Below are 111369 nucleotides of genomic sequence, written 5' to 3'. Positions count from 1 at the left end.
GCCGGGATACGTGTAGCCCCACGAGCCCCACGATCGGCTCGGGGGATTCCGGGGTCCAGGAGCAATGGAGAAGCGTGTGATGACGTACGGCAAGCGCCGCAAGGGCCTGGTGGCCGCGGCCGCTGTGCTCGGCGGGGTACTGACTCTGGCCGCCTGTGGCGGCGACGGCGACGACGCCAAGGGTGGCGGTGACGCCAAGGGGAAGTCCCAGGGCCAGGTCGATGCCGCGGCCGCCAAGGACGCCTCCAAGGCGCAGATCAAGATCACGCCCAAGGGCGGTACCAACAACGCCGGCATCACGACCGACGCCGTGGCCGTCACCGTCAGTGACGGTGAGCTCACCAGCGTCAAGATGACGACGGACAAGGGCACCCCCGTCGAGGGTTCAATATCTTCGGACAAGAAGTCCTGGAAGCCGAACAAGCAGCTCGAGCGTTCGACCAAGTACAAGATCGTCGCCGAGGCGAAGGACTCCAAGGACCGCAAGGCCACTGAGAACTCCTCCTTCTCCACAGTCTCTCCCGACAACAGCTTCATCGGCTCCTTCACGCCGGAGGACGGCTCCACGGTCGGCGTCGGCATGCCCGTGTCGATCAACTTCGACAAGCCGATCAAGAACCGGAAGGACGTCCAGTCCCACCTGGAGGTCACCAGCACCAGCGGCCAGAAGGTCGTCGGTCACTGGTTCGGCGACCAGCGCATCGACTTCCGGCCGCAGGAGTACTGGAAGGCCAACTCCGAGGTCACGCTGAAGATGGACCTCGACGGCGTCGAGGGCGGCCCGAACATCAAGGGCGTCCAGAAGAAGACCATCAAGTTCAAGATCGGCCGTGCGCAGGTCGCCACCGTCGACGTCAAGACGCACCAGATGACGGTCGTCCGGGACGGTCAGACCATCAGGACCATCCCGATCTCGGCGGGCAGCCCCGAGAACAAGACGTACAACGGCAAGATGGTGATCTCGGAGAAGTTCGTCGAGACCCGCATGGACGGCTCGACGGTGGGCTTCGCCAAGTCCGACGGCAAGGGCGAGTACGACATCAAGGACGTGCCGCACGCCATGCGCCTGTCCACGTCGGGCACGTTCATCCACGGCAACTACTGGGGCAGCGGCATCTTCGGCGTCTCCAACACCAGCCACGGCTGTGTGGGCCTGGAGGACAAGCAGGGCGCCAACGACCCGAACACCCAGGGTGCCTGGTTCTACAGCAACTCCATCATCGGTGACGTCGTCGACGTCAAGAACTCCGGTGACCGCACCATCTCCCCGGACAACGGCCTCAACGGCTGGAACATGGACTGGGCGCAGTGGGTCGCGGGCAGCGCGACCGGCGCGTGAGCGTCCGGCTCCTCCGGCTCCTCTCCTGAGAGCTTGAAGGGGCCCTCCCGGCGGATTCGTCCGCCGGGAGGGCCCCTTTGTCGTTGGTCAGCCGTACCAGGTGACGTTGCGGACGTAGACGCGGCGGTGACGGGGTACGGCGAGGAAGCTGATGAAGCCGCGCCCACTGAGAACGTCGAATTCCCTCAACCCGCCTTCTCTGTCGACGGGTCTGCCCACCTTCGCCGAGTCGCCCCCGAGCGCGGCGAGCTCCGTGGCCGTCGCTCCACCTCCGCCACGACTCCCGGTGGCAGCCCCGCCGTGACGTGCCCCTCGTCCGGGTCGTACTCCCACGTCCACTCGGTCACAGCCCGGCCTCTGCCTCCGCCGCCTCCCGGATCCGCCGGATCTCGGCCATTGCTTCCGCCGGGTCCTGTGCTCCCTCGTCCACGATCCGCTCCAGTTCGCGCAGTCGGGCGGCGCGCACAGGGTGGCGTTCGATCGCGACGAAGACCGCCCAGGAGCGGACGAATGCACGCAGCGGGGCGAGGCTCTGGGTCTGCTGAGCGTTTGTCGTCGCCTCGAAGAGATGCTGGGTGAGCGCGGGGATCCGGCTCGGGGCGATCCGGGCCACGGCCGCTCGAAGGGCGTCCGGGGAGAGCTCGGGCATGGGAATCAACGGTCCGTACGGGCCGTCGGGCTGCGCACTCACAGTGGCCTCCGTCGAGAGCAGTCGTCCTTCGCAACCGTACTCCCGAGGCGAGGCGGGCATAGGCGTTCACGACGTACGGCTGTTCCGTGGCATCGCATGGAAATCCGAACGACAGCGTGGAGCTCGCGTCGTAGCGTGCGCGGAATGAGTGAACTGCTGTGTCTGAGCGATTGTCCGTCCGAGAGCGAGATCGACGGCTGGCATGCCGTCATGGCCGCCGCGCATGCCCGTGACCTGCCCGCCGTGCCGGGGCCCGGGCGGGTGGAGACGGCCGGGGTGCTGTGTGTGACGGAGGGCGACAGCCGGTACGTACGGCTGGCGGTGCCGGCGGAGGGCGGGGCGTACGCGGGGGTCGTCTCGTTGCGGCTGTTCGACGGCGAGGAGAACCGGAGGACGGCCTGGGTCGAGCACCTCGCCGTCCGGCCGGAGCTGCGGAACCGCGGCATCGGGACGCGCCTGTGGCAGGAGGTGCGGGCGATTCTGGAGCGGGAGCAGCGGACCGCGGTGGGCATCCAGGTCGAGATCGGCGGCGCGGGCGAGAAGTTCGCGCTCGCGCACGGTTTCGGCTGTGCCATCCCACTGGTGATGTATGTGCAGGATGTGGCGGGGGAGGAGGCCGAGGAGCCGGCTCTGCCGGAGGGGTATCGCTTCGTCGAGTGGGACGGCGCCGTGCCCGACGAGTTCGCCGTCCCCTTCGCGGCCGTCCGCGACGCCATGTCCGACAGCCCCTGGGGCGACTTCGAGGAGGAACGGCCGCGCTGGGACGCCGCGCGGTCCCGCGCCTTCCAGCAGCTCGTCGTCGACCGGGGCGGGGAGATGCTCACGGTCGTCGCGGTCGCGCCCGACGGCTCGTTCGCCGGTTACACCGAGCTCGTGCGGCGCTCCCCGGACGGCTCGCGGGCCATCCAGTACGGCACCGCCGTCGCCGCCGCCCACCGCGGGCTCGGCCTGGGCCGGGCGGTCAAGCTGCGGATGCTGCGGCTCGTGGGCGAGGGGCGGATGCCCGTCCGGGAGATCGTCACGGGCGTCTCCGACGACAACGGCCCCATGCGCGCCGTGAACAAGCTCCTCGGCTACCGCCCCGAGCGCTCCGTGGGGGTCTTCCAGGCCAGGCTCTGACCCAGGCTCCAAGCCGGGCTCCGACCCCGGGCGTGTGCCCTGCCTGCGGTGATGCGGGAAGATGGGATTCCACTCAGGCGCATCCCCGGCGCCCGGGCCCCCGAGGAAGCGAGCCCCCACCGTGCACAGCACCGAGTCGCCCCTGGAAACCGTCTCCGCGGCCGTACGCGGGCTGCGGGCGGCGCACGGGGACGATCTCGACGACGCCGTCTACGCCGCCGCCTCCACCCTGGCCGCCGCCCCGGCCGGCTGGGAGGCCATCAGCGGCGCGGTCGTCCGGCACGGCTCCGCGACCGTGCGGCGGGCCTGGGAGTACGGCTGGCAGCCCGCCGACGTCGTCCGGCTCGTACGGCGGGAACTGCCCGCCGCCGAGACCCGGTTCGCCGTCGCCCTCATCGCCGCCGAGGGCAGGCGCTACGCGCCGGAGACGCTCGACGCCCGCTGGGTCGCCCAGCTGGAGGAGCTCGACGCGCGCGCCTGGTGGGAGACGGACGACACCTTCCTCGACGGCTTCGCGGAGCGCGAGCGGCTGAGCCGCTTCGAGACCGCCGTCCGCGCCCTGGGCGCGCTGCGGCTGATCGACAGGCTGCCGAGGATAGGCGGCGTCGGCCCGCTGCCCGGCACCGGCGGGCACGTCCGCACGGCCGCCGAGGCCGTGGAACCCCGGATGCTCGGCCGCGTCCGGGCGCTGCTGGCCAAGGCGGAGTCGACGCAGTTCCCGGAGGAGGCGGAGGCCCTGTCGGCCAAGGCCCAGGAGCTCATGGCCCGGCACTCCATAGACGAGGCCCTGCTCGCCGCCGGCGCGGCCGCCGCCGGGGACGGGCCGGGCGCCTGCCGGATCGGCGTCGAGGGCCCGTACGAATCCGCCAAGGCCCTGCTCCTGGACGCGGTGGCCGCCGCCAACCACTGCCAGGCGGTGTGGTCCAGCGAGTACGGCTTCTCCACCGTCGTCGGCTTCGACGCCGACCTGGAGCTGGTCGAGCTCCTCTACACCTCCCTCCTCGTCCAGGCCACCGCCGCCATGGGCCGCGCCGCCGACGAGCACCACGCCCGTGGCCGCTCCCGCAGGACCCGCGACTTCCGGGAGTCCTTCCTGATCGCCTACGCGGGCCGCATCGGCGACCGGCTGTCCTCGGCCGTCCGCGACGTGGCCGCCGAGGAGACCCGGCCCGAGGTGCTGCCCGTGCTGGCCGCCCGGGACGTGGCGGTCGGCGAGACCGCCGGGCGGCTCTTCCCCGAGACCACCTCCCACCGGCTCAAGGGCCGCGACGCCGACGGCTGGGCCCGCGGCACCGAGGCCGCCGACGCGGCCCGCCTGGCGGGCGGCCGGTAAGGGGCGCCCCGTAAGGGGCGCGGGGAACTGCGCGATCAGCCCCCACCGGGCCGCAGGTGACCGGACCGCGCTGGCTATCGCCCGTCCGGCGGCGTGAAATACGCCCCCGGCGCCACCCCCACCCCCCGCCGGAACGCCGCGACGAACGCGCTCGGCGACCCGTACCCCACCCGCCGCGCCACCGCGGACACCGTGGCCCCCGCCGCGAGCAGCGGCATCGCCGCCTCCAGCCGCAACTGGGTGCGCCACCGCCCGTACGACATGCCCGTACCCTCCGCGAAGGCCCGCGCCAGCGTCCGGCCGCTCGCGCCCACCAGTGCGCCCCACTGCGCGAGCGTGCGCCCGTCCGACGGGTCCGCGCGCAGGGCCTCCGCCACCCGCCGGGCCCGGGGGTCGGCGGGCATCGGCGCCCTGACCGTCGTCACCGAGACGGGACGCAACTGGTCCAGCAGGACGTCCTCCGCGCGCTGCCGCGCCCCCGTGTCGAGGCCCTCCTGCGACAGATGCCCGATCAGCTCCCGTAACAGCCCGGAGACCGCGATGACTTGCGGCGCCTCCCAGCCGAACGGACAGCGGTCCGGCCAGAAGTACAGACTCCGCATCAGCGCGGCGCACGTGGCGCCCGTGGCGTGCGGGACGCCCGCCGGGATCCACAGCGCGACGGTCGACGGCAGCACCCACGTACGGCCCCCGGCGCGCACGGCCAGGACGCCGCGCGGCGCCCACGCCAGCTGATGGGCGCTGTGCCGGTGGACGTCGAACCACTCGTCCTCGCCGAGCGTGAAGCTCCCGACGGCTATGGCACTGCCGGCGGGGGCGACGACGTGGCCGGCGGTCTGTCCTTTCGGCGACATGACTTGGCCTCCTGGCCCGTATACGACACGGTCACCTGATTCCTAGCCTCGTCGCATGCCGATGAATCTCGTTCACCGCCGTCTGTGCAGTTCCGAGAAGTGGGCCCGGGCCGTCGAGGACCGTCTCCTGCCGTGGGCCCTGGAGGGGGTGCCGCTCGGGCCCGACGCCCTGGAGATCGGGCCGGGTTACGGGGCCACCACGCGCGTCCTGCTGCGCCGGGAGGGCGTGGCGCGACTGAGCGTCGTCGAGGTCGACGCGGCGTACGCGGCCGGGCTGCGCCGCGAGTTCGGCGACCGGGCCGAGGTCGTGCACGGCGACGGCACCGCCCTGCCCTGGCCCGACGGCCGCTTCGACTCGGTCGCCTGCTTCACCATGCTCCACCACGTCCCCTCGCCCGCCCGCCAGGACGCCCTCTTCGCCGAGGCGCACCGCGTGCTGCGCCCGGGCGGCGTCTTCGCCGGCTGCGACTCGCTGAGCAGTCGGCGCTTCCGGTTCATCCACTGGGGCGACACCTGTGTGCCGGTGCCGCCCGCGACACTGGAGACGCGGCTGCGGGCGGCGGGGTTCGCGGAGGCGACGGTGGAAGTGGGGACGGGTAGCTTCCGCTTCCGGGCGATACGGGCGGGGCAACGGGCGGGGTGACGGGCGAGGCAGGGGGGCTTGCGTCAGCCGATCGTCACCCGCACCACGCGGCCGGAGGCCTCGGTGACGAACAGCTCGCGGCGTCCGTCGTGGTCGCCGAACGCACGCGGCACCCGGACGCTCGTCGGCATCCGCAGCCCGTCCACCAGCACGCAGGACCGTCCGGTCGCCGGGTCCACCCGGATCAGCTCGCCGCTCCGGAAGGCCGCGACCACCAGGCCGTCGCCGAAGAAGGTGAGGTCGTCGAGGAACTTGCCGTCCAGGACGGTGTGGCTGAGCCGGGTGACGGTGGTGTGCCGCGCCGGGTCGGCCAGGGGGACGCGTACGACCGGGGACGAGCCGTTGACGAGGACGCTCGCGTAGAGCTGGTCGCCGACGATCTCCAGGCCGTTGGCGCCGAAGACGTCCGCCTTCCTCGTCCACTCCTCGTCCCGGGTGCCGTCCGGCCGGACCTTGAGGATGCCGGTGGCCAGCTCACGGCTGAGGTAGAGATTGCCGGCGGAGTCGATGGCGAGACCGTTGATCCCGGGGGTGCCGCCGAAGACCTTCTCGGGGCGGGGCTCGGTCGCGGCGGGGTCGAAGCGCATGACGCCGCCGTCCCGCATCAGTGGACTCACCCCGAAGTTGACGTACATCATCCCGTCCGGGCCCCGGCGGATCGCGCCGGGCCCGGGCACGGTGAAGGACGCCTTCAGCGTCCCGTCCGGGGCGTACCCCTCGACGCGGTTCCGGACTATGTGCGAGACCCAGAGGGTGCCGCGTCCGTCGAACTCCAGGTTCTCGCGCCAGTCCAGCAGCGGCACGCCGCCGTCCCGGAACACGGTCACGGCCGTCCGCGCCCCGCAGTGGTCCGGCCCGGCGGCGTTCGCCGCCTCCGGCCCGCCAACGGTCAGCGCGGCCACCAGACTTCCGACGATCGCGAGTGAACGCATGGGTCTGCGTATGGATCTACGTATGGATAAAGGCATAGGCATGCGCCCCGTTGTACCGGCAGCCGCAGGCAACCCACCAGCCATTCGTCCGCCAAAGGCCTCTGAGATCATCTCCCGGTGATACCCAGCACCACAGCCCGCTTCGCCGGTGACTTCGAGGCCCATCTCACCGTCCGTGCCGACGGGCCCGCGACCGTGACCGCGCTTGAGCGGTACGCGGCCGGCCACGGCATGAAGTGCGCGCACATCGTGCTGGACCGGGGCCGGACGCCCAGCCAGCCGATGCTCACACTGCGCGGCTCCGGGCGGCTGCCCGTGGTGCGCGAGGCGGTGGAGGGCGCGGCACGCGGGGTGCGGGAGGCCGGGTTCGCGGTCGTCCGGACGAAGATCGAGGCGACCCCGTGGGCGGAGGGCGTTCCCGGCACCGACGCCGAGGCGGCGGCCCTCGGGGCGCGGTACTACTTCGAGCACCACGTGAAACTCCTGCTTACCCCCGGCACGGACACCTCTCCCCTCACGGCGCTCGCCGAGGCCCACGGCGCGCACCTCTCGCGCAACGCCCGCCGGGTGCGGGCGGACGGTCGCGCCGAGCGGTTCGTCACCCAGCGGTGCCGCCTGGTGGGCCGCCCGGCGGCGGAGGAACGGCTGGACGCGCTGCTGGCGGCCCTGCGCGACGCCGGGTACGACGTGGCTTCCAGCGAACGGGAGTTCGTCGTGCACGACAGTGACGAGTCGGTCGACGACGGCTGGATCATCGAGGAAACGGGGAGAAACGCATGACGGCGACACCGTGGGAGAAGTTCTCGTACGGACCGTGGAAGGCGACGACGGTCGTCCCCCAGCTCCCGCCCGACGAGGCCACCCGGCAGGAGAAGGACCTGCCGGCGACGCTGCGCCCGGTGCCCGGCGAGGGCGTCGTACAGCATCCCGTGTACGACCCGGCGGCCAACCATCACGTCCTGGGCATGCGGCTGAGCGAGCCCCGGTTCACGGACCCGGACCGGGGCGAGGCCTGGTTCGCGGCCCGCCGCCACGCCCTGGACCACGTGCTCGCGGCGGTCGCGGACTCCCCGTGGGCCGAGCACCTGGTGCTGCGCGGCAGCGTGCTGCTCAAGGGGTGGTTCGGCGACGCGGCCCGCGAGCCCGGCGACCTGGACTTCGTCGTCGTCCCCGACACCTGGCAGCTGGAGGACGACCGCACGGACGCCATGCTCGACGGCATCGCCCGCGCCGCCGAGGCCGCCTCGCGCGCCACCGGCGGTCCCGTCCGCATCGACGCGGCGGGCGCGGTCGGCGACGAGATATGGACGTACGACCGGGCGCCGGGCCGCCGGCTCGTCCTGCCCTGGACGGCCGGGACGGAGGGACTTCCTCCAGGCACCGTCCAGCTCGACTTCGTCTTCAACGAGACGCTGCCCGCCCCGCCCGTACGCACCGCGATCCCGCCCCTCGGCGGCGGCGCGGGCGGACCCGTCTCCCTCATGGCGGCGAGCCCGGAACTCTCCCTCGTATGGAAGATCCTGTGGCTGGTGAGCGACATGCACCCCGAGGCCAAGGACCTCTACGACGCGGTCCTCCTCGCGGAGAGCGTGACCGTGCCGTACGAGCTGCTGGACCGCGTCCTCACGGAAGCGGGGGAGTGGTCCGACCTCCCCTACATCCTCGGCCATGCTGGCGAGGTCGACTGGCCCGAGTTCGAGAAGGACTACCCGGACAACCCGGAGACCGGCGGCGGCTACCTGCTGCGCCTCGTCGTCGCCCTGTCCCGTGGCTATGTGCCGGACGAGGCCGGCGCGTACGCCCGGCTGGCCATCGCCTTCGAGGACGTCACGGCCGTCCTGCGCGAGGAGCGCGCGGCGGGCGGCATGGAGGCCGTCGAGTCGTGGTTCGCCCGCCGCGTGGTGTCCAGCATCTGCGCCCTGATCGCCGTGCGCGAGCTGCTGGGCGGCCGCTCCGGGTGCACCCTGCGCGAGGCGGCGGACGTGGTGGTGTCCTTCCGTGACCGGAGCCGTGGCGAGGACCGCCCGGCCGTCAGGCCGTACCACGGCGACCCCCACCACCTCGCGGCACGGCTGGAGGAGATGGGGTAGCCGGGACAAGCCCTCAGGCGCGGGCGCGCAGGGCGAACATCAGCGGGATCCTGGGCTCGTCGTCCGGCAGCCGCCACCAGCCGCATTCGTCCCGCACCATGGAGGGGAACCGCTGCCAGGGCAGCAGATCGGTCTCCCGCAGGAGATCCACGGTCAGCCCCGCGCCGGTGACGGCGGTGACGACCTCGCCGATCCCGTGCCGCCACTCGAAGCTCGTCGTCGCCTCGCTCAGGGGCGGGCCGTCGGTGTACGTGTGGGGGTTGTCGCTGCGGATCGGGCCGCGCCCGCCCAGGTAGTCGTGCGCGAGCAGCAGGTCGTGCTCCCCGGGCCGGCCCACCGGGCCGAGCGAATCGAGCAGCGGATGGAACTCCACCACGTACAGCACACCGCCCGGGCGCAGCAGATCACGGACCGTTCCCGCCCAGGCGGCCAGGTCCGGCAGGTAGCACAGGGCGCCCTTGCCGGTGTAGACCACGTCGAACCGCCGCCCGCCGAGCGCCTCGACGGCCCGGTGGACATCGGCCCGGACGAACTCCACGTCGCGGCCCGACTCCTCCGCGAGGCGCCGCGCCTGCGCCACGGCCTCCCCGGAGAAGTCCAGCCCGACCGTGTGCGCCGCGCCCCGGGCGGGGAACGCCTGGGTCTCGGTGCCCAGATGGCACTGGAGGTGCAGCACCCGCCGCCCGGCCAGCCCGCCCAGGTCCTCCCACTCGAAGGGGGCGAACCAGTCCTCGGGGGAGCGGGAGCCGTCCAGCCCGTAGAAGGCGCTGGCCACGTGCACGGGGGTACGGGCGTCCCAGTTGCGCCGGTTGGCGCGCAGCATCTCTTCCTCGGTCGTCATGGGACCGTTCTACCGGCTTGCCGTTCAACCGGCCGGGAGACGTAGTTGGTTCCCTAGTGACAAAAACGTATCCGTGCCCTTCGATGTGCGTGACCGTCCCATCACACACAGGAAGTGATCGCATGCTGCGCGCGTTACGTGCCCTCGGCCTCGCTGTTCTCACGGCAGGTCTGACCCTCACCGCGGCCCCGGCCGCGACCGCCGCCCCGGCCGCCGCCACTGCGGCCGAACGGCAGCTCACCCCCATCGGCGGCGGCACCGGGATCATCTTCCGGATCACGCCGACCCCGGAGGAGCGCCAGAGCTTCTTCGTCTGCACCCTCACCGCCGTCGGCCGCGACGACGCCGGCAACCTGGTCGGCCTGACCAACGCCCACTGCTTCATCGACGAGAAGGGCAACAAGCTCGTCGGCGAGAAGGTCTACCGGGACACCTCCCCCGCCGGCACCGCGGCCGCCCCCGCCGACCTCAACGCCAGCCGCCCCGACCTGGAGACCGGCCCCATCGGCACGATCACCTACGTCAGCACGCCCAACAACCTGCTCAACGCCGGTCCCAAGGGCCTCGACTTCGCGGTCATCAAGCTGGACGAGTCGAGAGTCGCCCCCACCGCCACCGTCGGCGGAGTGACCATCTCCTCGATAGGCGCCCCGCCCCCCAACGGCACCCGTATGTGCAAGCAGGGCCACCGGACGGGCCTGACCTGCGGCATCAAGCTGGGCACCCACGACATCTGGTTCACCCACCTCATCTGGACCAACGGCGGGGACTCCGGCTCCCCCGTGGTCAGCGGCCAGACGCTGGTCGGCAACGCCTGGGGCGTACAGCACAGTTCGGCGATCCTGGACATCATCGCGGAGATGAACGCCAACGGCGGCGTGGGCGCGGGCTTCCACCTCGCGGTCTGAGCGGTTCGAGCCGCGGCCCTAGGACGGAAGTCCCAGCCGGAGATCCACACAGCGGCGGAGCCGGGGCCGGGGCGGTGGCTGAAAGGGTGGTGATCCTCCGATACCCACCGGAACCGCCTGGGAGATCAGATGGAGCCCGCGACCAGCCGTGACGTGACCACCCCCGCCACTGCCCCCGACGCATCGGCAGTACTGCGACTGATGGAGGAGGCGTTCGGATTCCTCCACTCCGCCGCCCTGCGGACCGCCGCGCGGCTCCGGCTCGCCGACCGCCTCGCCGACGGACCGCGCACCCCCGCCGAACTCGCCGAGGCCACCGGCACCGACGGCACGGCACTGCGCCGGCTGCTGCGGCTGCTGGCGTCGCGCGGCGTCTTCGAGGAGGACGGGACGGGCGCGTTCGGGCTGACCCCCGCCGCGTCCGTCCTGCGCACGGACATACCGGGCTCGCTCCACGCCACGGTGCTCCTGCTCACCGACGACATGTTCCTGCGCCCTGCGGCCGACCTCGCCGAGACGGTCCGCACCGGGGAATCCGCCTTCCCCAGGGTCTTCGGCACCCCGTTCTTCCAGCACCTCGAAACCGACAGCGCGGCCCGCGAGGTCTTCGACGCCGGGATGGCGGCCTTCTCCGGCCCGCTCGACGACGTGGTCGCCGCCGCGTACCCGTTCCCGGACCGGGGCACGGTCGTGGACGTCGGCGGCGGCCGGGGCGGACTGCTCCGCTCCGTCCTGCTGCGCCACCCCGGCCTGTCGGGCGTCCTCTTCGACCAGGCGCCGGCGCTGCGCGAACCCCTGCTCGACTTGGCGGAGCTGACGGGACGCTGGCGGGCCGAGCCCGGGGACTTCTTCGCCGCCGTCCCGAAGGGCGACATCCACGTCCTCAAGCACGTCCTGCCCGACTGGAGCGACGACGACTGCGTCCGCATCCTGCGCTCCTGCCGCCGGTCCCTCGCCCCGGGCGGCCGTGTCCTGATCGTCGACGCCGCCCCACCGGCGGGCAACGCCCCGCACCCGGGCAAGGACCTCGACATCCTGATGCTGACCGCCCTCGGCGGCAGCACCCGCACCCCCACGGAGCTAGCCACCCTCTTCACCCAAGCCGGCCTCCGCCACGTCCGCACCCTCCCCACCCCGGGCTTCGCCTCGATCGTGGAGGCGGAGGCGGAGGCGGCGACGGTCTGACGCACCGGTGGGCTAACCGGCCCAGGGCCGGTGGGCCGCCCGTCAGCCGTCGGCCTTGGCCATGCCCACCGGGCAGGAGACGCCCGTCCCTACGGGGGTGTAGCCATGTGACCCATGACGACTGCCAAGGCGACACGAGCCGCGTTCTACGTACGGATCAGCCAGGACCGGGGAGGCGCCGGGCTGGGCATCGCCCGACAGGAAGAAGACTGCCGGGCGTTGTGCGCCCGCAAGGGCTGGGACGTGGTCGACGTTTACCCGGACAACGACGTCAGCGCGTACTCGGGAGCTCCGCGGCCGAAGTGGCAGGAGCTCATGGAGGACATCGACCAAGGGGCTCGTGGACGCGGTGGTCTGCTGGCACGTGGACCGGCTCACGCGTACGCCGCGTGAGCTGGAAGACGTGATCGACTTAGCGGACAAGCGTGGGCTGGAGCTGGCGACCATCAGCGGTGAGATCGACATCGCGACCCCGACCGGCCGCCTGATCGCCCGCATATTGTCGTGGCCAAGCATCCGGCTGACCATGATCCGGGCCGGAGGCGCACATAACGGGGCCGCTCGCTGGTCCCGTCATCGGACTCGCCGGGCGTCTCTAGGGCAAGAGTTCGCCCACCAATCGGGGAACTATCAGCCCTTACAAGCCATTTCATTTGGCGAGTCGGCGGACTTTGTGAACTTTTTAACTTGATGGGCCGGTTCGTGCCGAACCCGTCCGCGTTATCCGTACGCGGTGATCTATCCGCCCCGCCGTCCTGGGTCGAGTCGCGCTCTCGGACCGATCCGACCTGCGAGAAAGACTCCCATGTCCCAGCCTCAGATGTCTCAGCCCCAGTGGACGAACCCCGCGTCCAAAAAGCGCATGTCGACGACGAAGATCGTGCTGCTCGTGCTGGCCGGTGTGATGGCCCTGGTCTTCGCGGGCTGTACGGCACTCGTCGTGGGCGTGGGCAAGGCCGTCGACGACGAGGTGAGCGGTCAGCCGAAGAAGGTGTCGGGCAAGGGAGCCGACGACGGTAAGCCGGCCGCGCTCGGTAGGGACACCGTGAAGCTCAACAACGGCCTGGAGGTCGCCCCGGGCATCCCGGAGAAGTACTTTCCGGACGAGACCGCTGCCTCCACCGGCGCGTTCAACTACAAGGTGCGGGTGACGTTCGCCAATAACGGCGACAAGGACATCGACCTCAGCATTGCCAACATCAAGGCTGCCACCGATGGCGGCGCCACCAAGGAGATCGTCGACAGCGCAAACAATGTCGGCATGCTGATGAACGGCGGCACGCTTGCCCCTGGGCAGACCACGAAGATGACGTTCGGCTTCTCGACGGAGAAGAAGCCGACGTACGCGAACGTGGATGTTACTCCAGGGCTATTCAAGACGGCCCACTTCACCTACAAGTTCTGATGGCCAGGACGACACGCAGAGGACACACGACGCTGCCCATTCAGGGCTTGGCCAGACTGGCGGTGCTCGTGGCGCATACCAAGCCGCCTCACCCGGTCTGCCGCAGCTCACCCGCGCTCCGGACCAGGTCCGCCACTGCGCGCACGGTCTCCGTCGGCCACAGCAGCCGTACGACCCCCGAGCCGTCCGCCCGTGTCTGCGCCGAACTCACCAGGTCCGCCGTGTCCGGACCGGCGGTGACAAGGACACCGTTCAGCTCTGCCGCAGCGTCCCTGGCGTCGCGCCAGCCGCCGACGTAGTCCACGCCGCGCACCCAGAGCACGGCATCCGGGTCGAACTCGCAGCCCGTCGCCTCGAATGCCTCTTCACCCGGCGCGGACATCTCCCACCCCTTCAAGCTTGGCTGAATACGGATCATGCAGAGGGGCACATCGTCTGAGGACATGACGAGAGCCCCGGCACCATCGGCACCGGGGTCCTCGCGGATCCCTGCCGGACCACCCCAAGCCCGCCAAGGATGCGGGGTGGTCCGGCTCTGCTGCTTTGTGGTGCGGCCAGGTTCCCCAGGGGAGTTGGGGAACCTGGCCGCTGTCTCCCTTCGACGCGATGAGCCGGTCCGCCCGTGAGTCGGCAGGGACGGATACCGCTCATGGGCGGTCGCGTCGGAGGAGTCAGGAAGCGGAGCCGTCGTTCAGCCGACGTTTTCCGCCCGGTCCGGCGGAGTCCTGTCCACCCGTTGGGCTCGCGTGTAGCGGATCGCCGCGATCCTGAAATCCTGGTGTCCAGTGGCACGTACGTGCCCGGCAGCCCACAGGTCCGCGTCATTCGCGTCGGACTCGTGCTCGGAGCACTGCTGACACGCCCAGCACTCAGCGAGGTGGAAGAGTAGGTCCGGCCCCTCGTTCAGCGGGCGCAGCACCTACTCGTCGACTGGTTCGCTCATCAGCGGTTCCCACGTCGTGGATTGCGCCAGCCGCGCTCAACCGTCACCTGGTCGTCGCGGCCGACGCGCATCGGGTCCCCGTCCTTGAACACGACGATGACATCGTGCCCGCGTTCGCGGACCGCTTTCACTTCCCGCCGGTCGCGGCCGTCGTCGACCACGTCGCCGCTCCGCAGCATGTACGCCAGCAGACGCATCACAGCCACCTCCCGCCCGGCACGGTGATCACGGCCCAGACGGACTTGCCCACGCCGCATCGTGCCCTCACGCCCCAGCGGTCTGTGAGCGCCTCGACCAGGACCAGGCCACGGCCTCCCACCCCACCCGGGGCTCGCAATCGGGGGAGGCGGCGCTCGTCGGCATCGTCCACGGCAAGCCGCACGCCCTCGGCGCCGTGGCAGAACGATGTCTCGATGTGCCGGTCCTCCACCTGCGGATGCCTGATCGCGTTCGTGACCAGCTCCGACAGGACCAGCACGGCCGGTTCCTCGATCTCGGTCAGTCCCCAGTCCGCCAGGGCCGAGCGCAGTTCATCGCGCGCCAAGCCGACGGATCTTCCCTCTGTCTCCCAGCGTTGTACACGGCGCGTTCCGCCGCACCTGACAGCCGTACTGGCCCCACTCATAGGTCTCGACCGTCCTTCGAGAGCACGGGTAAGTGACGTGAGCGCAGGTAGGACCGCAGGTGCAGCAACGGACCTGAGCCCGTGAGGGTCTCCTGTCGCTCATGCAGCGAGGATCGTGCCGGTGATCGGGACGGGGAAACCTCCCCCAAACCCCATTCCGGGACGTCCCGCAGGCGGTAGAACGTCCCTAGTGATGTCCCCGACGCCGGGAGAGACTGAGATGTCGAACGAGAGGCTTCGAGCCGCCATGACAGCCGGAGGATGGACGTGCGCCACCCTTGCGGCGAAGACGGAAGTTGATCCCAAGTCCGTTGAGCGTTGGGTGAATCAGGGGCGCGTACCTCGGCGTGCGACTGCTGTGCGGGTGGCGGAGGTGTTAGGAGAGAACGTGCACGCACTTTGGCCGGCGCTGCGGCAGGCACGTGCCGCACGCGCCGTCAGTCCTGAGCTGGTCGCGCTCTACGATCAGCGCGCGGACGTTCCGGTTTCCCGCTTCACCGACCTGTTCGCCCAGGCCCGCGAGCACATCGACGTACTCGTCTACGCTGCCGTCTTCCTGCACGAGGCGTACCCCCGCCTCAACGATCTCCTTCGTGAGCGGGCCGCTGAAGGATGCTCGATCCGGATCGCGTTGGGTGACGCCGACAGTGAGAACGTTCGGCAGCGCGGCGAGGAAGAGCGGTTCGGTCACGGTATTGAATCCCGGTGTCGACTGGCCCTGATGCATTACCGGCCGTTGGTCGGGGTGCCCGGAGTCGAGATCCGGACCCACGGGACGGCGCTGTACAACTCCCTCTACCGGGCGGATGATCAACTCTTGGTCAACGCCCACGTCTGGGGAGCGAACGCGTTCGCATCGCCTGTCTGGCACCTCCGCCGTAGCGGTGACGGAGGAGTCTTCGACACGTACGCGCAGAGCTTCGACGCGGTGTGGGCGACAGCGACGCCCGCCCAGGAGGAGTGACGTGTCCCGCACCGAGTACTACGACGACCCGGAGGCCCCCGAGCCCAACAGCATGGTCGTCGCCGCATCCGCCGTTGTCACCGACGAGCAAGGCCGCATCCTGCTGCAACGACGGCGCGACAACGACCTCTGGGCCCTGCCTGGCGGCGGCATGGAGATGACCGACTCCCTTCCCGGCACGGCCGTGCGCGAGGTCAAGGAGGAGACCGGTTTGGATGTGGAGATCACGGGCCTGGTCGGCACCTACACCGACCCGCGCCACGTGATCGCCTACTCCGACGGGGAGGTGCGGCGGCAGTTCAACGTCTGCTTCACCGCACACGTGACGGGCGGGGAGCTCACGATCTCCGACGAGTCCACCGAGCTACGGTTTGTCCACCCTGACGAGATCGCCGAACTCCCCATGCACCACACCCAACAGCTCCGTATCCAGCACTTCCTGGAGCACCGGGAGCACCCCTACCTGGGGTGATAGCACTTGAGACGGTTGGGCTTCCATCGTTGTCTACGGCTGTCCTGAAGGTGTGTACGCTCTGTCACGGTCTCGCGGTGGAAGATCTGGCCGCCATTTCCAGATAGGGCGACCGTACCTACGACATAGATCACGGTGAAGTCGGAGCCTGGTGATCCAACGCATTGCTTTCCGTGATGAGTACCGGACGTACAAGGGTGTAGCCATGATCAGGCGAGGAGTAAATTCCCCGCTGGGAAGGTTGAGGTCTACCCGGGCCAGTCCTTGAACTCGCCCTCGTTGGTGTGGGGGGGGGTGGTGGCGTGTGGCGACCTGGAAGACGTCCCTCGCTACTCTCTCAGGCCGATTGACACGTGGAACCGCAAGGGCTCTGCGCGTGAGATCTTCTGGGACGCCGGTGTAACCCAAACTGTCCGATTCATTGATCTTCAGAATGAGACGGTGCAGCCAACCTGAACCCGACCCCATGCGCCCGCCGGTCCAAGTTGTCTGGAGCAAGTGCTCGGTCGATCCGCAGAGCATGAGGTCCACCGTGGCTGCTGAACCGCTGCGATCGCCGGGGAGGGTGCCGCAGAACAGGACTACGTCGTCGAGGTCGGGAAGCTCGCTGTCTTCATGGGCGGTGCCCCATCCCATCTCGAGGTCGAAGTAGACCCACTCGCCCGTGGTCAGGTCGGGCGCGTAGAAGTGTGATACTTCGCGCTCGATGTGCCGTCGCACCTGCCGCAATCGCCTCAGTTCTGCCTCGGTCGGCGTATGAGGGGCCGCTGATGCCAATCCCACGGTTGCCACTTGAAGGTCTACTTCGACGTTCCACATGGGGATTCGCCTTGGGGCACGCTCAGGAAAGAACGCCTCCAAGCGCCGCCGCGAGAAGTAGATCATGTGGTTGAAGCGCACGTGACCCCCGAGGTCGCAGATTATGGCCATCATGCAAGACCTCGGGGTTGTGGCGCATCGCTTTAGAGGAAGCGCAGCAATCGGTGATCGCTTGGCTCAATCACCGGCGGGTGCGATCCCCGTCAGCCGTCGGCCTTGGCCACCCCCACCGGGCAGGAGACGCCCGTCCCGCCGATGCCGCAGTAGCCGTTCGGGTTCTTGGCGTCCGAGAGGTACTGCTGGTGGTAGGCCTCCGCGTAGTGGAAGGGGCCCGCCGGGAGGATTTCCGTGGTGATGGCGCCGTAGCCCGACGCGCGCAGCACCGACTGGTACGCCTCGCGCGAGGCCTCGGCGGCGGACTGCTGCTCGGGGGAGTGGGTGTAGACCGCCGAGCGGTACTGGGTGCCGCGGTCGTTGCCCTGGCGGTTGCCCTGGGTGGGGTCGTGGGACTCCCAGAAGAGCTTGAGCAGGGACTCGTACGAGACGAGGGACGGGTCGAAGACGACGCGGACGACCTCGGTGTGGCCCGTCAGGCCGCTGCACACCTCCTCGTACGTCGGGTGCGGCGTGGTGCCGCCCTGGTAGCCGGCCAGGGTCGTCCATACGCCCTCGGTCTGCCAGAACTTGCGCTCCGCGCCCCAGAAGCAGCCCATGGCGAAGTCGGCCACGACCAGGCCCTCGGGGTAGGGGGCGGCCAGCGGGGTGTCCAGGACGCTGTGGCGCTCCTGGAGGGGGAAGGCCGGGGCGGTGCGGCCGGGCAGGGTCTCCTCGGGGGTGGGGAGATGGTTCCGGTGGCGGCTGACGAACATCATCGGGCTCCTCGCTTCGGCGGTCCGTCCGGGACAACGTACGCGCCGCCGCCAGGATTCCGGTGGCCGTTCGCGGCCGCGCCCGCCAGGGCCTGGGTGCGGACGGCGCAGTAGAACTCGGCGGGGTCGGTGGAGTAGGTCCACGGCAGGGCGCCGACGTAGCCGTCGACCATGCGGAACTGCTCGACGGCGGCCTCGTGGCGCCCCTGGCGGGTGAGGAAGTACGCCAGCAGGTGGCGGGCGCCCGCCACGCGCGGGTGGCCGGGGCGGGCCGCGGCCACGTCGCGGAGGGCCGCGTCCACCAGGGCCGTGAGCTCCGGGGAGCGGTAGTCGGCCTTGGTGGCGTCGGTGTCCTTGTGCTCGTACCAGCTGATCAGCGGCAGCACCGTCAGCAGACTGCCGGCCGGGGCCGCGGCCACCGCCCGGGCCGTGAAGTCACGGGCCAGCTCCTCGGAACCACGCCACTTCGCGCACCAGTACTGGAGCGCGGCCTTGTGCGCCGGGTAGTGGTGCGGCGCCCGGGCGGTGATCTCCGCCCACAGCTCGCGCATCGCCTCGTGCGGGGCTCCCGAGCCCATGTAGAGGGGGATCTGCGTCGCGTACGGGGTGGGGTCCGCGGGGTCGGCCAGGGCGACGGCGCGCGCGAAGTCCTCGTGCGCCTCGCGCAGCACCCGGTGGAAGCCGGCGAACTGCTCGTCGGTGGTCCCGTCCGCCCTGGCGCTGCCGCGGATCTCCCACGCCAGGGAGATCTTGGCGTCGGCGTGGACGAGGGCCGCGCCGGGGTCGTCCGGGTGCTCGGCCCGCCAGGCCTTCAGCCAGGTGTCGTCGTCGGAGGCGGCGTCCGCCAGGGTGGCGACGACCTCGTAGCGCCGCTCCCAGTCCGTGCCGGCCGCGGCCAGGGCCTCGGCGGCCGCCCGCCACTCGCCGCGGGAGACGGCCTCCCGCAGGGCGTCGCCCTCCGGGTCCGGGCCCGTCCGGTCGGTGACCTGCTGGTCCTCGGGCAGCATGCGCGCGGCCTCGATGTAGCGGCCGATGCGTGCCCAGTGCAGTTGCCGCCGGATCCAGAAGGCGGCGGCCACGGCCAGGACGATCAAGATGATCAGGAGCATGAGGGGTGGAGGCGTCCGATCAGGTAGTGGGAGAAATCAGGGTGGGGAGGGCGATCAGTTCGCGCAGGCGCTTCGTGTCCGGCACGTCCTCGACGATGGGGCGCACCGCGTCGGTCACGGCTTCGGCCACGGTCCCGTCGGCAGGACCGCCGTCCGGCAGTCGCAGTTCCGCCGGGCCGGACCACGACAGCTCCCAGCGCGCCCCGGCCGATTCGACGAGCGCGAGCTCGGCCAGTTCACGCAGCCCCGCGTACAGCGCCGGGCGCGCGAACTCGCGGGCCGCGCGCCCCTGGGCCCGGGCGGCCTCCGGCGACTTGGGCAGGTGGTCGGCCACCTCCCACAGCCGTCCGGCGTCGGCCAGGTCGAGGACCGTGGACAGGTCGGCGAGCGCGCCCGCACCGGGGGCCGTCGCACCCAGCTCGCCCAGCGCGGTCCGCAGCGGCTCCGCCGCCGCCTCCGTCTGTGCGTGAACAGCCCGGTGCACCAGCTCGGGCCAGTCCACCCGGGTCATGGCCCGCGCCTTCGGCGTCAGGACGGCGTCCTCGAGGTCCGCCATGACCCGCTCCGGCTCGCGCAGCAACGCGAGCGCGGGACGGGCGTCCGCCACCGCACGGCCGTCGTCGGGCAGCGCCTCGATCAGCTCCACGCGCACGGCCACCGGCGGGTGGGTGTCGTACGGGGAGGGCTCCGCGGGCGGCAGCTCGTCGCGCAGGCCGGCCAGGTTCTCCTGCCGTCCGGGGGCGGTGAGCAGCCTGCGGAGGCCGCCGAAGACCTCGCCGCGCGGCGGCAGGAGGCCGACGCCCACGCCGGCGGTGGCGTAACGGCTCATGTAGAAGTCGTGCGCGGTGTCGAGGACGGCGGTCTCGCGCAGCGCCGACGCGGTCGCGTCCCGGCCCGCGACCCGGGCGGCCAGGCGGTCGGCGGCGAGTTCCTGCCGCCTGCCGTCGCCGTGCGTGACGCGCAGGTAGAGCCCCGCGTACGCCAGGAAGGGCTTGGCCATCAGGCCGTAGCCCTTCCCCGCACGGCCGGTGTCGCTCTTCTTCGGCTTGCGGCCCCTGCGGACGGCCTCCTCGGCCTCCTTCTCCTGACGGGCCCGCTCGTCGGCGATCCGCCGCTCCTCCTGCTCCCGGAAGGCCTCCGCCGTGCGCAGCACGCTGTCACGCCCGCGCAACGCGATGCCCGCGAGGCGGGTGTCGGTGTTGCCGTGGTGGGCGAGTTCGTGGGCGATGACGGCGTGCAGCTGGGCCTCGGTCAGCCCGGTCAGCAGAGGGACGCCGAGGTAGAGGCGGCGGGGGCCGGGGAGCAGGCCGAGCAGCCGGGCGTCCTCGGCGACGCCCGCGTTGACGTCGCCGGTGAGGACGATCGCGTCGGGCGCCCGGGTGCCCGTCCGCTCGGCCAGGGAGCGGACGGTACGCCAGAGCTCCGGCTGCTCGGCCTCGGTGACGGCCAGTCCGCCCGGTCCCTCGGCCTTGGCGGTGCGGAACAGGAAGACGCCCCGCAGCACCGGGACGGCGAGCACGACGGAGAGGAAGTACACCTTCAGCGTGGCCAGGCCGGCGGGGGCCCAGAGCGTCGCGGCGACGTCGACGCCCACGAGGACGCCGAGCACGAGGGCGACGAGCAGATAGAAGCCGGCCAGGAGGGCGAGCGCGCGCAGCGCACGCAGAGAGGTGCCCACTGGGCAATGACCCCCACAACGGGTTCGAAGGAAACGGAATGTGGGGATCATAAATGTGGGGAAAATGTGTGCGCCCGGCAGGCCCGATAAGGCCGACAAGGCCGACAAGGCCGACAAGCCGGGGCGGCGCGGTCAGCCGAGCTGTCGCGCCCCCGCCACCGCCATCGCCCGGTACGCGGTGTAGGCGGCCACCGGGTCCGGCTCGTACGTCCACGGGAGCGCCCCGATGTGGCCGTCGATCTTCCGGAACTGCTCCAGGGCCTCCGCGTGGCGCTCGGCGCGGACCAGGAACCAGGCCAGCAGATGGCGGACGTGCGGCAGTACCGGGTGGTTCTCCGGGGCGTGGTGCACCGCGTACAGGGCGGCCTCGATCGCGTCGCCGATCACCGCGCTCTGGAACAGGCCGCGCACCAGCTGGACATCGGGCAGGTGGTCGAAGACCGCGAACAGCGGAAGCGCGGGCAGCAGGCTGCCCTCCGGCGCGGTGGCGGCCGCGCGCCGGGCGAAGGCCTCGGCCTGCTCCCGGGAGCCGTGCCACTTCGCGCTCCAGTAGCGCAGCGCGTTCAAGTGCGCGCCCATGTGCCCCGGCGCGCGGGTGGTCACGGTCTCCCACACGGACTGGAACTCCGCCTCGCTCGCGCCCATCCCCCGGGCCACGCCCAGTTCGACGATGTACGGGACGGGGTCGCCCGGCGCCAGCAGGGCCGCCTCGGCGCAGACCGTGCGCGCCTCCTCCAGGATCATCCGGAAGTCCTGCGAGGACGGATCGCGCATCGCCTGCTGGACGAGGAACTCCGCCTGCACCGCCGCGCCGCCCGCGTCCTTGGGCGCCACCACGCGCCAGTGCCGCAGCCACATCCCGCCCGTGCCCGGCGCCTCGGCCAGCTCCTGGGCCGCCGCGCCGGCCAGCGTCTGCACCCGCTGCCAGCGCAGCTCGGCGTCGCCCGTGGCGGGCGTACGGGCCAGCAGCTCGGCCGCCGGCTTCCAGTCCTGGGTGCGGCGGGCCTCCGCCACGGCGGCCAGCAGCTCCTCGTCGGGGCCGGGCAGCCGTACGTCGAGCCGCTCGGGCGGGACGAAGGCGTGCGCGCCGACCGGGTCGACAGCCGCCCCGGCCCCCTGGACGACACCTCGCACGGCCCGGTACCGCCGGATCGCGGGGGCCACCACGACACCGCAGAGCACGGTGACGGCGAGCAGGATGAGAAGAATCTCCATGAACTTTCCTGAATGTCCTGAAGGGCGAAGAGGCGGGAAGCGATGGAACAGGGACGCCGGCCGAGGCCGACGACGGTACAACGTGACAAACCGGCGAATCGTTCATCCGCCGGTTACAAGTGAACAGGAGCGATCGGGCGAACGGGCACTACCCTCGGGTGAATGAGCGACCAGCACAGCTTCGAGACCCTCGCGATCCACGCCGGGCAGGAAGCGGACCCGCTGACCGGGGCCGTCGTACCGCCCATCTACCAAGTGTCCACGTACAAGCAGGACGGCGTCGGCGGTCTGCGTGGCGGTTACGAGTACAGCCGCAGCGCCAACCCCACGCGCACGGCCCTGGAAGAGAACCTGGCGGCCCTCGAGGGCGGCGTCCGGGGCCTCGCCTTCGCCTCGGGCCTGGCCGCCGAGGACACCCTCCTGCGCACGCTGCTCGCGCCGGGTGACCATGTGGTCATCCCGAACGACGCCTACGGCGGCACGTTCCGGCTCTTCGCCAAGGTCGTGAGCCGCTGGGGCGTGGAGTGGTCGGTCGCCGACACCTCCAGCCCGGACGCCGTGCGCGCCGCCATCCGGCCCGAGACCAAGGCCGTCTGGGTCGAGACCCCCTCCAACCCCCTGCTCGGCATCACCGACATCGCCGCCGTCGCGGGCGTCGCCCACGAGGCCGGTGCCAAGCTCGTCGTCGACAACACCTTCGCCAGCCCCTACCTCCAGCAGCCGCTGGCCCTGGGCGCGGACGTCGTCGTCCACTCCACCACCAAGTACATGGGCGGCCACTCCGACGTCGTCGGCGGCGCCCTGATCGCGGCCGACGCCGGCCTGGGCGAGGAGCTCGCCTACCACCAGAACGCGATGGGCTCCGTCGCCGGTCCCTTCGACTCCTGGCTGACGCTGCGCGGCATCAAGACCCTCGCCGTGCGCATGGACCGCCACACCGCCAACGCCGAGCGCGTGGTGGAGCTGCTCGTCTCGCACCCGAAGGTGACGCAGGTCTACTACCCGGGCCTGCCCGAGCACCCGCTGCACGAGGTCGCGGCCAAGCAGATGCGCGCCTTCGGCGGCATGGTGTCCTTCCGCGTCGCGGGCGGCGAGGAGGCGGCTGTCGAGGTCTGCAACCGCGCCAAGCTCTTCACCCTGGGCGAGTCCCTGGGCGGCGTCGAGTCCCTGATCGAGCACCCGGGCCGGATGACCCACGCCTCGGTCGCCGGTTCCCAGCTGGAGGTCCCGGCGGACCTGGTCCGCGCCTCGGTGGGCATCGAGTCGGTGGACGACCTGCTGGCCGACCTCACGCAGGCGCTGGGCTGACACCTGTCGGAGGGGCTGATTCGGAGGGGCTGAGAATCAGCCCCTCCGGCGTTTGAGGAGCGGGGGTCCGGGGGCGGAGCCCTCGGGAAACGGGGAGAGGGCGGGACCGGGGCATTCTCACTCCCCGTCCCACAACGGTGGCGCCGTACCGGACGGCCGTGGCCGCCACGGCTCCTCCACCGCCGCCCACACGGAGAACACCACCAAGGCCAGCACCAGAAGCGCCCACCCCACCCCTCGCGCCACCCGCCGCCGGCGCACCAGCCGCCGCCCCCGTTCGGCCGCCCGCGCCACCACCTCCGCAGGCACCGCCGGACGCGGCCCGTCCAGCAGTCGCCGGACCTCCGCCTCCCGGCGGTCCTGGCCGCTCACGCCGCCACCGTGAGGACCGCCCGCGCGCACAGCGCCCGTACGCGCTCCACGGAAACCCCGAGCGCCGCCGCCGTCTGCTCCTCGGCGACGCCCTCATGCAGTCGCAGGACCACCACCAGCCGCTCCTGCGGCGTGAGCCGGGCCAGCAACCCCGGGCCGAGATCCCCGCGCCGGAAGGGCCGGAGGAGCCGGAACCGCCCCCGCGCCGAGCGGGCATAGCGCGCCACGAGCTCCTGGCGGGTGCGTTCGTACGGGTCCTCGCCGCCGAGCCCGCCGAGGCCGTCCCAGGCGGCGTACGTACGGGCGAGGGCGCGGGTCAGCAGTCGTTCGGCGGCCTCCCGGTCACCGGTCAGCAGCAGCGCGGTGCGCAGCAGTCGGCCGCCCGCGCCACCGGCGAACGCTTCGAACTCCCGGGCGCGGCGGCGCTCCCGGGCGTCCTGCCGCTCTCGCACTCCTCCAGAACAGGACAGTCGCGCGCCCCGGTCAAGAGGCCGGCGGCACCTGCTGGGGCTGGGTGAAGTGGATGTCGGACAGGGCCGCGTTGAAGCGGGTGAGCAGGGTGCAGAAGACGTCCTGCTCGTCCTCGGACCACCCGTCCGTGCACAGCGCCATCAGCTCGCGCCGGGACGCGCGGACCTCCTCCAGGCGGGCCTTGCCGCGCGGGGAGAGCTGAAGGACGACGGCGCGGCCGTCTTCGGGGTGCGAGGTGCGCTTGACCAGGCCGGTGTCGACGAGCGGCGCCACCTGGCGGGTGACGGTCGAGGAGTCGATGCCCATGCCCGCGGCGAGCGCCTTGACGCCCATGGGGCCTTCCTGGTCGAGGCGGTTGAGCAGGAGGTAGGCGGCGCGGTCCATGGAGTTGTGGACCCGGCCTACGCCACCGAGCCGGGTCTGTTCGGCGCGGCGGGCGAAGACGGCCACCTGGTGCTGGAGGGCGTCGAGGACACCGGGGGCGAGGTCGGTCGTCATGTCCTGAGAGGTGGGCATGGCCTGGGGCTCACTTCGTACGGCGGGCAGGGATACGGAGCTGGAATCGCTGAGAATGGGGGACAGAGTACGCGTCCCCGCACGCTGTTGTACCAGTGCTCCGCAAACCGGTCGGTATGTATGTATGCGCCGCCCGTATCGCCCCTTACGTCCTTGCTGTATGCCCCATTTATCCGCTCCGGCCCTGCCCTCCTCGCGGCGCGATACTGAGGTCATGGCCGCACGTCCGGTGTCCCTCGGCGATGTGCGCCGGGCGCGGGAGACGCTGTCGGGGGTCGCCCGGATCACCGCCCTGGAGAGCAGCCGCCATCTGTCCGGGCTCGTCGGCGCGCCCGTCCACCTCAAGTGCGAGAACCTCCAGCGCACCGGCTCGTTCAAGATCCGTGGCGCCTATGCGCGGATCGCGGCCCTGACGCCCCCCGAGCGCGCCGCGGGCGTCGTCGCCGCCAGCGCCGGCAACCACGCGCAGGGCGTGGCGCTGGCCGCCTCGCTGCTGGGGGTGCGGGCCACGGTGTTCATGCCGGAGGGCGCCCCGCTGCCGAAGGTGGCCGCCACCCGCGAGTACGGCGCCGAGGTGCGTATCCACGGGCGGGGGCTGGACGAGGCGCTGGACGCGGCCCGCGCGTGGGCGGAGCGGACGGGCGCGGTGCTCGTCCACCCCTACGATCACCCGGACATCGTGGCCGGCCAGGGCACGGTGGGGCTGGAGATCCTGGAGCAGTGCCCCGAGGTGGGCACCGTCGTCGTGGCGGTCGGCGGGGGCGGGCTGATCGCCGGGATCGCGGTGGCGGTCAAGGCGCTGCGGCCGGACGTACGGATCGTGGGCGTCCAGGCGGCGGGCGCCGCCGCGTACCCGCCGTCGCTGGCCGCCGGGCACCCGGTGACGGTGGAGCGTCCGGCGACGATGGCGGACGGCATCAATGTGGGCCGCCCCGGCGAGGTGCCGTTCCGGATCGTGGAGCGGCTGGTCGACGAGGTGCGTACGGTCTCCGAGGACGGGATCGCCGCCGCCCTGCTGCTCTGTCTGGAGCGGGCCAAGCTCGTGGTCGAGCCGGCCGGCGCGAGCCCGGTGGCGGCGCTGCTGGCGGACCCCGGCTCGTTCCGGGGCCGGGGCCCGGTGGTGGCCGTGCTGTCGGGCGGCAACGTCGACCCGCTGCTCTTGCAGCGCGTCCTGCGGCACGGTATGGCCGCCGAGGGCCGCTTCCTGTCGCTGCGGCTGCCGCTGCCGGACCGCCCCGGGGCGCTCGCCGCGCTGCTGGAGGTGCTCTCCGCCGCGGACGCCAACGTCGTCGACGTCGTCCACGAACGCACCGATCCCCGCCTGGGCCTGACGGAGGCCGAGGTCGAGCTCCACCTGGAGACGGCGGGCCCGGAGCACCGCGCGGAGGTGCTCCGGGCCCTGCGCGCCGCGGGCTATCCGCTGTCCCCCTGATATCCGGCGGGCCCCCGATATCCGCGAGTAAGCGGAAGTAAGGACCACGCATATCCGGTGGCATTCATTCAGAGGGCGGATCGCCACCGATGAACGTAAAATCGACTATTACGTCACCCAAACGGGGAGAACATCCATGCCAGGCGCTATTTACGCCGAAGGCCTGGTCAAGACCTTCGGCGACGTCACGGCCCTGAACGGCGTCGACCTCGACGTTCCGGAAGGGACCGTTCTAGGACTGCTCGGCCCCAATGGCGCCGGCAAGACCACCGCCGTGCGCGTGCTCACCACCCTGATCAAACCCGACCGCGGTAAAGCCGTGGTGGCGGGCGTCGACGTGCTGAGGAAACCCAACGACGTCCGGCACTCCATCGGCCTGTCCGGCCAATTCGCGGCCGTCGACGAATATCTGACGGGCCGTGAGAACCTCCGGATGGTCGGCCGGCTCTACCAGCTCAGCGGGCGCGAGGCCAAGGCGCGCGCGGGCGAGCTGCTGGAGCGCTTCAACCTCGCCGAGGCCGCCGACCGGCCCGCCAAGACCTACTCCGGCGGCATGCGCCGCCGCCTCGACCTCGCCGCCGCCCTGGTCGTCAGCCCGCCCGTGATGTTCATGGACGAGCCCACCACCGGCCTGGACCCCCGCAACCGCCAGGCGCTGTGGGAGGTCATCCAGGAGCTCGTCGCCGGCGGGACGACCCTGCTGCTCACCACCCAGTACCTGGAGGAGGCCGACCATCTCGCCCACGACATCTGCGTGATCGACCACGGCAGGGTCATCGCCCGGGGCACCTCCGACCAGCTCAAGGCGCGCACAGGCGGGGAGCGCGTCGAGCTGGTCGTCCACGAACGCCACCACATCACCCCCGCCCTCGGCGTGATCCGCGCCTTCGGCAAGGGCGAGCCGACCGTCGAGGAGCACACCCGCAAGGTCATCGTCCCGGTCTCCGGCGGCGCCAAGCTGCTCGCCGAGGTCATCCGGGAACTGGACGGGCGCGGCATCGAGATCGACGACATCGCCCTGCGCCGCCCGACCCTGGACGACGTCTTCATCTCGCTCACCGGGCACGCGGCCGAGGAACCCGGTACGGGAAGTCCCCAGACGAAGGAGGTGGCGGGGGCATGACCGCGACCGGCACCACCCCGACCGGTACCACCCTCCCCAGGCGACCCGTCCCGGCGGCACGCGGCGGGGCGGCCGTCCAGTCCGTCCGTGACTCCCTGGTCGTCGCCCAGCGCAATCTCATCCGCATGATCCGGATCCCCGAGGTCGTCGTCTTCGGACTGGTCCAGCCGATCATGTTCGTGGTGCTGTTCAGCTATGTCTTCGGCGGCTCGATCGCGGTGGGCGGCAGCACCGACCCCAGCACCTACCGTGAGTTCCTGATGGCGGGCATCTTCGCGCAGACCGTCACCTTCGCCACGGCCGGCGCGGGCGCGGGCATCGCCGACGACATGCACAAGGGCCTCATCGACCGCTTCCGCTCCCTGCCCATGGCCCGGGGCGCGGTGCTCACCGGCCGGACCCTGGCCGACCTGGTGCAGACGGCCCTCACCCTGGTCGTGCTGGCGATCGTGGCGGTGATCGTCGGCTGGCGGATCCACGAGGGCGTCCTCAAGGCGCTCGGCGGCTTCGCCCTGCTGCTCCTGCTGGGCTACGCCTTCTCCTGGATCGGCGCGCTCATCGGGCTGTCCGTACGGACCCCGGAGGCGGCCACCTCGGGCGGGCTGATCTGGCTCTTCCCGCTCACCTTCATCTCCAACGCCTTCGTTCCCTCGGGCAATATGCCCACCGTGCTGCGCGCCATCGCGGAGTGGAACCCCTTCAGCGCCACCGTGCAGGCGGCCCGGGAGCTGTTCGGCAATGTGCCGCAGGGCTATCCGGTGCCGGGCGCGTGGCCGATGCAGCATCCGGTGTGGGCGTCGCTGCTGTGGTCCCTGCTGATCATCGTGGTCTTCCGGGCCCTGTCGGTGCGCAAGTACCGCTCGGCGACGGCGTGAACACAGCGGAGCCCCGGACCCCTCAGGGGTCCGGGGCTCCGCCGTGAGGTCGGCTCCGGGGCGTCAGCCGCTGTAGGGCTTGGCCTCAAGGATGCGGACCATGGCCTTCTTGCCGTTCGGCAGCTCGTACTCGGCGTCCTCGCCGATCTTCTTGCCGTTGACACCGCTGCCGAGCGGGGACTGCGGCGAGTACGTCTCGATGTCCGCGCTGGCGTACTCACGGGAGGCCAGCAGGAAGTCGAGGGTGTCGTCCGGGTCGCCGTCGAAGGCGATGGTGACGACCATGCCGGGGGCCACCACACCGTCGGTGGCGGGGGCCTCGCCGACCTTGGCGGACTCCAGGAGCTGCGTCAGCTGCCGGACGCGGAGCTCCTGCTTGCCCTGCTCCTCCTTGGCCGCGTGGTACCCGCCGTTCTCTCGCAGGTCACCTTCCTCGCGGGCCGCCGCGATCTTCGCGGCGATCTCGGTGCGAGCGGGACCAGACAGGTACTCCAGCTCGGCCTTGAGCTGGTTGTACGCCTCCTGAGTCAGCCAGGTGACGTTGTCGCTGGTCTGGGTCACAGGTGCTCCTCGTCGGTACTGGGGAATGCTGGGGATGCATCTCGATACAAATGAACGCCCTACTCAGAAGGGTGCACCTTCAAAGCGGGGCGAAACCACGAGCCTAACAATTACGTCCCGAAGGGGGGAAGGAGTAAGCGGGAGAAAATGCGCAAGAATCCCGTTAACGCAGGTCAGCGCGGTATCTTCGAGTAACACTCGGAGGTGTCAGCCCCGCGAGGCGGTCCGGCAGCCCTCCAGCTCCGTGGCGGCGGCGTGGGCCGTCGTCCGGATCTCCACCCGCTGGGCGAAGTGCCCCTCGCGCCGGTCGAAGGTCACGTCCTTGCGGGCCACCTCGCCGCCGTCCGAGCCCAGCGAGCGCAGGGTACAGACCGCGACGGCGTCCTTCTCCTTGCGGACCTCCACGACCGCCTGCACGGCCGAGTCGGAGACGGTCTGCGAACGGATCAGCTGGCCGGTCACCTCCGACGAGGTGATGTAGTGCACACCCGCCCAGCCGACGAAGCCGAGCAGGGCCGCGCCGAGCACCGCCCCGACGATCTTCAGCTTGCGGTCGGCACGCTCGTCCGCCGAGCGGCCGTAGCGGCCCTCGGGCAGGGCATCGCGCTCCGCAGCCATGATCGTTCCTCCTGGGCGCCGATTTGTGAACGCGGAATGAAACGCGTCCCGCTTCGGTCACTATAGGAGGCGCCCCGGATGTCCAATGGGAGGGGCCATGACCAGTGACTGAGGACCGAGCGTTGACTGAGCAGCTGCGAATGATGGCCGTTCACGCCCACCCCGACGACGAGTCGAGCAAGGGCGCGGCCACGATGGCCAAGTACGTGTCCGAGGGGGTGGACGTGCTGGTCGCCACCTGCACGGGTGGTGAGCGCGGCTCCATCCTCAACCCCAAGCTCCAGGGCGACCCGTACATCGAGAAGAACATCCACGAGGTCCGTGCCAAGGAGATGGCCGAGGCCCGCGACATCCTCGGCGTCAAGCAGGAGTGGCTGGGATTCGTCGACTCCGGCCTCCCCGAGGGCGACCCGCTCCCGCCGCTGCCCGAGGGCTGCTTCGCGCTGGAGGACGTCGAGGTGGCGGCCGGCCGGCTGGTGAAGCTGATCCGCGAGTTCCGTCCGCACGTGATCACCACGTACGACGAGAACGGCGGCTACCCCCACCCCGACCACATCATGACCCACAAGATCTCGATGGTGGCCTTCGACGCCGCGGGCGACCCCGAGCGCTACCCCGAGGCCGGCGAGCCCTGGCAGCCGCAGAAGCTCTACTACAACCAGGGCTTCAACCGTCAGCGCACCCAGGCCCTCCACGACGCGCTGATCGAGCGCGGCCTGGAGTCCCCGTACGGCGAGTGGCTCAAGCGCTGGGACGAGATGGGCCGCGAGCGCACCCTGACCACGTTCGTGCCGTGCGCCGACTTCTTCGAGATCCGCGACAAGGCCCTGATCGCCCACGCCACCCAGATCGACCCCGACGGCGGCTGGTTCCGGGTGCCGATGGACATCCAGCGCGAGGTCTGGCCGACGGAGGAGTACGAGCTGGCGAAGTCCCTCGTCGACACTTCCCTCCCCGAGGACGACCTCTTCGCGGGCATCCGCAACAATTGACCCCATGATGATGAGCGCCCTTACGCTTGCCGCCGCGGATCTCGACCAGAACAAGGTCACCCCCGGAGTCCTCGGCTTCATCGTCTTCGCCGTCATCGGCGGGGCCGTGTGGCTGTTGATGAAGAGCATGAACAAGCACATGAAGCGGGTGGACTTCGAGGAGGCGCCCGACCCGTCGGGCGAGGCGGGCAAGACCACGGCGTGACGCGGGCCTGACACCGTCTGTGTGACCGGGCGGGCCGCCCTCGGCCCGCCCGGCGCGGTGGCGTACCCGCCCGGAAGGGCTCACCGTGCGCGAGGATGGGCCCATGCCCAACCGCCTGGCGCACGAGACGTCCCCCTACCTCCTCCAGCACGCCGACAATCCCGTCGACTGGTGGCCCTGGTCGCCCGAGGCCTTCGCCGAGGCGCGGCGCCGGGGCGTGCCCGTGCTCCTGAGCGTGGGGTATTCGAGCTGTCACTGGTGCCATGTGATGGCGCACGAATCCTTCGAGGACGAGCCGACGGCCGCCTACCTCAACGAGCACTTCGTCTCCGTCAAGGTCGACCGCGAGGAGCGGCCGGACGTCGACGCCGTCTATATGGAGGCCGTCCAGGCCGCCACGGGCCAGGGCGGCTGGCCCATGACCGTCTTCCTCACCCCCGACGCCGAGCCCTTCTACTTCGGCACCTACTTCCCGCCCGCCCCCCGCCACGGCATGCCCGGCTTCCAGCAGGTCCTGGAGGGCGTCCGGGCCGCCTGGAGCGACCGCCGCGACGAGGTGGGGCAGGTCGCCCGGCGCATCGTCCGCGACCTCTCCGAACGCTCCCTCGCCGTGGACACCGCCCGGCCCCCCGGCCAGGAGGAGATCCACACGGCCCTGCTCGGGCTCACCCGCGACTTCGACGCCACGCGCGGCGGCTTCGGCGGCGCCCCCAAGTTCCCGCCGTCCATGACGCTGGAATTCCTGCTGCGCCACCACGTCCGCACGGGCTCCGAGGCCGCCCTGGAGATGGCCTCGGCCACCTGCGAGGCCATGGCCCGCGGCGGCATCTACGACCAGCTCGGCGGCGGCTTCGCCCGCTACGCGGTGGACGCCTCGTGGACGGTGCCCCACTTCGAGAAGATGCTCTACGACAACGCCCTGCTCTGCCGGGCCTACGCCCACCTCTGGCGGGCCACCGGCTCGGAGCTCGCCCGGCGCGTGGCCCTGGAGACGGCGGACTTCATGATCCGTGAACTCCGTACGGAACAGGGCGGCTTCGCCTCGGCCTTGGACGCCGACAGCGACGACGGCACCGGCCGGCACACCGAGGGCGCGTACTACGTCTGGACGCCCGGGCAACTGCGCGAGGTGCTGGGCAAGGAGGACGCGGCGCTCGCGACGGAGTACTTCGGCGTCACCGAGGAGGGCACCTTCGAGGAGGGCGCGTCCGTCCTCCAGCTCCCGGACACCGAGCGGCTGTGGGACGCGGCGAAGGTCGCGTCCATCCGGGAGCGGCTGCTGGCCGCCCGCGACCGGCGGCCCCGGCCCGGCCGCGACGACAAGATCGTCGCCGCCTGGAACGGGCTGGCGATCGCCGCGCTCGCCGAGACCGGCGCCTACTTCGACCGCCCCGACCTGATCCAGGCCGCCACGGACGCCGCCGACCTGATCGTCCGCGTCCACATGGACTGGCACGGGCGGCTCTTCCGCACCTCGCTGGACGGCGCCGCGGGCACCCACGCCGGTGTCCTGGAGGACTACGCGGACGTCGCCGAGGGCTTCCTCGCGCTCTCCGCCGTCACGGGCGAGGGCGTCTGGGTCGACTTCGCCGGGCTGCTCCTGGGCACCGTCCTGGACCGCTTCACCGGGCCCGACGGCGCGCTGTTCGACACCGCCGACGATGCCGAGACGCTGATCCGCCGCCCCCAGGACCCCACCGACAACGCCACGCCCTCCGGCTGGACGGCGGCGGCCGGGGCGCTCCTGTCGTACGCCGCGTACACGGGCAGTGCCCGGCACCGGGAGGCGGCGGAGAAGGCGCTCGGCGTCGTGACGGCGCTGGGGCCCAAGGCGCCGCGCTTCATCAGCTGGGGCCTGGCGGTCGCCGAGGCCCTGCTGGACGGGCCCCGCGAGGTCGCCGTCGTGGGCCCGGCGGACCACCCGGCGACGGTGCGGCTGCACCGCGCCGCGCTGCTGTCGCCCGCCCCGGGGCTGGTCGTCGCGGTCGGCGAGCCGGGCTCGGACGAGGTCCCGCTGCTCGCGGGCCGTACGCTCCTGGACGCGCGCCCGGCGGCGTACGTGTGCCGCAACTTCACCTGCGACGCCCCGACGGCGGACCCGGAGGCGCTGGCGGGGAGGCTGGGGGGCTGAGGGAACCCTCCCGGGGGTGCGAGGGGGCGGAGCCCCCTCGGAAACGGTGAAAGGGTGGGGCTGGGGCCCACTCCCGCCGCGACGGCGAGCGGCCACCGCGTACCCGACCGGCGGTGCCGAACCCGCGTTAGAGCGTCAGCCCCCGGACAAGCACCCGCAGGGCGCGGTCGATCAGCGCCGGCAGGTCGTCCGTCTGCCCCTGCTCGACCCAGTGCATCGTCGCCTCCTGCATCGCCCCGAGGACGGCGGCGACCACGACCCGCAGTTCCAGGTCGCCGGGCGGGCGGCCCGTGCGCTCGGCCAGGACACCGCAGAGCACGCGGGCCGACTCCGCCATGCCCTCCGCCGACCGGCCGCGCAGCGCGGGCACCTCGTGCACGAGTCGTGTGCGCTGCCGCAGTTCGGCGATGTCGCGTTCGACGAGTTGCCGTACGCCGCCGGTGACGCCGCGCCGGATGGACTCGACGGGGTGCTCGTCCGCCGGCCGCGAGCGGATCGCGGCCTGCATCACCGCGTCGTACTCGCCGGTGAGGACGATGTCCTCCTTGGTGGGGAAGTAGCGGAAGACCGTGCTGGTGGAGACGTCGGCGGCCTCGGCGATCTGGTCGACGGGCGTGGCGTCGTACCCCTGCCGTTCGAACAGCCGGTAGGCGGCACCCCGGATCGCCCGGCGGGTCTGGATCTTCTTCCGCTCGCGCAGCCCGAGGACGGGCGCGGGCGCGGTCGGCACCGCGGGGGAGGACTGTGCTGTGGCCATGGCCGCATTCTCCGGCATCGGTCTTTTCACGGACCACACCTCGGACCGCACCTCGGACCACCTCGGCCCCACCGAGCGCGGCAGTGGCCGGCTTTGACGGGACGCTGATTGTCAGTGGGGTGTGTGACGCTGTGTGCGGGGCATGGGACCGGTCAGTCAACCAAAAGGTGATGGAGGGGGTATGTCATGACCGTTGCCGCTTTGCTCGTCGCGGTGCTGAGCGTCGCCGGGTATGTGCTGGTGGGGGAGATCGCCGTACTGGCCGTGGTCGTGGCCGGCGTGGGCGGGCTCACCTGGCGGGTGGCCGCGGCGTCGAGGCCGCGGCCGCCGCGCGGGGGCCGTGGGACGGGCTGCGCACGCTCAGGCGTGCGAATAGGCCACCAGCGAGATGCCCACATAGTGCGTGATGAACGCGGCGAGGGTGAGTGAGTGGAACACCTCGTGGAATCCGAACCACCGGGGTGAGGGGTTGGGGCGCTTGATCCCGTAGATCACGCCGCCCACGGAGTAGAGCAGGCCGCCGACGATCACCAGCACGAGGACGGCGATGCCGCCCTTGCGGAGGAAGTCCGGCAGGAAGAAGACGGCGGCCCAGCCCATCGCGATATAGCAGGGGAGGTAGAGCCAGCGTGGCGCGCCGACCCAGAAGACCCGGAAGGCGATTCCGGCGGCGGCCGCGATCCATACGGCCCACAGCAGCAGCCGCCCCCGGCCGCCCGGGACCAGCAGCATGGTCAGGGGCGTGTAGGTGCCCGCGATGATCAGGAAGATATTGGCGTGATCGAGTCGGCGGAGCACGCCCGCGACGCGGGGGCTCCAGTTGCCGCGGTGGTAGAGCGCGCTGATGCCGAACAGCAGGCAGGCGCTCAGGACGTAGATCGCGCAGGCGATCCGGCCCCGGGTGCTGTCGGCCAGGGCGGTGAGGAAGACGCCGGAGATCAGCACCGCGGGAAACATCCCGGCGTGCAGCCAGCCGCGCAGTCGCGGCTTGGCATGCGTCGGCGCGGCGAGCGAGGCGTCGGACGAGCCGGACCCGGCGTTCGGCGAACTGGAATCGGGCGAACTGACGTCCGGTGTCGCGGCGGGCGGTGCTCCGGAGGAACCGGAGGGCATCGGGGGCGCTGTGTCGGGCGCGGGAGTCATGGTCGCCATGCTACCTACGGCACCGTAGGTTACGGGCTGGTATCGGGTGGTGATGGTCACGGAGGCGCCCCCTGGACAGATCGGATGATGAGTCGGATGATCAAATGAGTGCGGGCGGCACCGGATGAGCGGTCACGAAGCGTCTGGGTCGCGGCCCCCAAGGGGCAACCAAAGTGCAGAGACGGTCCGGCACCGGCGATGTCCGGTGCCCGTAGGCCGTTCCACCCTCAATATCTGACGCCGGACAGCGGGTTCCGGCGGGACGGAGCGATCGTGGCGCGCACCAGTGCGGCTCCCACCACCCCCACCAACCACCAGGGGCTCATCTCCTGGGTAGACGAGATCGCCGCCCTCACTCAGCCGGACCAGGTGGTCTGGTGCGACGGTTCCGAGGCCGAGTACGAGCGCCTGTGCGAGGAGCTCGTCGCCAGGGGGACCTTCCGGAAACTCGACCCGGTCAAGCGCCCCAATTCCTACTACGCGGCCTCGGACCCCAGCGATGTGGCGCGCGTCGAGGACCGGACGTTCATCTGCTCCGAGAAGGAGGAGGACGCCGGCCCGACGAACCACTGGAAGGCCCCGGCGGAGATGCGGGAGATCTTCGCCGGTGAGAACGGCAAGGGCGGGATCTTCCGCGGCTCCATGCGCGGCCGCACCATGTACGTCGTGCCCTTCTGCATGGGCCCCGTCGGTTCGCCGCTGTCCGCGATCGGCGTCGAGATCACCGACTCCGCCTACGTCGCCGTCTCGATGCGCACCATGACCCGCATGGGCCAGGCCGTCCTCGACGAGCTCGGCACGGACGGCTTCTTCGTCAAGGCCGTCCACACCCTCGGCGCCCCGCTGGCCGAGGGCGAGCAGGACGTGCCGTGGCCCTGCAATCCGACCAAATACATCTCGCACTTTCCCGAGGAGCGCGAGATCTGGTCCTACGGCTCCGGCTACGGCGGCAACGCCCTGCTGGGCAAGAAGTGCTACGCCCTGCGCATCGCCTCCGTGATGGCCCGGGACGAGGGCTGGCTCGCCGAGCACATGCTCATCCTCAAGCTGACCCCGCCGCACGGCGAGTCCAAGTACGTCGCCGCCGCCTTCCCCTCCGCCTGCGGCAAGACCAACCTCGCCATGCTGGAGCCCACCGTCTCCGGCTGGACCGTGGAGACCATCGGCGACGACATCGCCTGGATGCGCTTCGGCGAGGACGGCCGCCTCTACGCCATCAACCCCGAGGCCGGCTTCTTCGGCGTCGCCCCGGGCACGGGCGAGCACACCAATGCCAACGCGATGAAGACGCTCTGGGGCAACGCCGTCTTCACCAACGTCGCCCGCACCGATGACGACGACGTGTGGTGGGAGGGCATGACGGAGAAGGCCCCCGACCACCTCATCGACTGGAAGGGCAACGACTGGACCCCGTCCTCGGACACCCCGGCCGCCCACCCCAACGCCCGCTTCACCGTCCCGGCGTCGCAGTGCCCGATCATCGCCCCGGAGTGGGAGGACCCCAAGGGCGTCCCGATCTCGGCCATCCTCTTCGGCGGCCGTCGCGCCACGGCCGTCCCGCTGGTGACCGAGTCCTTCGACTGGCAGCACGGTGTCTTCCTCGGCGCCAACGTCGCCTCCGAGAAGACCGCCGCCGCCGAGGGCAAGGTCGGCGAGCTGCGCCGCGACCCCTTCGCCATGCTGCCGTTCTGCGGCTACAACATGGGCGACTACATGGGCCACTGGATCAAGGTCGGCGCCGGCAAGGACCAGACCAAGCTCCCCAAGATCTACTACGTCAACTGGTTCCGGAAGAACGACGAAGGCAAGTTCGTCTGGCCGGGCTTCGGCGAGAACAGCCGCGTCCTGAAGTGGATCGTCGAGCGCCTCGACGGCAAGGCCGACGGCGTCGAGACCCCCATCGGCATCCTCCCGACGAAGGCGGCCCTGGACACCGAGGGCCTCGACATCCCGGCCGCCGACCTCGACCTGCTCCTCACGGTCGACAAGGACGTCTGGCGCGAGGAAGCGGCCCTGGTGCCCCAGCACCTGGAGACCTTCGGCGACCACACGCCGAAGGAACTGTGGGACGAGTACCGGGCGTTGGTCCAGCGCCTGGGCTGATCCCGGGGAAAGCCACGGAGCCGGGCGCAACGGCACTGCCGTTGCGACCGGCTCCGGCTGTCGGGCTCAGTGGTTCAGATCTTGATGACGGTGATGCGTGCGCCGCACAGCGCGGTGAGGTCCTCGGGGTCGGACGTGAGGATGGTGGCGGGCCCCGGGGCGGCGAGGGCGGTGGCGCCGAGCATCGCGTCGATGGCGTACTTGTGGCCGTGCAGCCCGGCCTCGGCGAGGAGGGAAGCGGCGTGACGGGCGATGGGTTCCGTGACCGGTTCGACGACGAGGCGGGACAGAGTCCACTCCAGGGCCGGTCGGTTGATCCGAGGGTGCACCACCTCGACGAGAGTGGCCGCAGAGGTGATGACCCGCAGATCGTCTGCGCGGGCCAAGGCGAGCCATCCGGTAACGGCGCGATCGCGCAGGACCGCCTTGGCCAGCCCTTCGCTGTCGAGGACGAGCGTGCCACCGGGCGCGGCGGGGGAGCGGGTCACGCCGCGTCCGCTCCGTTGCTCGCCCCGTCCCGGTGAGCCTGGTGGAGTTGTTCGCGCAGGGCCTGGATCTCCTCATCCGTGACCGGGCCGTGCTCGGCCTCGGCGACCTGGATGAGTTCGTTGAGGTTGTCGCGTTCGATCTGACGGGCGACGGCGGCGGCGACGTAGGCGGACAGGCCGGAAGGGCCTCCGCGGGCGCGAGCGGCTTCCGCGATGTCGCGCGGCATGGTGATCGAGTACTTGCCAGTAGGCTCACCCATGCTACCCATCCTACTGCCGATCCTCCTCGCCCGACGGGAACGAGGGCCCCTGAGCGCGACGGCCGGCCTTCCGTACACTCTTGCGACCCCCGGGAAGGAACGCCGCACCTGCGGCCAACGCGGTGGTGACCACCGCCAGTCCGAGGACGCCGGGATTGACGTAGCCCGGTACGGCGTCGGCGGCGTAGCCGCTGCCGTCCTCGCGGAGGCAGGTGAAACGGATGGGTAGGTAGTCGACCCGGTAGTCGACGACGTGCATCGCGATCTCCGGCCGGCCTTCATGCCGGCACGGCCGGATCGGGGACGAGCCCGCGCCGCCGTCCTCCGCGTCCAGGACGGCGGAGCCGACGTGGAGGATGCCCCACATGAACAGGGCGAGCGTCCCGGCTCCGGAGAGGAAGGCGTAACCGCGCAGTAGCCCTTTCATGCTCGAACGGGCGATGCCCTGCTTGAACGACGTGACGAAGCCGTGAACGGCGAGGCCGATGACAGCCGCGAACCCGGTCAGGACGCCGATCGGCATGAGGAGTATGAGCACCGCTCGATCCCAACACGTCCGGGACAACAATGCCAAAGGGGACTCTTGGGGCGGACGTTCCACCGGGAGGGCCGCGTCCGCCTGTGGGGCTGCGCTACGGTCGCCGTAATCGGGCGAGGCACGCAGGCCCTCGCGTCCGTCTCGCACCGCGAACGCCAACTGCCGGTGGCAGGGGAGGATTTGTGCTCGTCCTGCCGTGTGGGAGTGGCGCCGAGCGCCGGTGGGGCCGCCTTCATCAGCGGGCTGACGCGCCCCCGCCTGCCTCCCTCCCGCCCCGCTTTCCTGTTTCGGAAACCGGAACCTCTTGCGCCCCGCCGTGCGAGGTCGGAAGCATCGAACCGGACACGGCGGAGCAGACTGGGGAGGGAGCCGCGTGAAGGTCACCAAGCTCGTGAGCACGTGCGATATCAAGGACTGCCCGACCATCTACGTCACGGACAGGGACACCCTCTTGGTGCAGGGGGAGACACCTACCGATCACGGGTTGGAGATTCCGGCACACGAGACCCTCGTGGAGATCCCGATGCAGCTCGTGTTCGACCTGATCCGGAAGGGCCTTCGTGACGCTTAAGACTCTCGGGGAGCTGTTCGACACCTTCGAGCGAGAAGCTTTCAGGCTGGAGACCCTCGCCGACTACAGCGGGTCGGGCAGCGTGGACGCCTACCGCGCTTTCCTCTCCGGTCAGCCACAGCCCGACGACTACAACGAAGCATGGGTGTCGGAGCTTCGGAGCCTCACGGACCTCGGTAAGCGCGTCTACCGCGTGCACATTCTGTCGCGCCCCCTCACACCGTATCTACGCTTCGAACTGGGCTGGGGGTACCGGAAGAACGCGACCGGGGGCGAAGAGTTCTTCATCCTCGACACCACGGACAAGCCAAACCCGCTCGAAGGAACAGACGACTTCTGGCTCTTTGACGGGAGGACGGCAGTCGTCATGCATTACGACGATGCCGGAGCCGTCACAGGGCGGGAGACGGTGTCTGACAGTCGGGCACAAGACTTCGTCACCATCCGGGACACGGCGCTGGCGCACGCCGAGCCATTCTCCGCCTGGTGGGAGAAGCACGCCGGCGAGTGAACAGAGGGCAGCTGGGAGCAGCGCTGCGGGCGCTTCGGCAGGCATCCGGAAAGGAAGCCAAGACCATCGCCCGCAGTGCTGTGATGTCCACGAGCAAGCTCAGCAAGATTGAAACAGGGAAGGCCGCACCGTCCCCGGCGGACGTGGAGCGCATCCTCACCGCCATCGGGGTCTCGGACGAGGTCAAGGCCGAGTACCTGGAGGTCGCCAGGGCAGCGTCCACGGAAGCCACAGCTTGGCGCCTGGTCCGCCGCATGGGGGTGCACAAGGCGCAGGAGCAGACGAGATCGCTAGAGGCCCAGATGGCCGTGCTGCGCCTCTTCCAACCGGCCCTGATCCCTGGACTGCTGCAAACTCCCGAGTACATCCGGGCCATTCTTGCCCGGCACCACCTTGGCGAGGAGGTTCTTACCCGCACCATCAGCGCGAGGATCGACCGTCAACAGGTGCTCTACGACTCGGCCAAGGCACTTCACTTCGTCATCACCGAGTCCGTGCTGCGGTGGCGGATCGTGTCAGCCACCAGGATGGCGGAGCAACTGGACCGACTCGTTTCCCTCTCACGGCTCCCCAACATCGATATTCGGACCGTTCCCCTGTCGGCGCCACAGCGGGACATCGCCAATCACGCATTCGTCATCCGGGATGACAGGACAGTGACGGTCGAGACGATCCACGCGGAGATCGTCGTCACCGACCCCCGGGATGTCTCCTTGTATGTCGAGAAGTTCGAGCGCTTCGCGTCGGCGGCTCTGTCCGGTGACGACATGCGCGCCATGCTGGTGCGTATCCGTGATGAGTTGTTGCACGAACAGGAAACCAGTTAGATCCTGATGCCCCGGCCCGGACACCATCGGCTGCTGACGCACACAGACGGCGGTGAAGGAGTACGCGATGGCAACCGGGACCGATGAGTGGGAGTACGTGACCTACGCGCCCCAGGGAGAGAAGTGCTCCGTCTGCCGTCGCGACGCCCTGGGCGGTGGGGGCACCGCTCCGGACCCAGGGAAGGAGAGCATCCGCAGACCGCCCGGCCAGGCGCCAACTGCAACGAGCGAGAAGGACGTGGCGGACCGGTACCGGGAGGCGGTGGCCGTGTTCCCGACTTCTGATGTGCCGCCGAGCCAGACGGCGCACTGGCTGATGAAACCGCCCTCGATGATCCGGGGGACATGGCAGGAGCCCAAGGACGCCGGCGAATGGCTCGGCCTTCAGCTCACCGAGTTCGCACCCCGCTTCGCTTCCGAGGAAGACCGGGAGGTGATCAGGCTGGTTGTCCTGGTGAAGGCGGCGGTCGGACGGCTCACCTGGGGAGGCGACGTATCCCTGGGCCACTACCTCAGCGGTATTGTCTTCCACTCGGTCGCCGTCGTGACGTGCTCGCCCAACCGCGCTGCTCCCGAGCTCCTCTGTCCGGCCAGGCAGGCCCACACATGACGACGTTCCCGTCGCCCTGCCCCCAGGTGTCGCTGCCGGGTCGTGGGGGGCGCTACATCCCGTCCGTGATCCCCAGCTCCGCCGCGTGAGCGTGCAGGCGCTCCGCCGCCAGCGCCGCCCCCGTCGCGTCGCCGCGTTGGGTGGCGACGACCAGGGCTTGGCCGGCCAGGGTGTGGGCGCGCTGGTGGAGGGCGGTGACGCGGGCGGGGGTGGGTGTGGATGTCGTCGGGGCCGCTCGGAGCGGGGAGTTGCCGTGGAGGTGCCGCACGCGCAGGGCGAGCCGGCGCGCGGCGTCGTCCAGGTCGGGGGACGGGGTCAGCGCGCGGAGCTCGTCCGTCACGGTGAGCAGCGCCGTGAGATGGCCCGCGAGCCGGATGGTGAGCTCCTCCTCGCGGGAGCGGTGCGGTCCCTGGGCGTGCCCGTGCGTGCGGACCGCGTGCCTGGTGCGGGTCGGCTCGTACATGGATGGCCTCCTGAGTTACCTCTGAAGGCCATCCTAACTTAGACGCGGTCTAAAGTTGTCTCGCTTACAGGAAGGAGCGGGGCTACGGCTGTCCGTAGCCGTCCAGGAAGTTCCCGATGCGGGTCACCGCGTCCGCCAGGTCCTTGGCGGAGGGGAGGGTGACCAGGCGGAAGTGGTCCGGCTCCGGCCAGTTGAAGCCCGTGCCGTGGACCACCATGATCTTCTCGGCCCGGAGGAGGTCGAGGACCATCTGCCGGTCGTCCTTGATCTTGTAGACCTTGGGGTCCAGCCGGGGGAACGCGTAGAGCGCGCCCTTGGGCTTGACGCAGCTGACGCCCGGGATCTGGGTGAGCAGCTCGTACGCCACGTCGCGCTGCTCCAGCAGCCGGCCGCCCGGCAGTACCAGGTCGTTGATCGACTGCCGGCCGCCGAGAGCGGTGGCCACCGCGTGCTGCGCGGGCATGTTGGCGCACAGCCGCATATTGGCGAGGATCGTCAGGCCCTCGATGTAGCTGTCGGCGTGGGCCTTGGGGCCGCAGACCGCCATCCAGCCGCTGCGGTAGCCCGCCACGCGGTAGGACTTGGACAGGCCGTTGAAGGTGAGGGTCAGCAGGTCCGGGGCGATGGCCGCGGTGGGGGTGTGGGTGACGCCGTCGTAGAGGATCTTGTCGTAGATCTCGTCGGAGCAGACGATCAGATTGTGACGGCGGGCGATCTCCGTGAGGGACCGCAGCATCTCGTCGTTGTAGACCGCACCCGTGGGGTTGTTGGGGTTGATGATGACGATCGCCTTGGTGCGGTCCGTCACCTTGCTCTCGATGTCGGCCAGGTCCGGCATCCAGTCCGACTGCTCGTCGCAGCGGTAGTGCACCGCCGTGCCGCCCGCGAGGGAGACGGAGGCGGTCCACAGCGGGTAGTCCGGCGCGGGGACGAGGACTTCGTCGCCGTCGTCGAGCAGCGCCTGCATCGACATCTGGATCAGCTCGGAGACGCCGTTGCCGAGGTAGACGTCCTCGACGGAGAGCTCGATGCCCTTGGTCTCGTAGTGCTGCACCACCGCGCGGCGGGCGGACAGCAGCCCCTTGGCGTCGCCGTAGCCGTGGGCGTCGCCCACGTTGCGCAGCATGTCCTCGAGGATCTCGGGCGGGCACTCGAAACCGAAGATCGCAGGGTTGCCGGTGTTCAGCTTGAGGATGCGCTCACCTGCTGCCTCCAGCCGCATGGCCTCCTCGAGCACCGGGCCACGGATTTCGTAGCAGACGTTGGCGAGCTTCGTTGACTGGATCACCTGCATGACGGCCACCATACGGGGGCGCCCCATGCCATGCGCGCCGTTTCTTCTGTCGCTTCGGTCGCAGCGCCCCCGCCCGTAACGTGCTGGTCAGCTCACCGGAGTGCGCCTCACCGCCCTACCGGCCAGTACGTCCGTCCGGCGTCCGTCTTCCATCACAAAGCGTCCGGCAATCAGGACATAAGGAATGCCGGTCGGAAGCGTCCGTGGGGCTTCGAAAGTGGCACCGGCGGCGATCGTCTCCGGATCGAAGAGGACGAGATCGGCGCGGTTGCCCTCGCGGATCAGGCCCCGGTCCGGCAGCCTCAGCCGGGCCGCCGGACGTGACGTGAGATGCGCCACGCACTCCTCCAGGGAGAGCACTCCCAGCTCACGGACGTAGTGGCCCAGGTAGTGCGGGAAGGTGCCATAGGCGCGTGGATGGGGCTTCGCGCCGTGCAGGATTCCGTCACTCCCACCCGTATGGACCGGGTGCCGCATGATCGTGCGGACGTTCTCCTCGTGGCCGACGTGCTGGAGGATCGTGGGCCCTAGCCGATCTTCGAGTAGCAGTCGGCGTGCCGTCGTCCACGGCTCCTCGCCGCGTTCGCGCGCCGTGTGGGCGATGGTCCGGCCGACGTGGGGAGCCAGGGACGGGGCCGCGACCCCCGAGATCTCCACGCTCTCCCAGTCGACCGTCACCCCGTGGCAGCCGTCCGAGCCCGTCACCTCCAGCGCGTGCCGGATCCGGGCGGCGACGGCGTCGTCGCGCAGCCGCGCCAGGACCGCCTCCGGGCCGCCCTCGCCCGCCCAGCCCGGCAACAGCGCGGCGAGCGTGGTGGAGCCGGGGGTGTAGGGATAGGTGTCGAGGGAGATGTCCGCGCCGCCGGCCAGCGCGGCGTCCAGCAGGGCCAGCAGCTCGGGGGCGCGGCCCTCGTTCTCCCCGAAGTTCATGACGGCGTGGGCCAGGTGGAGGGCGCAGCCCGCCGCCCGGGAGAGCTCGATCATCTCCTCGTACGCCCGGAGCGCGCCCGCCCCGTACGAGCGGTGGTGCGGGCAGTAGTAGCCGCCGTACGCCGCGACGACCCGGCACAGCTCGGTCAGCTCGGCGTCGTCGGCGTACATCCCGGGCGTGTAGGTGAGCCCGGACGACATGCCTACCGCGCCCTGCTCCAGGCCCTCCGCCACCAGACGCTTCATACGGTCGAGTTCGGCGGCCGTCGCAGGGCGGTCCTCCCAGCCGACGGCGAGCATGCGGACGCTGCCCTGGGGGACGAGGTAGGCGGCGTTGACGGCGATGCCCTCGCCGGCGAAGCCGTGGTCGAGGCGGTCCAGGTAGCCGCCGACGGTGCGCCAGGTGAAGTCGATGTCGCTCCCGTCGCCGTTCCAGCCGGTGATCTGGGCGCGCACCTCGGCGAGGGTGCGGTCGTCGACGGGCGCGTAGGACAGGCCGTCCTGGCCGATGACCTCCAGGGTCACGCCCTGCGCGGCCTTCGCGGTGTGGGCGGGGTCGCGGAGGAGGGCGAGGTCGCTGTGGGCGTGCATGTCGATGAAGCCGGGGGACAACGCCAGGCCTTGGGCGTCCAGGACGCGCCGGGCTGTGGGCCGGGGGCCCTCACCCGGCCGGTGGATCCCGGCGATCCGGTCGGCGGAGATGGCTACGTCGGCTCGGTAGGAGGGGCGGCCGGTGCCGTCTATGACGCGGGCGTTGCGGATGACCAGGTCCATGCGGTGGTTTCCCCAATCCCGCCCCTTCCCGTAACTGGGGGCAAGCCCCCAGCCCCCCAGGGGGCTCCCGGCGGTAGCCGGGGAGGAGTGAGGACCGGGGTCCGGGGCGGAGCCCCGGTTTCGGGAAGGGGCGGGTCAGGGGAGAAACCACCGGTCCCGGCGGTTGCCGACGGGTGTAACTCCCGTCAGAAGAACGTCCGCACGTACTCCGTGACCGTTCCGTCCGCCGTCGCCAGGGGGATGAGCGGCCATTTCTCGAAGACCGTGCACGGGTGTGACAGGCCCAGGCCCACCCAGTCGCCGACCTCCAGCCGTTCCGCTTCCTCGCCGGTGAGGGAGACGAAGGCGTGCTGGTCGGCGAGGCGGGTGACGGTCAGGCCCGTGGCCGGGCGGAGGGAGCCGTCGCGGGCGGAGCGGACGACCTGCGGTTCGGGGAGGTCGAGGTCGTAGGAGACGTCACGCTTGCCCGCGTTGAGGTAGGCCATGCCGGGCTCGGGGCGGGAGACGACCTGGGCCCAGAGGCGGAACGCGGGGTGGAGGGCGCCCTCGTCGGGGTGGCGGTTGAAGGGGGTCTTGCGGCGGTACTGGCCGTCGTCGTGCGTGACGTACGCGCCGGAGCGCAGCAGTTTGAGCACCGGCGCGGACAGCGGCGGAAGCTCCGCGAAGACGCTCGCGACGGCGTCGAACCACGCGCTGCCGCCCGCGCTGACCACGATCTCCTCGACCCCGGCGAAGCGGCCCGCCTTGTCGAAGGCGACCGCCAGCCCCGTCAGCCTGCGCAGCCACGCGTCGACGAGGCCGGCGTCCGCGTCGGGGATCTCGGCCTCGTAGCCGGCGACGCCGACCAGGCGCAGGGTGCCGGTGGCGGCGGCGGCCACCGCGTCCGCGACGGCCTCGCCCTCCGCCTCCGTACGGATGCCCGTACGGGCGCCCTCCGCGCCCAGCTCGACGACGACGTCCAGCGGACGGCCCGCGCCCGCGTCGCGCAGGGCGGCGTCCATCAGCTCGACGCCGCGCACGGAGTCGACGTACGTGACGATCCGCAGCTCAGGGTCGGCGGCCAGCTCGCCCGCGAGCCAGCGCAGCGCGGCGGCGTCGACGACCTCGTTGGCGAGGAAGATCCGCCGTACGCCGAAGGCGCGGTAGACACGGACCTGCGCGGGGGTGGCGGCGGTGATGCCCCAGGCGCCGCGGTCGAGCTGGCGCTCGAAGAGCCGCGGGGCCATCGAGGTCTTGCCGTGCGGTGCGAAGGCCAGGCCGTGCTGTTCCGACCACTGCTCCATGAGCGCCAGGTTGTGGTCCAGCGCCTCGGCGGACAGGGCGAGCACCGGCGTGATGAAGCCGCCGGTGAACAGCGAGCGCCGCTCGGCCGCCAGCTCGCCGACGCTCCGGCCGTCCGCGTCCGGGGGCAGCCCCTTGAACCGGTGGTCCACCCGTTCCCGGGCGAGCTCGGCGACGGCGTCGGCGGCGATGGCGGCGGGTGTGCCGGCCGTGCTGGCCATGGGGCCTCCCAAAGGATCGGGCTGTGTTGCGTTTTCTGCAACGCTCATTGCGTGGAGCGCTGCACGGTGTCTAACATCCCGGCAAGTGCCGGGTCAACGGTAGGGGGATGTGGTGAACGGCCCCGACGTCGTCTGCCTCGGCGAATCGATGGTCGTCCTCCGCCCGGGCCCCACCGGGGCTGGACGCCGCCTCGCCGACGTGCCGTCCTTCGACCGTGGCATAGGCGGCGCCGAGTCGAACGTCGCCTGCGTCCTGGCCGGTCGCGGCCACCCCACCCGCTGGATCAGCCGCGTCGGCGCCGACGCCTTCGGTACGCACCTGGTGGCCGCTGTCGCCGCCCACGGCGTGGACACCACGTACGTCCAGCGCGACCCCGTACGCCCCACCGGCGTGTACTTCCGGACGGCGGGGGAGCGGCCCACGACCAGCGGGACGATCCCGGACCCCTCCTACGGCGAAGCCGCCTACTACCGCGCCGGGTCCGCCGCCTCCGCCATGTCGCCCGCCCTGATCCCCCGCGCCGCCGCCCACGCCGGGCGGATCCTCCACCTCACCGGCATCACGGCCGCCCTCTCCGCCGACTGCCTCGCCCTGCTCCGCGAGCTCGTCGTCCGGGCCCCCGGCAGCGGCCCGCTGCTCTCCTTCGACGTCAACTACCGCGCCGCGCTGTGGCGGCACACCGCACCGGAAGACCCGCGCGTCCTCGCCGAGCTCGCCCGCGCCTGCGACATCGTCTTCGTCGGCGAGGACGAGGCCGAGGCCGCCTGGGGCATCGACGGCGGCCCCGACGCGATCCGGGCCGCCCTGCCCGAACCCGCCGTGCTCGTCGTCAAACAGGGCGCCGCCGGTGCCACGGCCTACACCCGTGACGCCCGTGACGCCCGTGATGCCGTGGTCTCCGTCCCCGCGCCCGCCGTCGACGTCGTCGCGCCCGTCGGCGCGGGCGACGCCTTCGCGGCCGGTTTCCTCTCCGCCACCCTGCGCGGGCTCCCGCTGCCCGCGCGCCTGCGGTACGGCCACCTCATGGCCGCCGCCGCCCTCACCGTCCCCGGCGACCTCGGCGAACCGCCGCCCCCCGCCCTCGCGGACACACTGGCGGGACTGGACCCCGCCGCCTGGGGAAGGCTGCGACTCGGTCCGGGCTGGACCGGCCGGCTGCCCGCACAAGCAGTAGAACCCTGCACAGAGGACCCCCGCACATGAGCCAGACCGTCGACCGCGCCCTGAGCATCCTGCCGCTGCTCGCCGAGGGACCCGCCAACCTCGAACAGGTGGCGGGCCGCCTCGGCGTGCACAAGTCCACCGCGCTGCGCCTGCTGCGCACCCTCCACGAGCACGGCATCGTCTACCGGCAGCAGGACCAGCGCTACCGCCTCGGCGCCCGCCTCTTCGCCCTCGCCCAGCAGGCCGTCGAGAGCCTCGACATCCGCGAGATCGCCCACCCCCACCTCGTCGCGCTCAACGAGAAGTGCGGCCACACCGTCCACCTCGCGGTGTACGAGGAGGACGAGGTCCTCTACATCGACAAGGTCGAGAGCCGCTACCCCGTACGGATGTACTCCCGCATCGGCAAACCCGTCGCGATCACCGTGGCGGCCGTGGCCAAACTGCTCCTCGCCGACCTCCCCGAGCCCGAGCGCCGCGCCGTCGCCGAGCGCCTCGACTACCCCGCCTACACAGCTCGTTCCACCCCCAACGCCACCGCGTTCCTCCAGGAACTGGCTGCCGTACGGGACCGGGGCTGGGCCACCGACTTCGGCGGCCACGAGGAGTCCATCAACTGCGTCGGCGCCCCCGTCCGGGGCCCCGGCGGACGGGTCGTCGCCGCCTGCTCGGTGTCGGCGCCCAACGTCGTCGTCCCCTCCGACGAACTCCTCGCCCTGCTGCCGCTGCTGCGCCGCACGGCGGACGCGATCAGCGCCGAGTACTCCGGAACCACGCCCTCCACGCCCTCGACGAAAGTGATGCCATGAGCGACAACACCCCGAAGATCACCCCGAAGACCGCCGTCACCCCGGCCGGCCACACCACCCCGCCCGCGAAGTTCTCGCACGGCGTGCGCAAGGGGAACATCCTCCAGGTCGCCGGCCAGGTCGGCTTCCTGCCCGCCGAGCCCGGGCAGGCCGGCCCCGTCGTCGCCGGCCCGACCCTGCGCGAGCAGACGCTCCAGACCCTGGCCAACGTCCGGTCCGTGCTGGAGGCGGGCGGCGCGAGCTGGGAGGACGCGATGATGCTGCGCGTCTATCTGACGGACACGGACCACTTCGCCGAGATGAACGAGATCTGGAACGAGTACTTCGCCGACCTGAAGGAGGCCCCGGCGGCCCGGACGACGGTCTACGTCGGCCTGCCGAAGGGCCTCCTGATCGAGATCGACGCGCTCGCGGTGCTGGGCTGAGACGTGTAGCTGAGACGTGTAGTTGAGACGTGTAGGGGGGGGCGAGCTGTCGGCCCGCCCCCCCGCGTCAGCCACCGTTCAGCCGCTCATGAGCAGTACTGCTGCGCCTTCCCGATCGACCGGTACATGCAGTCCGCGTTCTCCAGGAGCTGGAGTACCGCCTCCCGGTTGCGCGCGGTCTCGCGGTCGATGACCGACGCCGGCGGGTAGAAGCCGCCGCCCGCCCCGCTCGCGTCCGGGTACATCTCGAAGGTGTAGGCGAAGACCTTCTGGTTGCCCCAGAGCCAGTCGTCGATCGACCCGTCCGTGATGTACAGGTCGCTCGACTGCTCCGGCGTGTAGCCGTTGCTCGCGGCCATGGACTTCCCGACGGCCGCGAACGCGTCGCGGTCGTCCTGCGTCATGCCGGGCGCCGTGTCGTCGTACGTCCAGCCGAACGGCCAGAGCACCAGCTCGCTGTAGGTGTGGAAGTCGATCGCTGCCTTGATCTGCTGCTTGCCGCCGACGACGCGGCTGCGGACGAAGTCGGCGACGACCTTCACCTCAGGGGCCGACTCCGGGCCGGAGCCGCGGTACGTCTCCGAGCCGGTGCTGCCGGACGAGCCGCCGCAGCAGCCCCACTTGAAGTCCCAGTTGCGGTTGAGGTCCGTGCCCGGGGAGCTCGAACCCGTGTTGGGCTGACGGTTCTTGCGCCAGCCGCGATAGGTGCCGGTGGCGATGTCGTATTCGCCGCCGTCGGGGTTGACGTCGGGAACGATCCAGATCACCCGGCTGTCGAGCATCTTGGTGACGCGGGCGTCCTTGCCGTACTGGGAGCCGAACTCCTTCAGCAGGTACAGCGCCATCTCGACGGTCAGGTGCTCGCGGGCGTGCTGGTGGTGGGTGAAGAGCACCTCGGGCTTGGCGGCGTCCGTCGCCGCCGAGCCGTTCGTGACCTTCACGGCGATGATGTCCCGGCCCTCGTAGGACTTGCCGATGACCTGCTTGCTCATGAGGGACGGGTACGCGGCGATGTCCGCGTCGATCTCCGCCATGGCCCGGGCGTAGTTGTGGTACTTCGAGTCCGCCGGCGGGAAGTCGTACGGCCTGGCGGCGCGGCCCCGGTCCGGGGCGCCGGGCAGGGCCGTCACCCGGTAGCCCATGCCGCGGATGCGCTCGGCCTGCGCGGCGTCGGCGGTGACGACGACGGAGTCGTGCCGCACGGCGTCGACCGAGGCGCCGGTCGCGGCGACGGCGGTGCGCTGGGCGGCGGTTCTCGGCCCGCTTACCTCGTACGAGCGGGTGTTGTTCGCACGGGTGTCGTTCGCACGGATCTCATCCGCGTGAGTGCCGCCCGTCCGGGTGCCGTTCGAGCCGTTCGCGCCATGCCCGGCGCCGTGCTCCGCTCCGTGCGAGGACGCGGGGGCGGCCATGGCCAGGGTGAGCAGGGCGGCGCCCGTGGCGGCGGCCCATCGGACGCGGTTCCTGCGGGAATGGGGGGTGTGGGGTCGCATGCGGCCTCCTGAGGGGCGTTCGTGCGACGAATGAGGGGGGTGTTCGCTGCCGATCCTCCCCAGTGTTCGAGGCATGACATGTGCAGGTCAAGGAGAAGTGTGCGAGGGAAACAAGCCAACTTCCCCATCACTTCAGACCGCTTGATTGCCCGGCGCCCACAGCGGACCCAACAATGCACACGTCAAAACCGGATGCACTTCTGAACGGAGAGGACCACCCCCCATGAGACGACCTCTCGTCGGTGCGCTCACGACGCTGCTGCTCACCGGAGCGACCGTCGCCGGCGTCGGCGCCGGGCCCGCCACGGCCGCCCCGGCCGACGGGCCGAAGGCCGCCCCCACCGCCGCGCAGGCCAAGTCCAAGGCTCAGTCCAAGGCCAAGGCCGTCGACTTCGCCGGCACCGTGGCGCTGAGCAACTGTTCCGGCTCGCTGATCCGCATGCCCAACTCGGCCGACAACGACCCCGCCCTCGTGATGACCAACGGCCACTGCCTGGAGACCGGCATGCCCGGCCCCGGCGAGGTCCTCGTCGACCAGCCCTCCAGCCGCACCTTCAGCTTGCTCAACTCCACCGCTGGCAAGGTCGCCACGCTCCGCGCCACCAAGGTCTCGTACTCGACGATGACCGACACCGACGTCACGCTCTACGAGCTGAACACCACCTACGCGCGGATCAAGCAGCAGTACGGCATCGACGCGCTCGCCCTCTCCGGCGACCACCCCGTCGCGGGCACGCCCATCAAGGTCGTCTCCGGCTACTGGAAGCGCATTTACTCCTGCAATGTCGACGGGTTCGTCCACCAGCTCCGCGAGGCCGACTGGACCTGGAAGGACTCGCTCCGTTACACCCCGTCCTGCAACACCATAGGTGGCACCTCCGGCTCGCCCGTCATCGACGCGAACTCCGGCAAGGTCGTCGCCATCAACAACACGGGCAACGAGAGCGGCGAGAGCTGCACGATGAACAACCCGTGCGAGGTCGACGAGAACGGCAACGTCACGGTCCGCCGGGGCATCAACTACGCCGAGCAGACGTACGGCATCACCAAGTGCGTCGGCACCGGCAACAAGATCGACCTCGACCTGCCGGGCTGCGAGCTGCCGAAGCCGGCCGGGGAAGAGATCCGTCGCTGACCTGTCCGTCCTCAAGCGCCGGACGGGCTGAACGCAGCCCGTCCGGCAGGCATGGGGGTCCGGGGGCGGGTCAGGGGCTCACTCCCTCCCTGACCTACGGCAACCCGTGGACATGCGGTCCCACCGCGCCGGACCACGCGTTGCCACTGGCCGCGTCCCAGTTCGTGGACCAGGTCATGGCCCCCCGGAGCCCCGGATAGGTGCGGGAGGGCTTGAACGAACCGCAGTTCGTGCCCTGCGTGAGGCAGTCCAGGGCGGCGTTGACCACGGACGGGGCGACGTAGCCGCTGCCCGCGCCACGCGGTGAGGCGGGCACGCCCAGGCCCACCTGGGACGGGTCCAGGCCGCCCTCCAGCTGGACGCAGGCCAGCGCGGTCAGGAAGTCCACCGAGCCCTGCGAGTACACCTTCCCGTCGCAGCCGTTCATGGAGCCGCTGTTGTAGAACTGCGTGTTGACGACGGTCAGGATGTCCTTGATATCGAGCGCGGTCCTGAAGTAGCCCGACGACGTCGACTGCATGTCGATCGTCTGCGGCGCCATCGTGATGACGAGCTTGTCGCCCGCCTTCGCCGACAGCGCGCGCAGCGCCTGCGCCATGTACGTCGGGTTCAGCCCGTTCTCCAAGTCGATGTCGACGCCGTTGAAGCCGTACTTCCGCATCAGCGCGTACACGCTGTCGGCGAAGTTGTTCGCGGACGTCGCGTCGTTGACGCCGACAGTGCCCCGCTCGCCCCCGACGGAGATGACGACGGACTTGCCCGCCGCCTGTTTGGCTGCGATGTCCGCCTTAAACGCCGCTTCCGAATATTTCAGCGCCGGGTCGAGGGTGAAGTCGACGGCTCCCGGCGTGGTCGTCGCATCCGCGAAGGCGACGGCGATGATGTCGTACGCGGCCGGGATGTCGGCGATCTTCTGGACGGTGGCGCCGTTGTCGAAGTTCTGCCAGTAGCCCGTCACCGCGTGCTTGGGCACGCCGGGGGTGCCGCCCCCGCCCCCGGCCGTCGTGCCGGTGACGGCGGTCGAGGCGGCCGACTCCCCGGCGGCGTTGGAGGCCGTCACCTGGAAGCGGTACGAGGTGGCCGCCGCCAGCCCGGTGACGGTGGCGGACGTACCGGTCGTCGACAGCGCCTTGGCGCCGTCCCGGTAGACGGTGTAGCCCGTCGCGCCGGGCACATCGTGCCAGCTCAGGGCCACGGACGACGCGGTGACCGCGCCCGCCGCCAGCCCGCCCGGCGCGTCGGGCACCTGGCCGCCGGGATCGCCCGGATCGCCGCCGGCGGGACCCGTGAGGGTGATGTCGTCGGCGAAATAGGCGGGCTGCCCGTACCACCCGTGAGTGAACACCGTGACGGAGGCGGTATTCGCTCCGGTTGTGAAACCGGTGGTGAGCAGCTGCCAGTCGTCCGCGCTCGGCGTCCACGTCGACACGTCCGTGGTGCCCGTCCCGGCGGTGCCGAGGTAGACGTACGACCCCCGCACCCACGCGCTCAGCGTGTACGAGGAGTTGGGCCGTACGCTCACGCTCTGCGCACACGTGGCGGTGTCGGAGCCGGTGGGGGCGGCCCGGAGCGCGGCGGAGCCGGAGTGCGCGGGGGAGGCGACCGTCGTGCCGCTGCCGCCGGTACAGCTCCAGGACGACAGACCGGACTCGAAGCCCGGGTTCCTGACGAGGTTCGGGCCGTCGGCCGCCGGGGCGGCCGCCGCCCCCGCGCTCGTACCGCCCAGCGTCACGAGACCGCCGGCCGCGAGCGCGACGGTGGCGAGAATACCGCCGAGGCGGCGTCTCAGAGGCGGGTGAGCCCGGTGCCGATGACGGGATATGCGTTCCACTACTGCCTCCGGTGGGAAGGGAGTTGGGAGGGAAGTTGGGAAGGGAGTTGACACTGTGATGGGGGGTGTTCATACGGAGCGGTGGCCACCGTCCGTGGCGCCAATGTGGTCCAGACCAATGCTTTCGTCAAGGCTTCGGTGCCGCGCCACCACCCCGTGGGGCAAACATCGAGGAACTGTTCTCAGCCGCTCCATTCGTGGATAAAGTGCGGAGGCGCCAGCACTGGGCAGTATCGATCTGCGACCGCCGGAGCCCCCGCGGCCGGAGTGAACGGGGAAGCCGACGTGCCGATTGCGATAGCGGTCACCAGTTCCGATCTGGTGCTCCCACCGCCCGGCGGGCCCGTCCCGGCCGCCGCCGTGCTGCGGCCGCCCGAGGAGCAGCCGCTGGAGACCGCCGTCACCCAGGCCGCCCTCCTGCTCGACCAGTGCGGCCACCTCGTCGTCCTCTACCCCGACTCCCTCCCCGCCGCCTACGTCCGCCGGCTGCACACCGTGCGCTCGGTCCTGGAGAGCGACCGCGTCGCCCTGCTGCCCGTCGCCCTGCCGCCCCTCGCCGTCGGCGTACTGGCCCGGCAGTTACGGCAGTTGTCGGTCTCCGACCTCAGCCCCGGCGTGCTCGCCTCCGCCGCCCGGCTGCTCACCCACTACATCTACGCGGGCGCCCAGCTGGCCTCCGTCGCCCGCTGCGACCGCGTGGACGTGGGCCTCGGCGCGCACGTCGGCTCCCTCGTGCCCGGCACCCGCTTCGGCGTCCTCGTCAACCCCACCCGGAGGCTGCTGCGCACCGGGCCCGGCGAGACCCCCGACGGCCCCGGCTTCGCCACCCGGCTGACCGTCGCCCGCGCCCGCCCCCGCACCGGCGAGGACTGGGTCACCGACACCCTCGCCCCGGGCTGGCGGGTCGAGGGCGTCCAGGAGATCCTCCCGCTGCCCGCCGACTCCCGGCGCTGGTGGGGCACCCACCGGGCCGTCGAGTTCGCGGCCGCCATCCCCGACCCGTCCGTGCTCTACCAGCTCGTCACGTCCGTACGCCGCGAGGAGTGCCACTGGTGCGGTCTCGAACTCATCGGTGACCGCTGCGGATTCTGCTCCGCGCCCGTGCCGCGCGCGGCCCCCGCGGTCGCCGCCCGCTCCGCCCACGCCATCGGCCCGCCCGCCACCGCCCGTACGCCCGGAGCCCGCCACGCCGCCCCGGCGACGAGCGGCCGCTGAGCGCCGGCCGGCAGCTACGACCATGACCCCGACCCTGACCCCGATCCCGAATCCGATCCCGACCCCGGTCCGAACGAGGTTCGCCACCCGATGAATTCACGCCAGCGACGCGGCATCGTCCTGCTGCTCCTGTCGGCCCTCTGCGCCGTCGGCGCGTTCGCCGGAGTGTTCTCGGTCATCCACGACGCCGAGTCGAAGGTCGGCCCCGAGACCACCGCGTACCGGCTGAAGGCCGACATCCCCGCCTACCGCGACCTGGACTCGGACGAGTTCGAGAAGATCTCCATGCCCGAGCGCTGGCTCCCCGCCACCGCCGTCACCGACCTCTCCGCACTGCGCGGCAAGATCGCCGTCACCCCGCTGCGGAAGGGCTCGCTGCTCCAGAGCGACATGATCGTCGCCCGGCCCGCGCTCGCCCCCGGCAAGCAGGAGATCGCCATCATGATCGACGCGGCCACGGGCGTCGCCGGCAAGATCCAGCCGGGCGCGCGGGTCAATATCTACGCCACCTTCGACGCCAAGGAGCAGGGCGCCAAGCCCGTCTCCAAGGTGATCGTCAGCGGTGCCCAGGTCATCGACGTCGGCAAGCTCACGCCCTTCAAACGGGACGGCGACAACAGCCGGGCCGCCGCCACCACCCGGCAGGCGGGGGAGGCCGTGCCGATCACCTTCGCCCTCGACACCAAGGACGCCCAGCGTGTCGCCTACGCGGAGTCGTTCGCCTCGCACGTCCGGCTCGCCCTCGTCGCCCCCGGCAGTCAGGAACCCGTCGGCAGCGGCGACCGCACGTACACCCTGGACGCCGACAAGTAGCCGGATGGCTGTCATGGACCGAGTGTGGATGGAGGAGGCAGGCTCCCGGTGACGATCAGAATCCTCCCGGCCGTCGGCGACCCCGGCACCGCCCGCGCCGTCGCCGACGTGCTCGCCGGGCTCCCCGGCGTCGCGCCCCTGCCCGGCGTCGGCGACTCCGGCCGCCTGCTGGAGGCGCTCGCCGCGCTGGGCGCGGGCGGGGTCGCCCACCTGCCCGAGGTCGTCCTCGTGCACGAACGCCTCGGGCCCGTCCCCGCTCTCGAGATCGTCCGCGAGATCGCCCTGCGCTTCCCCGCCACCGGCGTCATCCTGATGTCCGCCGACGCCGGGCCCGCCCTCTACGCCGCCGCCATGGACTGCGGCGCGCGCGGCCTCGCCGGACTCCCCCCGACCTACGAGGAACTGGGCGCCCGCGTCCAGGCCGCCGCCCACTGGGCCGACGGAGTCCGCCACCACCTCGGCGCGGCCGCCGAGGGAACCTCTGACGGAAGCGCCGCCCCCGAAGAAGCACGCGGCATGCTCGTCGCCGTCGTCGGCGCCAAGGGCGGCGTCGGCACGACCGTCACCGCCGTCCAGCTCGCCCTGGCCGCCTCCGCCGCCGGCCGGGACGTCGCCCTCGCCGACCTGGACCTCCAGTCCGGTGACGTCGCCTCCTACCTCGACGTACAGTTCCGCCGGTCGATCGCCGACCTCGCCGGCATCAGCGACATCACCCCGCGCGTCCTGGCGGACGCCGTCTTCCCCCACCCCACCGGCCTCGGCCTGCTCCTCGCCCCGGCGGAGGGCGAACGCGGCGAGGACGTCGGCGAACCCGCCGCCCGGCAGATCACCGCCGCCCTGCGCGGCCGCTACGAACTCGTCGTCGCCGACTGCGGCACCCAGATCACCGCTGCGGGCGCGGCCGTCATCGAGGCGGCCGACCTGGCGTTACTGGTCACCACGCCGGACGTGGTGTCCGTCAGGGCGGCCAAGCGCATGGTCCGGCTCTGGGAACGGCTTCAGATCCGTACGGCCGAGGAGACGACCACCGTGGTCAACCGCCACACCCGTAACGCGGAGATCCAGCCGCCCCTCATCGCCCGCACCACCGGCACCCGCGCCGCCCGCACGACCGTCCCGGCCGGCTACAAGGAGCTCCAGGGAGCCGTGGACTCCGGCCGGATGCAGGACCTCGACGCCCGCTCCGGGGTCCGCCAGGCCCTGTGGACCCTGGCCGCCGAACTGGGCCTGGCCACGCCCTCGCGCCCAGCCGCCGGCCATCACCGCCCGGCCCTGGGCGGCCTGCGGAGGCGCCGTGCCATAGAGGGCGGCGGCGGTACGGACCCGTCGGCCCCCGCCGGCGGGGGCGGCACGGGCCCGGAACAACTGTCCCCGGTGCCTCCGGGGGGCGGCGGCCGCTTCCGGCGGCGCGACCGCTTCGGCGGAGACAGAGGACAGGTCGCGGTGGAGTTCGTCGGCATCCTGCCGCTGATCCTCGTCGCGCTGGCCGTCGTCTGGCAGTGCGTCCTGGTCGGTTACTCGTACTCCCTGGCCGGCCACGCCGCCGACAAGGGCGCCCGCGCGGGCGCGGTCGGCCGCGACTGCGCGGCCGCGGCCCGCGCTGACATGCCGAAGTCCTGGCACACGGAACCGTCCTGCGGCCCGGGCCCGGCGGCCGGGGTCTACAGCGCGAGCGTCCGCGTGAAGGTCCCGGTCCTCTTCCCGGGCGCGGCCGACTGGCCGTGGACGGTGGAGAGCACGGCGGGCGTGGCGAGGGAGGACTGAGTGGGCCACAACTTAAGCAACTCAGCCCCTCCGGCGTTTGAGGAGCGGGGGTCCGGGGGCGGGGCCCCCGGGAACGACCGAGGCTCCGCCTCCATCGAATTCCTGGGCTTCCTCCCCCTCCTCCTCGCCCTCGCCCTGGGCGCCACCTACCTCGGCATAGCCGCCTACGCCACCATGCAGGCCGGTACCGCCGCCCGCGCAGCCGCCCGGACCGCCACCGTCGACGACCCCAGGACCGCCCCCGCGGCAGCGGCCCGTGCCGCGGTGAGCCCCTGGGTCGCGGCCAGAGCGGACGTCGCCGCCACCTCCTGCGCCCCCGGCACGGACCGGGCCACCGCCACCGTGACCGTCGACGTCCCGCCCCTCCTCCCCGGCACCGGCTTCACCGTCACCCGCAGCGCCACCATGGCCTGCGCCCAGGACACCCCCGGGGGCACCCCATGAGCCTCCGAGCCCGGATCGCCGTCCCCGAACCCCGCCCCGACGGCCGGGAGCCCGGCCACCTCGTCCCCGTCTACCGGGCCAAACTCCTCGAAGAGATCGACCTCGCCGAGATGTCCGCGCTCGACGCCGACGAGCGCCGCTCGCGCCTGGAGCGCGTACTCGGCCACATCATCAGCCGCGAGGGCCCCGTCCTGTCGACCGCCGAACGCGACCGGCTCATCAGGAGGGTCGTCGACGAGGCCCTCGGCCTGGGCGTGCTGGAGCCCCTCCTGGAGGACCCCTCCATCACCGAGATCATGGTCAACGGCCCCGACCAGGTCTTCGTCGAGCGCGCCGGCCGCGTCGAGCCCGTACCCGTACGGTTCGCCTCCCACGACCAGCTGATGCAGACGATCGAGCGGATCGTGTCCACCGTCAACCGCCGCGTGGACGAGTCGAATCCGATGGTCGACGCCCGGCTCCCCACCGGCGAACGCGTCAACGTGATCATCCCGCCGCTCGCGCTGAACGGCGCCACCCTCACCATCCGCCGCTTCCCCCGCCCGTACACCCTCCACGAGCTGATCTCCATGGGCACGCTGGACGAGCCCATGCTGATGCTGCTCGCCGCGCTCGTCCGGGCGAAGTTCAACGTGGTCGTCTCCGGGCCCACCGGCGCCGGCAAGACGACGCTCCTCAATGCCCTGTCCGGCCTCATCCCCGACGGCGAACGCATCATCACCGTCGAGGACGCCGCCGAGCTGCAACTGCAACAACAGCACGTCATCCGGCTGGAGTCCCGCCCCCCGAACGTCGAGGGGAAGGGACGGATCACCATTCGCGACCTCGTCCGCAACTCCCTGCGCATGCGCCCCGATCGCATCATTGTCGGCGAGGTGCGCGGCGGGGAGACCCTGGACATGCTCCAGGCCATGTCCACCGGCCACGACGGCTCCCTCGCCACCGTCCACGCCAACAGCGCCGAGGACGCGCTGATGCGACTGCGCACGCTGGCGTCGATGTCCGAGGTCAAGATCCCCTACGAGGCGTTGCGCGACCAGATCGACAGCGCCGTGGACTGCCTGGTGCAGCTCGTCCGCCACGCGGACGGCACCCGCCGCATCGCGGAGATCGCCTTGCTGGACTCGGGCCCGGAAGGGTACGGAAGCGTCGGCCACCGCCTCGCCACCGTCGCCCGCTTCGACGTCCGGCCGATCGGCGCCGACCGTGTCGTACACGGCACGTTCACGCACTTCCCGCTCCCCGAACGCGCCGCCGAGCGACTGCGGATGGCCGACGAGCCCGTGCCACCGGCCTTCGGCGTCGCCGCGTTCCCCCAGGAGCTCGCCACCCGAAGAACCGGCCAGAGCCAGCAGAGGTAAAGGACCAGCGGACATGGACCACCTGGACGAGCTCGCCCTGCTGGCCGTCGGCGCCACCGCACTGTGCGGGACGCTGGCCGTCGCGGGCGTACGGACGTACGCCACCGGCAGGGACCGCCACCAGGCGCTCGTCGACCGGCTCTCCGACGCCCCCGCCCCGCCCCCCGCCGGCCCGGCCCGCCCCTTCCGGCGCCTGGACCGCCGGCTGCGCGCCACCCGCCCCGGCCGGCGGCTGGAGTGGGAGATCGCCGCCACCGGACTGGACATCACCGTGGGCGAGTTCGCGGCCGCGACCATCGGCGCGGCGGCCGGGCTGTGGATCGTCGCCGCGCTGCTCCTCGCGCCGTTCTTCGGGCCGCTGGCGGCCGCCGTCGCCATCTGGTCCTCCCACGGCTTCCTGGTGTGGCAGCGGCGCAAACGCACCGAGAGGTTCATCGGCCAGCTCCCCGAGCTCTCCCGGATCCTCGCCAACGCCACCCAGGCCGGACTCGCCCTCCGCACGGCGCTGGGCATGGCGGCCGAGGAGATGGAGGCCCCGGCGGGCGAGGAGCTCGCCAAGGTCGCCGACCGGCTCGCCGTCGGCCACTCCATCGACGACGCCCTCGGCGAGCTCGCCCGGCGGCTGCCCTCCCGTGAACTGGTGGTGCTCGTGACCACGCTCGTCCTTTCCCATCGCGCGGGCGGCACGGTCGTCAGCTCCCTGCGCAATCTCACGACCACCCTCGAAGAGCGCAAGGAGACCCGGCGCGAGGTGCGGACACAGCTCTCGCAAGTGACGGTGACGGCCTACGTCGTACCGCTGATGGGCATCGGGACGTTGTTGCTGATGGACCGCATCGCACCCGGATCGCTGGACCGGATGACGGGAAGCTGGCTGGGGCAGGCCGCGGTCGTGGCGGCCTTCTGCCTCTACGGGGTGGGGTTCTTCCTCATCCGCCGGATGTCGCGGATCGACGTGTGAACCGACGTATGGATCGGCGTATGGATCCGCGTATGGATCCGCGTATGGATCGACGTGTGAACCGACGTGTGAGCCGGGCCCGGGACATGGGGAGAAGACGGGACAAGGGGAGATGAACGGCATGGGAATCCTGCTGGCGCTGCTGGCCGGCGTGTCCGTCGTGGGCGCCTGCCACGGCATCGCGCTCGTCCGCAGCGAGGCCAGGCTGCCTCCGGACCTCGTCCTGGCCCTCGAAGTCGGCTCCACGCGCACCACGGCCGTCGGCTCGGCCCTCGACCGGCTCGGCATGCGCTACGCACCGCTCGTCCTCCGCCTGATGGGTGAGAAGCGCGTCGCGGCCGTACGGCGCCGCATCGACCGGGCCGGCAACCCGGGCGGCCTGACCGTCGACCGTTACGCGGCCCGCCGGGCCGTCTACGGCACGCTCGGCCTCGTCGGCGCGCTGGTGATGCTGGCCAAGGGCCAGGCCCTGCTCGCCGTGCTGATGGTCGCCTTCGGCCTGTTCTGGATCGAGGTCGGCATCCTGGCCGCCGTGCGCGAGCGCCGGGCGGCCATCGAGCGGACCCTGCCGGACTTCCTGGACGTCCTCGCCGTCGTCGTGAGCGCCGGGCTGAGCTTCCGGCAGGCGCTCGACCGGGTGGCCGAGCACTACGAGGGCCCGTGGTCGGACGAATTGCGAATCGTGCTGCGACAGTTGGACATGGGCGTCGCCCGCCGCCAGGCCTTCGACGAACTGCGCAAGCGCAATGACTCCGAACAGGTGGCCCAGTTCGTCACCGCCCTTCAGCAGGGCGAGGAACTGGGCACCCCCATCGCCGACACCCTGATCGGCATCGCCAAGGACATGCGCCGCACGGACGCCCAGCTGGCCCGGCGGCGCGCGGCCAGGACGGTACCCAAGGCGACGATGGTCATCACGACGTTCATGGTCCCGGGCACGGTGATCCTGCTGATCGCGGGGTTCTTCCTGGGCTCGGGCACGGATTTCGGCTCCATCACGGGGGAGTGAGGGCCAATGAGGTGCATCACCACCTGTGAGAGGAGAACCACCGTCATGACACACGCCTCGCAGCACATCCATATATCCCCGCACCACGCAGCTCCCTGCTCCGAGCCCGCCGGGGCGTATCCACTGGGGGAGTTGAGGGAAGACCGTGAAGGGCCTTCGCGCCTGCAATCGGATGTGGGACAGTCGTCGGCGTCGACGTCCGAGGGCATCGCCGCCGAGCGGGGGTGAGACAGATGGTGTCCCAACTTCCCGGTGAGGGAAGGGAACGGGTCCGTACGGAGATCTCCCGAGGAGGAGAACATGAGGATCAAGGGAATCCAGAGGCTCTCGGCAGACGACCGGGGGCAGACCTCGGTCGAGTACCTGGGCATCATCGCCGTGGTCGTGGCCATCATCCTCGTCCTGACGACGACGGACTTCGGCACGATGATCGCGACGGCGATCACCAACCAGATCAGCCGCATCACCGGCTGAGCAGATCGCCCTTCGGGCGGTTCCGTGGCGACGCCCTCCGTGGCGACGCCGGACAGGCGTTCCCGCTGTACATCACGGCCGTGGCGGCCCTGCTCTTCCTCGCGCTCGCCTTCTTCGCCGTCGGCCGCGCGGGCGCCGTCAAGAACGCCGCCCAGACCGCCGCCGACGCGGCCGCCCTCGCCGCCGCCCAGGACTACCGGGACCAGCTCCGTACGGGCTTCCTGCTGGCGGTCGGCACGGGCGGCGGGCCGGCCGGTGCGGGCGGCGGCTGGGCCGACTGGCTGGCGGGCCGGGGCGGCCGGGACGGCCCGGCCTGCGATGCGGCGGAGTCGTACGCGCGGCTGAACGGCGCCCAGCCGGCGATCACTTGTGAGCCGGGCGGTGAGCCGGGTTCGTTCACGGTCACGGTCGTCTCGGAGCGGACGGTGGGGGAGTCCGTCGTCCCCGGGACGGGCGACAAACACGCGAGGGCGACGGCGAAGGCGACCGTGACGCCGCGCTGCGACGCGATGACGCCCGTACCCCCGACGCCACCCCCCACCCCCACGCCCACTCCTACTCCTACAGCCTCCCCGTCCCCGTCCCCGACCCCGTCTTCGCCCCCGGTCGTCGACCTCACCTGCGACGGCGGGAAGGTGCTGGTGATCGACCCGAGGCGCCCCGACGCGACGGTGAAGGCAACGGACCTGTTCGCCGTGCGCCTCGCCGAGTGACCCCCACCGACCGACCAGTGAAGGAACGGCACCCATGAGCTTTCGTACCGCAGGTGCGGCCCTTGTGGTCGTCATATCCCTCGCCCTGGCGGGCTGTGGAGGTGAGGGGGACGACGATGGAAAGAAGACGATCGACCTGAACGCGGCGAGAGGCACTGCGCCCGCGCCCAAGTCCGAGGAGCCCGCGTCGTCGGGCGCGAAACTCGGCGAGATCAAGGGCCCGGACGGCGTGGTCGTCACCCTCACGTCCGCCGTTCGCGACAAGGGCGGCTTCGTCACCGTCAACGGAACGGTCGCCAACCGGGGCAGCAAGCCGTACACCCCGCTGACGTGGCGCTCGAAGGAGACGGAGATGAAGTCCCAGTCCTCGGTCTCGGGCGCCTCGCTCATCGACTCGGCCGGGAAGAAGCGCTATCTCGTCCTGCGCGACACGGACGGCGAGTGCCTGTGCACCACGGGCCTCGTCAACATCCGCCCCGGCGAGAGCCGCCCCGTCTTCGCCCAGTTCCCGGCGCCGCCCGCGTCCGTGGCGGACGTGGACTTCCAGCTTCCGGCGATGCCGTCCGTACGGATCAGGATCTCGGGGTGAGGGCCGTGACTCCGGCAGCGGTTCCCTTGGGGACATTCCTGGCGGTGACGATGGCTTTCGCTGTCGCGATGCCGGGCCCGGCGGCGGTGAACGCGTACGCGGACGCCGGCCCGGGCCGCCAGGCCAATACGACGCCGCCGGTGAAGCTCGACCCGACGGCCCCGGGCCTCAAGCTCCGGCCGGGCAGGAAGCTCGCTCCGGGCCGCGTCCTCGACATCAAGTCGGTCGTCGAGACGGACGACGGCGGCGAGCGCCGTGAGGACACCAACGTGGACGTCACCTTCGCCCTCCAGGCCGAGGTCATCTTCGACAAGGACAGCGCCGACCTGGGCGACGCCGCCCGCACCCGCATCCGCGCGATCGCGGACGAGGTGAAGAAGCAGAAGGCCACGGCCCTGCGCGTCTTCGGCTTCACGGACAACCTCGGCGACGCCGACCACGGCGTCGCCCTCAGCAAGGAACGCGCCAACATGGTCCAGCGGGAGCTGGCCAAGGACGTGGGCTCGGCGGCGATCCAGTACGAGATCCGCGGCTACGGCGAGCAGTACCCGATCGCCGACAACGGCACGGAGGACGGGCGCCGGAAGAACCGCCGGGTGGAGGTGAGCTTCCCCCGGAAGTAGCCCTCAGCTCGCCTTGCTACCCGGCCTTGTTGCCGTTGATCCAGTCGTCGTTGTCCTGCCAGGCGTAGAGGGTGCCGCCGTCGGTGTAGGCGTAGTAGAGGCCGCAGCGGGCCTGCGCGGCACGACCGGCGTCCTTGCCGAATCCGGTGCCGGTGCCGGGGAACCAGGACGCGGAGAGGTTCGGCTCCTTCGCCCGGGTGCCGGACGGGAGGGCCGTGCACTCCGAGGGCAGCTTGCCGGTGGGCAGTGTGGCCTTGAGGAGACGGTCGCCGCCGGTGGTCCTCATCGCGTACCGGATCTCGCGGGCGTCGTCGGGCAGCCAGCGCGGCACCGAGGCGCGGTCGGCCTTGGCCTCGGCCCCCGTGGCGTACTGGGACGTCTGGTCGTGGTGGCCTTGGTACCAGTCCTTGGCGGCGGGGATGGCGGCCGCGGCGCCGACGGAGGCGAGGACGACGATGGCGACGCCGGCGGCGGCGCCGGCAGCGAGCTTGGTCTTCATGGGGGGACCGGGCCCTTCGGAATCGGAGGAGGAGCGAGACTCGGGTGGAATGTCCGATTCCAGTATTCGGTCCCCTCAAGGCCTCCCGGGTCCCTCCGAGGCACGGTCCTGCCGTCAGACCACAGACGGACCGCCCCTAGGGGACACGGACGCGGACGCGATCGCTCACACGCCCTGGATGAAGCGGGCGTACGGCCGGTTGACGCGGTCGTGGACGGCCCGCAGCCACGGCTGACGGACGGCGGGCAACCGCGCCAGCGTGTCGAGGAGAACCCTGTCGTCGGGCTCGAAGAACCGATCCGGCAGCAACGGCAGGGGATCGTCGCGCAGGACGCCGTCGGGCAGCCCACCGGCCGCGGGCTGCCACGGCCGTTCGCCGGGGAACGCGAGACGCGTCCACATCCCGGCGGCCAGCGGCGCGGTCCGCGAGGTCCCGGAGGGCGGCCGCCACGCCTCGCCCGTCAGCGGGTGCCGCGGCACCAGGAGGATGCCGGCGGCCGGATCCGGGGCGGGCAGGCCGGGCCCGGCCAGGGCGAGGGTCTTCACCGGCGCCCCCTGGGGAAGCAGCGCGTCGAGCGCGCGACGGAACGTATCCGCGACGAGCCCGTCGGGGACGACCACGGGCGCGCCCTCCGAAGCCACCAGCACATGCGCCAGCGCCGCCCCCACGGCCGCCTCCCACTCCCGGCTCCACGCCCCGGAGCGGCTGAGCGGCGGAACACCCTGCGGCCCCCTCGCGAGCGCCTCCCAGCCGCTCGCCCAGGGAACGGGCCCGTCCACGGGAAGGCGGCGTACGGCGTCCGGAGTGAACCACACCGCTTGCCACAGCGAACAGTCGTCGATACGGGTGGCCACCGGCCGGCCGCACCGCTCGCACGCGAGGTTCGGGCCGTCGGCGCCGGTCAGCCCACAGCAGTAGCCCTCGCATCGCTCGGGTATCAGGACGGTGCCACGGGTGTCCCCCGGAGCGACGACGATCTCGCCCGGTGCGGCGTACGACAGCCCGTAGACCGGTGCGAAGACGCCGCGGGACGCGGCCTCGGCCTCCCCGACCTCGTGCCACGGCCGCCACGGCGGCCCGGAGGGCTCGGGATCGACGGCGTACGTCCCCGATTCCATCAGCACGGGGAGCATTACCCCGTTGCCCCACTTCTGATGGGCATGGTCGGGCAGAGCGACCTCAGTCAGCGGGGCACTGAGCACGGCGTCACACCCGGCGCACGCGAAAACCGTCACACAACTCCTCACATGTCTGGAACAGGCGAATTATCCAGGCCGGGAGATCGCGAACCAACAGCTTTGAAGACGGTAACCCCCGCCTCGGCGGTCAGGATCGCGGCCGGTTCCGCGACACCGCGTCCGCGCAGGGCGTCGGCGACTGGCGAACAGCCCGGCGGCCGCGTCAAGTCCGGCGGCCAGAGCGTCGATCGGCGCAGCGGAGGGCGGACATCGGTGACCGCCGCCACGAACGCGTCCCGCAGCGCGGCCTCGCCGCCGAACAGCGCCTCGCGCCTGTCACAGACGGCATCGTCGTCGCCCGCGCGGGCGTCACGGGGGTTGGCGCTGGTCCGACGTCCGTCCGTCTAGTCTCGCCTGATGCACATGGATGACGTGTCCGTCGACGAGCTGTCCCACTCCTGGGACGCGATACGCGCTGACTACGACGACGCCTACAACGACGAGTACGACCAGGCCGCCCTCGACTGCGCCGCCCGGCTCGCCGCCGACCCCGGCGGCGAGTCCGCGTACATCTGGACGTTCGGCCTGCTGCTCATGGCCCCCTACGTCGCGTGGGGATCGGACGACGCCGTCGCGCCGCGGCTCATGGCCGCGCTGAAGGCCACGGACGACGCCCTGCGCGACCGCCCCTGCGAGCACGAGGGGCACCCGGACGGGCACCCGTACGAGGAGCACGAGGACGAGTACGACGAGTACCTCGCCGAACAGCTTCGCGGGCTCGCCGACGAGAGCCTCGAATGGGAGGAGGACTTCCCGCGCGAGGCATGGCGCTGCCCGCGCAACGTCGCCGGTCTGGCGCGGATCGCCATGGACGTCGTCGAGCCCGGCTCGGCCACGGACATCCCGCCCCGCCTGCCGGTGGGAGCCGAGGACATCATCGACACCCTGTCGTCCCTGCTCCACGGCTACCCGAAGCCGTACACGGACGTCCACGAGGAGATCTCCTACCGGGCGGACACCCTGCGGTACGCCGACCCGGGGACCCGCCCCGGGCACCTGCTCGTCGCCATGGCGCTGAGCTGGTACGTCGCCCACATGGAGCAGGGCGGGCAACTGGCCGACGGGCTCGTGAAGGCCCTGGAGGAAACGCTGCCCCACTACGCGGCCGCGTCCTGCGCCCACGCGGCGCACCCGCTCCCGTACACGACCGGCCCGGACGTCGCGGGCCTCGGCATCACCCTGACCACCCCCGGCGGCCGCGCCCTCTACGAACGCGACCGCCGGGAAGGCCGGGACGCCCCACTGGACGTACTGCTGTGCCCGGTCGGTCTCGCGGGGTTCGCGCGGGAGTCGCTGCTGACCCTGCGTGTCGGGTAGGCCGTGTCCGACGGGTCGGTGCCGCAGAGACGACCAGGGGGCATCGCCCCCGAACAGGAAGTCGGAGGATCGATACGTCTGGCCCCGTGCGAGGGATGTGACGAGTGCAAGATCCTCGGCATGGGCATCCAGCGGCTAATAACCGACCGCCTGGAAAGGTAAGTTCATGCTTCTCGCCCCCGCCCTCCTTCCGCTCGTGACATTCGCCAATTTCGTGGGCTCCCTCGTCGGATTCGGCCACTAGCAAAGGTCTGATGGGTCAGCGCGCAGGCTGCAATGCCCGGCGCCTGTGGCCCCTCCAGCAGTGGCTGGGGCGTAGCGGGGTCCGCGCTGACCTATCGGACACGCCTTAGTTCCGACGGTGCGACCAGCGGCGGGCGCCGGATTCGGAGCGGCGGATTTTGAAGTCCACTGCGGTTCGACAGCGCCCGAAGGGGCGCGGGGAACTGCGCGACCAGCCACGACGGCGCCGCAGCCGATCGACGCCCCATTACGGCGCCTCCCGCGGAGCGCTTAGCATCGCCGCATGCCCCCTGGTGTACTGATCCGCGAGCTGGATCTGAGCGATTCCACGGTCGCGTCCACCGTGCACGCGGTGGGACTGCGCGCCTATGCCGTCGAGGCCGAACTCATCGGCTTCGACGGCATCCCCGCCCTGTCCGAATCCCTCCAGGAGATGACGGCCCGGCCCCTGCGCTGGCTGGGCGCGGTGACCAGCGCGGGTACGGTGGCCGCCTTCGTGGCCTGGCAGGCCGACACCGGTCGGCACGTCACCCACATCGACCGGGTCTGCGTGGACCCTGCCTGGTTCCGCCGGGGCCTTGCCTCCTGCCTGCTGCGCCACCTGCTCGCCGGGGAGACGGACGGCGGTGAGGTGAGGGTCAGCACCGGAGCGGAGAATCAGCCTGCGGTGAAGCTGTACGAAGGGCTCGGCTTCAGGCGCGGCACGGACTTCGAGCCGGTGCCCGGCCTGCGCATGGCCCAGTTTGTCCGCGAGGCAAGCCGTTAGAGGAGGTGGTCGGCTTTGCCGGCCTTGATGTCGCGGATGAGCGTGCGGAGCGCTTCGCGGGTGTCGGTGAGGTAGCGGTCTTCGGCACCGGATATGGCGATGTAAGCGTTGCCAGCGCTGTCAGTGCCTATACGGAAGCACGCACTGCCTTCGCCGCAGAACGGCGCTTCCCAGCGGATCTCGGACATGTTGCTGACTCCTCAGAGCTGACGTGCGATGTCCTGGATGAACTTGCGCGAATCATCCGGTTCGAGTGCAAGCCGTTCCATCCACTCCAGCTGAGCGCGGTACTTGGACAACTGTGCCTCCCCATAAAGAAATTCCGGCCCGTGCGTGCAGTCAGTCTGCACGGTGTCCAGCTGGGGGACTACGGCTGCTGCGTACACCAAGGTCTGCCCTGCCCCAGGGAAGACGCCGCGTGCTACGGGGATCACGCGCAGGATCACGTGGCTGAGCTCCGACATGTTCACCAGGTGCTCAAGCTGGGCCCGCGCTACCGACGGTCCCCCGAACTGCATGCGCAGGGCCGCTTCGTGGATGATGCCGTAGTAGTCAGGCGGATCATCCCGGGTGAGGACCTGCTGGCGTTCCAGCCGGAGGACTAGTCGCAGCTCCAGCTCCCGCTCGGGAAGGTGGGGCACGACTGCTTCGAAGATGGTGCGAGCGTGGTCGACAGTCTGAAGCAGGCCAGGGATGTGAACGGTATGCGCGGTACGCAGGCAGACAGCGTGCGCCTCCATCTCCGCGATGTCCAAGAGGCCGCCGGGCAACGCACCTCGATAGCGTTCCCACCAGCCTCTGCCAGCAGGTTGCGCCATCTTGGCAAGCGCGTCGATGTAGGAATCGTCTGAGCAAGCGCAATGACAGGCCCAGCTTCTCAGTCGATCAGGGCTGATGGCCCTGATGCCACGTTCAATGTTGGAGATCTTGCTGCGATCGACGCCGAGCAGTGATGCGGCTGCCTCGGCGCTAACGCCAGCTGCCTGGCGCATCTTGTGCAACTCGTAACCCAGACGCTTCTGGCGCTCCGTGGGGGAGGTTCGTTGTGCCATGGCACCCCTTCCTATACGCGGTGCGCGCCAGTCTGCATCCCCGCGTTGTGAGAGTTCCCTCGAACGGGGTCAAGTTTCACGACAGGTGGCCAATTGGCCCCGCAGGTGGCTAGCTTCGGTGAGGTAGCGCACAAGCCCCGGCGTAGCCGGAAGCGCATCACGCGAGCGTGCCCGAACCCTCCATCCCTGGGAGGGGCGTGCCCGCGTCAGGGAGACAAGCCACCGGCGCAAACCGCAGCGCGTGCGAACTCCGCGAACTCAACCGACCCACACGGGAGTCGCCATGCCATTCGTCAGCCTTTGCCCGACCGTCACGCCCGACGCAACCGACCCGTCCGACCACCTGGACCCGGCCCCCACCACCCGTTCCCCCGAGAGCCTCGCGTACAGCTACGCCATCCCGGGCGAACCGCACGCCGCCGCGATCGCCCGTACGAGCGTGCACAACGCGCTCGCCGCGCACGGGCTGACGGACCTGCTGCCGCCCGCGCTCCAGGCGACAGCCGAACTCGTCGCCTGTGCGGCGATGTTCGAGCCCGGACAGGTGCTGTACCTGTCCGTGGGCTGGCAGCAGGACGGCATCCGGATCGTCGTGTGGGATCCCCACACGCGGCACGCCCACTCGGACAGTTCCGCGAAGTGTGCGGCGCGGCGCAACAAGATGCTCTATCTCCTCGCGTGCGTGGTGCACGAGTGCAAGGGGAGCTGGGGAGTGATCCGCCCCGAACCGGCACGGGAGGGCACCCGGGTATGGGTGAACCTCCCGCGCCAAGGGGCAGCCGACTACGCGGCGGCGCTCTGCTGAGGGCAGGTGCCGCACGTGCAGGGTCGGTTCACCGCGACGTGGTGGACCGGCCCTGGGTGGCGGCGGTGGCGGCGATGGCGGCGGCCATCAAGGATCAGAAGTGGCCCGGCTGGTTGCGCTCCGACGCGTCGCACTGGGCGGCGCGGTGCTTGAGGGCGTCGGCCTGGGCGATGGTGCGGCGGGCGGCCTCGCGCTGGCCGGCACGCTTCTGGCGCGCGGCCTGCTGGTACAGGACGTCGGCGTCGTGACGCAGCTTCGCGGTGTCGCAGGTGATGGAGGCCGCCTGGGCGGTGGGGGCGGTGACGAGGGCGGCACCGGTGCCGGCCATCACGGCGGTCAGGACAAGAGCGGATATGCGACGACGCATGGGTCTCCTTACCGAGAGATACGGATCATTCCGGCCACACGTATGGCCGGAACTGATCGTTCACCGTATACGAGTTGGACCGGTCGCGCGCACGCGGGATCGCAGGGCAGGATGGGGCCGCCCGAGCGGGGAACGGTGAGGGAGGCGGGACATGAGGGGCGGGCTCGTCGTGATGGCGACGGCGTTCGGAGTGCTCGTCGGGGCTGCTGGGAAGACGGGGGCGGCTGGGGCGGCGGATGGGCCGGAGGGGGTGGTCGCGTACCGGATGGCTCAGGGCGCGACCGCCGTGCAGGGGGCTGGAAGCAGCGCTGAGCGCGGTCCTGAGCTGAAGGCGGGCGCGAGTACGTACACCGACAGCATCAAGCCGAAGGAAACGAAGTACTACACGGTCGAATTGGACGCTCAGTCGAGCGCGTACGTATCGGCGGTGGCGGCGCCGAGGCCGGGGGGTGCGATGGGGTTGCGGGACGGGATCGACGTCTCGTTACAGGCGCCGGACGGTACGCAGTGCGGGACGGTGCGACACCGGTCGTTCCTGTCGGCCGGGGGTGCGTACCCCGTCGCGGACTACGCGGAACGCGTGGTGAAGCCGGGCGCGGCGTGCGCGGCGCCGGGTTCTTACCGGTTCGTCGTGGAGCGGGGGGACGCGCTGGGCGGGGACGCCTCGGCCGTACCGATCGAGCTGAAGTACGTGGCGGAGCCGCCGCAACGGACGGAAACCACCGACATGTTGGGCGCTCCCGGCACATGGAGCTCGCAGGCGCCGTCGAAACCGCCGCAGGGCGCCGCGGAGGGCATCGCGGGCGGCACGGGTTTCAACGACGCGGCCGAACTCCGCCCGGGCGTGTGGCGTGACGAGCTCCGGCCCGGGGACACGCGGTTCTACCGTGTCTCGGTCGACGCGGGTGAACAGCTCTTCACGGACGCGGAGTTCGGGGGAGGTGGCGGGAGTGGTCCGATGGTGATCGGCGGCGTACGGCTCGGGCTCAACAACGCCGCACGCGGTTTCGTCATGAACAAGACCACCGGCTACCAGGGCAAACCGGCCACCGTCTCGCTGGCCACGCCTCCGGCCGCGTATGGCGGCGGTGGTGGTGGCGGTGGCGAGGCCGTCAGGGGCATGCGCTTCGCGGGCTGGTACTACCTCCAGGTGAGCCTGAGTCCGAAGGTGCGGCAAGGGGCGGGTGGTGCGGGTGTGCCGGTCACGCTGCGGGTCGATGTGGCGGGCGCACGCAAGGCCGACCAGGGCGCCGGACGACCGCAGGGGAGCGGCGGCCGCTCTGGTGGTGAGGGCGGTGTGGGAGGGGAACTGGTGGCCTCGGCCGGGACCGGTCCGCGCAACGAGCGGTTGCGGACGATCGGCTATGTGGGGATCGGCACGGGGACGACGTTGCTGCTGGGGCTCGGCGTGTGGACGTTGCTGGCGCGTCGGCGGGGCGAGTAGCGCGTGGTTCGGGGACTTCGGGGTCACTTCCTGCCGATCACCATCGACTCGGGCCCGGCCAGGCGCTGTACGCGGCTGTCCCGGAATCCGGCCTCGGCCAGCCAGCCTCGGCAGTCGGCGCCGGTGTACTCGAAGCCGCCTGGGGTCTCCAGGAGCATGGTGAGGCTCATGAGCAGCCCATCGATGTTCTCCCGGCGGTCGTCGTCGAGGAGCGTCTCGTAGATGACGACGATGCCGCCTTCCGGCAGCGCTTCGTGGGCCTTGCGCAGCAGTGTGCGGGAGGTGGGCAGGTCCCAGTTGCTCAGGACGTGACCAAAGATGAGTACGTCCGCTTGGGGGAGGGGGTCGGTGAAGAAGTCCCCGGCGTGGAAGGCGAGCCGGTCGGCGAGGCCGGAGTCCGCGAGCCGCCGCTGGAAGCCGGGCGCCACGGCGGCGAGGTCGAAGCCGGTGCCGTGCAGGTGCGGGTGGCGGCGGAGGAGTCGCGTCAGCAGGAACCCTTCGGCGCAGCCGATGTCGGCGACCGTGCGGTGGGAGGACCAGTCGATCGCGTCGACCAGGGCGAGGACGGAGCCCATGGACAGCCCCGTCATGGCCTGCTGGAAGGCGGCGAGGCGCTCGGGGTCGTCGTAGAGGGTGGCGTAGATGTCCTCGCCGCCGGACTTGATCTCGTTCTGGGGCTCACCCGTGCGCAGTGCCGTTTCGAGCCGGCCCCAGATCCCGTACATCCTGGCATCGCTCATCTCAAGCAGACCGCCCAGATAAGTGGGCTCGCCGCGGACAAGGTAACGGGCGGTGGCGGGGGTGTTGGCGTACGTACCGTCGGCGCGTTCCAGGAGGCCGAGGGCGACGAGGGTGTCGAGGAAGTCGTGGGCGGAACGCGGGTGAAGTGCCAGCCGGGCGCGTAGTTCGTCAGCGGTGAGCGGGCGGTCGGCCAGCTCGGTGAAGAGGCCGAGGGTGGTGGCGGTGAGCAGGACCTTCGAGGCCATGAAGCCGGAGGCGATCCGTAGGAGACCGTCGGGAGACGTAGCGGGCATGGCGTTCCTCGTGGGGCGGGTCAGGTGCAGAGGAGGACGTGCCGGACATATCCGTACTACCCGCGCTGTCCCCTGGCACAGGCGCCGAGTGGGGGCGGGTGGTGGCGAGCGGGCAGGTCATTCGGACGGGAGGATCTCGACGCGCGCGCCCGGCGCAACGCCCCACTCCGCCATCGCGCCCGCCGCGCTCTCCAGGACGTGGCGGGCCCTGATCCGGGGGAGACCGAGGCGCCCGGGGCGCATGGTGCGGACGGTGAGCACGGTGAGGTGGTGGTCGAGGTACGCCACGTCGATGGGGAAGCGCATGTGCCAGGTGTGGACGCTGGTGGCGGGGGTCAGGAGGAGGGCGCCCTCGAAGGTGTCCCGGCCGAGGAGGCCGCGCGTCCGGGCCCGGTAGGAGGCGGCGATCTCCAGCGATGTGATCATCCCGCTGGAAACAACGTGGAGTTGGGCGAAACCGTCCTGGTGGCGGGCCATGCGCCAAGGTTATCCACAGGCCCCGGCGGGAATCGGCGAACGTCCGTAACCTCAAGGCATGAACGCTGTGTTGATCGCCGTTGCCGCTGTGTATGGCGCCCTCGCCGGGGTGTTGACACGGCGCGCGCGGTTCCGGCTGGCCGTGGAGCCGGGGGAGGTGTGGCGGTCCACGGGCCCGTGCGGGCACGCCGTGGGCGGCTGGGTGGGCCCGGCGCGCTGCGGCGTGTGCGGGGGGAGGTACGGGCCGGGCGCGCCGGCGCCGCCGTGGTGGCCGGCGGTCATGACGGCCGTGGTGTGCGGCGGGCTCGCGGCGGCGGTCGGGATACGGCCTGAGCTGGCCGTATGGCTCCTTGCGGCGCCCATGGGGGTGGTCCTGGCGGGCGTCGACTGGCAGGTGCGCCGCCTGCCGGACGTCCTGACCCTGCCCCTGGCGGCGGGGGCGGTGCTCCTGCTGGGAGTGGCCTCGCTGATACCGGGCGCGGCGGGCTCCTGGCGCCACGCCCTCCTGGGCGGGCTGGCGCTGGGCGGCGGGTATCTCGTGCTGTTCCTCCTCCACCCCAGCGGCATGGGATTCGGCGACGTGAAACTTGCCGCGGGACTCGGTTGCGCCCTCGGCTGGTACGGATGGTGGGGGCTGTTGCTGGGTGCCTTCGCGGGCCTGCTGCTCGCCTCCTGCTACGGCAACGCCCTACGCCTCACCCGCCGCGTGGCCCGGGGCGCGTCCATCCCCCTGGGCCCCTTCCTGATAGCGGGGGCGTGGGTGGGCGTCCTGGCGGGCGCGCTACGCGCCGACGGCTGAGAGGGGGAGGTCCTGGCAAGGGAGGCCCTGAGCAGGTCAGGTGAAGTCCACTGCGGTTCGGCAGCGCCCGAAGGGGCGCGGGGAACTGCGCGACGAGCCACGACGGCGCCGCAGCCGATCGACGCCCCGCCGTGGCGCCTCCCGCGGAGCGCCTAGCGAGGGAGGTCCTGCGGAACGCCCGTGCCGTCGCCCAGGGCGGTCAGGATGTCGTCGAGGGTGTGCTCGAAGAGCGGTTCGGGGTCGGTGAGGGCGAAGTCGAGGTGGCCGAAGGCTTCCACGGCGACCGTCCCGTACAGGCGGGCCCAGCAGGCGACGAAGACGTAGATGACGTCCAGGGGCACGGGTTCGCCGGAGAGGTGTTCGCGGACCTCCTCCAGCTGGGCCGTCCAGGCGGGGTCGAGGTCGGTGGGCGGCTGGATGCCGCCGTTCCGCCAGAGCTGGACCATGAGTTCGAGGATGACGCCGCCGAAGCGCCAGCCGGAGTCGTGGGCGACGGTGCCGGGGGTGGTGTCGGCGTCCGCGTCCGGCTTGGCGAACAGCAGCCCGAACTCGCGGGGGTGGTCCAGTACCCAGCGGCGCAGCTCACGGCACACCTCGCGCAGCTGCCGTCCGGGTTCGTCGTCCGGGTGGCGGTCGCGGGCCGTGGTCAGGGCGGTGGCCAGTTCGTCGTAGAGGGAGGAGGTCAGGGCCTGGATCAGGTCGCGGTGGCCGGCGTAGTAGCGGTACAGGCCGGGCGCGGTCATGCCCATCTCACGGGCGATGGCCCGCAGCGTGACGGCCCCCGCCCCTTCCTCGACCAGTAGCCGCCGCCCGGTGCGCAGGATCTCCGCCAGCGCTTCCTCGCGTACCCGGTGACGGCGGCCGGTACGGGTTCCCGTGGTGCTGGACATGGGGCTCGGGCCGCCTTCCCTTGACAAAGTTAACACCCATCACTTTAGCTTCCGTCGAAAGTTAACACCGTTAGCAAATGCTCGGGGGAGTCCCATGAAGTACGGCATCGTCCTCACCTGCACCGTCACCGAGCGGTGGCTGGCGCTGTCGCGCGAGGAGCGCAACGCGATGCGCGAGGCGCATCTGGAGCCGGCCTTCGCCGACTACGCCGACCGCGTCCGGGCCCGTTTCTTCGACGCGGAGGCGTTCAACGGCCGTTTCTCGGACTTCGTCGTGCTGGAGACCGAGGACCTGGGTGCGTACTACTTCCTGATCGAGGCCCTGCGTGACACACCGGTCATAGCCGAGGGCTACCTCACCTTCGGTGAGATCTTCCTGGGCGTCGAGGACGGCTTCCACGCGTACGAGCGGGCCCAGTCCGGCTCACCCGAACGCGAGGGCATGGCCACGACGAGCGACTTCTAAGGTCGTCCAGGCCGTCCAAGGCGTGTCTCAGGGTGCGAACTGGGGGTCCGGTCAGGGTGATTACTGATGGGCGATGGCGGCTGTGCCCAGCAGGGTTGATCTCGTCAACAAGGCCCGTCAACACTGCTTCGGAGGAAACTCGATGCGTAAACGCCTCGCCCTCACTGCCCTTGCCCTGGCTGCAACTGTCACCGCCGGCATGGCGGCACCCGCGACCGCCGCCAAACCGGACCCCGTGCGACAGGGACTGGAGACGTTACTTCGCTCCGACGGCGCCCCCGGTGCGCTGGCGAGTGTGCGGGGCAAGGATGGACGCGACCGCGCCTACACCGCGGGTGAAGGGGACCGGGACACCCATGCGAAGGTGCCCCGGGACGGCCAGGTGCGGATCGGCAGCGTCACCAAGACGTTCACCGCGGTGGTCGTGCTCCAGCTTGTCGGCGAAGGCAGGATCGGCCTGGACGACCCGGTGGACCGCTACCTGCCGGGCCTCGTGCGCGGGAAGGGGATCGACGGGCGCTGTATCACGGTAGGTCAGCTCCTTCAGCACACCAGCGGACTTCCCGACTACGAAGACGACGTCACCAAGGACATCCTTGAGCGCCGGTACCTCTCTCCCCGCGACGCCCTGGACGTCGCCCTCAAGCGCGAAGCCGTCTCCGCCCCAGGTGCGAAGTTCACCTACAGCAGCACGAACTACCTGGTGGCCGGACTGATCGTGGAGAAGGTCACCGGACGGCCCTTCGCCGAGGAGGTCGACAAGCGCGTCATCCAGCGCGTCGGGCTGCGTCACACCTACTTCCCCGCCCCCGGAGAGACGATTGTCCGGGAGCGCCACCCGCAGGGCTACCGCCAGGACCGGCCGGGCGCGCCCCTGCGCAACGTCACTGACATCGACCCCTCCGCGTCCTGGGCGGCAGGCGCGATGGTCTCCACCAACTCCGACCTCAACGCCTTCTTCTCCGCACTGCTGGGGGGTCGCCTCCTCGGCAAGCCCCAGCTCGACCAGATGCGCACCACCGTGCCCATGGGGAAGGAGGGCTACAACGCCGGCCTGGGAATCATCAGCATGCCGCTGCCGTGCGACGACGGCCAAGGCCGCAAGCGCGTCGCCTGGGCCCACAGCGGTACCGTCCCCGGCTACGGCACCTGGGCCGCGGCCACCGACGACGGCCGTGCCGCCAGCGTCACGATGACCCTTGAGATCAAGACCGGTGAAGCCGTGGAACACCTTGAGAAGGCCGTGGCGGCGGCCCTGTGCCGCTGAACCTCGAAGTATTGGACCATGTGATCCAAAACCTGTTACGGTCATTCCATGGCCCGACCGAGGAAGTTCGACGAGGAAGGGGCGGTCGACGCCGCGCTGGAGGCGTTCTGGACCGCCGGGTACGAGGCGACCTCGACCCAGGACCTGTGCGAGGCCACCGGCCTGGGCCGCAGCAGCGTCTACAACACCTTCCATAGCAAGCGCGACCTCTTCCGGCGCGCCCTCGCGCTGTACATGAGGCGCAGGAGCGACCAACTGGCCGCGCTCCTGGACGAGGACGTCCCCGCCCGCGAGAAGGTCCGCGCCCTGCTGGACAGCGTCATCGCGGAGGAGACCGGGGCCGACGCTGACGGCCGGGGCTGTCTCTACGTCAACACCGCCGTCGAACTGGCCTCGCGCGACCCCGAGGTGGCGGCCGAGCTGGAGCGCGACTACGCCCGCCGCCACGACGCGCTCACCGCCGCCCTCGAAGCCGGGCAGCGGGCCGGCGGCATCGACCGGGCCAAGGACGCGAGCGCGCTCGCGCACTTCGTGACCGCGACCGTCGGCGGCATCCGGGTCGCGGCCCGCGCCGGGGCGGGCGAGACGGCGCTGCGCGCCATCGCCCGTACGGCCCTCGACGCGATCTGACCTCAGCTCACCAACCTCCCCGTGCGCGCTCACGCATGCCCACGTTTTGAACTGATCGATACAAAAGTCGAGAACCAGGGAACAGGAGCACGAACTGCCATGCCCCGAGCCGTATACGTCCTGGCGCTGGGCGTCTTCGCCATGGTGACCAGCGAATTCGTCGTCGCCGGACTGATGCCGCAGATGGCCGACGGGCTGGACGTGACCATCCCGCAGATCGGCTACCTCATCACCGCGTTCGCGGCCGCCATGTCCCTCGGCGGGCCCCTCCTGACCGTCGCCATGCTGAGGCTGCGGCCCAAGAGGGCCCTCGCCCTGCTCTTCGTGATCTTCCTGCTCGGCAACGCGCTGGCCGCCACGGCCTCCGGCTATGGGGTCATGCTGGCGGCGCGGGTGATCACCGGTGTGGCCTCGCAGGCCTTCTTCGGCACGGCCGTCTCGCTCTGCGCCCAGCTGACCCGCCCCGAGGTGCGGGGCCGGGCGGTGGCCGTGCTGATGAACGGGCTGATGCTGGGCACCCTGCTGGGGCTGCCGCTGTCCACGCTGGTCGGGGAGCGGCTGGGCTGGCGCGCCGCCTTCTGGGTCATCACGGGGCTCGCCGCCGTCGCGGCGCTGTGCACGCTCGCCGGGGTGCCGGACACGCCGTACGCGGAGGGCGGCGGAAGTCTGCGCGAGGAGATGGGCGTGTTCCGGAATCGCCGGCTCTGGCGTGCCCTCTCCACCAGCACCTGCGTCATCGGCGCGACGTTCTGCGCGTTCTCCTATTTCAACCCGATCCTCACCGAGGTCACGGGATTCGGCACCGGTACCGTCCCGCTGCTGCTTATCGCCTACGGCGCCACGACCGTGATCGGCAACAACGTCGTCGGGCGGCTCGCCGATCGCCACGCCGTGGCCGTCCTGCTCTTTGGTCTAGTCCTTAACCTGGCCTTTCTCACGGGATTCGCACTGCTGGCCCATCTCAAGGCGCCGACGGTGGTGTTCATGATGGGCATCGGCCTGGTCGGCGTGACCATGAATCCGGCGATGGTGACGCGTGTGCAGCGGGTCGGCAATGCCCGGCCGCTGGTCAACACCGTCCACTCGTCCTTCATCACCTTCGGGATCATCATCGGGTCGTCGATCGGCGGACTGGCGATAGCCGATTTCGGCCTTCGCGCGCCGCTGTGGCTCGGAGCCGGTATGGCCGCGATCGGCGTCCTCACCCTCGTCCCCGACGTCCTCCGGCGCACCCCCAGGCACCCGGACAGGCTCCCGGACGAGGCGGCGGGCGAGGTCGTGGGAGCCCGTCGGGAGCCCGTCGAGAGGCCCGCGTGATGTCCTCGTGACGTCGCCGTGACGCCAATGACGCCCGGAATGCGGAATCACGTCAAGCCGATGATGACTTTGCAAGACATTTTCGGGAGAGCGGTGGACCGGATTCCGGATGGTGACCGGATGGCAACCGGATGGCCGGTTCTGCGCCGTCAGCCCAGTAATGAAGGGTTCGAGGGGGCTCGAGCAGGCTCCGTAAAACGCCCCGCGCAAGATCGACTCGCTGGCTTCAAGTCAGCACGACACGCATTGTCACCCCCGCCGGTGCAGCAAGTAGGGCCTCGGACCGGTTATGGTGGAAACCCCCCCTCGGGCCGGTCCGTATCCCCCCCACGGACCGGCCCGTTTTCTTTCCCCCTCGTCACTCTCCGTGTCGAGATGTGTCACGGCAATGCGATGATCATGGCCTGGCCAACCATCGCCGGGTATCCCGAAGAGGACGCGCGCCGGGATTCCGGCCGGATCGATCTAGGAATCTCCCCGTCGGGCCCAGATGTTCACGCCCTCCGTGCTGACCGCCAGGGCATCGATTTCGGCCAGTTCCGCCTTGTCCAGCGGGGCGGCGCTCAGCGCGGCGATATTGGCCTCCAGCTGCGCCACGCCGGACGCGCCGATCAGCGCCGAGGTCATCCGCTCGTCCCGCAGCACCCAGTTCAGCGCCAGCTGGGCCAGGGACTGGCCCCGCCGCGCGGCGATCTCGTTCAGGCCGCGCAGCCGGCGCACCACGTCCTCCGTGAGCAGCGCCGGGTCGAGGGACTTGCCCTGGGAGGCGCGGGAGCCCTCCGGGACGCCGTGGAGGTACTTGTCCGTGAGCAGGCCCTGGGCGAGAGGCGCGAAGGCGATGCAGCCCATGCCCTCGTCCTCCAGGGTGTCGAGCAGCGCGTCGTCCTCCGTCCAGCGGTTGATCATCGAGTAGGACGGCTGGTGGATCAGCGCGGGCACCCCCATCTCCCGCAGCAGCCGCGCGGCCTCCCGGGTCTGCTGGGTGCTGTACGAGGAGACGCCCGCGTACAGCGCCTTGCCCTGCTGAACGGCCGACGCCAGGGCTCCCATCGTCTCCTCGAGCGGGGTGTGCGGGTCGAATCGGTGCGAATAGAAGATGTCGACGTAATCGACACCCATCCGGCGCAACGACGCGTCGAGCGACGACATCAGGTACTTCCGCGAGCCCCATTCGCCGTACGGGCCGGGGTGCATCAGATAGCCGGCCTTGGTGGAGATGATGATTTCGTCCCGATAGGGCAGGAAATCCTGGGCGAAGAGCTTGCCGAAGTTGAGCTCGGCCGAACCGGGCGGAGGGCCGTAGTTGTTGGCCAGATCGAAGTGGGTGACGCCCAGGTCGAAGGCCCGGCGCAGAATGGCCCGCTGCGAGTCGAGGGTGCGGTCGTCGCCGAAGTTGTGCCACAGTCCCAAGGAGATGGCGGGCAGCTTCAGCCCGCTGCGGCCGGTACGCCGGTACTCCATGGAGTCGTAGCGCGTTTCGGCCGCGTGGTAGAGCGAGGGATCGGTCATGTGCATCTGACTATCACGGTCCTGTGACAGGCCGAGTTGGGTCCTCGCGACACGCTGGCAGTAGTGTGGCGCCCTCGGGGCGACCGCCGTGGCATGGAGGGGCAGGAAGAGTGAAGTTGCGCGACCTGGTGTACAGGCTTTACGCACGCCGGGTGGAGGGCCGCCTCGACCACGCCCAGGTGCCCAAGCACATCGGAGTCATCCTCGACGGCAACCGCCGCTGGGCGCGCGCGGACGGCCGTACGACCGAACAGGGCCACCAGGCGGGCGCGGACAAGATCTCCGATCTGCTCGGCTGGTGCGCGGAGACCGATGTCGAGGTCGTCACGCTCTGGATGCTCTCCACGGACAATCTGGACCGCCCGGGCGAGGAGCTCAACCCGCTGCTCGGCATCATCGAGAACACGGTGCGCGGCCTGGCCGCGGACGGCCGCTGGCGCGTCCACCACGTGGGCACCCTGGATCTGCTCCCGGCCCGGACCCAGTCGGTCCTGAAGGAGGCCGAGCAGGAGACGATCGACCGCAAGGGCATACTGGTCAATGTCGCGGTCGGCTACGGCGGCCGGCAGGAGATCGCGGACGCGGTCCGCTCCCTGGTCCTGGAAGCCGCGGAGAACGGCGTCTCCCACGAGGAACTGGCCGAGACCGTCGACGTCGACGCCATCACCAAGCACCTCTACACGCGCGGCCAGCCCGACCCGGACCTCATCATCCGCACCAGCGGTGAGCAGCGGCTGTCCGGCTTCATGCTCTGGCAGAGCGCCCACTCCGAGTACTACTTCTGCGAAGTCTTCTGGCCCGCCTTCCGCAAGGTCGACTTCCTGCGCGCGCTCCGCGACTACGCCGCGCGCCACCGCCGCTACGGCGGCTGATCCCGGCGGCCGATCCAGGCCGCCGTACAGCGGCCCGGCTACGGGTGCTGACGGAATGCCCGTTCGGACGGCTGAGGAACTGGCGTACGGGTAACGACGGATCAATCGTTCACCTGCGCGACGCATATGCCGTTGCATGCTCTCGCGGTACAGCGGGAATATCCCCAGCAGGCCGACGGTCGGAACTGGGACCGTCGCTCTGCCAGCGGGCGGCATGGGGCCGCTCGCCCGGGAGGCCCTTTGCACCAGGACGACGACCGAGCGGACCGAGCGGGCCCGAGCGCCCGCACGGCGAGGACGGTGGGCCGGATGACGACCGGCGACCCTGGAAGGGCCAGGCCCCGGCCCGTTCCCCGCGCCACCGTTCTCACAACGGCGGTGCGCCCTTACGTCTGCACGAGGGGGTTCGTCCACCCGTGGTGAACAGCAAGAAGCGCCGTGATGGCGACCGGCGCACCTATGTCCTCGACACCAGCGTCCTGCTGGCCGACCCAGGAGCCGTGTCCCGCTTCGAGGAGCACGAGGTCGTGCTGCCCGTCGTGGTGGTCACGGAGTTGGAGGCCAAGAGGCACCACCCAGATCTCGGCTACTTCGCGCGCAAGGCCCTGCGCCTGCTCGACGAGTACCGCGTGCGCCACGGCCGGCTCGACGCGCCGATCCCGACCGGTGAACTCGGCGGCACGCTCAGGGTGGAGCTGAACCACTCGGATCCGGGCATACTGCCCGCCGGCTTCCGCCTCGGTGACAACGACTCGCGCATCCTCGCGGTCGCCCGCAACCTCCAGGCCGAGGGGTACGACGTCACCGTCGTCTCCAAGGACCTGCCGCTGCGCATCAAGGCATCCGCTGTCGGACTGCTGGCCGAGGAGTACCGCGCCGAGCTCGCCATCACCGATTCCGGCTGGACGGGGATGGCGGAGCTCGCCGTCACCGCCGAGCAGGTGGACGAACTCTTCACCACCGAGCGCGCGTACGTCCCCGAGGCCGCCGAACTGCCCGTGCACACCGGGCTGGTGCTCCAGTCCGACCGCGGCAAGGCGCTGGGCAGGGTCACGGCGGACGGCGAGGTGCGGCTGGTGCGCGGCGACCGGGAGGCGTTCGGCATCCACGGCCGCAGCGCCGAGCAGCGGGTGGCCCTGGACATGCTGCTGGACCCGGACATCGGGATCGTCTCCATGGGCGGCCGCGCGGGCACGGGCAAGTCGGCCCTGGCCCTGTGCGCGGGCCTGGAGGCCGTGCTGGAGCGCCGCCAGCACCGCAAGGTGATGGTGTTCCGGCCGCTGTACGCGGTGGGCGGCCAGGAGTTGGGGTATCTGCCCGGCAGCGAGGCCGAGAAGATGAGCCCCTGGGCCCAGGCGGTCTTCGACACCCTCTCGGCCGTGACGACCTCCGAGGTGATCGAGGAGGTCGTGGGGCGGGGCATGCTGGAGGTCCTCCCGCTCACCCACATCCGCGGCCGCTCGCTGCACGACGCCTTCGTCATCGTCGACGAGGCCCAGTCGCTGGAGCGGAACGTGCTGCTCACGGTCCTGTCGCGGATCGGCGCCAACTCCCGGGTGGTGCTCACCCATGACGTGGCCCAGCGCGACAACCTCCGTGTCGGGCGCTACGACGGCGTGGTCGCCGTGGTCGAGAAGCTCAAGGGGCACCCCCTCTTCTCGCACGTCACCCTGACGCGCTCGGAGCGTTCGCCCATCGCGGCGCTGGTGACCGAATTGCTGGAGGACGGCCGCATCTGACCGACTCCGTCCAGGCGGGCGCGCGGCGAAGCCGAGGAGCTTAGCCGCGCGCCGTCGTACGGCGCCGCTGTTTCCGCGAAACCGCAGGGATAAACAGCGTGTGAGCTTTCCCACGTGACCAAGAATTGCCTCGGAGCGCGCGGTTCAGGCAGAGTCTGCTTCCTGTCAGGCCCCGCATACGGCACTTGGGCCCCTCCGGGGGCGATGCGGAACAGACAAATGAACAGCGTCGCCGTATGCCGCCCGAGCACATCGCGGACCTCCGTCAGGAGGCCCCACCGGGTCAGTGCCTCCAGTGACCGGCCGGTCCCCACCGGGACCGGTGCTGACGGAGGCCCGCGCCAGGGGCACGTCGCGTCCGCGAGGTCACCTATGCGGGCGATGCTGGAAGGAAAACGTGTGAGCCGGATTTCTGTCCGGGGATTCGCCGTGGCATCCGCCACCGCTGTCACCACCGTGGGCGCCGTCGTGGGTGTCGCAGCGGGCAACGATCAGGGCACGACCGATCACGTCGAGGCCACCGCAGCGGACACGACGCTTCTCGCGGCCATCCCCTCGGGACAGACCGTCCAGGCCCAGACCGCTTCCCTGACGCAGCAGGCGGAGACGCAGACCCAGGCTGCCGACGACGCCGCGCAGAAGGACGTCGCGGAGGCCGCGCGCAAGCAGGCCGCCGAGGACGCCACGGCGAAGAAGGAAGCCGCCGAGGCCAAGGAGAAGGAAGAGGCCGAGAAGAAGGCCAAGGAGCGCGAGGAGAAGGAGCAGGTCTCCAGCCGCTCCGCCTCCCGCGACGCCTCGTCCTTCGCGGTCAAGGGCTCCTACTCCGTCGCCGAGGTCCAGGCGATGGCTCGCCAGATGATCCCTGGCGACCAGTTCCAGTGCTTCAGCAACATCGTGAACAACGAGAGCACCTGGGACTACACCGCCACCAACGCCTCCTCGGGTGCCTACGGTCTCGTCCAGGCGCTGCCCGGCACCAAGATGGAGTCCGCGGGCGCCGACTGGCGCACCAACCCGGCCACCCAGATCAAGTGGGGCCTGAGCTACATGAACGAGCGCTACGGCAGCCCCTGTGGCGCCTGGTCGTTCTGGCAGGCCAACCAGTGGTACTAGGCCCTGCCGCCACCTCTTGACCAGCCGAAGCCCCCGACCTGCGAAGGTCGGGGGCTTCGCTGTCCCACCGGCCAGGTAACGTCGACGAGGATGGCCACGGGGGAGTGGGGGTAGAGGAAGAAGAATGTCCAGATTGCCACAATTGCTGGGCGGGCTGGGCTCCGGTCTGGTACGGCTCGGCGAGCGGCTAGAGGCCCGCAAGGCGAGCGCCGAGGCGCAGCCCGCGGCCGGCCGCCCGACGCCGGGTGCCGCACCCGAGCCCGTCACCACGCCCATAACCACGCCCGCGCCCACGTCCGTCGCCGCGTCCGTCTCCGCGATGCCCTCCGGGCCCAGCGCACCTGAGCCGGCGTCGGCACCGGGGTCCGGTGCCGGGTCCGTTCCGCCGTCCGTCCCGGCGGATCGGGCCGCGCCCGGCGCGCGGCCGGATCCCGTCGCCGCCGTTCCCTGGGGCGTACGGGTCGCCGCCGAGGTGGGCTGGCGGCTGCTGGTGCTGGCCGGCACGCTCTGGGTGCTGATGCGGGTGATCAGCGCGGTGCGGCTGGTGGTGCTGGCCTTTGTCGCCGGACTGCTGATCACGGCTCTGCTCCAGCCCGTCGTGGTCCTGCTCAAGCGGCGCGGAGTGCCGCGCGGGCTCGCCACGGCCCTGACCTTCCTGTCCGGCTTCGTCATCATGGGCCTGGTCGGCTGGTTCGTGGTCTGGCAGGTGACGGAGAACCTCGACGACCTGTCCAAGCAGGTGCAGCACGGCATCACCGAGCTCAAGCGCTGGCTGCTCAACAGCCCGTTCCACGTCACCCAGAGCCAGATCAACAACATCGCCGACAAGCTCAGCGAGGCCATCGGCACCAGTACCAAGGACATCACCTCGGCCGGTATAGAGGGTGTCCAGGTCATCATCGAGGTGCTCACGGGCATCCTGCTCGCGATGTTCAGCACGCTCTTCCTGCTGTACGACGGCCCCCGCATCTGGCAGTGGCTGCTCAAGCTGGTGCCCGAGGCGGCGCGCGAGGGTGTCGCGGGCGCGGGCCCGCGCGCCTGGGCGACGCTGACGGCCTATGTGCGCGGCACGGTGATAGTGGCCCTGATCGACGCGATCTTCATCGGCATAGGGCTCTACTTCCTCAAGGTGCCCATGTATGTGCCGCTGGCCGTCTTCATCTTCCTGTTCGCCTTCATCCCGCTGGTCGGCGCCGTGGTCTCCGGCGCCCTGGCGGTCGTCGTGGCGCTGGTCACCCGTGACGTCTTCACGGCGGCGATGGTGCTGGCCGTGGTGCTCGCGGTGCAGCAGATCGAGGGCCATGTCCTCCAGCCCTTCATCCTCGGCCGCGCCGTGCGCGTCCACCCGCTGGCCGTGGTCCTCGCCGTCGCCGCGGGCTCGATGACCGCGGGCATCGGCGGCGCGGTCGTCGCGGTGCCGCTGGTGGCGGTGACCAATACGGTCGTCGGCTATCTACGGGCGTACGCGAAGGACGAGTCGCCGCCGAAGGTTTCCTCCTGACCCGCGGTGTCACGCGAACACGAGAACGGGCCCCCGACCGGTTGGTCGGGGGCCCGTTCTCGTGAAGGGAAGGCTCAGCCGTTCAGCACGGCCTCGGCGTCCAGCGTGGCACCGACGGCCTGGAGGACGGAGGCGATCTTGAAGGCTTCCTGGATCACCTCACGGCTCACACCGGCCTTGCGCAGCACCTGCTCGTGGGAGTCGAGGCACATACCGCAGCCGTTGATGGCGGAGACGGCCAGGGACCACAGCTCGAAGTCGACCTTCTCCACGCCCGGGTTGCCGATGACGTTCATCCGCAGACCCGCACGCAGGTTGCCGTACTCCGGGTCCGACAGCAGGTGCCGGGTGCGGTAGTAGACGTTGTTCATCGCCATGATCGCGGCAGCGGCCTTGGCGGCGGTGTACGCCTCCGGGGAGAGGTTCTCCTTGGCCTGGGGCTCCAGCTCGCGCAGGACGATCGGCGAGCGGGTCGCGATCGCGCAGGAGAGGACCGTGCCCCACAGCTGCTGCTGCGGCAGGTCGGAGTTGCCGATGACCGAGCCGAGGTTCAGCTTCAGGTCCTTGGCGTAGTCCGGTATCGCGGACTTCAGCTCATCGAGGGCCATGGGAGATCAGCTCACTCGCCCGCGAGAAGCTTGACGGCGTCGAGGGTGTCCTCGCCCTTGGACCAGTTGCAGGGGCACAGCTCGTCCGTCTGGAGAGCGTCGAGGACCCGCAGGACCTCCTTGGGGTTACGGCCGACGGAACCGGCGGTCACCATGACGAACTGGATCTCGTTGTTCGGGTCCACGATGAAGACGGCGCGCTGGGCGTAGCCGTCCTCGCCCTCGACGCCGCAGGCCTGCATCAGCTCGTGCTTGGCGTCGGCCAGCATCGGGAAGGGCAGGTCGCGGAGGTCCTTGTGGTCCTTGCGCCAGGCGTGGTGCACGAACTCGGAGTCGCCGGAGACACCGAGGATCTGGGCGTCACGGTCGGCGAACTCGTCGTTCAGCTGGCCGAACGCGGCGATCTCGGTCGGGCAGACGAAGGTGAAGTCCTTCGGCCAGAAGAAGACGACCTTCCACTTGCCCTCGTAGGTCTTGTGGTCGATCTGCGCGAAGGCCTTGTCCGCGTCGAGGTCCACACAGGCGGTCAGGTCGAACTCGGGGAACTTGTCACCGACAGTGAGCACGCGCTCTCCTTGCAACGAGGAAACTCCCCGTTCGTGGGGTTTCCTGCGGGTTGGACAGGAACCACAGTGCCACAGGAGGCATTGATAGCGGAAATAGCTAGACTGGGTGATGTTGATCGGAGGTGGTTATCAGTGATGTCGTCGTCCATAACCCAGGGGAGGCCGGAGCGGGTGCCCGGAGCGGCTCCGGCGCGTCCCCGCCAGCCCAGCCTGGCGCAGCTGCGTGCCTTCGTGGCCGTCGCGGAGCATCTGCACTTCCGCGATGCCGCCACGGCCATCGGCATGAGCCAGCCCGCGCTCTCCAGCGCCGTCTCGGCCCTGGAGGAGACGCTCGACATTCAGCTTCTCGAGCGTACGACGAGAAAAGTGCTCCTCAGCCCGGCGGGTGAGCGGCTGGCCGCCCGGGCCCGTACGGTCCTCGACGCCGTCGGCTCGCTGATGGAGGAGGCCGACGCCGCGCGGGCGCCCTTCACGGGGGTGCTGCGGCTCGGGGTCATTCCCACCGTCGCGCCGTATCTGCTGCCGATCGTGCTGCGGCTGGTGCACGACTCCTACCCCGACCTCGACCTCCAGGTCCACGAGGAGCAGACCTCCTCGCTGCTGGACGGGCTCACCCAGGGCCGGCTCGATCTGCTGCTGCTCGCCGTGCCGCTGGGGGTGGCCGGGGTGAGCGAGATTCCGCTCTTCGACGAGGACTTCGTCCTCGTCACCCCCTGCGACCACTGGCTGGCCGGGCGGCACGACATCCCCCGGGAGGCGCTGCGCGAGCTCGATCTGCTGCTGCTCGACGAGGGGCACTGTCTGCGCGACCAGGCGCTGGACGTCTGCCACGAGGCCGGCCGTACGGAGGGGGCGCAGACGACCACGAGTGCGGCGGGGCTTTCCACGCTGGTTCAGCTGGTGGGGGGTGGGCTCGGGGTCACGCTGTTGCCGCGGACCGCTTTGCGGGTTGAAACCGGGCGGAGCGATCGGCTCGCTACCGGGTACTTTGCCGAGCCGGCGCCTTCGCGGCGGATTGCGTTGGCGATGCGGGTTGGTGCGGCGCGGCAGGGGGAGTTCGAGGTGTTCGCGGATGCGTTGCGGAAGGAGCTCGCGAAGCTGCCTGTGCGGGTGGTTGCGGGCTGACGTTCCGGAGAACGGTGCGGGCCGGTGGGCCTGGTTGTGCCCACCCGTTCCGCCCTGCGGAACGCCTGCCCACAACCAGGCCTACTCCGTCCGCAAGCCGTTCGGGCGGGTCATTCGGTGGGCCGCCGGGAGGGACAAGGCCGTGACCAGGGCGATCATGCCTACGCCCACTCCCACCACCGGCAGGAAGCCGAGCCAGTCGCGGACCGTGCCGTTGACGACCTGGAGCATCACCCAGCCCAGGCCGAGGCCGCCCGCCACCGCGAGGGTCGTGCCCAGGACCACGGGGATCGCGGTCTGCCACAGCACCGAGCCGATGACCGACGTACGCCGTGCGCCCAGGGCCGCGAGCGTGGACATCAGGCGTTTGCGCTCGCGTAGTTGCTCCAGCGTCGTCGCCGTGAGACCCGCGCCGATCAGCGCCAGCAGGAGGCCGGTGCCGACGAGCAGGGCCTGCTGGATCATGGCGTAGTTGGATTCCTTCTGCACGCCGCCCATGCGGTGGACACGCATCAACGGGTCGATGGACGCCGCGGTGTTGCGGACGCGTTCGACGGCGTCGAGGTTTCCGGGTTCGAGCTGGATCGCCACGTCGGTCGTGGGGTCGGGCAGGGCCGCGACGTCGATGGTGGACGGCGTGGCGAGCACGCCGCGGTGGTAGCGGCCCAGCGGGTCCTCGACCGCCTGGACGGTCCGGGCGGAAGCGGGGATCTTCCAGTCGTACGTCCGGGGCTTGCGGCTGCCGCGGTCGTAGGGCCGGTCCTCCATGGACAGCGCCATTCCGGGCAGGAGTCCGGCGGAGCGGTCGGGCTCGTCCGCGATGAACACGTCGCCGTCCCGGCAGGAGTCCAGCTTGGCCAGCCGGCGCAGGGTGTCGCAGTCGCCGACGGTCACGCCGGCGAAGCCGGGCGCCGGCCTGTCGCTCCTGTGCCCGAACTGCTCCGTGGTGACGAGCGCGTCCCGGACGCCCGGGGTGGCGCGGAAGCTGTTGGTGTAGCTCCGGGTCTCGGCGGGTGTGCTCCCCCGGTAGACGCCCATCATCTGGGAGTGCGTCGGCAGGTCCTCGACGAACTCGCCCTGGACTCCCGCGAAGAGCATCTGGATGGCGATGGCTCCGGCCATGGCCACGGTGATGCCGCCGACCGCGCGGGCGGCCGGGCCGGGGCTCGACTCGATGCGCCGGGTGGCCAGTTGCCAGGAGACCGGGCCGCCCCGGAGGCGGGCCACACAGGCCTCCAGCAGCCAGGGCAGCAGGGCCGCGATGCCGGTCAGTACGAGGATGCCGCCACCGGCCACCTGATAGGTGCCGAGACCATCCCCGTACGGGTCCATCCTCCCCTCGTCGAGGAGCGGGAGCAGCAGGGCCAGGCCCGCCGCCGGGATCAGCAGGCGCCACCAGAGGCGGCGGCGCCGGGGCGCGGTGTAGCGCATGACGCCCAGCGGTTCGATGGTGACGCGGCGCAGGGTGATCAGGGTGACGATCACGGCGACGACCGGCACCGCGACCGCGATCAGCGCGGCCAGGGCGGGGGACGGCACCAGGTCGGCCGAGGAGACGGCCACGTCCCGGATCGTGATGCCCGAGGCGAAGTCACGGATGACCAGGAATACGGCGGCGCCGACGACCAGGCCCAGCAGGGCGCCGCACAGCGCCTCGCCGGACGCGATCCGCCGGGTGGCGCGGATGTCGGTGCCCACGAGCCGCAGCGCGGCCAGCCGTCGGTCGCGGCGTTCGCCGCCTGCGCGGACGGCCGTGGCGATGAAGATGCCGATGGGCAGCAGCAGCACCACGCACGTCATGTTCATCAGGATCACGAGCACCGGGCTGACCGGGTCGCCGCCTTCCTCGTGGCCGAACCGTTCGATCCGCACGGGGGCGTCGTGGATACCGGGTCCGTGGGGCGCGTCCAGCCGGATCCGGTCGCTGCCCGCGTAGTAGAAGAGCTCGTCGGGGCCCATGACGCCCTGGTCGCCGATGACGCCCGCGACGCGGTAGGGGAACCGCTCGCGCAGCAGCTTGCCGTCGGCGGAGCGCAGCAGGTCGTCCAGCGCGGGGGAGACCACCATCTCGCCGGGGCCGGGCAGGGCCCGTACGCCCGGCGGGAGCGGCGCGCGGGGGCCCTCGGGCCGCAGCAGGGCCCCTTCCACGGGCTTGTCGTGGAAGTCGGAGGTGACCGCCTGGTAGAGCAGGGTGCGGTCGCTCGCCTCGATGCTCCGGCCGTCGCCGGGCTGGTCGTTCACGGAGCGCGCGTTCTCGCGGTGCTCCCGTGCGGTGGACAGGTGCGGCACCGACGCGGCGATCGCCAGCAGGGCCACGCCGAGGCCGACGCCGATGGCGACGAGCGCGGTGCGCAGCAGGCTCTCGCGGCCTCCGGTGACGGCGAACCGGGCGCCCATGGCCAGGTCGCGGGCCCAGGCGGAGAGGCCCGTCGGGCCGGTGGGGCGGGGGCGTCCGGGCTCCGGGGAGCCGGGCCGCGCCGTGGGCTCAGGCGGCGCCATGGACACCCGCCATGTCGCGCGCCCGGCCGTCGCGGACGACGACCTCGCGGTCGGAGTAGGCGGCGACGCGTGCCTCGTGGGTGACGAGGACGACGGCGGCACGGGTGTCGCGCGCGGCCTTCGTCAGCAGTTCCAGGACACGCTCGCCGTTGAGGGAGTCGAGGGCGCCGGTGGGCTCGTCGGCGAAGATCACGCGGGGGGTGGTGACCAGGGAACGGGCGACGGCGACGCGCTGCTGCTGGCCGCCGGATATCTGGCCGGGCCGGTGGTGCCGGACGTCGGCGACCTCCAGGTGTTCCAGCCAGCGCAGGGCGGTGGCCTCGGCCTCCTTGCGCTTGGTGCCGGTCAGGCGCAGCGGCAGGGCGGCGTTCTCCAGACAGGTGAGCTCGGGCACGAGCTGGCCGAACTGGAAGACGAAGCCGAACTCGCTGCGGCGCAGGGCGCTGCGCTCGGCGTCCGGCAGGGCGGCCAGGTCGCGGCCGCCGTAGTGGACGGTGCCCGCGTCGGGGCGGAGGATGCCGGCGAGGCAGTGCAGGAGCGTGGACTTGCCGGAGCCGGAGGGGCCCATGACGGCCACGACCTCGCCGGGGTGGATGGAGAAGTCCGCGCCGTCGAGCGCGGTCGTCAGCCCGTACGCCTTGCGCAGGCCCGAGGCGGCGAGGAGAGAGCCGGCGGGGGTCATGCCTGTACCTCCTTCGAGAGCCGGTCGAGCCGGGCGGCCGTCAGTTCCAGCCAGCGCAGGTCCGCCTCCAGGTGGAACAGCGCGTGGTCGCAGATCAGCTGGTCGGCGAGGTCGCCGGAGCTCTTGCGCCGGGTCAGGTCGCGCATCAGCCGCAGGTGCTCGGCGCGCTGGGCGTCGAGGACGGCGTCCGCGGCGCGGCCGGTCAGCAGGGCGAGGACGACCTTGGTGTAGAGCGTCGACTGGAGGTACGGCTCGGGCTTCTCGGGCCGGCCGAGCCACTGCTCGACGTCCGTGACGCCGGCGTCGGTGATGGCGTACCGCTTGCGTTCGGGGCCGCCGCCGGCCTCGACTCCGTCGACCTCGACGAGCCCGTTCTTCAGCAGCCGCGACATGGTCGAGTAGACCTGGCCGTAGTGCAGGGGGCGGTCGTGGCCGAAGCGCTCGTCGAAGGCGCGCTTGAGGTCGTAGCCATGGCGGGGGCCGGCCTCCAGGAGGCCGAGAAGGGTGTGCGCGATGGACATACGAGCGACTCTACACTGTGTGTATACATGGTGTGTATAGCCATCGGGTTGTGGCGCCCGGGCGGAGATATGCGCTGGTCAGACGGTCGCCGGCCGGTCGCCGAGCAGATCGAGCCCCAGGCCCGAGCACTGGTGCCAGGCGGTCTTCCCCTCGCGCCGGGTGACGACGAGCCCGGCCTCCCGGAGCGCCTTCGCATGCATGGAGGCCGACGCGACGCTGATGCCCAGCCCGTCGGCCAGGGTCGTCGTCGAGTGCCGCCGGACGAGTCGGCGCAGGACGTCCGCGCGGGTCCGGCCCAGCAGGGGAGTCAGCGGATCGGGGCCCTGCGGCTCCAGCAGGGGCAGCGGAGTGGGCGCCGGATAGATCAGCGTCACCGGCTCGCCGGGACGGTCGGTGAACAGCGGCGGGCCCGCCCAGAAGAACGACGGCCGCAGCACCAGGCCCCGGCCCGCCAGCCGTACGCCGAGCTCCCGGTCCGAGGCCGCCTCCAGGGTCATCCCGCGCCAGGTGATCCCGGGGGCCAGCCCGGTCAGCGTCGGCAGCAGACCGTGCTGCGCCAGCTGATGGGAACGCCAGGTGGTCTCCGCGTGGAAACCGGCCCGGACGGTGTGCCAGGACGTGTCGATGACCGCGCCGTACGCGGCCCGGACGCTCCGGGCGAGGACCTGCCACGCGTCCCGTTCGAGCTCGGCGAGGTCGCGCGTCCACGCGGTGACGGGCCGGTCGACGCCGCACACCCGGCGCAGCTCGTGGCGGACGTACGCGCGGGGCGTCGCCAAGATCGTGTCCAGCCCGGCGGCGAGCCCCGGCGCGGGCGGGTCGAGGAACTGCGGTCCGGCGCCCGTCGGCGACACCAGCTGGAACAGCGGCCGCGCCGCCGGCGGGAGCGTACGGCGCAGCCGCCGCTGCCACCCGGCCAGGGCCGGCGGTATGTCCGCGCGCCCCAGCATCTCCAGGGCCAGCACCATTTCGAGCAGCGGCTCCGGGCGCTCGGCGATCCGGACCCGCAGCAGGTCCTCCGTCGTGAAATGGACGCGCAGCACGGCTCCCCCGCTCTTTCCCGGCTCTTTCCGGCCCGGAGGCGGCGGGCGGAACGGTTCAGCCACCGCTGAAACGATGGAGTCCGCCCCCGCGCCGCCCCAGGATGTGCGTCACGGCATGCCAAATGGAGCGTGCCGAGTATCGGGGGCGATGAGCCGGCCGGGAAGAAATCTCCCGGCCAGCTTTCGTCCCGGGCGGAGAGAAGGGTCCAGCATGAGGATTCGCTCACTGGCGGCGGCGGTCGCCCTCACCGCGGCGACGTTCGCGAGCACGGGCATCACGGCGGCATCCGCGCAGGCGGCACAGGCGGTACCGGCCGGTACGACGGTCACCACGGTCGTGCCGGGGCCCTACGGCTGCAACTACACCGACTCCGAGCCGCAGATCTCCCGTGGTTCCAAGGGGGCGGCGGTGAGAGAGGCCCAGTGTCTGCTCAGATACTGGGGAGAGAGCCTCGGCAGCTCGGGCGTGGACGGTGATTTCGGTCCGGCCACGGAGGCGGCCGTCCGCTCCTTCCAGAGCAAGTACTGCGGGCTCTCGGTCGACGGCATCGTCGGCCCGAAGACCTGGCACGCCCTGAAGAACGACGGCTGCTGACCGGCGTCGCGGGCGGTCGTGCGCACTCCGGTGCGTACGACCGCCCACCGCTGCTCCGTATTCACTCCGTCTTCGGCGGACGCCCCCGCTTGCGGATCACACCCACGTCCCTGGGCAGCCGGCCCGCGTCCGCGAGCGCCTTGCGCAGCAGGAACTCGATCTGGGCGTTGGCGCTGCGCAGCTCCTCGCCCGCCCAGCGGGCCAGCGCGTCGTGGACCGACGGGTCGAGCCGCAGCAGCACCTGCTTGCGCTGCTGCGGCCGTCGCGCGGGCCGGTCCGGCTCCGACTCCTCCGTCACTGGTAGAGGGTGCCGGTGTTCAGTACGGGCTGGGCGGCCCGGTCACCGCACAGCACCACCATCAGATTGCTCACCATGGCCGCCTTCCGCTCGTCGTCCAGTGCCACGATGTCCTGCTCGGTGATGCGCTCCAGCGCCATCTCGACCATGCCCACCGCGCCCTCGACGATCATTTTGCGCGCTGCCACGACCGCGCCCGCCTGCTGGCGCTGGAGCATCGCCGAGGCGATCTCCGGGGCGTAGGCGAGGTGGGTGAAACGCGACTCGATGATGCGCACGCCGGCCGCCTCGACGCGCTCGTGGAGCTCCTCGGCCAGCTTCTCGGTGATCTCCTCGGCGTTGCCGCGCAGGGAGAGGGCGTCCTCGTCGTGGGCGTCGTAGGGGTACTCGATGGCGATGTGGCGCACGGCCGCCTCGGTCTGGGTGGCGACGAACTCCTGGAAGTCCTCCACCGCGAACATCGCCTGCGCGGTGTCCTCGACCCGCCAGACGACGACGGCGGCCAGCTCGATGGGGTTGCCGTAGGCGTCGTTGACCTTCAGTACGGCGGTCTCGTGGTTGCGGACCCGGGTGGAGAGCTTCTCCTGGCTGGTGAACGGGTTGACCCAGCGCAGGCCCTCGGTGCGGATGGTGCCCTGGTAGCGGCCGAAGAGCTGGACGACCTGGGCCTGGCCCGGGGCGACGGTGCACAGCCCGGACAGCGCGACGAGCGAGGCCAGGCCGATCAGGATGCCGCCGGCGACCAGCGCGACCGTCACCCCGGCCGCCACGTGCGAGCTGGTGACGGCGCCGGCCGCGACCGTGGCTATGCCGGCGAGCAGGCCCGCGAGGCCCAGCGTCAGGGCCGTGCCACCGCCGATGTCGGCGGCCGGGTGCTCGTGGATGCGTGGTCGGGAGGTCGCGGCGGCGGTGGCTTCGGACATGAGGGTCCCCCCAGTTTCGGTCGGTCGCGAGCCGGATGCGCGGCCCTATCAAAGTGATAGCACATTAAGGCCCTGTACGGTCTTCCGCGCAACTCCGTACCCGGTTCCCGCCAGCCGGGGTGCTGTATGTCACGTCCGTTATTGCCGTGATCGATGGGCGTTTGATGTCAGTTGCGGTGTTAGCTTCGTGAGCTGGGTTGGGGGCGGACGGACTGGAGCTACGGGAGAGATGGGCCGAGCGGACGCGCGACGGGCGCAGAAGAAGGGCGGCCGCCCTGAGCGGGGCGGCGGCAAGGCCGGGAAGAAGAGCGGCATACGCCGGTTCTTCACATGGAAGATGCTGCTGGCCTACTTCGTGGCCGTCATCGCTCTCGGGGCGGGCACGTTCTACGCGCTCTACCTCTATGTGGATGTGCCGAAGGGCAACTCGGCGGCCAAGCTGCAGAGCAACATCTACAAGACCAGCGACGGCAAGACCATCGCCCGCATCGGTGAGGTCAACCGCGAGGAAGTCCCGCTGTCGAAGGTCCCCGAGGTCGTTCAGCACGCGGTGGTCGCCGCGGAGAACAAGAACTTCTACAACGACCCCGGCGTCGACCTGAAGGGCACCGCCCGAGGCATCGTCAACACGGTCATGGGCCGTGGCAAGCAGGGTGGTTCGACCATCACCCAGCAGTACGTCAAGAACTACTACCTGGACCAGCGCCAGACCGTCACCCGCAAGGTGAAGGAACTGATCATCTCGCTGAAGGTCCAGGACGAGAAGTCCAAGAACGAGATCCTCGAGGGCTACCTCAACACCAGCTACTACGGCCGGGGCGCCTACGGCATCCAGGCCGCGGCACGGGCGTACTACAACAAGGACATCGACAAGGTCACCCTGGAGGAAGGCGCCTACCTGGCCGCCCTGCTCCAGGCGCCGAGCCAGTACGACTGGGCCACCGCCACCGAGGCCGGCAAGGCGAACGCCAAGGCCCGCTGGGGCTACGTCCTCGACAAGATGGTCGAGCAGAAGTGGCTCCCGGCCGACGAGCGTCAGCGCATGACGTTCAAGGAGCCCGGCAAGCCCAAGGCGGCCCTCGGCCTCTCGGGCCAGAACGGCTACCTGGTCGAGGCGGCCAAGCGCGAGATCATCCGCGACCTTGCGGCCCAGGGCCGCAAGGAGAGCGAGTTCGCGGCGGGCGGCTGGACCATCACGCTGAGCATCGACTCCAAGAAGCAGAAGGCGCTGGAGAAGGCCGTCAAGGACCAGCTGATCGACGACCTGGACCCCAAGTCCCGTGAGGTCGACGGCCACGTCCAGGCCGGCGCGGTCTCCGTGGACCCCAAGACCGGCAAGGTCGTGGCGCTCTACGGCGGCCAGGACTTCGTCCAGCACCAGATCAGCAACGCGACCCGCGCCGACTACCAGCCCGCGTCGACGTTCAAGCCGATCATCCTGGCCTCCGCGCTCCAGAACGAGTCCAAGACGCAGGACAAGCGACCGGTCACGCCGAGCGCGATCTACGACGGCACCAACCAGCGGCCGGTCGTCGGCCCCGGCGGCGGTGGCTACGCGCCGGAGAACGAGGACCAGCAGAGCTACGGTCCGATCACTGTCCAGCAGGCCATGAACGACTCGGTCAACTCCGTCTTCGCGCAGATGGTCGTCGACGTCGGCATGGACAAGGTCAAGAAGACCGCCACCGAGCTCGGCATGAAGGGCGACTTCCAGGAGACCCCGGCCATGGCGCTCGGCGCCATGGGCGCGAGCCCGATGGAGATGGCGGGCGTCTACTCCACGCTGAACAACCACGGCAAGAAGGTCACGCCGAGCGTCATCAAGTCGGCGACCCAGGGCGGCCAGGAGTTCTCGCTGCCCCACGCCGTCGGCGACCGCGTCGTCTCCCGCAACACCGCCGACGGCCTGACGTCCGTCATGACCCAGGTGGTCAATGACGGTACGGCCAAGGTCGTGGCCAGCGGCGCCTACCAGGTGGCGGGCAAGACCGGTACGTCCGACGACAACAAGTCGGCCTGGTTCGCGGGCTACACCCCCGACCTCGTCACGACCGTCGGCCTCTTCGGCGAGGCGCAGGGCGGTAAGCAGGTGACCCTTCAGGGCACCGGTGGCGGCGGCCGTGTGAACGGTGGTACGTACCCGGCGAAGATCTGGTCCGCCTACAACTCCGCCGTCTTCGGTGACGACGACGAGGCGAAGTTCGACCTGGAGACCGAGGACGGCTACGCGCCGCCGCCCCCGCCGCACACCTCGACCGGCACGCCCAGCCAGGGCAAGAGCGCGACGCCGACGCCCTCGGGCAAGTCGCAGTCGGCGTCGTCGACCCCGTCGTCCAACAAGTCCCCGTCGAAGGACCCGACCCCGACGGGCGGCAAGCACACGCCGCCCACCCCGCCGGTCCCGCCGACGACGAACACGGGCACGGCCACCGGCTCGACCAACACCGCCAAGCCGGACCCCAACGACAACCGCCCCAACGGGGGCAGACAGCAACAGCTGCCGTGACCCGAACCGGCCGCCCTTCCCCACGGGGGAAGGGCGGCCGGTCCCGTTTTCGGGAAAGCGGGCGGGGGCGGTCAGGTCCCGTTGACCCTGGTGGCGATGGTGTCGCCGAGGTTCTTGTCGATGTTGCGCCAGTACTGGAGCGCCCGGTCCACGACAGGGCGGCTCACGCCCGCCTTCAGATGGCCGACGACGTTCGAGGCCAGCCGCTCGCGGGCGGCGTCGTCGAGGACCTTGCGGACCATCGTGCCCGCCTGGCCCCAGTCGTCGTCCTCCGCGTGGAGCTTGTACGCCTCGCGGACCATCTCTCCCGAGGCCGCCCAGCCCGCGATCTCGCCGAAGCGGGCGGTGTCGGCGTCCGGGCCGCCGTAGGAGTTGGGCGCGTACGGGCGGGCCGTGTTCGCGGGCTCGTAGCGCATGGGGCCGTCCTTGGCGTACGAGTTCACGGTCGAGTGGGGGCGGTTGGGCGGCAGCTGGGTGTAGTTCGGGCCGATCCGGTAGCGGTGGGTGTCCGGGTACGAGAAGAGCCGGCCCAGCAGCATCTTGTCGGGCGACGGGCCGATGCCGGGCACCAGGTTGGAGGGCTCGAAGGCGGCCTGCTCGATGTGGACGAAGAAATCGTCCGGGTTGCGGTCGAGCGTCATCCGCCCGACCTCGATCAGCGGGTAGTCGCCGTGCGGCCACACCTTGGTGAGGTCGAAGGGGTTGAAGCGGTAGTCCGCCGCGTCACCGAACGGCATGACCTGCACATACATGGTCCAGGAGGGGGCGTTGCCGCCCTCGATGGCCTCGTACAGATCCCGGCGGTGCTTGTCGGCGTCCGAACCCGCCAACTCGTCGGCCTCCGCCTGGGTGAGGTAGTCGATGCCCTGGTCGGTCTTGATGTGGTACTTGATCCAGAACTTCTCGCCGCCGCCGTTGACCCACATGAACGTGTGCGAGCTGTAGCCGTTCATGTGCCGCCAGGTCTTGGGGATGCCCCGGTCGCCCATCAGCCAGGTGACCATGTGGGCCGACTCCGGCGAGAGCGTCCAGAAATCCCACTGCATGTCGTTGTTCCGCAGGCCCGTGCGCGGGTGGCGCTTCTGGGAGCGGATGAAGTCCTGGAACTTCTGCGGGTCGCGGACGAAGAAGACCGGGGTGTTGTTGCCGACCAGATCGTAATTGCCGTGTTCCGTATAGAACTTGAGGGCGAAGCCGCGGGGGTCCCGCCAGGTGTCCGGGGAGCCCTGCTCACCGGCCACGGTAGAGAAGCGGGCCAGCATCTCCGTCCGCCGGCCGGGCTGGAAGAGATCGGCCTTGGTGAACTGGCTGACGTCATTGGTCACCTGGAAGTGGCCGTAGGCGCCGCCGCCCTTGGCATGGACCACCCGCTCGGGGACCCGTTCCCGGTTGAACTGGGCCATCTTCTCGATCAGATAGTGGTCCTGGAGCAGGATGGGGCCGGTGTCACCGATGGTGAGCGAGTGCTCGTCGCTCTCCACCGGGATGCCGACGTTGTTCGTGGTGTACGGGGTACTCTGCGCCGAGTCGGTCATTGGGACGCCTCCCGGAACGGGGACTGGTGAGGGCGCATGGGGATCCGCCCTCCACCCGAGCCAGTCAACCGCGCCGACAAGGTGTCGGCAACAGCGGTCTGGACACTGTCCAGAATCCCACCTCGTCCGCGTCAGCGCCCGTGGGCGGGCAGCGGCAGCTCGAACCACACCACCTTTCCGGTGCTCAGCCGCGTCGCGCCCCACCGCCGGGCCATCTTGTTCACCAGATACAGCCCCCGGCCGCCCTCGTCCGAGGGCCGGGCCTGGCGCAGCCTGGGCAGCTGGGGCACATCGTCGCCCACCTCGCAGCGCAGGACGTCCGTACGGAGCAGCCGCAGCGTTATCGGGCGCTCGGCGTACCGCACGGCATTGGTGATCACCTCGCTGACCAGCAGCTCCACCCCGTCCGTCAGCTCCTCCAGCCCCCAGCGGGTCAGCGCCCGGCGGGCCAGCCGGCGCGCCTGGCGGGGCGTCTGGGGGCGCGGGTCGAGGAACCAGTACGCGACGTCACTGGGCGCGATGCCCTCGAAACGGGCCGCGAGCAGGGCGATGTCGTCGTCCCGGTCGCCCGGCCCGAGCATGCCCAGCACCTCGTCGCACAGCGGCTCCAGCGGCGGCGGATTGGGGCCGGTCAGCCGGGCCGTGTCGATCAGCCGCTCGCGGAGCTGCTCTATGCCCGTCCACACGTCCCGTATCCGGGACTCCACCAGGCCGTCCGTGTACAGCAGCAGGGTCGCCCCGGCGGGCGCGTCCAGCTCCACGGCCTCGAAGTCCACCCCGCCCACGCCGATCGGCGCGCCCGGCGGGACGCGCAGCACCTCGGCCCGGCCGCCCCGGTGCAGCAGCACCGGCGGCGGATGGCCCGCGTTGGCGATCACGATGCGGTGGGCGACCGGGTCGTAGACCGCGTACAGGCAGGTGGCCATGCGGTCGCTGCCCAGGCGCTGCGCCTGCTCGTCGAGGTGGTGGAGCACCTCCTGGGGCGGCAGGTCCAGGCCCGCGAGGGTCTGCGCGGTGGTGCGCAGCTGGCCCATGATCGCGGCGGAGGTCATGGAGTGGCCCATGACGTCGCCGACGACCAGGGCCACGCGATTGCCCGGCAGCGGGATCGCGTCGTACCAGTCGCCGCCGACGCGGGCGGTCTCGGCGGCGGGAAGGTAGCGGCTGGCGAGCCGGACGCCGGTGGGCTGGGGGAGGGAGTCGGGGAGCATGGTGCGCTGGAGCTCGTCGGCGATGTAGACCTCGCGGCCGTAGAGCACGGCCTTGTCCACGCCGAGGGCGGTGTGCGTCGCCAGCTGCGCGGCGACCAGCAGGTCGTCGCTCTCGAAGGCGGGCCGGTCCAGGCGGCGGACGAACACGGCGGCGCCGATCACCCGGCGGCGGCCGCGCAGCGGCGCCAGGATGGTGCGGTGCCGGTCCGGTACGTGCCGGCCTTCGCCGAGGAGCTCGGGCAGGGCCGCCCGCGCGGCTGAGGAGTCCCCGAAGACGGGTCTGACACCCCGCAGCACCTCCGCGAGCGGCCCGCCTATGCGCACCTCGCAGCGCTCCGCGGCGGAGTCGGCGAGCTCGGGCCCCGGGTCGGGCGTGGCGGCGTCGCCCTCGGTGGCGGTGTCGCCGGCCTGGACGTACTCGGGCAGCCGGTCGGTGCGGCGCAGCCGCAGCACGACGGGGCCCACGGGGCGCTCGTCGCCGACGGGCAGGGGGTCGCGCAGATAGACGAGGATCGCGTCGGCGAACGTCGGCACGGTCGACCGGCACAGCCCCAGCACGATCTCGTCCAGATCGATCCCGCGCGCGATCCGCCGCGTGGCGGCCCCGACGAACCGCAGCCGCTCCCCGCCACCGGACGTGCCGGCCCGCTCCCGGGCGTTGTCGGCGTGGCCGGTCCCGCCACCGCCGCTGCCGCCGGGCGGCGGCATGTGGGGGTCGTCGCTGCCGCCGCCTGCCTCGCGGCGGCCGGGGCGCGCGGGGAGCGCCCCGCCGGGCGTTCCGGCGGCCCCGCTGCCGCCGGCCGTCTCGGGGGCGATGGCGCCGGGCGCGGGGTCCTGCGGGGCCGGGCCGTCGGTCGTGTCACCGGACGCGGCGGTGGCCGCCTCCGCCGGGCCGTGGGCCTCGTCGGCCGGCTTGTCGGCGCCGGTACGCGGGCGGGGGACGCGGCCCCGGGACTCCGGCCGGGGGCGCCGGCCGACGGTGTCGTCGGCGTCGGCCACGGCGTGGGCCTCGTCCGTCGGCCCCTCGGCCGGGACAGGGCTCGCCGCCGGGTCGCGGGCCGCGTCGGAGCCGCGGTCCGTGGGAGCCGGACGGCCCGTTCCGCAGGCCGCCGGGTCCGCCACGGCGTGGGTCGCGGGCGCGGCCGACGGGCCCGCGGCCCCGGCCGCCGGCGTCGCCCCGGCGGCCGGGCCGCCGGGGGCGTGCTCGGGCGCGCCCGGCGCGTCGGCGCCGGAGCGCGGCGCGGGCCGTGGTCTTCCGTGGGAGTTGGAGTGCTCCGTCACGCGTGGGGTTCCATCCGTAGAGGCCGTGCGTCCGCCCGGGGGAGGGCGGGTACACGTGGGTCAGGCGCGGCGCAGGTCGAGGAAGAGCTGGATCTCGGGTGGTACGTCCGTGCTCGCCGGGGCGTACGCCCGCGAGCTCTCCCCGGCGATGTCGAATCCCGCGTCACGCACGACCTGGCGCAATTCGTCCCGCAGATATCCGGATACCCGGATCGTGCTGCCGAGGAACGGGATCGCGTAGTCGTCGACGTCGGCCTCGACCATCGAGAGGGCCAGCAGTCCACCGGGTCTGAGCAGGCCGTGCAGCATCCGCAGGGCGTGCGGGATCTCCGGGCGCGGCAGCATCAGCAGGGAGAAGAAGGCGGTCGCGCCGTCGAAGACGCCCAGGTGGCCGTCGCGCAGATCGGCGAGGTCGGCCAAGTGGAAGGCGGCGTCCGGCACATTGGCGCGGGCGAGGTCGAGCATGCCGGGGGAGAGGTCGACGCCGACGACCTCATGGCCGGCGTCCACCAGTTGCCGGGCCGTCGGCAGGCCCGTACCGCAGCCGACGTCCAGGACCCGGGAGCCGGGCGGCAGCGCGCCGGCCAGCCACTCGCCGGCGGCGAGCTGGCCCTCCTTGTGCGGGAAGGCCTCGTCGTAACGGTCGCCGATGGCGTCGAACGCCTCGGCCTGGCCGCTGCGGTCCAGCCCTAACAGGGCGAAGCCGTCGTAGTCCCGCTGGTCGTCACCGCTCACGGCTCCGCCCCTCCTGCTGACTGTGACTGTGCTGTCTGTCCGTTGTGCCGGGTCGTGTCGTGCCAGGTCGTGTCGTGCCGTGCTGAGTGAAGTATCGCGGAGGCCGATCCTACGGTTGCCGCGCGGGGAGTCGGCAAGCGGTTCGGGCCCCGATTCACACCCTCTCGCACCACCGGCTCGCATCCTGCTCACATCCGGTTCACACGGGATTCACGCCCGGGTTCGACTCCGGGGTCGAGCCCGGGTTCAAGTCCTGGTTCCCGCCCGGGTTCACGCGCTGGTTCACGTCCCCACGCGCGCCGGTGTGCGGTCCCAGTCGTCGGGGAGCGCCGGCACCGGCCAGGCCGGGTCGGGCCGCCAGCGTTCCCAGCCGGCGGTGAACGGCGGGCCCCAGGCCTCGATCAGTTCGACGGCGGCGTGCCCCGCGGCCCGTACCCGGCCCGCCTGATCGTCCGTCATCAGACCGGCGTGGCGCGCCTGGGCGAACTCGTCCTCGTCCTTCCACTCCCAACTGCGGTCGGGATAGACGGCGATGTCCAGGAAGTGGTCCTCGGAGTCGACGCCGCCGGCCCAGCGCGCGAGCGGTTCCTCGAGATTCACGTACCAGTTCCGGAAGCGCCAGTCGAGGTCCCAGAAGAGCCAGACCGACCAGGGGTCGCCGGGCCGGGCGAGCTTGAGCACGCCCGTGCCGTACCAGCGGGTCACCGCCGTCGTCCGCGGCTTGGTGTAGCGCGTGGCCAGCGGTTCGCGGTGGACGGGCGTGCCGTCGGCGAGCAGCGGTTTGACGCAGTCCGTGCCGGGCGCCATCCACACCGCGAGCAGCTCGGCGGTGTCCTCGACGACGGTGACGGGGCGGCAGATGTGGATGCCGCCCCCGGTACCGGGTCTGCCGTTGCCGCGGTAGCGCCAGAGGATCTGGTCGCCCGGCGCCCAGCGGCCGTTCCCGCCGCCGTCCGCCGTGCCCGCCGTTCCCGTCGTGTCCGTGGTCTCCGCTGCCATGCGCAGATCTTAGGTGCCGGGGACACCTATGCGCCGTGACGTATACCGCAGACGTATACGGCAAAGGTCCGGGCGGAGGAGACCGGGACGGAAGCGGAGGAGACCGGGGCGGAAGGGGCCGCGTCGGGAGTCGCGTCGGCTACGGGCGGGTCATCCGCAGGACGTCGAGCGCCTCGTCGAGCTGCTCCATCGTCAGCAGACCGCGGTCCACATAGCCCGATTCGAGCACGACCTCCCGGATCGTCTTCCGCTCCGCAAGGGACTTCTTGGCCACCTTCGCGGCCTCCTCGTAGCCGATGTACCGGTTGAGCGGAGTGACGACGGACGGCGAGGACTCGGCGTACTCGCGGGCCCGCTCGGCATTGGCGGTGATGCCGTCGACCGTGCGGTCGGCGAGCAGCCGGGAGACGTTGGCGAGCAGCCGGACGGACTCCAGGAGGTTCCTCGCCATCACCGGGAGCATCACGTTGAGCTCGAAGTTCCCGGCGGCGCCCGCCGTGGCGACCGTCGCGTCATTGCCCATGACCTGCGCGGCGACCATCAGGACGGCCTCGCAGACCACCGGGTTGACCTTGCCCGGCATGATCGAGGAGCCCGGCTGGAGGTCGGGCAGGGCGATCTCCGCGAGACCGGTGCGCGGGCCCGAGCCCATCCAGCGCAGATCGTTGGCGATCTTGGTCAGGCCCACCGCGATCACGCGCAGCTGACCGCTGGTCTCCACCAGGCCGTCCCGCGCGCCCTGCGCCTCGAAGTGGTCGCGGGCCTCCGTCAGCGGCAGCCCCGTCGCCCGGGACACCTCGGCGATGACCGCGCCGGAGAAGCCGGGCGGGGTGTTGATGCCGGTGCCCACGGCCGTACCGCCCAGGGGCAGTTCGGCGAGCCGGGGCAGCGAGGCGCGCAGCCGCTCGACGCCGTACCGCACCTGGGCGGCGTAGCCGCCGAACTCCTGGCCCAGCGTCACGGGCGTGGCGTCCATCAGATGCGTCCGGCCCGCCTTGACGACCTCCGCGAACTCCTCGGCCTTGCGCTCCAGGGCGGCCGTGAGGTGCTCCAGCGCCGGGATCAGATCGCCGGTCACGGCGGCCGTCGCGGCGATGTGGATGGAGGACGGGAAGACGTCGTTGGAGGACTGGCTGGCGTTGACGTGGTCGTTGGGGTGGACGGGACGGCCCAGGCGCTCCGTGGCGAGGGTGGCGATGACCTCGTTGGCGTTCATGTTCGAGGACGTACCGGAGCCGGTCTGGAAGACGTCGACGGGGAAGTGGTCGTCCCAGCGGCCCTCGGCAACCTCGCCCGCCGCCTCCACGACCGCCGCCGCCACGTCCTTGTCGATCACGCCCAGCTCGGCGTTGACCTTCGCCGCGGCGGCCTTGATCCGGCCCAGCGCCTCGATGTGCGCGCGCTCCAGGCGCTGGCCGCTGACGGGGAAGTTCTCCACGGCACGCTGGGTCTGGGCCCGCCACTTGGCGTCCGCCGGGACCCTCACCTCGCCCATGGAGTCGTGTTCGATCCGGTACTGCCCGCTGTCGGTCATCGCCGCTTACCTCCCGATGGTCTCTTGTGGGACACAGCGTTTGGCCTGATCCCTGTGTTCCCAAAAGTCGCTCACGGCTACTAAATACCGCGAGTAACAACAGAACTCGGGGAGGCTCCATGACCCGGACACGCAGACCCACCCTGCGCTGTTCCCTCGCCGCGCTCGCCGCCTTCGCGGCGGCGCTCGGCGGACTGTCCGTCACCACCGCCACCGCTCCCGCGGCGGCCGCCCAGCCGCGCGGCGCGGCAGCGTCCACCACCCCTCTGTCGCCCGAACTGGAGAGGATCCGCGCTGCGGAAGCCGTGAAGCTCTACGGCGACGCCGCCGAACGCCCACTCGCACAGCGCAAATCGTCGCTGCTGTCCCTCGGCGACAGTGAGATATCCGGCGAGGGCGTCGGCACATACGAGCCAGGGACGAACGGCCCCGACAACTGGTGCCACCGCTCGCCCGACGCCGCCATCCACCGCACCGGCATACCCGCGGACGTCACCTACAACGTCGCCTGCTCCGGCGCGACCACGGGCAACATCCGCATCGGCGGCGGCAAGCAGTACGCGGACGAGCTCGTGCAGAGCGACGCGCTCGCCGTCAAGGCGCGCAACACGCGCGTGAAGCTGGTGCTGCTCGTCGCCGGCGCCAACGACGACCTCCAGTTCGGCCCGGTCATCACCGACTGCGTCACGCGCTATCTGACCCTCCAAGGGCCGTGCGAGCCCAAGTACGCCCCCGGCTGGCAGGCGCGCGTCGACGGGCTGGTGCCCAAGGTCGAGGCGACCGTCCGCGACCTTCGCAAGGTCATGACGGACGCGGGCTACGCGGACGGCGACTACAAGCTCGTCGTCATGGGCTACCCGAGCCCCATCGGCCCCGACATCGAGGACAACCCCGACTTCCCCGGCAAGCTCGCGGGCGGCTGCGTCGGCCACACCTCGGACTCCGCGTGGGGACGGAACGCGGCGGTGCCCGCGTTCGAACGGGGCATGCGGAAGGCCGCGCGCGAGACGGGCGCGATCTTCCTCGACACCTCGCGTCTTTTCCATGGGCACGAGGTGTGCATGGAGAACACATGGGCCCGGGGGCTGTACGTCGACATAACGAACCCCTTCCCGCCGAACGAGAACTCCGTGCGGCAGTCCTTCCACCCCAACGCGCGCGGCCACGCGGCCTTCGCGTCGTGCCTCACCCAGCTCTACGGCTCGGGCTGGCGCGAGGCGGGCTGCGCGGACCCGGCGAGCACGGGGTCGCCCGTGCTGCGCGAGGGCGCGTGGGACGACGCCTTCCGGCCGCTGCGCGGCGAGGCGGCGGGGACGTGCGTGGACGCGTACGGGGCGGCCTCCGCGAACGGGACGGAGATCGGCGGCTGGGACTGCTCCGGCACCGCCCGGAACCAGCAGTGGTGGTTCGACGGGCAGCGGGGATCGCTGCACAGTGGGCTGACGCATGACCGGTGTGTGGACGTGCCGGGTGGCACGTATGCCGCCGGGACGGCGGTGGTGCTGTGGGACTGCCACGGCGGGATGAACCAGCGGTTCAGCCAGTCCGGCGGGACGTTCCGGCCTGCGGCCGCGCAGGATCTGTGCCTCAGCCTGGCGGGGGCGAAGGAGCCCGTGCGGCTCGCGAAGTGTGACGGGTCGCCGTCACAGCGCTTCGCGTAACCCCACAAACGCCGGACGGGCTGCGATGCGGCCCGTCCGGCGTTCGCGGACGACGGGGTTACTTGCGGACGGGAATCGACGTGAACGTCGGCGCCGGCGCCGGGTCGACGAAGAAGTCGTTGCCCTTGTCGTCGACGACGATGAACGCCGGGAAGTCCTCCACCTCGATCTTCCAGACCGCCTCCATGCCGAGCTCCTCGTACTCGACGACCTCGACCTTCTTGATGCAGTCCTGCGCCAGCCGCGCCGCCGGGCCGCCGATCGAGCCGAGGTAGAAGCCGCCGTGCGAGCCGCACGCGTCGGTGACCTGCTTGCTGCGGTTGCCCTTGGCGAGCATGACCATGGAGCCGCCCGCCGCCTGGAACTGCTCGACGTAGGAGTCCATGCGGCCGGCGGTGGTCGGGCCGAAGGAGCCGGAGGCGTAGCCCTCGGGGGTCTTGGCGGGGCCGGCGTAGTAGACCGGGTGGTCCTTGAGGTACTGGGGCATCTCCTCGCCGGCGTCCAGCCGCTCCTTGATCTTCGCGTGGGCGATGTCACGCGCGACGACCAGCGGGCCGGTCAGCGACAGACGGGTCTTCACCGGGTACTTGGTGAGCTCGGCGAGGATCTCGTCCATCGGGCGGTTGAGGTCGATCTTGACGACGTCGCCCTCCGACTCCAGGTGCTCGTCGGTGGTCTCCGGCAGGAAGCGCGCCGGGTCGGTCTCCAGCTGCTCCAGGAAGACGCCCTCGGCGGTGATCTTCGCGACGGCCTGGCGGTCGGCGGAGCAGGAGACCGCGATGGCCACCGGGCAGGACGCGCCGTGGCGCGGGAGGCGGACGACGCGGACGTCGTGGCAGAAGTACTTGCCGCCGAACTGGGCGCCGATGCCGATCTTCTGCGTCAGCTCGAAGACCTTCTCCTCCAGCTCCTTGTCACGGAAGCCGTGGCCCAGCGGGGAGCCCTCCTCCGGCAGCTCGTCGAGGTAGTGCGCGGAGGCGTACTTCGCGGTCTTCAGCGCGTACTCGGCCGACGTGCCGCCGACGACGATCGCCAGGTGGTACGGCGGGCAGGCGGCCGTGCCGAGCGAGCGGATCTTCTCCTCCAGGAACTTCATCATGCTCGCCTCGTTGAGCACGGCCTTCGTCTCCTGGAAGAGGAAGGACTTGTTGGCCGAGCCGCCGCCCTTGGCCATGAAGAGGAACTTGTAGGCGCCGCCGTCGGTCGCGTAGAGCTCGATCTGCGCGGGCAGGTTGGAGCCGGTGTTCTTCTCGTCCCACATCGTCACCGGGGCCATCTGCGAGTAGCGCAGATTGAGCTTGGTGTAGGCGTCGAAGATGCCGCGCGAGAGGGCCTCCTCGTCGCCGCCCTCGGTGAGGACGTTCTGACCGCGCTTGCCCATGACGATCGCGGTGCCGGTGTCCTGGCACATCGGGAGGACGCCGGCGGCCGCGATGTTCGCGTTCTTCAGCAGGTCCAGGGCGACGAAGCGGTCGTTGGGGGAGGCCTCGGGGTCGTCGAGGATCTTGCGCAGCTGAGCCAGGTGGGCCGGGCGCAGGTAGTGCGAGATGTCGTGCATGGCCTCGGCGGCGAGCTTGCGCAGCGCCTCCGGCTCGACCTTCAGGAACGTACGGCCGTCGGCCTCGAAGGTCGACACGCCCTCGGCGGTGACCAGACGGTACGGCGTGTTGTCCTCGCCCAGGGGCAGGAGGTCGGTGTAGGCGAACTCGGGGCCGGCAGACATCGCGGAGATTCCTCACTCACTCTGCGGAAAACGGTGGCTGGCGTCGTCGACAGCGCAATTCTCAGGGTAGGGGGCGGACGGCGCGGTGAGTTTGTGAGGTAAGGCTCAGTTCGTCGTGAGTCGGCTCCGCCGCGCACCACTGTCGCGATCTATCGCGTCTGCCTTACCCTGCTGTCCGTGGACGAGTCTTCCCCCGAGAACAGGGTGTCGCTGAGCAAGAGCGCCGGGAGCGACCCCGGGGCCGCTCCCGGCGCTCTGCGCGCCTCCGACGCCGACCGTGACCGTATCGCCGAGATCCTCCGTGAGGCGCTGGCCGAGGGCCGGCTCACGGCCGAGGAGCACGCCGAGCGGGTCGGCGTGGCATACGAGGCGAAGACGATCGGCGAGCTGGAGCCGCTGGTGCGCGATCTGCCCGTCGGCGCGCGGCACACCGCGGCCCCCGCACCCACGCGCCCGTACGACGCCTCCGTGCGCCCCGCCGTGGGCGAGGCGGACAGCCTGGTCGCCGTCTTCGCCGGCGCCACCCGCAAGGGGTCCTGGCGCCCCCGCCCGCGCACCAACGTCTTCGCGCTGTTCGGCGGGGTGGAGATCGACCTGACCGAGGCGGTCTTCGAGCAGCGGGAGATCGTCATCAACGTCAACTGCGTCTTCAGCGGTGTCGAGATCAAGGTCCCGGAGAACGTCTCCGTGCGCGGCACCGGCACCGGGGTCTTCGGTGCCTTCGATGTGCGGACGTCGGAGTCCCCGGACGCGGACGCCCCGGTCGTCGTGGTCACCGGCATGGCGATCTTCGGCGGGGTCGAGGCGAAGACCAAGCGCGGAAAGCGTCTGAAGAACCTCCGGAAGTCCCTGGGGTGAACCTCGGGGTGACCTTGGGGTGACCTCCGGTACGGGCGCTCCGCCGAGCCCGGCGGCGTCCGTACGTCATTCCGGTCATGGCAACGGTGTGAATAAGCTCGCGCACAGCGGGTAAAGCTTGGTGCATCGTCTCTCGTACGGCTGCGGGTGCGAATGGCCGTGCGCGTCGAGGCGGGCAAAGGTGACTCAATCGGCCAAGCAAAGCCGTCGTCAGGAGTAGACCGTGCTGCTACCGCATCAGCCCTTGCAGGAAGCCGCCGTTCCGTCCCAGCGGATTTCCGCCAGGGAACAGGCCGGCCCCTGGCATTCGGAGGCGGTGTGCCGCCGGGATGAAGCCGGGCTTTTCTTCGCACCATCAAAGGAGCCGACGGCCGCCCGCCTTTCCCGTGAAGAGGCCGCCAAACGCGTATGCGCCCGTTGCCCGGTCATGGTGGAGTGCCGGGAGCACGCGCTGCTCCAGCCGGAGCCTTATGGGGTGTGGGGCGGTCTCACCGCCGCCGAGCGCCGGGTCGTGCTGGCCCGCCGCCGGCGTCGCGAGGCCGAGCTCCAGCGCGCCACGCGCGTCGCGGCGGCGGGCTAGCCCGCCCCTTTCACCACAACGGGCCGGGCCCCGCCCACTGGAGGCGGGGCCCGGCCCGTTGTGTGCGAGGGATCGTCAGCTGGGGCGCTCGAAGTCGACCGAGCTGTAGGCACGCAGCTTCGACAGCCGGTGCTCCGAGTCGATCAGACGGATCGTGCCCGACTTGGAGCGCATGACCAGCGACTGCGTCGTCGCCGTCTCGGCGCGGTAGCGGACGCCGCGCAGCAGCTCGCCGTCGGTGATGCCGGTGGCGACGAAGAACACGTTCTCGCCGCTGACCAGGTCGTCGGTGTGGAGGACGCGGTCCAGGTCGTGGCCGGCGGCGAGGGCGCGCTCGCGCTCCTCGTCGTCCTTGGGCCACAGCTTGGCCTGGATGGTGCCGCCGAGGCACTTCATCGCGCAGGCCGCGATGATGCCCTCCGGCGTGCCGCCGACACCCAGCAGCAGGTCGATGCCGGTGTTCTCGCGCGCGGCCATGATCGCGCCGGCCACGTCGCCGTCGGAGATGAACTTGATCCGGGCGCCCGCCTCACGGATCTCCTTGACCAGGCCCTCGTGCCGGGGGCGGTCCAGGACGACGACGGTGACGTCCTCGACGGCGGAGCGCTTCGCCTTGGCGATCCGGCGGATGTTCACGGCCACCGGGGCGTCGATGTCGACGAAGTCGGCGGCTTCCGGGCCGGTGACCAGCTTGTCCATGTAGAAGACCGCGGACGGGTCGAACATGGTGCCGCGCTCGGCGACGGCCATCACGGAGACGGCGTTGGCCATGCCCTTGGCGGTGAGGGTGGTGCCGTCCACGGGGTCCACGGCGACGTCGCACTCGGCGCCGGTCCCGTCGCCCACGCGCTCGCCGTTGTAGAGCATCGGGGCGTTGTCCTTCTCGCCCTCGCCGATGACTACGACACCGTTCATGGAGACGGTGCCGATCAGGGAGCGCATGGCGCGTACGGCAGCGCCGTCCGCGCCGTTCTTGTCACCGCGGCCCACCCAGCGGCCCGAGGCCATGGCGCCCGCCTCGGTGACCCGGACGAGCTCCAGCGCGAGGTTGCGGTCCGGGGCTTCCGGGCTGACCTCGAGCTGGGACGGCAGATGGTGATCGGACATCGGATGCGCACCTTTCTGTACGGCGGCGGCCGTAGGGCCCCTCCTTACCCCGATTGGGTCAGGAGGGTGAGGGTGATGATGACTTTATCTGCTGACTGACAGATTGAGCAGAGGCCCCCACGCATGAGCGGCGTCAAAACGGGCGTCTCGGGTGCGTCCGGGTGCGTCGGGGGTGGTGTTTTCGGTGGGCGTCCAGGTCGCCGTCAAGATCCATCGGGGCATGGGGGACGATGGGGGCGTGGCAGGTAGGAACGGCAAGACGCAGACGATTCGGAACATGCTGCTCTCGATGGCGGTCGTGGTTCCCGTGGCGGGATTCAGCTATCTCTTCATCCCGCACGACGAGAGCAAGGACCCCGTCCAGACGGTCGACTACCGGGTGGAGCTGATCACCGCCCGGCGTGAGGCGCCGTACGCGGTGGCCGCCCCCGAGGGGCTCGGCGCCGGCTGGCGCGCGACGTCCGTGTCGTACAGGCCGGGCGACAAGGACGGCTCGGCCTGGCACCTGGGCTTCCTCGACCCGCAGAAGCAGTACGTGGCGGTCGAGCAGAGCAATGCCCCGGCGGGCCCCTTCATCGACAACGTGAGCCAGCGCGCGGAGAAGACCCACGCCACGGAGAAGATCGGCGACAGCGTCTGGCAGCGCTACGAGGGGCCGAAGTACGACGCGCTCGTGCGCCGGGAGTCCGGGGTGACGACCGTGGTCACGGGCACCGCGGGCGCGGCGGGGCTGAAGGAGATGGCGGCGGCGCTCAAGGCTCCCGCCAAGAGTTAGCCGAATGTGGCAAACGCGACAGCCGTGGCCCTCGGGCCACGGCTGTCGCGTTGAGCGGGTCTGTCTGTCGACCGTCAGACCGTCGTGACGGCCTGCTCGAAGGACAGGCGCGGCGAGCGCGGGTAGGAGGCGCCCTCGCCCGGCTTGCCGATGTTGACGACCATCAGCGGGGTGTGGTCGCCGTCCAGGAACTCCTTCTGGACGGCGGCGAAGTCGAGGCCGGTCATCGGGCCGGCGGCCAGGCCGGCGGCGCGGATGCCGAGGATGAAGTACGCGGCCTGGAGGGCGGCGTTCATCGCGGCGGACTGCTCACGGACCGGGCGCTCGCTGAAGAACACGTCCTTGGCCTGCGGGAAGGCCGGGAACAGCGTGGGCAGCTCCTCGTGGAACTCGTTGTCCGCGGCGAGGATCGCGACCAGCGGGGCGGCGGCCGTCTTGGGCTGGTTGCCCTCGGCCATCAGCGGCACGAGGCGGGCGCGGGCCTCCTCCGAGCGGACCAGCACGATGCGCAGCGGCGACTGGTTGAACGCGGTGGGGGCGAGCTTGATCAGGTCGTAGACGGCCTGGATCTGCTCGTCCGTGACGGGCTCGTCGGTGAAGGTGTTGGCCGTGTGGGCCTCGCGGAAGAGCAGGTCCTGGGCGGCGGCGTCGAGAGCGAGAGTCATGGGGGTGCACCTTCTCGGGGTAGTGCGGGCTGGCAAAGTTGAATCTACAACTAGATGGGTGAAGGTTCAACTAAATCGAGGGCCAGTGAGAGCGGGCTCACAGATCCGAGAAGGTCGTGGGGGCGCCGGTCAGCCCTCGGCCGGGGGCTTCGTGGCCGTCTCTTCCTCTGCCAGGGCTGCGTCCAGGCGCGCCCTGGCGCCCTCCAGCCAGCGGCGGCAGAGCTTCGCCAGCGCCTCGCCCCGCTCCCACAGGGCCAGCGACTCCTCCAGCGTCGTGCCGCCCGCCTCCAGCCGGCGCACCACGTCGATCAGCTCGTCCCGCGCCTGCTCATAGCCCAGCGCGTCCGTCGCGCCCGCGCCCGTTGCGTCCGTTGTCGTCGCCATGGCCCACAGCCTAGGCGGGCGGTGTGACAGCGGGTGCCGGTGCCACGGGCCGTACCGCGAACTCGCCCTCCGCCACCCGCGCCCGCAGCTCCTCCTCCGGGCCGACCTCCTCCGCCGCGCGCACGACCCGGCCGTCCTCGTGCTGGAGCACCGCGTAGCCGCGGCGCAGCGTCGCCGCCGGGGACAGGGCCACCACGCGCGCGTGGGTGTGCGTCAGCTCCGACGCCGCGCGGTCCAGCAGATGGCCCAGCGTGCGGCGGCCGCGCGCGGCGAGCGCGTCGATCTGCTCCGCGCGCTCGTCCACCATGCGGTGCGGTTGCTCCATGCAGGGGCGCGCCCGCGCGGCCGCCAGGCCCCGCTCCTCACGGTCCAGCAGCGACTCGACGCAGCGCAGCGCGCGGTCGCGCAGGTGCCGGACGCGGGTGAGCTCCTCGCCCACGTCCGGGACGACCCGCTTCGCCGCGTCCGTGGGCGTGGACGCGCGCAGGTCGGCCACCAGGTCGAGGAGCGGGGTGTCCGGCTCGTGGCCGATCGCCGACACGACGGGGGTGCGGCACGCGGCCACGGTGCGAACGAGCTGTTCGTCCGAGAAGGGGAGGAGGTCCTCGACGCTGCCGCCGCCGCGCGCCACGACGATCACGTCCACGTCCGGGTGGGCGTCCAGCTCCTGGACGGCCTCGATGACGCCCGGCACGGCGTGCACGCCCTGGACGGGGACGTTGCGCACCTCGAAGCGGACGGCAGGCCAGCGGTGGCGGGCGTTCTCCAGCACGTCGCGCTCGGCGGCGGAGGCGCGGCCGCAGACGAGGCCGATGAGCTGGGGGAGGAACGGCAGCGCCCGCTTGCGGTCGGCGGCGAACAGGCCCTCGGCGGCGAGGGACTTCTTCAGCTGTTCGAGGCGGGCCAGCAGTTCGCCCACGCCCACCGGGCGGATCTCGGCGGCGCGGAGCGAGAGCTGGCCGCGGGGGGCGTACCACTCGGGCTTGGCGTGCACGACGACGCGGGCGCCCTCGGAGACGACGTCGGCGACGCGGTCGAAGACGGCGCGGTAGCAGGTGACGGAGAGGGAGACATCGTGGGAGGGGTCGCGGAGGGTCAGGAACACGACGCCGGCGCCGGGGCGGCGGGAGAGCTGGGTGATCTGTCCTTCGACCCAGACGGCGCCGAGCCGGTCGATCCACCCGCCGATGAGGCGGGACACCTCCCCGACGGGGATGGGTGCGTCGGGAGACGTTTGGGCGGCCATGCGGTTGAGGGTAGCGGTGGGGGGTGACACGGGGCGTCCCGCCCGGTTCCGGTTGCCCGCGCCTTCGGCGCGGGGATTTCGCCCACCCGCCCGCCCGATCACCCGGAACGTGAGGGGGCGGGGTGGGGT

Annotated in this window: 114 protein-coding genes and 1 pseudogene; 59 read left to right on the top strand and 56 right to left on the bottom strand. The window is 71.0% G+C overall.

The genetic code is table 11. The features are described 5' to 3' along the window. The first annotated feature begins 64 nt into the window (after window positions 1–64). Window positions 65–1339 carry a L,D-transpeptidase gene (locus RM609_RS26020; RefSeq protein WP_311613993.1) on the top strand — a complete coding sequence of 425 codons (1275 nt, stop codon included), beginning with the start codon at window positions 65–67 and terminating at the stop codon, window positions 1337–1339. A gap of 343 nt (window positions 1340–1682) precedes the next feature. Here RM609_RS26020 and RM609_RS26015 read toward each other — a convergent pair whose 3' ends face one another. Beyond that, the gene (locus tag RM609_RS26015; protein WP_311613992.1) at window positions 1683–2030 is read right to left on the bottom strand and encodes a DUF6247 family protein; all 348 of its coding nucleotides are present in this window, start codon (window positions 2028–2030) and stop codon (window positions 1683–1685) included. 144 nt (window positions 2031–2174) lie between these two features. On the opposite strand from RM609_RS26015, the gene RM609_RS26010 reads away from it, so the two are divergent. Beyond that, window positions 2175–3149 (top strand): GNAT family N-acetyltransferase, encoded by a 975-nt coding sequence (locus RM609_RS26010; protein ID WP_311613991.1) that lies wholly within the window; start codon window positions 2175–2177, stop codon window positions 3147–3149. Window positions 3150–3270: 121 nt separating this feature from the next. Continuing rightward, window positions 3271–4482 (top strand): DUF2786 domain-containing protein, encoded by a 1212-nt coding sequence (locus RM609_RS26005; protein WP_311613990.1) that lies wholly within the window; start codon window positions 3271–3273, stop codon window positions 4480–4482. Between the two features lie 74 nt (window positions 4483–4556). Here RM609_RS26005 and RM609_RS26000 read toward each other — a convergent pair whose 3' ends face one another. Continuing rightward, window positions 4557–5336: an AraC family transcriptional regulator gene (locus RM609_RS26000; protein WP_311613989.1), complete on the bottom strand. Its 780-nt coding sequence runs from the start codon at window positions 5334–5336 to the stop codon at window positions 4557–4559. Between the two features lie 55 nt (window positions 5337–5391). On the opposite strand from RM609_RS26000, the gene RM609_RS25995 reads away from it, so the two are divergent. Beyond that, on the top strand, window positions 5392–5979 hold the full coding sequence (locus tag RM609_RS25995) for a class I SAM-dependent methyltransferase (protein ID WP_311613988.1): 588 nt from the start codon (window positions 5392–5394) through the stop codon (window positions 5977–5979). A 23-nt stretch (window positions 5980–6002) separates the two neighbouring features. On the opposite strand, the gene RM609_RS25990 is transcribed toward RM609_RS25995, so the two are convergent. After that, window positions 6003–6911 (bottom strand): SMP-30/gluconolactonase/LRE family protein, encoded by a 909-nt coding sequence (locus RM609_RS25990; RefSeq protein ID WP_311613987.1) that lies wholly within the window; start codon window positions 6909–6911, stop codon window positions 6003–6005. Between the two features lie 117 nt (window positions 6912–7028). Here RM609_RS25990 and RM609_RS25985 point away from each other — a divergent pair, with 117 nt between their 5' ends. Both RM609_RS25985 and RM609_RS25980 read left to right on the top strand, forming a co-directional pair. Further along, window positions 7029–7691 carry a hypothetical protein gene (locus RM609_RS25985; protein ID WP_311613986.1) on the top strand — a complete coding sequence of 221 codons (663 nt, stop codon included), beginning with the start codon at window positions 7029–7031 and terminating at the stop codon, window positions 7689–7691. Further along, window positions 7688–9001 carry a nucleotidyl transferase AbiEii/AbiGii toxin family protein gene (locus RM609_RS25980; protein WP_311613985.1) on the top strand — a complete coding sequence of 438 codons (1314 nt, stop codon included), beginning with the start codon at window positions 7688–7690 and terminating at the stop codon, window positions 8999–9001. The genes RM609_RS25985 and RM609_RS25980 overlap by 4 nt, the downstream gene beginning before the upstream one ends. 13 nt (window positions 9002–9014) lie before the next feature. On the opposite strand, the gene RM609_RS25975 is transcribed toward RM609_RS25980, so the two are convergent. After that, entirely contained in the window at window positions 9015–9842 is an 828-nt protein-coding gene (locus tag RM609_RS25975) for a class I SAM-dependent methyltransferase (RefSeq protein ID WP_311613984.1), read from the bottom strand. Window positions 9843–9964: 122 nt separating this feature from the next. On the opposite strand from RM609_RS25975, the gene RM609_RS25970 reads away from it, so the two are divergent. The 4 genes and pseudogenes from RM609_RS25970 (at window position 9965) to RM609_RS25950 (ending at window position 13340) form a co-directional block, all read left to right on the top strand. Beyond that, complete coding sequence (locus RM609_RS25970; protein WP_311613983.1) at window positions 9965–10750, top strand: trypsin-like peptidase domain-containing protein; 786 nt, start codon at window positions 9965–9967, stop codon at window positions 10748–10750. Window positions 10751–10879: 129 nt separating this feature from the next. Further along, window positions 10880–11935 (top strand): methyltransferase, encoded by a 1056-nt coding sequence (locus RM609_RS25965; RefSeq protein ID WP_311613982.1) that lies wholly within the window; start codon window positions 10880–10882, stop codon window positions 11933–11935. Between the two features lie 114 nt (window positions 11936–12049). Then, window positions 12050–12626: pseudogene (locus tag RM609_RS34640) on the top strand (recombinase family protein). 171 nt (window positions 12627–12797) lie between these two features. After that, a complete protein-coding gene (locus RM609_RS25950) occupies window positions 12798–13340 on the top strand; it encodes a hypothetical protein (protein WP_311613981.1) in 543 nt (180 codons plus the stop codon). A gap of 88 nt (window positions 13341–13428) precedes the next feature. On the opposite strand, the gene RM609_RS25945 is transcribed toward RM609_RS25950, so the two are convergent. From RM609_RS25945 to RM609_RS25935, 4 genes are all read right to left on the bottom strand, one after another. Further along, window positions 13429–13722: a hypothetical protein gene (locus tag RM609_RS25945; RefSeq protein ID WP_311613980.1), complete on the bottom strand. Its 294-nt coding sequence runs from the start codon at window positions 13720–13722 to the stop codon at window positions 13429–13431. 309 nt (window positions 13723–14031) lie between these two features. Continuing rightward, on the bottom strand, window positions 14032–14259 hold the full coding sequence (locus tag RM609_RS34635) for a DUF7848 domain-containing protein (RefSeq protein ID WP_438828535.1): 228 nt from the start codon (window positions 14257–14259) through the stop codon (window positions 14032–14034). Window positions 14260–14282: 23 nt separating this feature from the next. Next, window positions 14283–14480 (bottom strand): hypothetical protein, encoded by a 198-nt coding sequence (locus RM609_RS25940; RefSeq protein ID WP_311613979.1) that lies wholly within the window; start codon window positions 14478–14480, stop codon window positions 14283–14285. Continuing rightward, window positions 14480–14827: an ATP-binding protein gene (locus tag RM609_RS25935; RefSeq protein ID WP_311613978.1), complete on the bottom strand. Its 348-nt coding sequence runs from the start codon at window positions 14825–14827 to the stop codon at window positions 14480–14482. Before RM609_RS25935 ends, RM609_RS25940 begins: the two co-directional genes overlap by 1 nt. A 301-nt stretch (window positions 14828–15128) precedes the next feature. On the opposite strand from RM609_RS25935, the gene RM609_RS25930 reads away from it, so the two are divergent. Continuing rightward, entirely contained in the window at window positions 15129–15872 is a 744-nt protein-coding gene (locus tag RM609_RS25930; protein WP_311613977.1) for an XRE family transcriptional regulator, read from the top strand. Window position 15873: 1 nt separating this feature from the next. Further along, a complete protein-coding gene (locus tag RM609_RS25925) occupies window positions 15874–16344 on the top strand; it encodes an NUDIX domain-containing protein (RefSeq protein WP_311613976.1) in 471 nt (156 codons plus the stop codon). A 33-nt stretch (window positions 16345–16377) separates the two neighbouring features. Here RM609_RS25925 and RM609_RS34550 read toward each other — a convergent pair whose 3' ends face one another. From RM609_RS34550 to RM609_RS25905, 5 genes are all read right to left on the bottom strand, one after another. Further along, the gene (locus RM609_RS34550) at window positions 16378–17229 is read right to left on the bottom strand and encodes an SAVMC3_10250 family protein (protein ID WP_369016248.1); all 852 of its coding nucleotides are present in this window, start codon (window positions 17227–17229) and stop codon (window positions 16378–16380) included. A 137-nt stretch (window positions 17230–17366) separates the two neighbouring features. After that, window positions 17367–18032, bottom strand: a complete 666-nt coding sequence (gene msrA / locus RM609_RS25920; RefSeq protein ID WP_311614018.1) for a peptide-methionine (S)-S-oxide reductase MsrA — start codon at window positions 18030–18032, stop codon at window positions 17367–17369. Then, window positions 18032–19141: a hypothetical protein gene (locus tag RM609_RS25915; protein ID WP_311613975.1), complete on the bottom strand. Its 1110-nt coding sequence runs from the start codon at window positions 19139–19141 to the stop codon at window positions 18032–18034. The genes msrA and RM609_RS25915 overlap by 1 nt, the downstream gene beginning before the upstream one ends. 19 nt (window positions 19142–19160) lie before the next feature. Beyond that, window positions 19161–20819: a M48 family metalloprotease gene (locus RM609_RS25910; protein WP_311613974.1), complete on the bottom strand. Its 1659-nt coding sequence runs from the start codon at window positions 20817–20819 to the stop codon at window positions 19161–19163. Between the two features lie 132 nt (window positions 20820–20951). Continuing rightward, the gene (locus RM609_RS25905) at window positions 20952–22034 is read right to left on the bottom strand and encodes a hypothetical protein (RefSeq protein WP_311613973.1); all 1083 of its coding nucleotides are present in this window, start codon (window positions 22032–22034) and stop codon (window positions 20952–20954) included. A gap of 162 nt (window positions 22035–22196) precedes the next feature. Here RM609_RS25905 and RM609_RS25900 point away from each other — a divergent pair, with 162 nt between their 5' ends. Beyond that, entirely contained in the window at window positions 22197–23342 is a 1146-nt protein-coding gene (locus RM609_RS25900) for a cystathionine gamma-synthase (RefSeq protein ID WP_311613972.1), read from the top strand. Window positions 23343–23459: 117 nt separating this feature from the next. Here RM609_RS25900 and RM609_RS25895 read toward each other — a convergent pair whose 3' ends face one another. Genes RM609_RS25895 through RM609_RS25885 form a run of 3 tightly spaced genes read right to left on the bottom strand, consistent with a single transcriptional unit; the run spans window position 23460 to window position 24701 of the window. Further along, the gene (locus tag RM609_RS25895; RefSeq protein WP_311613971.1) at window positions 23460–23714 is read right to left on the bottom strand and encodes a hypothetical protein; all 255 of its coding nucleotides are present in this window, start codon (window positions 23712–23714) and stop codon (window positions 23460–23462) included. Next, a complete protein-coding gene (locus RM609_RS25890) occupies window positions 23711–24166 on the bottom strand; it encodes a sigma factor-like helix-turn-helix DNA-binding protein (RefSeq protein ID WP_311613970.1) in 456 nt (151 codons plus the stop codon). Before RM609_RS25890 ends, RM609_RS25895 begins: the two co-directional genes overlap by 4 nt. 31 nt (window positions 24167–24197) lie before the next feature. Beyond that, on the bottom strand, window positions 24198–24701 hold the full coding sequence (locus RM609_RS25885) for a MarR family winged helix-turn-helix transcriptional regulator (protein WP_311613969.1): 504 nt from the start codon (window positions 24699–24701) through the stop codon (window positions 24198–24200). Between the two features lie 214 nt (window positions 24702–24915). Between RM609_RS25885 and ilvA the strand changes: the two genes are divergently transcribed. The 3 genes from ilvA to RM609_RS25870 all read left to right on the top strand — a co-directional run bounded on the left by ilvA (window position 24916) and on the right by RM609_RS25870 (window position 28131). Then, a complete protein-coding gene (gene ilvA / locus RM609_RS25880) occupies window positions 24916–26133 on the top strand; it encodes a threonine ammonia-lyase (protein WP_311613968.1) in 1218 nt (405 codons plus the stop codon). Between the two features lie 136 nt (window positions 26134–26269). Continuing rightward, window positions 26270–27256, top strand: a complete 987-nt coding sequence (locus tag RM609_RS25875; RefSeq protein WP_311613967.1) for an ATP-binding cassette domain-containing protein — start codon at window positions 26270–26272, stop codon at window positions 27254–27256. Then, window positions 27253–28131, top strand: coding sequence for an ABC transporter permease (locus RM609_RS25870; protein ID WP_311613966.1), 879 nt, complete (start codon window positions 27253–27255; stop codon window positions 28129–28131). Before RM609_RS25875 ends, RM609_RS25870 begins: the two co-directional genes overlap by 4 nt. 63 nt (window positions 28132–28194) lie before the next feature. Here RM609_RS25870 and greA read toward each other — a convergent pair whose 3' ends face one another. Both greA and RM609_RS25860 read right to left on the bottom strand, forming a co-directional pair. Continuing rightward, the gene (gene greA / locus RM609_RS25865; protein WP_311613965.1) at window positions 28195–28692 is read right to left on the bottom strand and encodes a transcription elongation factor GreA; all 498 of its coding nucleotides are present in this window, start codon (window positions 28690–28692) and stop codon (window positions 28195–28197) included. A gap of 207 nt (window positions 28693–28899) precedes the next feature. Beyond that, entirely contained in the window at window positions 28900–29310 is a 411-nt protein-coding gene (locus RM609_RS25860) for a DUF4307 domain-containing protein (protein WP_311613964.1), read from the bottom strand. Window positions 29311–29432: 122 nt separating this feature from the next. On the opposite strand from RM609_RS25860, the gene mca reads away from it, so the two are divergent. The 3 genes from mca (at window position 29433) to RM609_RS25845 (ending at window position 32638) form a co-directional block, all read left to right on the top strand. Then, on the top strand, window positions 29433–30302 hold the full coding sequence (gene mca / locus RM609_RS25855) for a mycothiol conjugate amidase Mca (protein ID WP_311613963.1): 870 nt from the start codon (window positions 29433–29435) through the stop codon (window positions 30300–30302). A gap of 4 nt (window positions 30303–30306) precedes the next feature. Next, window positions 30307–30507 carry an RAMP4 family protein gene (locus tag RM609_RS25850; RefSeq protein WP_311613962.1) on the top strand — a complete coding sequence of 67 codons (201 nt, stop codon included), beginning with the start codon at window positions 30307–30309 and terminating at the stop codon, window positions 30505–30507. A 103-nt stretch (window positions 30508–30610) separates the two neighbouring features. Next, on the top strand, window positions 30611–32638 hold the full coding sequence (locus RM609_RS25845) for a thioredoxin domain-containing protein (RefSeq protein WP_311613961.1): 2028 nt from the start codon (window positions 30611–30613) through the stop codon (window positions 32636–32638). Between the two features lie 127 nt (window positions 32639–32765). On the opposite strand, the gene RM609_RS25840 is transcribed toward RM609_RS25845, so the two are convergent. Both RM609_RS25840 and trhA read right to left on the bottom strand, forming a co-directional pair. Next, a complete protein-coding gene (locus RM609_RS25840; RefSeq protein WP_311613960.1) occupies window positions 32766–33395 on the bottom strand; it encodes an acyl-CoA-like ligand-binding transcription factor in 630 nt (209 codons plus the stop codon). A 360-nt stretch (window positions 33396–33755) separates the two neighbouring features. Then, complete coding sequence (gene trhA / locus RM609_RS25835) at window positions 33756–34508, bottom strand: PAQR family membrane homeostasis protein TrhA (protein WP_438828539.1); 753 nt, start codon at window positions 34506–34508, stop codon at window positions 33756–33758. 303 nt (window positions 34509–34811) lie between these two features. On the opposite strand from trhA, the gene RM609_RS25830 reads away from it, so the two are divergent. Continuing rightward, the gene (locus tag RM609_RS25830; RefSeq protein WP_311613958.1) at window positions 34812–36641 is read left to right on the top strand and encodes a phosphoenolpyruvate carboxykinase (GTP); all 1830 of its coding nucleotides are present in this window, start codon (window positions 34812–34814) and stop codon (window positions 36639–36641) included. 74 nt (window positions 36642–36715) lie between these two features. Here RM609_RS25830 and RM609_RS25825 read toward each other — a convergent pair whose 3' ends face one another. From RM609_RS25825 to RM609_RS25815, 3 genes are read right to left on the bottom strand one after another with little or no spacing between them, the layout of a single operon-like run. Further along, complete coding sequence (locus RM609_RS25825) at window positions 36716–37129, bottom strand: type II toxin-antitoxin system VapC family toxin (protein WP_311613957.1); 414 nt, start codon at window positions 37127–37129, stop codon at window positions 36716–36718. After that, window positions 37126–37389, bottom strand: coding sequence for a CopG family transcriptional regulator (locus tag RM609_RS25820; RefSeq protein WP_311613956.1), 264 nt, complete (start codon window positions 37387–37389; stop codon window positions 37126–37128). Before RM609_RS25820 ends, RM609_RS25825 begins: the two co-directional genes overlap by 4 nt. Before the next feature lie 10 nt (window positions 37390–37399). Continuing rightward, window positions 37400–37927: a hypothetical protein gene (locus RM609_RS25815; RefSeq protein WP_311613955.1), complete on the bottom strand. Its 528-nt coding sequence runs from the start codon at window positions 37925–37927 to the stop codon at window positions 37400–37402. A 373-nt stretch (window positions 37928–38300) separates the two neighbouring features. Here RM609_RS25815 and RM609_RS25810 point away from each other — a divergent pair, with 373 nt between their 5' ends. The 4 genes from RM609_RS25810 (at window position 38301) to RM609_RS25795 (ending at window position 40446) form a co-directional block, all read left to right on the top strand. Then, window positions 38301–38498 (top strand): hypothetical protein, encoded by a 198-nt coding sequence (locus RM609_RS25810; protein WP_311613954.1) that lies wholly within the window; start codon window positions 38301–38303, stop codon window positions 38496–38498. After that, window positions 38488–39009, top strand: coding sequence for a DUF6879 family protein (locus RM609_RS25805; RefSeq protein ID WP_311613953.1), 522 nt, complete (start codon window positions 38488–38490; stop codon window positions 39007–39009). Before RM609_RS25810 ends, RM609_RS25805 begins: the two co-directional genes overlap by 11 nt. Beyond that, window positions 39006–39836, top strand: a complete 831-nt coding sequence (locus tag RM609_RS25800) for a helix-turn-helix domain-containing protein (RefSeq protein ID WP_311613952.1) — start codon at window positions 39006–39008, stop codon at window positions 39834–39836. Before RM609_RS25805 ends, RM609_RS25800 begins: the two co-directional genes overlap by 4 nt. Before the next feature lie 67 nt (window positions 39837–39903). Next, complete coding sequence (locus RM609_RS25795) at window positions 39904–40446, top strand: hypothetical protein (protein ID WP_311613951.1); 543 nt, start codon at window positions 39904–39906, stop codon at window positions 40444–40446. 52 nt (window positions 40447–40498) lie between these two features. Here the strand turns inward: RM609_RS25795 and RM609_RS25790 are convergent, their stop codons facing one another. The 4 genes from RM609_RS25790 to RM609_RS25775 all read right to left on the bottom strand — a co-directional run bounded on the left by RM609_RS25790 (window position 40499) and on the right by RM609_RS25775 (window position 45409). Further along, entirely contained in the window at window positions 40499–40909 is a 411-nt protein-coding gene (locus tag RM609_RS25790) for an SCO4983 family protein (RefSeq protein WP_311613950.1), read from the bottom strand. Between the two features lie 82 nt (window positions 40910–40991). Continuing rightward, window positions 40992–42203, bottom strand: coding sequence for a pyridoxal phosphate-dependent aminotransferase (locus RM609_RS25785; protein WP_311613949.1), 1212 nt, complete (start codon window positions 42201–42203; stop codon window positions 40992–40994). 87 nt (window positions 42204–42290) lie between these two features. Then, a complete protein-coding gene (locus tag RM609_RS25780; protein ID WP_311613948.1) occupies window positions 42291–43907 on the bottom strand; it encodes an N-acyl-D-amino-acid deacylase family protein in 1617 nt (538 codons plus the stop codon). A 185-nt stretch (window positions 43908–44092) separates the two neighbouring features. Further along, complete coding sequence (locus RM609_RS25775; protein ID WP_311613947.1) at window positions 44093–45409, bottom strand: alanine racemase; 1317 nt, start codon at window positions 45407–45409, stop codon at window positions 44093–44095. A gap of 148 nt (window positions 45410–45557) precedes the next feature. Here RM609_RS25775 and RM609_RS25770 point away from each other — a divergent pair, with 148 nt between their 5' ends. The 3 genes from RM609_RS25770 to RM609_RS25760 are packed head-to-tail and all read left to right on the top strand — an operon-like array spanning window position 45558 to window position 47808. After that, the gene (locus RM609_RS25770) at window positions 45558–46613 is read left to right on the top strand and encodes a sugar kinase (protein ID WP_438828538.1); all 1056 of its coding nucleotides are present in this window, start codon (window positions 45558–45560) and stop codon (window positions 46611–46613) included. Continuing rightward, window positions 46610–47383 carry an IclR family transcriptional regulator gene (locus RM609_RS25765; protein WP_311613945.1) on the top strand — a complete coding sequence of 258 codons (774 nt, stop codon included), beginning with the start codon at window positions 46610–46612 and terminating at the stop codon, window positions 47381–47383. The genes RM609_RS25770 and RM609_RS25765 overlap by 4 nt, the downstream gene beginning before the upstream one ends. Window positions 47384–47400: 17 nt before the next feature. Further along, entirely contained in the window at window positions 47401–47808 is a 408-nt protein-coding gene (locus RM609_RS25760) for a RidA family protein (RefSeq protein WP_311614017.1), read from the top strand. Window positions 47809–47894: 86 nt separating this feature from the next. Here the strand turns inward: RM609_RS25760 and RM609_RS25755 are convergent, their stop codons facing one another. Next, window positions 47895–49301, bottom strand: a complete 1407-nt coding sequence (locus RM609_RS25755) for a M14 family metallopeptidase (protein ID WP_311613944.1) — start codon at window positions 49299–49301, stop codon at window positions 47895–47897. A gap of 223 nt (window positions 49302–49524) precedes the next feature. Between RM609_RS25755 and RM609_RS25750 the strand changes: the two genes are divergently transcribed. Continuing rightward, window positions 49525–50436 (top strand): trypsin-like serine peptidase, encoded by a 912-nt coding sequence (locus RM609_RS25750; RefSeq protein WP_311613943.1) that lies wholly within the window; start codon window positions 49525–49527, stop codon window positions 50434–50436. A gap of 94 nt (window positions 50437–50530) precedes the next feature. Here RM609_RS25750 and RM609_RS25745 read toward each other — a convergent pair whose 3' ends face one another. Then, a complete protein-coding gene (locus RM609_RS25745; protein ID WP_438828537.1) occupies window positions 50531–52258 on the bottom strand; it encodes a chitinase in 1728 nt (575 codons plus the stop codon). Window positions 52259–52552: 294 nt separating this feature from the next. Between RM609_RS25745 and RM609_RS25740 the strand changes: the two genes are divergently transcribed. The 11 genes from RM609_RS25740 to RM609_RS25690 all read left to right on the top strand — a co-directional run bounded on the left by RM609_RS25740 (window position 52553) and on the right by RM609_RS25690 (window position 62233). Continuing rightward, window positions 52553–53482 carry a hypothetical protein gene (locus tag RM609_RS25740; protein ID WP_311613942.1) on the top strand — a complete coding sequence of 310 codons (930 nt, stop codon included), beginning with the start codon at window positions 52553–52555 and terminating at the stop codon, window positions 53480–53482. A gap of 90 nt (window positions 53483–53572) precedes the next feature. Continuing rightward, on the top strand, window positions 53573–54295 hold the full coding sequence (cpaB, locus tag RM609_RS25735; protein WP_311613941.1) for a Flp pilus assembly protein CpaB: 723 nt from the start codon (window positions 53573–53575) through the stop codon (window positions 54293–54295). Between the two features lie 48 nt (window positions 54296–54343). Beyond that, entirely contained in the window at window positions 54344–56059 is a 1716-nt protein-coding gene (locus tag RM609_RS25730; RefSeq protein ID WP_311613940.1) for a CpaE/TadZ family protein, read from the top strand. After that, window positions 56060–56503, top strand: a complete 444-nt coding sequence (locus tag RM609_RS25725; protein WP_311613939.1) for a TadE/TadG family type IV pilus assembly protein — start codon at window positions 56060–56062, stop codon at window positions 56501–56503. Beyond that, on the top strand, window positions 56500–57864 hold the full coding sequence (locus RM609_RS25720) for a TadA family conjugal transfer-associated ATPase (protein WP_311613938.1): 1365 nt from the start codon (window positions 56500–56502) through the stop codon (window positions 57862–57864). The genes RM609_RS25725 and RM609_RS25720 overlap by 4 nt, the downstream gene beginning before the upstream one ends. A gap of 13 nt (window positions 57865–57877) precedes the next feature. Further along, window positions 57878–58825, top strand: a complete 948-nt coding sequence (locus RM609_RS25715; protein WP_311613937.1) for a type II secretion system F family protein — start codon at window positions 57878–57880, stop codon at window positions 58823–58825. A 121-nt stretch (window positions 58826–58946) separates the two neighbouring features. Beyond that, complete coding sequence (locus tag RM609_RS25710) at window positions 58947–59834, top strand: DUF5936 domain-containing protein (protein WP_311614015.1); 888 nt, start codon at window positions 58947–58949, stop codon at window positions 59832–59834. Between the two features lie 300 nt (window positions 59835–60134). Beyond that, window positions 60135–60308 (top strand): Flp family type IVb pilin, encoded by a 174-nt coding sequence (locus tag RM609_RS25705; RefSeq protein WP_311613936.1) that lies wholly within the window; start codon window positions 60135–60137, stop codon window positions 60306–60308. Next, window positions 60305–61021, top strand: coding sequence for a pilus assembly protein TadG-related protein (locus RM609_RS25700; protein WP_311614014.1), 717 nt, complete (start codon window positions 60305–60307; stop codon window positions 61019–61021). The genes RM609_RS25705 and RM609_RS25700 overlap by 4 nt, the downstream gene beginning before the upstream one ends. 34 nt (window positions 61022–61055) lie before the next feature. After that, complete coding sequence (locus RM609_RS25695) at window positions 61056–61610, top strand: hypothetical protein (protein ID WP_311613935.1); 555 nt, start codon at window positions 61056–61058, stop codon at window positions 61608–61610. A 50-nt stretch (window positions 61611–61660) separates the two neighbouring features. Then, on the top strand, window positions 61661–62233 hold the full coding sequence (locus tag RM609_RS25690) for an OmpA family protein (RefSeq protein ID WP_311614013.1): 573 nt from the start codon (window positions 61661–61663) through the stop codon (window positions 62231–62233). A gap of 16 nt (window positions 62234–62249) precedes the next feature. Here the strand turns inward: RM609_RS25690 and RM609_RS25685 are convergent, their stop codons facing one another. Together RM609_RS25685 and RM609_RS25680 are read right to left on the bottom strand one after the other, a co-directional pair. Next, window positions 62250–62732, bottom strand: a complete 483-nt coding sequence (locus tag RM609_RS25685) for a hypothetical protein (RefSeq protein WP_311613934.1) — start codon at window positions 62730–62732, stop codon at window positions 62250–62252. Window positions 62733–62897: 165 nt separating this feature from the next. Next, window positions 62898–63851: a hypothetical protein gene (locus tag RM609_RS25680; RefSeq protein WP_438828536.1), complete on the bottom strand. Its 954-nt coding sequence runs from the start codon at window positions 63849–63851 to the stop codon at window positions 62898–62900. Between the two features lie 477 nt (window positions 63852–64328). Between RM609_RS25680 and RM609_RS25675 the strand changes: the two genes are divergently transcribed. Beyond that, window positions 64329–65288 carry a hypothetical protein gene (locus tag RM609_RS25675; RefSeq protein ID WP_311613932.1) on the top strand — a complete coding sequence of 320 codons (960 nt, stop codon included), beginning with the start codon at window positions 64329–64331 and terminating at the stop codon, window positions 65286–65288. A gap of 526 nt (window positions 65289–65814) precedes the next feature. Next, window positions 65815–66297, top strand: coding sequence for a GNAT family N-acetyltransferase (locus tag RM609_RS25670; protein ID WP_311613931.1), 483 nt, complete (start codon window positions 65815–65817; stop codon window positions 66295–66297). Here the strand turns inward: RM609_RS25670 and RM609_RS25665 are convergent. Both RM609_RS25665 and RM609_RS25660 read right to left on the bottom strand, forming a co-directional pair. Next, on the bottom strand, window positions 66294–66485 hold the full coding sequence (locus tag RM609_RS25665) for a hypothetical protein (protein WP_311613930.1): 192 nt from the start codon (window positions 66483–66485) through the stop codon (window positions 66294–66296). The genes RM609_RS25670 and RM609_RS25665 overlap by 4 nt on opposite strands. Before the next feature lie 12 nt (window positions 66486–66497). Continuing rightward, on the bottom strand, window positions 66498–67349 hold the full coding sequence (locus tag RM609_RS25660; RefSeq protein WP_311613929.1) for a helix-turn-helix domain-containing protein: 852 nt from the start codon (window positions 67347–67349) through the stop codon (window positions 66498–66500). A gap of 283 nt (window positions 67350–67632) precedes the next feature. Here RM609_RS25660 and RM609_RS25655 point away from each other — a divergent pair, with 283 nt between their 5' ends. Continuing rightward, on the top strand, window positions 67633–68154 hold the full coding sequence (locus RM609_RS25655; RefSeq protein WP_311613928.1) for an ATP-binding protein: 522 nt from the start codon (window positions 67633–67635) through the stop codon (window positions 68152–68154). A 94-nt stretch (window positions 68155–68248) separates the two neighbouring features. On the opposite strand, the gene RM609_RS25650 is transcribed toward RM609_RS25655, so the two are convergent. After that, window positions 68249–68521, bottom strand: a complete 273-nt coding sequence (locus RM609_RS25650) for a hypothetical protein (RefSeq protein ID WP_311613927.1) — start codon at window positions 68519–68521, stop codon at window positions 68249–68251. 151 nt (window positions 68522–68672) lie between these two features. Here RM609_RS25650 and RM609_RS25645 point away from each other — a divergent pair, with 151 nt between their 5' ends. Next, the gene (locus tag RM609_RS25645) at window positions 68673–69965 is read left to right on the top strand and encodes a hypothetical protein (RefSeq protein ID WP_311613926.1); all 1293 of its coding nucleotides are present in this window, start codon (window positions 68673–68675) and stop codon (window positions 69963–69965) included. A gap of 23 nt (window positions 69966–69988) precedes the next feature. On the opposite strand, the gene RM609_RS25640 is transcribed toward RM609_RS25645, so the two are convergent. Both RM609_RS25640 and RM609_RS25635 read right to left on the bottom strand, forming a co-directional pair. Beyond that, window positions 69989–70999, bottom strand: coding sequence for a methyltransferase (locus tag RM609_RS25640; RefSeq protein WP_311613925.1), 1011 nt, complete (start codon window positions 70997–70999; stop codon window positions 69989–69991). A 117-nt stretch (window positions 71000–71116) separates the two neighbouring features. Further along, window positions 71117–71476, bottom strand: a complete 360-nt coding sequence (locus RM609_RS25635) for a DUF192 domain-containing protein (protein ID WP_311613924.1) — start codon at window positions 71474–71476, stop codon at window positions 71117–71119. A gap of 58 nt (window positions 71477–71534) precedes the next feature. Between RM609_RS25635 and RM609_RS25630 the strand changes: the two genes are divergently transcribed. Continuing rightward, entirely contained in the window at window positions 71535–72275 is a 741-nt protein-coding gene (locus RM609_RS25630) for a prepilin peptidase (RefSeq protein ID WP_311613923.1), read from the top strand. A 152-nt stretch (window positions 72276–72427) separates the two neighbouring features. Here RM609_RS25630 and RM609_RS25625 read toward each other — a convergent pair whose 3' ends face one another. Then, window positions 72428–73165 carry a TetR/AcrR family transcriptional regulator gene (locus RM609_RS25625; protein WP_311613922.1) on the bottom strand — a complete coding sequence of 246 codons (738 nt, stop codon included), beginning with the start codon at window positions 73163–73165 and terminating at the stop codon, window positions 72428–72430. Window positions 73166–73259: 94 nt separating this feature from the next. Between RM609_RS25625 and RM609_RS25620 the strand changes: the two genes are divergently transcribed. The 4 genes from RM609_RS25620 to RM609_RS25605 all read left to right on the top strand — a co-directional run bounded on the left by RM609_RS25620 (window position 73260) and on the right by RM609_RS25605 (window position 76845). Then, the gene (locus RM609_RS25620) at window positions 73260–73631 is read left to right on the top strand and encodes a darcynin family protein (RefSeq protein ID WP_311613921.1); all 372 of its coding nucleotides are present in this window, start codon (window positions 73260–73262) and stop codon (window positions 73629–73631) included. Window positions 73632–73773: 142 nt separating this feature from the next. Continuing rightward, entirely contained in the window at window positions 73774–74898 is a 1125-nt protein-coding gene (locus RM609_RS25615) for a serine hydrolase domain-containing protein (protein WP_311613920.1), read from the top strand. A gap of 48 nt (window positions 74899–74946) precedes the next feature. Beyond that, entirely contained in the window at window positions 74947–75528 is a 582-nt protein-coding gene (locus tag RM609_RS25610; RefSeq protein ID WP_311613919.1) for a TetR/AcrR family transcriptional regulator, read from the top strand. Window positions 75529–75627: 99 nt separating this feature from the next. After that, on the top strand, window positions 75628–76845 hold the full coding sequence (locus tag RM609_RS25605; protein WP_311613918.1) for an MFS transporter: 1218 nt from the start codon (window positions 75628–75630) through the stop codon (window positions 76843–76845). 465 nt (window positions 76846–77310) lie between these two features. Here the strand turns inward: RM609_RS25605 and mgrA are convergent, their stop codons facing one another. Beyond that, the gene (gene mgrA / locus RM609_RS25600) at window positions 77311–78354 is read right to left on the bottom strand and encodes an L-glyceraldehyde 3-phosphate reductase (RefSeq protein ID WP_311613917.1); all 1044 of its coding nucleotides are present in this window, start codon (window positions 78352–78354) and stop codon (window positions 77311–77313) included. Window positions 78355–78464: 110 nt separating this feature from the next. Here mgrA and RM609_RS25595 point away from each other — a divergent pair, with 110 nt between their 5' ends. The 4 genes from RM609_RS25595 to RM609_RS25580 all read left to right on the top strand — a co-directional run bounded on the left by RM609_RS25595 (window position 78465) and on the right by RM609_RS25580 (window position 83579). Next, window positions 78465–79226 carry an isoprenyl transferase gene (locus RM609_RS25595; protein ID WP_311613916.1) on the top strand — a complete coding sequence of 254 codons (762 nt, stop codon included), beginning with the start codon at window positions 78465–78467 and terminating at the stop codon, window positions 79224–79226. 416 nt (window positions 79227–79642) lie between these two features. Next, a complete protein-coding gene (gene phoH2 / locus RM609_RS25590; RefSeq protein WP_311613915.1) occupies window positions 79643–80965 on the top strand; it encodes an RNA 5'-3' helicase PhoH2 in 1323 nt (440 codons plus the stop codon). Window positions 80966–81364: 399 nt separating this feature from the next. Further along, a complete protein-coding gene (locus tag RM609_RS25585) occupies window positions 81365–82078 on the top strand; it encodes an aggregation-promoting factor C-terminal-like domain-containing protein (RefSeq protein WP_498073176.1) in 714 nt (237 codons plus the stop codon). A 124-nt stretch (window positions 82079–82202) separates the two neighbouring features. Next, window positions 82203–83579, top strand: coding sequence for an AI-2E family transporter (locus RM609_RS25580; protein ID WP_311613913.1), 1377 nt, complete (start codon window positions 82203–82205; stop codon window positions 83577–83579). Between the two features lie 74 nt (window positions 83580–83653). On the opposite strand, the gene RM609_RS25575 is transcribed toward RM609_RS25580, so the two are convergent. After that, window positions 83654–84187 carry an alkyl hydroperoxide reductase gene (locus RM609_RS25575; RefSeq protein WP_126915797.1) on the bottom strand — a complete coding sequence of 178 codons (534 nt, stop codon included), beginning with the start codon at window positions 84185–84187 and terminating at the stop codon, window positions 83654–83656. Between the two features lie 11 nt (window positions 84188–84198). Beyond that, window positions 84199–84753, bottom strand: coding sequence for a peroxiredoxin (locus RM609_RS25570; protein WP_126915798.1), 555 nt, complete (start codon window positions 84751–84753; stop codon window positions 84199–84201). A gap of 135 nt (window positions 84754–84888) precedes the next feature. Between RM609_RS25570 and RM609_RS25565 the strand changes: the two genes are divergently transcribed. Beyond that, entirely contained in the window at window positions 84889–85878 is a 990-nt protein-coding gene (locus tag RM609_RS25565; protein WP_311613912.1) for a LysR substrate-binding domain-containing protein, read from the top strand. A gap of 81 nt (window positions 85879–85959) precedes the next feature. Here the strand turns inward: RM609_RS25565 and RM609_RS25560 are convergent, their stop codons facing one another. The 4 genes from RM609_RS25560 to RM609_RS25545 form a co-directional block, all read right to left on the bottom strand. Next, a complete protein-coding gene (locus RM609_RS25560; protein WP_311613911.1) occupies window positions 85960–88377 on the bottom strand; it encodes an ABC transporter permease in 2418 nt (805 codons plus the stop codon). Further along, entirely contained in the window at window positions 88364–89059 is a 696-nt protein-coding gene (locus tag RM609_RS25555) for an ABC transporter ATP-binding protein (RefSeq protein WP_311613910.1), read from the bottom strand. The genes RM609_RS25560 and RM609_RS25555 overlap by 14 nt, the downstream gene beginning before the upstream one ends. Then, window positions 89056–89580, bottom strand: coding sequence for a PadR family transcriptional regulator (locus tag RM609_RS25550; protein WP_311613909.1), 525 nt, complete (start codon window positions 89578–89580; stop codon window positions 89056–89058). Before RM609_RS25550 ends, RM609_RS25555 begins: the two co-directional genes overlap by 4 nt. Before the next feature lie 78 nt (window positions 89581–89658). Beyond that, window positions 89659–90687: an ArsR/SmtB family transcription factor gene (locus RM609_RS25545; RefSeq protein WP_311613908.1), complete on the bottom strand. Its 1029-nt coding sequence runs from the start codon at window positions 90685–90687 to the stop codon at window positions 89659–89661. A 148-nt stretch (window positions 90688–90835) separates the two neighbouring features. Here RM609_RS25545 and RM609_RS25540 point away from each other — a divergent pair, with 148 nt between their 5' ends. After that, window positions 90836–91219 (top strand): peptidoglycan-binding domain-containing protein, encoded by a 384-nt coding sequence (locus tag RM609_RS25540; protein WP_311613907.1) that lies wholly within the window; start codon window positions 90836–90838, stop codon window positions 91217–91219. A gap of 61 nt (window positions 91220–91280) precedes the next feature. Here RM609_RS25540 and RM609_RS25535 read toward each other — a convergent pair whose 3' ends face one another. Both RM609_RS25535 and RM609_RS25530 read right to left on the bottom strand, forming a co-directional pair. After that, a complete protein-coding gene (locus RM609_RS25535; protein ID WP_311613906.1) occupies window positions 91281–91517 on the bottom strand; it encodes a type II toxin-antitoxin system antitoxin in 237 nt (78 codons plus the stop codon). After that, window positions 91514–92440: an SPFH domain-containing protein gene (locus RM609_RS25530; protein WP_311613905.1), complete on the bottom strand. Its 927-nt coding sequence runs from the start codon at window positions 92438–92440 to the stop codon at window positions 91514–91516. The genes RM609_RS25535 and RM609_RS25530 overlap by 4 nt, the downstream gene beginning before the upstream one ends. A gap of 229 nt (window positions 92441–92669) precedes the next feature. Here RM609_RS25530 and RM609_RS25525 point away from each other — a divergent pair, with 229 nt between their 5' ends. After that, complete coding sequence (locus RM609_RS25525; protein ID WP_311613904.1) at window positions 92670–94946, top strand: transglycosylase domain-containing protein; 2277 nt, start codon at window positions 92670–92672, stop codon at window positions 94944–94946. A gap of 71 nt (window positions 94947–95017) precedes the next feature. Here the strand turns inward: RM609_RS25525 and RM609_RS25520 are convergent, their stop codons facing one another. The 5 genes from RM609_RS25520 to RM609_RS25500 all read right to left on the bottom strand — a co-directional run bounded on the left by RM609_RS25520 (window position 95018) and on the right by RM609_RS25500 (window position 102241). Further along, window positions 95018–96481 (bottom strand): catalase, encoded by a 1464-nt coding sequence (locus RM609_RS25520; RefSeq protein WP_311613903.1) that lies wholly within the window; start codon window positions 96479–96481, stop codon window positions 95018–95020. 131 nt (window positions 96482–96612) lie between these two features. After that, window positions 96613–98973: a SpoIIE family protein phosphatase gene (locus RM609_RS25515; RefSeq protein WP_311613902.1), complete on the bottom strand. Its 2361-nt coding sequence runs from the start codon at window positions 98971–98973 to the stop codon at window positions 96613–96615. A 60-nt stretch (window positions 98974–99033) separates the two neighbouring features. Further along, the gene (locus RM609_RS25510) at window positions 99034–99708 is read right to left on the bottom strand and encodes a class I SAM-dependent DNA methyltransferase (protein WP_311613901.1); all 675 of its coding nucleotides are present in this window, start codon (window positions 99706–99708) and stop codon (window positions 99034–99036) included. A gap of 282 nt (window positions 99709–99990) precedes the next feature. Then, a complete protein-coding gene (gene fomD, locus RM609_RS25505) occupies window positions 99991–100707 on the bottom strand; it encodes a cytidylyl-2-hydroxypropylphosphonate hydrolase (RefSeq protein ID WP_311613900.1) in 717 nt (238 codons plus the stop codon). Window positions 100708–100846: 139 nt separating this feature from the next. Next, on the bottom strand, window positions 100847–102241 hold the full coding sequence (locus RM609_RS25500) for a class II fumarate hydratase (RefSeq protein ID WP_311613899.1): 1395 nt from the start codon (window positions 102239–102241) through the stop codon (window positions 100847–100849). A 119-nt stretch (window positions 102242–102360) separates the two neighbouring features. On the opposite strand from RM609_RS25500, the gene RM609_RS25495 reads away from it, so the two are divergent. Continuing rightward, window positions 102361–103902, top strand: a complete 1542-nt coding sequence (locus tag RM609_RS25495) for a ricin-type beta-trefoil lectin domain protein (protein ID WP_311613898.1) — start codon at window positions 102361–102363, stop codon at window positions 103900–103902. A gap of 58 nt (window positions 103903–103960) precedes the next feature. On the opposite strand, the gene RM609_RS25490 is transcribed toward RM609_RS25495, so the two are convergent. Further along, a complete protein-coding gene (locus RM609_RS25490; RefSeq protein WP_311613897.1) occupies window positions 103961–105625 on the bottom strand; it encodes a fumarate hydratase in 1665 nt (554 codons plus the stop codon). 204 nt (window positions 105626–105829) lie between these two features. Between RM609_RS25490 and RM609_RS25485 the strand changes: the two genes are divergently transcribed. Beyond that, window positions 105830–106483, top strand: coding sequence for a DUF1707 SHOCT-like domain-containing protein (locus RM609_RS25485; protein ID WP_311614012.1), 654 nt, complete (start codon window positions 105830–105832; stop codon window positions 106481–106483). Between the two features lie 223 nt (window positions 106484–106706). Further along, window positions 106707–107063 (top strand): WhiB family transcriptional regulator, encoded by a 357-nt coding sequence (locus RM609_RS25480; protein ID WP_126915815.1) that lies wholly within the window; start codon window positions 106707–106709, stop codon window positions 107061–107063. Between the two features lie 75 nt (window positions 107064–107138). Here the strand turns inward: RM609_RS25480 and glpX are convergent, their stop codons facing one another. Then, window positions 107139–108170 carry a class II fructose-bisphosphatase gene (gene glpX / locus RM609_RS25475; RefSeq protein ID WP_311613896.1) on the bottom strand — a complete coding sequence of 344 codons (1032 nt, stop codon included), beginning with the start codon at window positions 108168–108170 and terminating at the stop codon, window positions 107139–107141. A 220-nt stretch (window positions 108171–108390) separates the two neighbouring features. Between glpX and RM609_RS25470 the strand changes: the two genes are divergently transcribed. After that, on the top strand, window positions 108391–108945 hold the full coding sequence (locus tag RM609_RS25470) for a DUF4245 domain-containing protein (RefSeq protein ID WP_438828534.1): 555 nt from the start codon (window positions 108391–108393) through the stop codon (window positions 108943–108945). Window positions 108946–109019: 74 nt separating this feature from the next. On the opposite strand, the gene RM609_RS25465 is transcribed toward RM609_RS25470, so the two are convergent. The 3 genes from RM609_RS25465 to xseA form a co-directional block, all read right to left on the bottom strand. Then, window positions 109020–109610: a malonic semialdehyde reductase gene (locus RM609_RS25465; RefSeq protein WP_311613894.1), complete on the bottom strand. Its 591-nt coding sequence runs from the start codon at window positions 109608–109610 to the stop codon at window positions 109020–109022. A gap of 129 nt (window positions 109611–109739) precedes the next feature. Then, window positions 109740–109994, bottom strand: coding sequence for an exodeoxyribonuclease VII small subunit (locus RM609_RS25460; RefSeq protein WP_311613893.1), 255 nt, complete (start codon window positions 109992–109994; stop codon window positions 109740–109742). A 10-nt stretch (window positions 109995–110004) separates the two neighbouring features. Continuing rightward, window positions 110005–111240 carry an exodeoxyribonuclease VII large subunit gene (xseA, locus tag RM609_RS25455; RefSeq protein WP_311613892.1) on the bottom strand — a complete coding sequence of 412 codons (1236 nt, stop codon included), beginning with the start codon at window positions 111238–111240 and terminating at the stop codon, window positions 110005–110007. Window positions 111241–111369: the final 129 nt, after the last annotated feature.

The organism is Streptomyces hesseae, assembly GCF_031845785.1.
GTDB classification, from domain to species: domain Bacteria; phylum Actinomycetota; class Actinomycetes; order Streptomycetales; family Streptomycetaceae; genus Streptomyces; species Streptomyces hesseae.
The sequence above is the reverse complement of the archived record's forward strand: the minus strand, read 5'-3'. Positions and strand labels throughout refer to the sequence as shown.

Coding starts and splice junctions, on each gene's coding strand:
- RM609_RS26020 (WP_311613993.1), top strand. CDS start 65: ATGGAGAAGCGTGTGATGACGTACGGCAAGCGCCGCAAGGGCCTGGTG.
- RM609_RS26010 (WP_311613991.1), top strand. CDS start 2,175: ATGAGTGAACTGCTGTGTCTGAGCGATTGTCCGTCCGAGAGCGAGATC.
- RM609_RS26000 (WP_311613989.1), bottom strand. CDS start 5,336: ATGTCGCCGAAAGGACAGACCGCCGGCCACGTCGTCGCCCCCGCCGGC.
- RM609_RS25995 (WP_311613988.1), top strand. CDS start 5,392: ATGCCGATGAATCTCGTTCACCGCCGTCTGTGCAGTTCCGAGAAGTGG.
- RM609_RS25990 (WP_311613987.1), bottom strand. CDS start 6,911: ATGCGTTCACTCGCGATCGTCGGAAGTCTGGTGGCCGCGCTGACCGTT.
- RM609_RS25980 (WP_311613985.1), top strand. CDS start 7,688: ATGACGGCGACACCGTGGGAGAAGTTCTCGTACGGACCGTGGAAGGCG.
- RM609_RS25975 (WP_311613984.1), bottom strand. CDS start 9,842: ATGACGACCGAGGAAGAGATGCTGCGCGCCAACCGGCGCAACTGGGAC.
- RM609_RS25970 (WP_311613983.1), top strand. CDS start 9,965: ATGCTGCGCGCGTTACGTGCCCTCGGCCTCGCTGTTCTCACGGCAGGT.
- RM609_RS25965 (WP_311613982.1), top strand. CDS start 10,880: ATGGAGCCCGCGACCAGCCGTGACGTGACCACCCCCGCCACTGCCCCC.
- RM609_RS25950 (WP_311613981.1), top strand. CDS start 12,798: ATGTCGACGACGAAGATCGTGCTGCTCGTGCTGGCCGGTGTGATGGCC.
- RM609_RS25945 (WP_311613980.1), bottom strand. CDS start 13,722: ATGTCCGCGCCGGGTGAAGAGGCATTCGAGGCGACGGGCTGCGAGTTC.
- RM609_RS25940 (WP_311613979.1), bottom strand. CDS start 14,480: ATGCGTCTGCTGGCGTACATGCTGCGGAGCGGCGACGTGGTCGACGAC.
- RM609_RS25930 (WP_311613977.1), top strand. CDS start 15,129: ATGTCGAACGAGAGGCTTCGAGCCGCCATGACAGCCGGAGGATGGACG.
- RM609_RS34550 (WP_369016248.1), bottom strand. CDS start 17,229: ATGATCTACTTCTCGCGGCGGCGCTTGGAGGCGTTCTTTCCTGAGCGT.
- msrA (WP_311614018.1), bottom strand. CDS start 18,032: ATGTTCGTCAGCCGCCACCGGAACCATCTCCCCACCCCCGAGGAGACC.
- RM609_RS25915 (WP_311613975.1), bottom strand. CDS start 19,141: ATGCTCCTGATCATCTTGATCGTCCTGGCCGTGGCCGCCGCCTTCTGG.
- RM609_RS25905 (WP_311613973.1), bottom strand. CDS start 22,034: ATGGAGATTCTTCTCATCCTGCTCGCCGTCACCGTGCTCTGCGGTGTC.
- RM609_RS25900 (WP_311613972.1), top strand. CDS start 22,197: ATGAGCGACCAGCACAGCTTCGAGACCCTCGCGATCCACGCCGGGCAG.
- RM609_RS25885 (WP_311613969.1), bottom strand. CDS start 24,701: ATGCCCACCTCTCAGGACATGACGACCGACCTCGCCCCCGGTGTCCTC.
- ilvA (WP_311613968.1), top strand. CDS start 24,916: ATGGCCGCACGTCCGGTGTCCCTCGGCGATGTGCGCCGGGCGCGGGAG.
- RM609_RS25875 (WP_311613967.1), top strand. CDS start 26,270: ATGCCAGGCGCTATTTACGCCGAAGGCCTGGTCAAGACCTTCGGCGAC.
- RM609_RS25870 (WP_311613966.1), top strand. CDS start 27,253: ATGACCGCGACCGGCACCACCCCGACCGGTACCACCCTCCCCAGGCGA.
- RM609_RS25860 (WP_311613964.1), bottom strand. CDS start 29,310: ATGGCTGCGGAGCGCGATGCCCTGCCCGAGGGCCGCTACGGCCGCTCG.
- RM609_RS25850 (WP_311613962.1), top strand. CDS start 30,307: ATGATGATGAGCGCCCTTACGCTTGCCGCCGCGGATCTCGACCAGAAC.
- RM609_RS25845 (WP_311613961.1), top strand. CDS start 30,611: ATGCCCAACCGCCTGGCGCACGAGACGTCCCCCTACCTCCTCCAGCAC.
- RM609_RS25840 (WP_311613960.1), bottom strand. CDS start 33,395: ATGGCCACAGCACAGTCCTCCCCCGCGGTGCCGACCGCGCCCGCGCCC.
- trhA (WP_438828539.1), bottom strand. CDS start 34,508: ATGCCCTCCGGTTCCTCCGGAGCACCGCCCGCCGCGACACCGGACGTC.
- RM609_RS25820 (WP_311613956.1), bottom strand. CDS start 37,389: ATGGGTGAGCCTACTGGCAAGTACTCGATCACCATGCCGCGCGACATC.
- RM609_RS25795 (WP_311613951.1), top strand. CDS start 39,904: ATGGCAACCGGGACCGATGAGTGGGAGTACGTGACCTACGCGCCCCAG.
- RM609_RS25790 (WP_311613950.1), bottom strand. CDS start 40,909: ATGTACGAGCCGACCCGCACCAGGCACGCGGTCCGCACGCACGGGCAC.
- RM609_RS25785 (WP_311613949.1), bottom strand. CDS start 42,203: ATGCAGGTGATCCAGTCAACGAAGCTCGCCAACGTCTGCTACGAAATC.
- RM609_RS25780 (WP_311613948.1), bottom strand. CDS start 43,907: ATGGACCTGGTCATCCGCAACGCCCGCGTCATAGACGGCACCGGCCGC.
- RM609_RS25775 (WP_311613947.1), bottom strand. CDS start 45,409: ATGGCCAGCACGGCCGGCACACCCGCCGCCATCGCCGCCGACGCCGTC.
- RM609_RS25770 (WP_438828538.1), top strand. CDS start 45,558: ATGGTCGTCCTCCGCCCGGGCCCCACCGGGGCTGGACGCCGCCTCGCC.
- RM609_RS25765 (WP_311613945.1), top strand. CDS start 46,610: ATGAGCCAGACCGTCGACCGCGCCCTGAGCATCCTGCCGCTGCTCGCC.
- RM609_RS25755 (WP_311613944.1), bottom strand. CDS start 49,301: ATGCGACCCCACACCCCCCATTCCCGCAGGAACCGCGTCCGATGGGCC.
- RM609_RS25750 (WP_311613943.1), top strand. CDS start 49,525: ATGAGACGACCTCTCGTCGGTGCGCTCACGACGCTGCTGCTCACCGGA.
- cpaB (WP_311613941.1), top strand. CDS start 53,573: ATGAATTCACGCCAGCGACGCGGCATCGTCCTGCTGCTCCTGTCGGCC.
- RM609_RS25720 (WP_311613938.1), top strand. CDS start 56,500: ATGAGCCTCCGAGCCCGGATCGCCGTCCCCGAACCCCGCCCCGACGGC.
- RM609_RS25715 (WP_311613937.1), top strand. CDS start 57,878: ATGGACCACCTGGACGAGCTCGCCCTGCTGGCCGTCGGCGCCACCGCA.
- RM609_RS25710 (WP_311614015.1), top strand. CDS start 58,947: ATGGGAATCCTGCTGGCGCTGCTGGCCGGCGTGTCCGTCGTGGGCGCC.
- RM609_RS25705 (WP_311613936.1), top strand. CDS start 60,135: ATGAGGATCAAGGGAATCCAGAGGCTCTCGGCAGACGACCGGGGGCAG.
- RM609_RS25695 (WP_311613935.1), top strand. CDS start 61,056: ATGAGCTTTCGTACCGCAGGTGCGGCCCTTGTGGTCGTCATATCCCTC.
- RM609_RS25690 (WP_311614013.1), top strand. CDS start 61,661: ATGGCTTTCGCTGTCGCGATGCCGGGCCCGGCGGCGGTGAACGCGTAC.
- RM609_RS25685 (WP_311613934.1), bottom strand. CDS start 62,732: ATGAAGACCAAGCTCGCTGCCGGCGCCGCCGCCGGCGTCGCCATCGTC.
- RM609_RS25680 (WP_438828536.1), bottom strand. CDS start 63,851: ATGGAATCGGGGACGTACGCCGTCGATCCCGAGCCCTCCGGGCCGCCG.
- RM609_RS25675 (WP_311613932.1), top strand. CDS start 64,329: ATGCACATGGATGACGTGTCCGTCGACGAGCTGTCCCACTCCTGGGAC.
- RM609_RS25670 (WP_311613931.1), top strand. CDS start 65,815: ATGCCCCCTGGTGTACTGATCCGCGAGCTGGATCTGAGCGATTCCACG.
- RM609_RS25665 (WP_311613930.1), bottom strand. CDS start 66,485: ATGTCCGAGATCCGCTGGGAAGCGCCGTTCTGCGGCGAAGGCAGTGCG.
- RM609_RS25660 (WP_311613929.1), bottom strand. CDS start 67,349: ATGGCACAACGAACCTCCCCCACGGAGCGCCAGAAGCGTCTGGGTTAC.
- RM609_RS25655 (WP_311613928.1), top strand. CDS start 67,633: ATGCCATTCGTCAGCCTTTGCCCGACCGTCACGCCCGACGCAACCGAC.
- RM609_RS25650 (WP_311613927.1), bottom strand. CDS start 68,521: ATGCGTCGTCGCATATCCGCTCTTGTCCTGACCGCCGTGATGGCCGGC.
- RM609_RS25645 (WP_311613926.1), top strand. CDS start 68,673: ATGAGGGGCGGGCTCGTCGTGATGGCGACGGCGTTCGGAGTGCTCGTC.
- RM609_RS25640 (WP_311613925.1), bottom strand. CDS start 70,999: ATGCCCGCTACGTCTCCCGACGGTCTCCTACGGATCGCCTCCGGCTTC.
- RM609_RS25635 (WP_311613924.1), bottom strand. CDS start 71,476: ATGGCCCGCCACCAGGACGGTTTCGCCCAACTCCACGTTGTTTCCAGC.
- RM609_RS25630 (WP_311613923.1), top strand. CDS start 71,535: ATGAACGCTGTGTTGATCGCCGTTGCCGCTGTGTATGGCGCCCTCGCC.
- RM609_RS25625 (WP_311613922.1), bottom strand. CDS start 73,165: ATGTCCAGCACCACGGGAACCCGTACCGGCCGCCGTCACCGGGTACGC.
- RM609_RS25620 (WP_311613921.1), top strand. CDS start 73,260: ATGAAGTACGGCATCGTCCTCACCTGCACCGTCACCGAGCGGTGGCTG.
- RM609_RS25615 (WP_311613920.1), top strand. CDS start 73,774: ATGCGTAAACGCCTCGCCCTCACTGCCCTTGCCCTGGCTGCAACTGTC.
- RM609_RS25610 (WP_311613919.1), top strand. CDS start 74,947: ATGGCCCGACCGAGGAAGTTCGACGAGGAAGGGGCGGTCGACGCCGCG.
- RM609_RS25605 (WP_311613918.1), top strand. CDS start 75,628: ATGCCCCGAGCCGTATACGTCCTGGCGCTGGGCGTCTTCGCCATGGTG.
- mgrA (WP_311613917.1), bottom strand. CDS start 78,354: ATGACCGATCCCTCGCTCTACCACGCGGCCGAAACGCGCTACGACTCC.
- RM609_RS25580 (WP_311613913.1), top strand. CDS start 82,203: ATGTCCAGATTGCCACAATTGCTGGGCGGGCTGGGCTCCGGTCTGGTA.
- RM609_RS25575 (WP_126915797.1), bottom strand. CDS start 84,187: ATGGCCCTCGATGAGCTGAAGTCCGCGATACCGGACTACGCCAAGGAC.
- RM609_RS25565 (WP_311613912.1), top strand. CDS start 84,889: ATGTCGTCGTCCATAACCCAGGGGAGGCCGGAGCGGGTGCCCGGAGCG.
- RM609_RS25560 (WP_311613911.1), bottom strand. CDS start 88,377: ATGGCGCCGCCTGAGCCCACGGCGCGGCCCGGCTCCCCGGAGCCCGGA.
- RM609_RS25555 (WP_311613910.1), bottom strand. CDS start 89,059: ATGACCCCCGCCGGCTCTCTCCTCGCCGCCTCGGGCCTGCGCAAGGCG.
- RM609_RS25550 (WP_311613909.1), bottom strand. CDS start 89,580: ATGTCCATCGCGCACACCCTTCTCGGCCTCCTGGAGGCCGGCCCCCGC.
- RM609_RS25540 (WP_311613907.1), top strand. CDS start 90,836: ATGAGGATTCGCTCACTGGCGGCGGCGGTCGCCCTCACCGCGGCGACG.
- RM609_RS25530 (WP_311613905.1), bottom strand. CDS start 92,440: ATGTCCGAAGCCACCGCCGCCGCGACCTCCCGACCACGCATCCACGAG.
- RM609_RS25525 (WP_311613904.1), top strand. CDS start 92,670: ATGGGCCGAGCGGACGCGCGACGGGCGCAGAAGAAGGGCGGCCGCCCT.
- RM609_RS25520 (WP_311613903.1), bottom strand. CDS start 96,481: ATGACCGACTCGGCGCAGAGTACCCCGTACACCACGAACAACGTCGGC.
- fomD (WP_311613900.1), bottom strand. CDS start 100,707: ATGGCAGCGGAGACCACGGACACGACGGGAACGGCGGGCACGGCGGAC.
- RM609_RS25500 (WP_311613899.1), bottom strand. CDS start 102,241: ATGACCGACAGCGGGCAGTACCGGATCGAACACGACTCCATGGGCGAG.
- RM609_RS25495 (WP_311613898.1), top strand. CDS start 102,361: ATGACCCGGACACGCAGACCCACCCTGCGCTGTTCCCTCGCCGCGCTC.
- RM609_RS25490 (WP_311613897.1), bottom strand. CDS start 105,625: ATGTCTGCCGGCCCCGAGTTCGCCTACACCGACCTCCTGCCCCTGGGC.
- glpX (WP_311613896.1), bottom strand. CDS start 108,170: ATGTCCGATCACCATCTGCCGTCCCAGCTCGAGGTCAGCCCGGAAGCC.
- RM609_RS25470 (WP_438828534.1), top strand. CDS start 108,391: ATGGGGGACGATGGGGGCGTGGCAGGTAGGAACGGCAAGACGCAGACG.
- RM609_RS25465 (WP_311613894.1), bottom strand. CDS start 109,610: ATGACTCTCGCTCTCGACGCCGCCGCCCAGGACCTGCTCTTCCGCGAG.
- RM609_RS25460 (WP_311613893.1), bottom strand. CDS start 109,994: ATGGCGACGACAACGGACGCAACGGGCGCGGGCGCGACGGACGCGCTG.
- xseA (WP_311613892.1), bottom strand. CDS start 111,240: ATGGCCGCCCAAACGTCTCCCGACGCACCCATCCCCGTCGGGGAGGTG.